At 57.7% G+C, this 111,489-nt stretch carries 116 protein-coding genes and 6 tRNA genes (2 of these 122 cut by a window edge); 43 read left to right on the forward strand and 79 right to left on the reverse strand.

The annotated features are described in order from the left end of the window. The 5 genes from rnr to rpmG form a co-directional block, all read left to right on the forward strand. Positions 1 to 500: the end of a ribonuclease R gene (rnr, locus tag ACIQT8_RS05000; protein ID WP_400964030.1), read on the forward strand. The gene continues 1,855 nt to the left of window position 1, outside the view; only the last 500 of its 2,355 coding nucleotides appear in the window; the start codon falls outside the window, past its left edge; its stop codon occupies positions 498 to 500. A gap of 36 nt (positions 501 to 536) precedes the next feature. Next, positions 537 to 980, forward strand: a complete 444-nt coding sequence (locus ACIQT8_RS05005) for a DUF983 domain-containing protein (protein WP_400964032.1) — start codon at positions 537 to 539, stop codon at positions 978 to 980. 56 nt (positions 981 to 1,036) lie between these two features. After that, positions 1,037 to 1,663 (forward strand): NUDIX hydrolase, encoded by a 627-nt coding sequence (locus ACIQT8_RS05010; RefSeq protein WP_400964394.1) that lies wholly within the window; start codon positions 1,037 to 1,039, stop codon positions 1,661 to 1,663. Between the two features lie 8 nt (positions 1,664 to 1,671). Further along, positions 1,672 to 2,844, forward strand: coding sequence for an MFS transporter (locus ACIQT8_RS05015; protein ID WP_138795544.1), 1,173 nt, complete (start codon positions 1,672 to 1,674; stop codon positions 2,842 to 2,844). Between the two features lie 88 nt (positions 2,845 to 2,932). After that, positions 2,933 to 3,100, forward strand: a complete 168-nt coding sequence (rpmG, locus tag ACIQT8_RS05020; RefSeq protein ID WP_003496403.1) for a 50S ribosomal protein L33 — start codon at positions 2,933 to 2,935, stop codon at positions 3,098 to 3,100. 701 nt (positions 3,101 to 3,801) lie between these two features. On the opposite strand, the gene ACIQT8_RS05025 is transcribed toward rpmG, so the two are convergent. Both ACIQT8_RS05025 and ACIQT8_RS05030 read right to left on the reverse strand, forming a co-directional pair. Beyond that, a complete protein-coding gene (locus ACIQT8_RS05025) occupies positions 3,802 to 5,172 on the reverse strand; it encodes a PleD family two-component system response regulator (RefSeq protein WP_138795545.1) in 1,371 nt (456 codons plus the stop codon). Between the two features lie 17 nt (positions 5,173 to 5,189). After that, positions 5,190 to 5,561 carry a response regulator gene (locus ACIQT8_RS05030; RefSeq protein ID WP_003496409.1) on the reverse strand — a complete coding sequence of 124 codons (372 nt, stop codon included), beginning with the start codon at positions 5,559 to 5,561 and terminating at the stop codon, positions 5,190 to 5,192. A 131-nt stretch (positions 5,562 to 5,692) separates the two neighbouring features. Here ACIQT8_RS05030 and ACIQT8_RS05035 point away from each other — a divergent pair, with 131 nt between their 5' ends. The 3 genes from ACIQT8_RS05035 (at position 5,693) to ACIQT8_RS05045 (ending at position 8,753) form a co-directional block, all read left to right on the forward strand. Beyond that, positions 5,693 to 6,001: a DUF3572 domain-containing protein gene (locus ACIQT8_RS05035; RefSeq protein WP_138795546.1), complete on the forward strand. Its 309-nt coding sequence runs from the start codon at positions 5,693 to 5,695 to the stop codon at positions 5,999 to 6,001. An 85-nt stretch (positions 6,002 to 6,086) separates the two neighbouring features. Further along, on the forward strand, positions 6,087 to 7,370 hold the full coding sequence (locus ACIQT8_RS05040; RefSeq protein WP_400964033.1) for a DNA polymerase IV: 1,284 nt from the start codon (positions 6,087 to 6,089) through the stop codon (positions 7,368 to 7,370). Between the two features lie 144 nt (positions 7,371 to 7,514). Further along, positions 7,515 to 8,753, forward strand: a complete 1,239-nt coding sequence (locus ACIQT8_RS05045; RefSeq protein WP_400964035.1) for a L,D-transpeptidase family protein — start codon at positions 7,515 to 7,517, stop codon at positions 8,751 to 8,753. A 10-nt stretch (positions 8,754 to 8,763) separates the two neighbouring features. Here ACIQT8_RS05045 and dnaE read toward each other — a convergent pair whose 3' ends face one another. The 25 genes from dnaE to ACIQT8_RS05170 form a co-directional block, all read right to left on the reverse strand. Beyond that, entirely contained in the window at positions 8,764 to 12,267 is a 3,504-nt protein-coding gene (dnaE, locus tag ACIQT8_RS05050; RefSeq protein ID WP_400964037.1) for a DNA polymerase III subunit alpha, read from the reverse strand. A gap of 460 nt (positions 12,268 to 12,727) precedes the next feature. After that, the gene (locus tag ACIQT8_RS05055) at positions 12,728 to 13,411 is read right to left on the reverse strand and encodes an ABC transporter ATP-binding protein (protein WP_400964039.1); all 684 of its coding nucleotides are present in this window, start codon (positions 13,409 to 13,411) and stop codon (positions 12,728 to 12,730) included. 15 nt (positions 13,412 to 13,426) lie between these two features. After that, a complete protein-coding gene (locus ACIQT8_RS05060) occupies positions 13,427 to 14,734 on the reverse strand; it encodes a lipoprotein-releasing ABC transporter permease subunit (protein ID WP_138795550.1) in 1,308 nt (435 codons plus the stop codon). Between the two features lie 22 nt (positions 14,735 to 14,756). After that, the gene (gene proS, locus ACIQT8_RS05065; RefSeq protein WP_400964041.1) at positions 14,757 to 16,079 is read right to left on the reverse strand and encodes a proline--tRNA ligase; all 1,323 of its coding nucleotides are present in this window, start codon (positions 16,077 to 16,079) and stop codon (positions 14,757 to 14,759) included. Positions 16,080 to 16,636: 557 nt separating this feature from the next. After that, a complete protein-coding gene (locus tag ACIQT8_RS05070; RefSeq protein WP_138795552.1) occupies positions 16,637 to 16,906 on the reverse strand; it encodes a DUF1467 family protein in 270 nt (89 codons plus the stop codon). A gap of 233 nt (positions 16,907 to 17,139) precedes the next feature. Further along, on the reverse strand, positions 17,140 to 18,807 hold the full coding sequence (locus ACIQT8_RS05075) for a ribonuclease J (protein WP_400964043.1): 1,668 nt from the start codon (positions 18,805 to 18,807) through the stop codon (positions 17,140 to 17,142). 202 nt (positions 18,808 to 19,009) lie between these two features. Continuing rightward, positions 19,010 to 19,750, reverse strand: coding sequence for a biotin--[acetyl-CoA-carboxylase] ligase (locus ACIQT8_RS05080; RefSeq protein ID WP_400964045.1), 741 nt, complete (start codon positions 19,748 to 19,750; stop codon positions 19,010 to 19,012). A gap of 26 nt (positions 19,751 to 19,776) precedes the next feature. Continuing rightward, positions 19,777 to 21,219, reverse strand: coding sequence for an NADH-quinone oxidoreductase subunit NuoN (nuoN, locus tag ACIQT8_RS05085; protein WP_400964047.1), 1,443 nt, complete (start codon positions 21,217 to 21,219; stop codon positions 19,777 to 19,779). An 18-nt stretch (positions 21,220 to 21,237) separates the two neighbouring features. Next, on the reverse strand, positions 21,238 to 22,749 hold the full coding sequence (locus tag ACIQT8_RS05090) for an NADH-quinone oxidoreductase subunit M (protein ID WP_138795556.1): 1,512 nt from the start codon (positions 22,747 to 22,749) through the stop codon (positions 21,238 to 21,240). Continuing rightward, positions 22,749 to 24,749 carry an NADH-quinone oxidoreductase subunit L gene (gene nuoL, locus ACIQT8_RS05095; protein WP_400964049.1) on the reverse strand — a complete coding sequence of 667 codons (2,001 nt, stop codon included), beginning with the start codon at positions 24,747 to 24,749 and terminating at the stop codon, positions 22,749 to 22,751. The genes ACIQT8_RS05090 and nuoL overlap by 1 nt, the downstream gene beginning before the upstream one ends. 7 nt (positions 24,750 to 24,756) lie before the next feature. Then, positions 24,757 to 25,065 (reverse strand): NADH-quinone oxidoreductase subunit NuoK, encoded by a 309-nt coding sequence (nuoK, locus tag ACIQT8_RS05100; RefSeq protein ID WP_138795558.1) that lies wholly within the window; start codon positions 25,063 to 25,065, stop codon positions 24,757 to 24,759. A gap of 28 nt (positions 25,066 to 25,093) precedes the next feature. Then, positions 25,094 to 25,708, reverse strand: coding sequence for an NADH-quinone oxidoreductase subunit J (locus ACIQT8_RS05105; RefSeq protein ID WP_138795559.1), 615 nt, complete (start codon positions 25,706 to 25,708; stop codon positions 25,094 to 25,096). A gap of 140 nt (positions 25,709 to 25,848) precedes the next feature. After that, complete coding sequence (gene nuoI / locus ACIQT8_RS05110) at positions 25,849 to 26,340, reverse strand: NADH-quinone oxidoreductase subunit NuoI (protein WP_003502385.1); 492 nt, start codon at positions 26,338 to 26,340, stop codon at positions 25,849 to 25,851. A 36-nt stretch (positions 26,341 to 26,376) separates the two neighbouring features. Beyond that, entirely contained in the window at positions 26,377 to 27,423 is a 1,047-nt protein-coding gene (gene nuoH, locus ACIQT8_RS05115; RefSeq protein ID WP_138795561.1) for an NADH-quinone oxidoreductase subunit NuoH, read from the reverse strand. A gap of 12 nt (positions 27,424 to 27,435) precedes the next feature. Continuing rightward, positions 27,436 to 29,517, reverse strand: coding sequence for an NADH-quinone oxidoreductase subunit NuoG (gene nuoG, locus ACIQT8_RS05120; RefSeq protein WP_262525355.1), 2,082 nt, complete (start codon positions 29,515 to 29,517; stop codon positions 27,436 to 27,438). 152 nt (positions 29,518 to 29,669) lie between these two features. After that, the gene (gene nuoF, locus ACIQT8_RS05125; protein ID WP_138795563.1) at positions 29,670 to 30,974 is read right to left on the reverse strand and encodes an NADH-quinone oxidoreductase subunit NuoF; all 1,305 of its coding nucleotides are present in this window, start codon (positions 30,972 to 30,974) and stop codon (positions 29,670 to 29,672) included. A gap of 10 nt (positions 30,975 to 30,984) precedes the next feature. Next, on the reverse strand, positions 30,985 to 32,103 hold the full coding sequence (locus ACIQT8_RS05130; protein ID WP_262525354.1) for an NADH-quinone oxidoreductase subunit E: 1,119 nt from the start codon (positions 32,101 to 32,103) through the stop codon (positions 30,985 to 30,987). A gap of 17 nt (positions 32,104 to 32,120) precedes the next feature. After that, on the reverse strand, positions 32,121 to 32,381 hold the full coding sequence (locus tag ACIQT8_RS05135) for a hypothetical protein (RefSeq protein ID WP_138795565.1): 261 nt from the start codon (positions 32,379 to 32,381) through the stop codon (positions 32,121 to 32,123). Beyond that, on the reverse strand, positions 32,381 to 33,571 hold the full coding sequence (locus ACIQT8_RS05140; RefSeq protein ID WP_138795566.1) for an NADH-quinone oxidoreductase subunit D: 1,191 nt from the start codon (positions 33,569 to 33,571) through the stop codon (positions 32,381 to 32,383). Before ACIQT8_RS05140 ends, ACIQT8_RS05135 begins: the two co-directional genes overlap by 1 nt. A gap of 2 nt (positions 33,572 to 33,573) precedes the next feature. Continuing rightward, complete coding sequence (locus ACIQT8_RS05145) at positions 33,574 to 34,002, reverse strand: GFA family protein (protein WP_400964054.1); 429 nt, start codon at positions 34,000 to 34,002, stop codon at positions 33,574 to 33,576. Then, on the reverse strand, positions 33,999 to 34,601 hold the full coding sequence (locus tag ACIQT8_RS05150; protein WP_138795568.1) for an NADH-quinone oxidoreductase subunit C: 603 nt from the start codon (positions 34,599 to 34,601) through the stop codon (positions 33,999 to 34,001). The genes ACIQT8_RS05145 and ACIQT8_RS05150 overlap by 4 nt, the downstream gene beginning before the upstream one ends. A 20-nt stretch (positions 34,602 to 34,621) precedes the next feature. Further along, positions 34,622 to 35,206, reverse strand: a complete 585-nt coding sequence (locus ACIQT8_RS05155; protein WP_138795569.1) for an NADH-quinone oxidoreductase subunit B family protein — start codon at positions 35,204 to 35,206, stop codon at positions 34,622 to 34,624. After that, positions 35,197 to 35,562: an NADH-quinone oxidoreductase subunit A gene (locus tag ACIQT8_RS05160; RefSeq protein WP_138795570.1), complete on the reverse strand. Its 366-nt coding sequence runs from the start codon at positions 35,560 to 35,562 to the stop codon at positions 35,197 to 35,199. Before ACIQT8_RS05160 ends, ACIQT8_RS05155 begins: the two co-directional genes overlap by 10 nt. Before the next feature lie 437 nt (positions 35,563 to 35,999). Then, positions 36,000 to 36,076, reverse strand: a tRNA-Asp gene (locus tag ACIQT8_RS05165). Positions 36,077 to 36,116: 40 nt separating this feature from the next. Beyond that, a tRNA-Asp gene (locus tag ACIQT8_RS05170) sits at positions 36,117 to 36,193 on the reverse strand. Between the two features lie 448 nt (positions 36,194 to 36,641). Between ACIQT8_RS05170 and ACIQT8_RS05175 the strand changes: the two genes are divergently transcribed. Further along, positions 36,642 to 36,717: transfer RNA gene (locus ACIQT8_RS05175), tRNA-Val, on the forward strand. A gap of 450 nt (positions 36,718 to 37,167) precedes the next feature. Then, positions 37,168 to 37,308: a hypothetical protein gene (locus ACIQT8_RS05180; RefSeq protein ID WP_178340558.1), complete on the forward strand. Its 141-nt coding sequence runs from the start codon at positions 37,168 to 37,170 to the stop codon at positions 37,306 to 37,308. Between the two features lie 277 nt (positions 37,309 to 37,585). On the opposite strand, the gene ACIQT8_RS05185 is transcribed toward ACIQT8_RS05180, so the two are convergent. The 6 genes from ACIQT8_RS05185 to clpP all read right to left on the reverse strand — a co-directional run bounded on the left by ACIQT8_RS05185 (position 37,586) and on the right by clpP (position 46,009). After that, positions 37,586 to 39,784, reverse strand: coding sequence for an esterase-like activity of phytase family protein (locus ACIQT8_RS05185; protein WP_400964056.1), 2,199 nt, complete (start codon positions 39,782 to 39,784; stop codon positions 37,586 to 37,588). A 288-nt stretch (positions 39,785 to 40,072) separates the two neighbouring features. Next, positions 40,073 to 40,348, reverse strand: a complete 276-nt coding sequence (gene hupB / locus ACIQT8_RS05190) for a DNA-binding protein HupB (protein ID WP_138795572.1) — start codon at positions 40,346 to 40,348, stop codon at positions 40,073 to 40,075. A gap of 204 nt (positions 40,349 to 40,552) precedes the next feature. Beyond that, on the reverse strand, positions 40,553 to 42,970 hold the full coding sequence (gene lon / locus ACIQT8_RS05195; protein WP_138795573.1) for an endopeptidase La: 2,418 nt from the start codon (positions 42,968 to 42,970) through the stop codon (positions 40,553 to 40,555). 384 nt (positions 42,971 to 43,354) lie between these two features. Further along, entirely contained in the window at positions 43,355 to 43,723 is a 369-nt protein-coding gene (locus tag ACIQT8_RS05200; RefSeq protein ID WP_400964058.1) for a VOC family protein, read from the reverse strand. 84 nt (positions 43,724 to 43,807) lie between these two features. Further along, positions 43,808 to 45,085 carry an ATP-dependent Clp protease ATP-binding subunit ClpX gene (gene clpX / locus ACIQT8_RS05205; RefSeq protein WP_138795575.1) on the reverse strand — a complete coding sequence of 426 codons (1,278 nt, stop codon included), beginning with the start codon at positions 45,083 to 45,085 and terminating at the stop codon, positions 43,808 to 43,810. 291 nt (positions 45,086 to 45,376) lie between these two features. Then, entirely contained in the window at positions 45,377 to 46,009 is a 633-nt protein-coding gene (clpP, locus tag ACIQT8_RS05210) for an ATP-dependent Clp endopeptidase proteolytic subunit ClpP (RefSeq protein WP_138795576.1), read from the reverse strand. 455 nt (positions 46,010 to 46,464) lie between these two features. On the opposite strand from clpP, the gene ACIQT8_RS05215 reads away from it, so the two are divergent. Continuing rightward, positions 46,465 to 47,712, forward strand: a complete 1,248-nt coding sequence (locus tag ACIQT8_RS05215; RefSeq protein ID WP_138795577.1) for a GGDEF domain-containing protein — start codon at positions 46,465 to 46,467, stop codon at positions 47,710 to 47,712. 90 nt (positions 47,713 to 47,802) lie between these two features. Then, positions 47,803 to 49,050, forward strand: coding sequence for a cytochrome P450 (locus tag ACIQT8_RS05220; protein ID WP_400964061.1), 1,248 nt, complete (start codon positions 47,803 to 47,805; stop codon positions 49,048 to 49,050). Positions 49,051 to 49,066: 16 nt separating this feature from the next. On the opposite strand, the gene ACIQT8_RS05225 is transcribed toward ACIQT8_RS05220, so the two are convergent. After that, positions 49,067 to 49,948, reverse strand: a complete 882-nt coding sequence (locus ACIQT8_RS05225; RefSeq protein ID WP_400964062.1) for a LysR family transcriptional regulator — start codon at positions 49,946 to 49,948, stop codon at positions 49,067 to 49,069. 107 nt (positions 49,949 to 50,055) lie between these two features. On the opposite strand from ACIQT8_RS05225, the gene ACIQT8_RS05230 reads away from it, so the two are divergent. Beyond that, the gene (locus ACIQT8_RS05230; protein WP_400964064.1) at positions 50,056 to 50,475 is read left to right on the forward strand and encodes a CidA/LrgA family protein; all 420 of its coding nucleotides are present in this window, start codon (positions 50,056 to 50,058) and stop codon (positions 50,473 to 50,475) included. Further along, positions 50,462 to 51,163 carry an LrgB family protein gene (locus tag ACIQT8_RS05235; RefSeq protein WP_400964066.1) on the forward strand — a complete coding sequence of 234 codons (702 nt, stop codon included), beginning with the start codon at positions 50,462 to 50,464 and terminating at the stop codon, positions 51,161 to 51,163. Before ACIQT8_RS05230 ends, ACIQT8_RS05235 begins: the two co-directional genes overlap by 14 nt. A 20-nt stretch (positions 51,164 to 51,183) precedes the next feature. Here ACIQT8_RS05235 and ACIQT8_RS05240 read toward each other — a convergent pair whose 3' ends face one another. The 3 genes from ACIQT8_RS05240 to ACIQT8_RS05250 all read right to left on the reverse strand — a co-directional run bounded on the left by ACIQT8_RS05240 (position 51,184) and on the right by ACIQT8_RS05250 (position 53,356). Further along, entirely contained in the window at positions 51,184 to 51,540 is a 357-nt protein-coding gene (locus ACIQT8_RS05240; protein WP_138795582.1) for a cupin domain-containing protein, read from the reverse strand. 23 nt (positions 51,541 to 51,563) lie between these two features. Continuing rightward, a complete protein-coding gene (locus ACIQT8_RS05245; RefSeq protein WP_400964068.1) occupies positions 51,564 to 52,847 on the reverse strand; it encodes an O-acetylhomoserine aminocarboxypropyltransferase in 1,284 nt (427 codons plus the stop codon). Positions 52,848 to 52,921: 74 nt separating this feature from the next. Beyond that, positions 52,922 to 53,356 (reverse strand): CoA-binding protein, encoded by a 435-nt coding sequence (locus ACIQT8_RS05250; protein ID WP_138795584.1) that lies wholly within the window; start codon positions 53,354 to 53,356, stop codon positions 52,922 to 52,924. An 837-nt stretch (positions 53,357 to 54,193) separates the two neighbouring features. Here ACIQT8_RS05250 and ACIQT8_RS05255 point away from each other — a divergent pair. The 6 genes from ACIQT8_RS05255 (at position 54,194) to ACIQT8_RS05280 (ending at position 59,132) form a co-directional block, all read left to right on the forward strand. Continuing rightward, positions 54,194 to 55,030, forward strand: a complete 837-nt coding sequence (locus tag ACIQT8_RS05255; protein WP_400964070.1) for an EamA family transporter — start codon at positions 54,194 to 54,196, stop codon at positions 55,028 to 55,030. A gap of 246 nt (positions 55,031 to 55,276) precedes the next feature. Next, positions 55,277 to 55,741, forward strand: a complete 465-nt coding sequence (gene rplM / locus ACIQT8_RS05260; protein ID WP_138795586.1) for a 50S ribosomal protein L13 — start codon at positions 55,277 to 55,279, stop codon at positions 55,739 to 55,741. Between the two features lie 2 nt (positions 55,742 to 55,743). Beyond that, on the forward strand, positions 55,744 to 56,211 hold the full coding sequence (gene rpsI / locus ACIQT8_RS05265; protein ID WP_051795849.1) for a 30S ribosomal protein S9: 468 nt from the start codon (positions 55,744 to 55,746) through the stop codon (positions 56,209 to 56,211). A 128-nt stretch (positions 56,212 to 56,339) separates the two neighbouring features. Continuing rightward, positions 56,340 to 57,293, forward strand: coding sequence for an agmatinase (gene speB / locus ACIQT8_RS05270; protein ID WP_138795587.1), 954 nt, complete (start codon positions 56,340 to 56,342; stop codon positions 57,291 to 57,293). 73 nt (positions 57,294 to 57,366) lie between these two features. Continuing rightward, a complete protein-coding gene (gene argC, locus ACIQT8_RS05275) occupies positions 57,367 to 58,293 on the forward strand; it encodes an N-acetyl-gamma-glutamyl-phosphate reductase (RefSeq protein WP_400964071.1) in 927 nt (308 codons plus the stop codon). Further along, complete coding sequence (locus ACIQT8_RS05280) at positions 58,290 to 59,132, forward strand: aminoglycoside phosphotransferase family protein (RefSeq protein WP_400964073.1); 843 nt, start codon at positions 58,290 to 58,292, stop codon at positions 59,130 to 59,132. The genes argC and ACIQT8_RS05280 overlap by 4 nt, the downstream gene beginning before the upstream one ends. Before the next feature lies 1 nt (position 59,133). Here ACIQT8_RS05280 and ACIQT8_RS05285 read toward each other — a convergent pair whose 3' ends face one another. Then, positions 59,134 to 60,237, reverse strand: a complete 1,104-nt coding sequence (locus ACIQT8_RS05285; RefSeq protein WP_400964396.1) for a COX15/CtaA family protein — start codon at positions 60,235 to 60,237, stop codon at positions 59,134 to 59,136. A 265-nt stretch (positions 60,238 to 60,502) separates the two neighbouring features. Here ACIQT8_RS05285 and ACIQT8_RS05290 point away from each other — a divergent pair, with 265 nt between their 5' ends. Then, positions 60,503 to 60,715: a DUF2842 domain-containing protein gene (locus ACIQT8_RS05290; RefSeq protein ID WP_138795591.1), complete on the forward strand. Its 213-nt coding sequence runs from the start codon at positions 60,503 to 60,505 to the stop codon at positions 60,713 to 60,715. Positions 60,716 to 60,816: 101 nt separating this feature from the next. Beyond that, complete coding sequence (locus ACIQT8_RS05295) at positions 60,817 to 62,073, forward strand: GNAT family N-acetyltransferase (protein WP_400964075.1); 1,257 nt, start codon at positions 60,817 to 60,819, stop codon at positions 62,071 to 62,073. Positions 62,074 to 62,111: 38 nt separating this feature from the next. Here ACIQT8_RS05295 and ACIQT8_RS05300 read toward each other — a convergent pair whose 3' ends face one another. After that, positions 62,112 to 64,382, reverse strand: a complete 2,271-nt coding sequence (locus tag ACIQT8_RS05300; protein ID WP_400964077.1) for an exopolysaccharide transport family protein — start codon at positions 64,380 to 64,382, stop codon at positions 62,112 to 62,114. Between the two features lie 222 nt (positions 64,383 to 64,604). Between ACIQT8_RS05300 and uppC the strand changes: the two genes are divergently transcribed. The 6 genes from uppC (at position 64,605) to ACIQT8_RS05330 (ending at position 70,272) form a co-directional block, all read left to right on the forward strand. Beyond that, positions 64,605 to 65,177 carry a polysaccharide export protein UppC gene (gene uppC, locus ACIQT8_RS05305; RefSeq protein WP_138795594.1) on the forward strand — a complete coding sequence of 191 codons (573 nt, stop codon included), beginning with the start codon at positions 64,605 to 64,607 and terminating at the stop codon, positions 65,175 to 65,177. A 17-nt stretch (positions 65,178 to 65,194) separates the two neighbouring features. Then, complete coding sequence (uppD, locus tag ACIQT8_RS05310) at positions 65,195 to 66,331, forward strand: polysaccharide biosynthesis type 4 glycosyltransferase UppD (RefSeq protein ID WP_400964079.1); 1,137 nt, start codon at positions 65,195 to 65,197, stop codon at positions 66,329 to 66,331. Between the two features lie 120 nt (positions 66,332 to 66,451). Then, complete coding sequence (gene uppE, locus ACIQT8_RS05315) at positions 66,452 to 68,008, forward strand: polysaccharide biosynthesis glycosyltransferase UppE (protein ID WP_400964081.1); 1,557 nt, start codon at positions 66,452 to 66,454, stop codon at positions 68,006 to 68,008. After that, positions 68,005 to 69,264, forward strand: a complete 1,260-nt coding sequence (gene uppF / locus ACIQT8_RS05320) for a polysaccharide biosynthesis O-antigen ligase family protein UppF (protein ID WP_400964083.1) — start codon at positions 68,005 to 68,007, stop codon at positions 69,262 to 69,264. Before uppE ends, uppF begins: the two co-directional genes overlap by 4 nt. Positions 69,265 to 69,327: 63 nt before the next feature. After that, the gene (locus ACIQT8_RS05325) at positions 69,328 to 69,477 is read left to right on the forward strand and encodes a hypothetical protein (RefSeq protein WP_138795598.1); all 150 of its coding nucleotides are present in this window, start codon (positions 69,328 to 69,330) and stop codon (positions 69,475 to 69,477) included. 162 nt (positions 69,478 to 69,639) lie between these two features. Next, positions 69,640 to 70,272 carry a hypothetical protein gene (locus tag ACIQT8_RS05330; RefSeq protein ID WP_400964085.1) on the forward strand — a complete coding sequence of 211 codons (633 nt, stop codon included), beginning with the start codon at positions 69,640 to 69,642 and terminating at the stop codon, positions 70,270 to 70,272. 57 nt (positions 70,273 to 70,329) lie between these two features. Here the strand turns inward: ACIQT8_RS05330 and ACIQT8_RS05335 are convergent, their stop codons facing one another. The 6 genes from ACIQT8_RS05335 to ACIQT8_RS05360 form a co-directional block, all read right to left on the reverse strand. Next, positions 70,330 to 70,866 (reverse strand): DUF1269 domain-containing protein, encoded by a 537-nt coding sequence (locus ACIQT8_RS05335; RefSeq protein WP_138795600.1) that lies wholly within the window; start codon positions 70,864 to 70,866, stop codon positions 70,330 to 70,332. A 174-nt stretch (positions 70,867 to 71,040) separates the two neighbouring features. Beyond that, positions 71,041 to 71,301 carry a hypothetical protein gene (locus ACIQT8_RS05340; RefSeq protein WP_138795601.1) on the reverse strand — a complete coding sequence of 87 codons (261 nt, stop codon included), beginning with the start codon at positions 71,299 to 71,301 and terminating at the stop codon, positions 71,041 to 71,043. A 1-nt stretch (position 71,302) separates the two neighbouring features. Beyond that, on the reverse strand, positions 71,303 to 71,623 hold the full coding sequence (locus tag ACIQT8_RS05345; RefSeq protein WP_400964087.1) for a multiprotein-bridging factor 1 family protein: 321 nt from the start codon (positions 71,621 to 71,623) through the stop codon (positions 71,303 to 71,305). Between the two features lie 625 nt (positions 71,624 to 72,248). Further along, positions 72,249 to 72,325, reverse strand: a tRNA-Pro gene (locus ACIQT8_RS05350). A gap of 120 nt (positions 72,326 to 72,445) precedes the next feature. Further along, positions 72,446 to 73,033: a dual specificity protein phosphatase family protein gene (locus ACIQT8_RS05355; protein WP_400964089.1), complete on the reverse strand. Its 588-nt coding sequence runs from the start codon at positions 73,031 to 73,033 to the stop codon at positions 72,446 to 72,448. A 289-nt stretch (positions 73,034 to 73,322) separates the two neighbouring features. Further along, complete coding sequence (locus tag ACIQT8_RS05360; protein ID WP_138795603.1) at positions 73,323 to 73,910, reverse strand: YqaA family protein; 588 nt, start codon at positions 73,908 to 73,910, stop codon at positions 73,323 to 73,325. A gap of 473 nt (positions 73,911 to 74,383) precedes the next feature. Here ACIQT8_RS05360 and ACIQT8_RS05365 point away from each other — a divergent pair, with 473 nt between their 5' ends. Further along, the gene (locus ACIQT8_RS05365; RefSeq protein WP_138795604.1) at positions 74,384 to 75,028 is read left to right on the forward strand and encodes an exopolysaccharide biosynthesis protein; all 645 of its coding nucleotides are present in this window, start codon (positions 74,384 to 74,386) and stop codon (positions 75,026 to 75,028) included. On the opposite strand, the gene ACIQT8_RS05370 is transcribed toward ACIQT8_RS05365, so the two are convergent. Further along, positions 75,014 to 75,307 carry a hypothetical protein gene (locus tag ACIQT8_RS05370; protein ID WP_262525323.1) on the reverse strand — a complete coding sequence of 98 codons (294 nt, stop codon included), beginning with the start codon at positions 75,305 to 75,307 and terminating at the stop codon, positions 75,014 to 75,016. The genes ACIQT8_RS05365 and ACIQT8_RS05370 overlap by 15 nt on opposite strands. A 178-nt stretch (positions 75,308 to 75,485) precedes the next feature. On the opposite strand from ACIQT8_RS05370, the gene ACIQT8_RS05375 reads away from it, so the two are divergent. Then, a tRNA-Asn gene (locus ACIQT8_RS05375) sits at positions 75,486 to 75,560 on the forward strand. A gap of 85 nt (positions 75,561 to 75,645) precedes the next feature. On the opposite strand, the gene ACIQT8_RS05380 is transcribed toward ACIQT8_RS05375, so the two are convergent. The 4 genes from ACIQT8_RS05380 to ACIQT8_RS05395 all read right to left on the reverse strand — a co-directional run bounded on the left by ACIQT8_RS05380 (position 75,646) and on the right by ACIQT8_RS05395 (position 77,721). Further along, on the reverse strand, positions 75,646 to 75,981 hold the full coding sequence (locus tag ACIQT8_RS05380; RefSeq protein ID WP_138795606.1) for a DUF2934 domain-containing protein: 336 nt from the start codon (positions 75,979 to 75,981) through the stop codon (positions 75,646 to 75,648). Between the two features lie 217 nt (positions 75,982 to 76,198). Next, the gene (locus tag ACIQT8_RS05385) at positions 76,199 to 76,642 is read right to left on the reverse strand and encodes a TIGR02594 family protein (RefSeq protein WP_138795607.1); all 444 of its coding nucleotides are present in this window, start codon (positions 76,640 to 76,642) and stop codon (positions 76,199 to 76,201) included. Positions 76,643 to 76,754: 112 nt separating this feature from the next. Further along, a complete protein-coding gene (locus ACIQT8_RS05390) occupies positions 76,755 to 77,309 on the reverse strand; it encodes a methylated-DNA--[protein]-cysteine S-methyltransferase (protein WP_262526123.1) in 555 nt (184 codons plus the stop codon). Between the two features lie 142 nt (positions 77,310 to 77,451). Then, entirely contained in the window at positions 77,452 to 77,721 is a 270-nt protein-coding gene (locus tag ACIQT8_RS05395) for a DUF982 domain-containing protein (protein ID WP_178340576.1), read from the reverse strand. 188 nt (positions 77,722 to 77,909) lie between these two features. Here ACIQT8_RS05395 and ACIQT8_RS05400 point away from each other — a divergent pair, with 188 nt between their 5' ends. The 4 genes from ACIQT8_RS05400 to sseA all read left to right on the forward strand — a co-directional run bounded on the left by ACIQT8_RS05400 (position 77,910) and on the right by sseA (position 82,705). Further along, positions 77,910 to 79,358, forward strand: a complete 1,449-nt coding sequence (locus tag ACIQT8_RS05400; RefSeq protein ID WP_400964093.1) for a cryptochrome/photolyase family protein — start codon at positions 77,910 to 77,912, stop codon at positions 79,356 to 79,358. 121 nt (positions 79,359 to 79,479) lie between these two features. Beyond that, complete coding sequence (locus ACIQT8_RS05405; RefSeq protein ID WP_138795610.1) at positions 79,480 to 80,517, forward strand: cysteine synthase A; 1,038 nt, start codon at positions 79,480 to 79,482, stop codon at positions 80,515 to 80,517. Positions 80,518 to 80,529: 12 nt separating this feature from the next. Then, entirely contained in the window at positions 80,530 to 81,267 is a 738-nt protein-coding gene (locus ACIQT8_RS05410; protein WP_138795611.1) for an alanyl-tRNA editing protein, read from the forward strand. 16 nt (positions 81,268 to 81,283) lie between these two features. Continuing rightward, positions 81,284 to 82,705, forward strand: a complete 1,422-nt coding sequence (gene sseA, locus ACIQT8_RS05415) for a 3-mercaptopyruvate sulfurtransferase (protein WP_400964095.1) — start codon at positions 81,284 to 81,286, stop codon at positions 82,703 to 82,705. Positions 82,706 to 82,732: 27 nt separating this feature from the next. On the opposite strand, the gene ACIQT8_RS05420 is transcribed toward sseA, so the two are convergent. Both ACIQT8_RS05420 and ACIQT8_RS05425 read right to left on the reverse strand, forming a co-directional pair. Next, a complete protein-coding gene (locus ACIQT8_RS05420) occupies positions 82,733 to 83,380 on the reverse strand; it encodes a dihydrofolate reductase family protein (RefSeq protein ID WP_400964097.1) in 648 nt (215 codons plus the stop codon). A gap of 48 nt (positions 83,381 to 83,428) precedes the next feature. Next, entirely contained in the window at positions 83,429 to 84,316 is an 888-nt protein-coding gene (locus ACIQT8_RS05425) for a DUF4344 domain-containing metallopeptidase (protein WP_400964099.1), read from the reverse strand. A 158-nt stretch (positions 84,317 to 84,474) separates the two neighbouring features. Here ACIQT8_RS05425 and ACIQT8_RS05430 point away from each other — a divergent pair, with 158 nt between their 5' ends. From ACIQT8_RS05430 to ACIQT8_RS05440, 3 genes are all read left to right on the forward strand, one after another. Further along, positions 84,475 to 84,942, forward strand: coding sequence for a DUF1203 domain-containing protein (locus tag ACIQT8_RS05430; RefSeq protein WP_400964101.1), 468 nt, complete (start codon positions 84,475 to 84,477; stop codon positions 84,940 to 84,942). Between the two features lie 95 nt (positions 84,943 to 85,037). After that, positions 85,038 to 85,373 carry a PilZ domain-containing protein gene (locus ACIQT8_RS05435; protein WP_138795616.1) on the forward strand — a complete coding sequence of 112 codons (336 nt, stop codon included), beginning with the start codon at positions 85,038 to 85,040 and terminating at the stop codon, positions 85,371 to 85,373. Positions 85,374 to 85,633: 260 nt separating this feature from the next. Continuing rightward, a complete protein-coding gene (locus tag ACIQT8_RS05440) occupies positions 85,634 to 87,622 on the forward strand; it encodes a bifunctional 2',3'-cyclic-nucleotide 2'-phosphodiesterase/3'-nucleotidase (protein ID WP_400964103.1) in 1,989 nt (662 codons plus the stop codon). Between the two features lie 42 nt (positions 87,623 to 87,664). On the opposite strand, the gene ACIQT8_RS05445 is transcribed toward ACIQT8_RS05440, so the two are convergent. Then, positions 87,665 to 88,207 carry a DUF2087 domain-containing protein gene (locus tag ACIQT8_RS05445; RefSeq protein WP_400964105.1) on the reverse strand — a complete coding sequence of 181 codons (543 nt, stop codon included), beginning with the start codon at positions 88,205 to 88,207 and terminating at the stop codon, positions 87,665 to 87,667. A gap of 212 nt (positions 88,208 to 88,419) precedes the next feature. Then, positions 88,420 to 89,388 carry a LysR family transcriptional regulator gene (locus ACIQT8_RS05450; RefSeq protein ID WP_138795619.1) on the reverse strand — a complete coding sequence of 323 codons (969 nt, stop codon included), beginning with the start codon at positions 89,386 to 89,388 and terminating at the stop codon, positions 88,420 to 88,422. Positions 89,389 to 89,540: 152 nt separating this feature from the next. Between ACIQT8_RS05450 and ACIQT8_RS05455 the strand changes: the two genes are divergently transcribed. Next, positions 89,541 to 90,158, forward strand: a complete 618-nt coding sequence (locus ACIQT8_RS05455; protein WP_138795620.1) for an FMN-dependent NADH-azoreductase — start codon at positions 89,541 to 89,543, stop codon at positions 90,156 to 90,158. A gap of 38 nt (positions 90,159 to 90,196) precedes the next feature. Here the strand turns inward: ACIQT8_RS05455 and ACIQT8_RS05460 are convergent, their stop codons facing one another. From ACIQT8_RS05460 to ilvA, 3 genes are all read right to left on the reverse strand, one after another. Then, complete coding sequence (locus ACIQT8_RS05460) at positions 90,197 to 91,465, reverse strand: diguanylate cyclase (RefSeq protein ID WP_400964108.1); 1,269 nt, start codon at positions 91,463 to 91,465, stop codon at positions 90,197 to 90,199. A gap of 120 nt (positions 91,466 to 91,585) precedes the next feature. After that, the gene (locus ACIQT8_RS05465) at positions 91,586 to 91,894 is read right to left on the reverse strand and encodes an HlyU family transcriptional regulator (RefSeq protein WP_400964110.1); all 309 of its coding nucleotides are present in this window, start codon (positions 91,892 to 91,894) and stop codon (positions 91,586 to 91,588) included. Positions 91,895 to 91,967: 73 nt separating this feature from the next. Beyond that, complete coding sequence (gene ilvA, locus ACIQT8_RS05470) at positions 91,968 to 93,242, reverse strand: threonine ammonia-lyase (protein ID WP_262525239.1); 1,275 nt, start codon at positions 93,240 to 93,242, stop codon at positions 91,968 to 91,970. Between the two features lie 80 nt (positions 93,243 to 93,322). Here ilvA and ACIQT8_RS05475 point away from each other — a divergent pair, with 80 nt between their 5' ends. The 3 genes from ACIQT8_RS05475 to ACIQT8_RS05485 all read left to right on the forward strand — a co-directional run bounded on the left by ACIQT8_RS05475 (position 93,323) and on the right by ACIQT8_RS05485 (position 95,586). Beyond that, a complete protein-coding gene (locus ACIQT8_RS05475) occupies positions 93,323 to 94,780 on the forward strand; it encodes a TrkH family potassium uptake protein (protein ID WP_178340575.1) in 1,458 nt (485 codons plus the stop codon). A 64-nt stretch (positions 94,781 to 94,844) separates the two neighbouring features. Further along, positions 94,845 to 94,930: transfer RNA gene (locus ACIQT8_RS05480), tRNA-Leu, on the forward strand. A 251-nt stretch (positions 94,931 to 95,181) separates the two neighbouring features. Beyond that, complete coding sequence (locus ACIQT8_RS05485; protein ID WP_138795803.1) at positions 95,182 to 95,586, forward strand: hypothetical protein; 405 nt, start codon at positions 95,182 to 95,184, stop codon at positions 95,584 to 95,586. Positions 95,587 to 95,652: 66 nt separating this feature from the next. Here ACIQT8_RS05485 and ACIQT8_RS05490 read toward each other — a convergent pair whose 3' ends face one another. Next, positions 95,653 to 95,847: a hypothetical protein gene (locus tag ACIQT8_RS05490; protein ID WP_400964113.1), complete on the reverse strand. Its 195-nt coding sequence runs from the start codon at positions 95,845 to 95,847 to the stop codon at positions 95,653 to 95,655. A gap of 175 nt (positions 95,848 to 96,022) precedes the next feature. Here ACIQT8_RS05490 and ACIQT8_RS05495 point away from each other — a divergent pair, with 175 nt between their 5' ends. Continuing rightward, positions 96,023 to 96,229, forward strand: coding sequence for a dehydrogenase (locus ACIQT8_RS05495; protein WP_262525237.1), 207 nt, complete (start codon positions 96,023 to 96,025; stop codon positions 96,227 to 96,229). Positions 96,230 to 96,470: 241 nt separating this feature from the next. On the opposite strand, the gene ACIQT8_RS05500 is transcribed toward ACIQT8_RS05495, so the two are convergent. The 14 genes from ACIQT8_RS05500 to ACIQT8_RS05565 form a co-directional block, all read right to left on the reverse strand. Beyond that, entirely contained in the window at positions 96,471 to 96,674 is a 204-nt protein-coding gene (locus ACIQT8_RS05500; RefSeq protein ID WP_262525236.1) for a hypothetical protein, read from the reverse strand. A gap of 80 nt (positions 96,675 to 96,754) precedes the next feature. After that, positions 96,755 to 97,036: a hypothetical protein gene (locus ACIQT8_RS05505; protein WP_262525235.1), complete on the reverse strand. Its 282-nt coding sequence runs from the start codon at positions 97,034 to 97,036 to the stop codon at positions 96,755 to 96,757. A gap of 383 nt (positions 97,037 to 97,419) precedes the next feature. Beyond that, positions 97,420 to 97,656 (reverse strand): 30S ribosomal protein S21, encoded by a 237-nt coding sequence (rpsU, locus tag ACIQT8_RS05510; RefSeq protein WP_262525234.1) that lies wholly within the window; start codon positions 97,654 to 97,656, stop codon positions 97,420 to 97,422. A gap of 24 nt (positions 97,657 to 97,680) precedes the next feature. Further along, entirely contained in the window at positions 97,681 to 97,971 is a 291-nt protein-coding gene (locus ACIQT8_RS05515; protein WP_262525233.1) for a cold-shock protein, read from the reverse strand. A 110-nt stretch (positions 97,972 to 98,081) separates the two neighbouring features. Then, positions 98,082 to 98,291 carry a cold-shock protein gene (locus tag ACIQT8_RS05520; protein WP_262525232.1) on the reverse strand — a complete coding sequence of 70 codons (210 nt, stop codon included), beginning with the start codon at positions 98,289 to 98,291 and terminating at the stop codon, positions 98,082 to 98,084. 260 nt (positions 98,292 to 98,551) lie between these two features. Next, positions 98,552 to 98,872: a hypothetical protein gene (locus ACIQT8_RS05525; protein WP_262525231.1), complete on the reverse strand. Its 321-nt coding sequence runs from the start codon at positions 98,870 to 98,872 to the stop codon at positions 98,552 to 98,554. 13 nt (positions 98,873 to 98,885) lie between these two features. After that, entirely contained in the window at positions 98,886 to 99,173 is a 288-nt protein-coding gene (locus tag ACIQT8_RS05530; protein WP_400964398.1) for a hypothetical protein, read from the reverse strand. A gap of 132 nt (positions 99,174 to 99,305) precedes the next feature. Next, positions 99,306 to 100,019 (reverse strand): nuclease, encoded by a 714-nt coding sequence (locus ACIQT8_RS05535; protein WP_400964117.1) that lies wholly within the window; start codon positions 100,017 to 100,019, stop codon positions 99,306 to 99,308. Between the two features lie 85 nt (positions 100,020 to 100,104). Continuing rightward, positions 100,105 to 100,638: a MerR family transcriptional regulator gene (locus tag ACIQT8_RS05540; RefSeq protein WP_138795631.1), complete on the reverse strand. Its 534-nt coding sequence runs from the start codon at positions 100,636 to 100,638 to the stop codon at positions 100,105 to 100,107. A 232-nt stretch (positions 100,639 to 100,870) separates the two neighbouring features. Further along, entirely contained in the window at positions 100,871 to 101,209 is a 339-nt protein-coding gene (locus tag ACIQT8_RS05545; protein WP_138795632.1) for an integration host factor subunit alpha, read from the reverse strand. A 145-nt stretch (positions 101,210 to 101,354) separates the two neighbouring features. Then, positions 101,355 to 102,326 carry a beta-ketoacyl-ACP synthase III gene (locus ACIQT8_RS05550; protein WP_138795633.1) on the reverse strand — a complete coding sequence of 324 codons (972 nt, stop codon included), beginning with the start codon at positions 102,324 to 102,326 and terminating at the stop codon, positions 101,355 to 101,357. 4 nt (positions 102,327 to 102,330) lie between these two features. Further along, the gene (gene plsX / locus ACIQT8_RS05555; protein WP_138795634.1) at positions 102,331 to 103,392 is read right to left on the reverse strand and encodes a phosphate acyltransferase PlsX; all 1,062 of its coding nucleotides are present in this window, start codon (positions 103,390 to 103,392) and stop codon (positions 102,331 to 102,333) included. A 99-nt stretch (positions 103,393 to 103,491) separates the two neighbouring features. Then, the gene (locus tag ACIQT8_RS05560) at positions 103,492 to 104,055 is read right to left on the reverse strand and encodes a DUF177 domain-containing protein (RefSeq protein WP_262525227.1); all 564 of its coding nucleotides are present in this window, start codon (positions 104,053 to 104,055) and stop codon (positions 103,492 to 103,494) included. Between the two features lie 8 nt (positions 104,056 to 104,063). Next, positions 104,064 to 104,603, reverse strand: a complete 540-nt coding sequence (locus ACIQT8_RS05565; protein ID WP_400964121.1) for a ubiquinol-cytochrome C chaperone family protein — start codon at positions 104,601 to 104,603, stop codon at positions 104,064 to 104,066. Positions 104,604 to 104,872: 269 nt separating this feature from the next. Between ACIQT8_RS05565 and ACIQT8_RS05570 the strand changes: the two genes are divergently transcribed. Next, positions 104,873 to 105,403 (forward strand): outer membrane protein assembly factor BamE, encoded by a 531-nt coding sequence (locus ACIQT8_RS05570; RefSeq protein ID WP_138795637.1) that lies wholly within the window; start codon positions 104,873 to 104,875, stop codon positions 105,401 to 105,403. A 78-nt stretch (positions 105,404 to 105,481) separates the two neighbouring features. Here the strand turns inward: ACIQT8_RS05570 and ACIQT8_RS05575 are convergent, their stop codons facing one another. The 7 genes from ACIQT8_RS05575 to ribD form a co-directional block, all read right to left on the reverse strand. After that, positions 105,482 to 107,620: a sodium-translocating pyrophosphatase gene (locus ACIQT8_RS05575; RefSeq protein WP_400964123.1), complete on the reverse strand. Its 2,139-nt coding sequence runs from the start codon at positions 107,618 to 107,620 to the stop codon at positions 105,482 to 105,484. A 194-nt stretch (positions 107,621 to 107,814) separates the two neighbouring features. Further along, on the reverse strand, positions 107,815 to 109,038 hold the full coding sequence (locus ACIQT8_RS05580) for an MFS transporter (protein ID WP_400964125.1): 1,224 nt from the start codon (positions 109,036 to 109,038) through the stop codon (positions 107,815 to 107,817). 21 nt (positions 109,039 to 109,059) lie between these two features. Next, on the reverse strand, positions 109,060 to 109,557 hold the full coding sequence (gene nusB, locus ACIQT8_RS05585; protein WP_138795640.1) for a transcription antitermination factor NusB: 498 nt from the start codon (positions 109,555 to 109,557) through the stop codon (positions 109,060 to 109,062). 4 nt (positions 109,558 to 109,561) lie between these two features. Continuing rightward, positions 109,562 to 110,008 (reverse strand): 6,7-dimethyl-8-ribityllumazine synthase, encoded by a 447-nt coding sequence (gene ribH / locus ACIQT8_RS05590; protein WP_246705070.1) that lies wholly within the window; start codon positions 110,006 to 110,008, stop codon positions 109,562 to 109,564. A 151-nt stretch (positions 110,009 to 110,159) separates the two neighbouring features. After that, positions 110,160 to 110,792, reverse strand: coding sequence for a LysE family translocator (locus ACIQT8_RS05595; protein ID WP_138795641.1), 633 nt, complete (start codon positions 110,790 to 110,792; stop codon positions 110,160 to 110,162). Positions 110,793 to 110,851: 59 nt separating this feature from the next. Beyond that, positions 110,852 to 111,463 carry a riboflavin synthase gene (locus tag ACIQT8_RS05600; RefSeq protein WP_138795642.1) on the reverse strand — a complete coding sequence of 204 codons (612 nt, stop codon included), beginning with the start codon at positions 111,461 to 111,463 and terminating at the stop codon, positions 110,852 to 110,854. Beyond that, a protein-coding gene (gene ribD / locus ACIQT8_RS05605; RefSeq protein ID WP_400964128.1) for a bifunctional diaminohydroxyphosphoribosylaminopyrimidine deaminase/5-amino-6-(5-phosphoribosylamino)uracil reductase RibD crosses the window boundary here: on the reverse strand, positions 111,463 to 111,489 show its 3' portion. It continues 1,047 nt past the right edge of the window; the window shows 27 of its 1,074 coding nt (coding positions 1,048–1,074); its start codon lies off the right edge, out of view; the stop codon is at positions 111,463 to 111,465. The genes ACIQT8_RS05600 and ribD overlap by 1 nt, the downstream gene beginning before the upstream one ends.

The raw sequence follows: 111,489 nt of genomic DNA on the forward strand, positions 1-111,489 counted from the left end.
TTGGGGAAGGTGGCATCACCCCGCAGGAAGAAGCGACGCTCGACGATATCGCAGCGGAAATCTCGACCTTCGAGCGCCGCGCCATGGCAGCCGAGCGCGATACCATTAACCGCCTGATTGCCCATCACCTGTCCGAACGTGTCGGCGAGGAATTCGAGGGTCGCATCGGCGGTGTCACCAAGGCGGGACTTTTTGTCGCGCTGCCTCAGTTTGGTGCCGATGGTTTCATACCTATATCAACGCTCGGAACCGATTATTTCATTTACGACGAGGCGCATCAGGCCTTGACGGGTGAAAAGACCGGTCTCGGCTATCAGCTTGGCGACAGCGTGCAGGTACGTCTTGCCGAAGCGGTACCGTTGGCGGGCGCCCTGCGTTTCGATATGCTGAGCGAGGGAAGGAAGATGCCGGTCGCCACACGGTCGTTTCATAAAGCGGGGCGGCGGACATCGCGCGTGGCGGCAAAGCCCGGAACGCGCCCGCCAAGACGGCGGCGATAAAACGGCGGCAGGAACCGCCACGGGAAGGAAACGAGCATGGGTAATGAACACAGCTCCGACATTCTGACGTTCGGCGACAAAGGTGTGGAGCGGCCGCTTGGCCGTTCGATCATGCGGGGCATGTTGAACCGCTGCCCGGCCTGTGGCTCGGGACGCCTGTTCCGTGCCTGGCTGAAGCCCGTGGACAATTGTGCGGCCTGCGGCGAGGAAATGCACCACCACCGCTCCGACGATCTGCCGCCCTATATTTCCATCGTCATCATCGGCCACATCGCCGTTGGCGGTTTCATGATGACCGACCTCATCATGCAGGTTCCGATGTGGGTTCACTTCGCCATCTGGGTGCCGATCACCATTCTTGCTGCACTTCTGACACTGCAGCCGATCAAGGGCGGTGTCGTTGGCCTGCAATGGGCGCTTCGAATGCATGGTTTCGACAGCCGGCCGGCAAAACCCGTCATTGACGGCTCCTCGCATTAGGCTGTCGCGTGACGCCACTGAATTCCACCACAGACCCGGGCCGAACGACGGCTGTGCTGCGTCCACGCGACGCCGCTGCCCTTCTCCTGTTCGACCGCTCGAACCGAGGGCTGCGCGTGCTGATGGGCAAACGCAGCGCGGCACATGTCTTCATGCCCAGCACCTATGTCTTTCCGGGCGGCAAGCGTGACCGACAGGACCATGCCCTTCCCTATTGCGGCGATCTGCACCCGAGTGTGCTGGAGCAGCTTTCCGCATCCGTGCCGCGCCGTCTAAGCGTTGCCGGTGCGCGCGCTCTGGCGCTGGCTGCCGTGCGCGAACTGGCTGAGGAAACCGGTATCCGGCTTGGCAAGGAAAACGCCGGCCCCGATCTGTCGCAACTGCGTTTCGTGGCACGTGCAATCACGCCACCGGGATTATCGCGCCGCTACGACACGCGATTCTTTTGCGGTTTTACCGATGAAATCGACGTGGATATCGATGCGATCAGCGATTCGGACGAGCTTCACGACGTGCGATGGGTTGACACGGCGGAGCTTTCCGGTCTGAACATGCCGACGATCACACGCACGGTTCTCGAAGATGTCACAAAACTTATGATAGGTGATCCCTCACTGCCCTTTGAAAGCCCCGTGCGGTTCTACTTCACGCGCCACGGCCGGTTCATTCGAGACTTTGTATAAAGGCCGTTATGTCACAGACGAAATGCGAAGAAGACGCCATTCACTGGCCTTCCCTGATCGCCGCCATTGCTTCCATCAGCGCGGTCGGTGTGGCCATCGGTCTTGGCCTGCCACTATTGTCCATCATTCTGGAAAAGCGCGGCATCTCCTCGACGATGATTGGCGTCAACACGGCCATGGCCGGTGTGGCGGCAATGATGGCGGCACCTGTGGCATCGAAAATCGCCCACGACTTCGGCGTCGCACGCACCATGCTGGTGGCGGTGGTGATTTCGGCGCTTAGTGCCCTCGGTTTCTATTTCGCCGATGCCTTCTGGATGTGGTTTCCGCTGCGACTCGTTTTTCACGGTGCAACCACGACGCTGTTCATCCTGTCCGAATACTGGATCAACATGGCCGCACCGCCGAAAAAGCGCGGCATGGTGCTCGGCATCTATGCCACCGGGCTTGCGGTGGGGTTTGCGGTTGGGCCGCTGCTGTTTTCGGCTGTCGGCAGCGAGGGTATTCTTCCCTTCCTCGTTGGCGCCGCGATCATTCTTCTGGCGGCTATTCCGATCTACATGGCGCGAGGCGAAAGCCCGGAGTTGGATGAACGGCCAAACCACCATTTCGCACGCTACATCTGGCTCGTGCCGATGGCATCTGCCGCTGCCTTCGTGTTCGGCTCGGTGCAGGCGGGCGGTCTCTCGCTCTTTCCGATCTATGCCACGCGTGAAGGCTTCAACGAATCGCAGGCGGCGCTGCTGCTAACGGTGATGGGCATCGGCAACATGGTCTTCCAGATCCCGATCGGCCTGATGTCCGACAGGATGAAGGATCGCCGCACGCTGCTTGGCCTGATGGCGCTTGCAGGCGTCGGTGGCACGCTGGCGCTGCCATTGATGGTGGACAGCTGGTTGCTGGTGGCCGGTCTGCTGCTGTTCTGGGGCGGCCTGGTGTCCGGCATGTATACAGTTGGCCTGACGCACCTGGGCTCGCGCCTGACGGGTGCTGACCTGGTGGCAGCCAATGCCGCTTTCATCTTCTGCTACGCGCTGGGAACGATCTGCGGGCCGCAGGCGGTGGGTGCTGCAATGGACATTGCCGGCACCGATGGTTTTGCCTGGGCGCTTGCCATGTTTTTCGGTCTTTACGTCGTGCTTTATGTCGTCCGTTTTGTTTTCCGGGCAAAACAGACTTGACTTTTCGGGCGCGATACGTAGTTTCGCGCCAGATTTAGCCGAGGTGAAAGCGCCTGCGGCTTCTCTTTTGTTTAAAGGCAGGACGACCATGGCGAAAGCTACAACAATCAAGATCAAGCTGCTGTCGACAGCCGACACCGGTACCTTCTACGTCACCACCAAGAACAGCCGTACGTTCACGGACAAGATGACGAAGACGAAGTACGACCCGGTTGTACGCAAGCACGTAGAATTCAAGGAAACCAAGATCAAGTAATTCTTGATCGGTATTCCGACAAAAGCGCGCCCTCCGGGCGCGTTTTTTGTTTGTGGCGACGCGAACGCCTCTCCCGCCGCAGATAGAGCCACAAAGCCGCGACAGGCCATCCGCCTGCGCGAACCTGATCACCTGCCTCGAGAATCAGTGCAGCGCCGAACCAAACCGCGACGGTTGCGCAGAGCGCACGCGAAAGCGCCTGAAGGCCAAAAGCAGCCGGTAAAGATGGATTGGATGTCAGTGGGGAAATAGGGGGTCGGCCAACGATGTGATTACGGCACGAGGAACCGATTCGAACATCGCCGGCCGACCGACCCCACGATTCAGGAGATGCGGCGGACCTGGCATCATGGGGTATTCTAAGCTACGCAATACGACCCCTGATGAGCAATATTCTGCAGCGTCTTCGCCGCAACCATCACTTCATCCGCGGCAAAAAAGCCGCCTTAAAGATCCTTTTTCGTTGGCTTAGATTTTCGCAGAACCTAAAGAAAAATCAACAAATTCTTAAGCGAAGCCCATTTCCGTCGAAAGATATGGTTAAATATACCAGTATGATACACAATACTGCGCGATGCGATTGAATTTATTTTAAATTTCAACTTACGCTATAGTCGCACAAAAGCTTGCGGTACCGGGCTTTTCCGCCTGTAGAACGCAGGAGACAAAGCAACCCGGCTCAAAATATGGTGATCGGCTGGTTAAGCCGCAGCGGCAACGACCCGGTTGCGGCCTGAATTCTTCGCTTCATACAAAGCCTTGTCAGCCTGCTTGAGAAGCTGATCCGGCAAAACAACCGAGGGACTGTTGGTGGCGATGCCAAGCGATGCAGTGATCCTCAGCTCACGGTCGATGGAGCGGACATAGAAGGGCTCGCCTTCGACAATCTCGCGCAGACGCTCGGCGACGCCGACGGCATGTTCCATCGACGTATCCGGCATGACCACAACAAATTCCTCCCCGCCATAACGGCAGGCAAGGTCGGCGCCACGGACAGCCGACCGGATGCGAGCTGCGAATTCACGCAGCACCTCATCGCCAACGTCGTGGCCATAGGTGTCGTTGACCGTCTTGAAGCGATCGATATCGGTGATGCAGATCGAAATCGGCCGGCCACGCGCTGCCGCGCGGTCGAAGAGGATCTTGAGATGATTGTCCAGGTAACGGCGGTTGTTGAGGCCAGTCAGCCCATCGACAACAGCAAGTTCCATCGTGTGCTGCAGGTTGCGGCGCAGATGGTCGTTGAAGCGCTTGCGCTTGATCTGCGTGAGCGTGCGGGCGACCAGCTCATTGGGATCGATCGGACGCAGGATGTAGTCGTTGACGCCAAGATCGAGCGCACGCGCCACCATATCGTCAGCGCCCTGCTCCGCCACCAGGAGAAGCGGCAGGAAGCGGGTGCGTTCCAGTGAGCGCAATTGCGAGCACAGGCGAAGCGGGTCGTAGTCGTCGAAGTTCGCGTTGACGATCACCAGTTCGAAAGGGTTTTCCGCTGCCGTGAACAGGGCGGCTTGCGGATCGCTCATGACCTCGACCTCGGCAACCGGCTTCAGCGCCCTGATGATGCGCTCCTGCGAGCTTGCACGGCCATCGACGAGCAGAACACGGCCTGGCGTCTGCATCGTGCTGTCGCCGCGCAGCAGGTCTTCCATACCGATCTGCCGCGCCGTTTCGGCGCGCATGCGCAGTTCGTCGCTGACGGACTTGAGACGCACCAGGCTTTTGACACGGGCAATAAGCTGGAGGTCATTGACAGGCTTGGTCAGGAAATCGTCGGCGCCGGCTTTCAGGCCACGCACGCGGTCGGAAGGCTGATCGAGCGCCGTAACCATGACAACCGGAATGTGCGCCGTGTTCGGATTGGCCTTCAACCGCTCGCAGACTTCAAAGCCATCCATGCCCGGCATCATGATGTCGAGAAGGATGATATCCACCTGCTCGCTGTCGCAGATGGCCAGCGCCTTGAAGCCATCTTCGGCTGTGACAACGTCGAAATACTCCGCCAGAAGCCGCGCCTGAAGCAGCTTGACGTTTGCGGGTATGTCATCAACGACAAGAACTCTCGCTGTCATGGTTTTCCCCAGCCGCCTTACGCGTCACCAAGATAGGTCTTGATGATCTCGATGAATTTCGGAACGGAAATCGGTTTCGAGACATAGGCCTCGCAACCGCCCTGACGAATACGCTCCTCGTCCCCTTTCATCGCAAAGGCGGTAACCGCGATGACAGGGATAACGTGCAGCTCATCGTCTTCCTTGAGCCATTTCGTGACCTCCAGACCTGATACCTCAGGAAGCTGAATGTCCATCAGAATGAGATCGGGACGGTGTTTGCGGGCGAGGTCGAGCGCTTCCATGCCGTTGCGCGTCTGAATCGTCGTGTAACCCGATGCCTCGATCAGATCGCGAAAGAGCTTCATATTCAGCTCGTTGTCTTCGACTATCATGACCTGTTTGGGCATGGCGAACAGTCCCCGCTCCGCTTTGAAACCTTCATCAAGACATATAAGTTGCCTCAGAGCCGATTCCATCGTCCAATTGTCGCGCTAGGCTAAAGCGATTTGGTTTCAAAATAGGTAACTTCGGAAGAGAAATGCTGCGACACACCAAAAACAAAGATAACATCGAAAAAGATCCGCAAGAAACGGCAGCCGCCATACTTGGCTGGCTGGCAAACGAGCCGGACATGCTCTCGCGGTTTCTGGCATTGAGCGGATTGCAGGCCAATATGCTTCGCGAGGCGTCGAACGACCCAGGCTTTCTGGCGGGGCTGACCGACTTCCTGATGAGCCACGAACCTGATCTGATGGCGTTCTGCGCGGCCACGGAAACAACACCCGAGACGGTTGCTGCGGCATGGCACCACTTTTCAGGCCCCGGCCTCGATTCCGGTGTGTATTGACGGCGCAACGCTTGAGCGCAGATCGCTTGCAAGCTATGGTTGGCGACGTTCCCGTTTTGTTTAGGCTTCGGTTTGCTGTCAGGCCATGTCCACGTCGCACGCATATGATCCCGGTTTCTGCCGTGACTGCCTGACGGGCCAGCCTGCCGGGCTGAAGCGTTGCCGTGCCTGCGGCAGCCCTCGCCTGCTGTATCACGACGAACTCTACCAATTGACGATTGCCCATATCGACTGCGACGCCTTTTATGCGTCCGTTGAAAAACGCGACAACCCCGATCTTGCCGACAAGCCGGTGATTATCGGCGGCGGCAAGCGCGGCGTGGTCTCCACCGCCTGTTACATTGCCCGTATCCACGGTGTGCGCTCGGCCATGCCGATGTTCAAGGCGCTGGAAGCCTGCCCCGACGCCGTGGTCATCAAGCCGAATATGGAGAAATACGTTCAGGTCGGTCGCCAGATCCGCAGCATGATGCAGGAGCTGACGCCGCTGGTGCAGCCACTTTCCATCGATGAAGCATTTCTCGATCTGTCCGGCACCGAGAGATTGCACCACGATCCCCCCGCCCGCGTGCTAGCGAAATTTGCCAAGCGCGTGGAAAAGGAAGTGGGCGTGATGGTGTCCGCCGGGCTCTCCTACTGCAAGTTCCTCGCCAAAGTCGCGTCTGACCTGCGCAAGCCACGCGGTTTTTCGGTGATTGGTGAGGCCGAAGCCCTGTCCTTTCTGGCCACACGGCCTGTCACGACCATATGGGGCGTCGGAAAGGCCTTTGCCGCAACGCTGGAGGCGGATGGCATTCGCATGATCTCGCAACTGCAGGAGATGGAAGAAGGCGACCTGATGCGCCGCTACGGATCGATGGGACAGCGGCTCTATCGCCTGTCACGCGGCATCGACGAGCGCGATGTGCAAAGCAACGATGCCGCCAAGAGCGTGTCGTCAGAAACCACGTTTTTCAACGACATCTCGCGCCATGACGATCTGGTGCCGATTTTACGGTCGCTTTCGGAAAAGGTATCCGCCCGCCTGAAAAAGCACGGCATTGCCGGCAATACCGTCGTTCTGAAAATGAAGACGTCAGACTTCAAGATCCGCACCCGCAACCGCAAGCTCGATGATCCCACCCAGCTTGCCGACCGGATATTCCGTATCGGTCTGTCGCTGATGGAAAAGGAAACCGACGGCACCAAATTTCGTCTCTTGGGAATTGGCGTGAGCGAGCTTTGCGATGCGGCGCTGGCCGATCCGCCCGATCTCGTCGACAAGCTGGCAGGGCGACGTGCTGCGGCGGAAGCCGCCATGGACAAGCTGCGGGACAAATTCGGCAAGAGCAGCGTCGAGACCGGATACACCTTCGGCACTCGAAAATAGCGGCTGCTTTCAGCCGCGCCGACAATGCGGGGTTATTTTAGCATTTACACAATCTCGTGATGGCACAGACAAGGCCGTCCTTAAACTTCCTTAAACTTAACATGGTTGAGTAGAGGCAGTTTTGTACATGTGGTGTATTGCGTCATGTCCCTTCGCCTGCGTCTCCTGACCGGCATGTTGTCGGCCAGCATTCTTGCCTTTCCAGCTCTTGCTGCCGACCAGAAATCGCTCCAGATCGTCGTCTCGAAAAGCGAGCAATCGCTGGCGCTTTACGAGAATGGCGAAATCATCGCCACCTCGAAGATTTCGAGCGGCAAGGCGGGACACGAAACGCCAAGCGGCATCTTCTCCATTCTGGAAAAGCGCAAATATCACGAGTCCAACATCTATTCGGCCGCGCCCATGCCGTTCATGCAACGGCTGACATGGTCCGGCATTGCACTGCATGAAGGCAAGGTGCCGAACTATCCGGCGTCGCACGGATGCGTACGGTTGCCCTCCAAGTTCGCTCAGTCACTGTTTGGCCAGACCGATCGCGGTGTGCATGTGATCATCACCGGTGCACCTGTCTCGCTGCGCTTCGTGCAGCATCCAGCCCTGTTCCAGCCGCGCGACGATTCCGATGACGGCAAGCTGCTGCTTTCCGACGTCGAACTGCGCCCGGCGACATTCGACACTGCCCTTGGTTCAGTCGAGGTTGCCGTCAACGAGCGCACCAACGCCATCAAGCCGACGGTCAGGGAAAAGCAGTCCGCACCGCTACGCATTCTCATCACCCGCCGTGGCGAGCGGGAAAAAGTCATGGATATCCAGTCGCTTCTGACCCGGCTCGGCTTCGATGCCGGCACGGCCGACGGTTACACGGGCGAGATGACCATCAGCGCCATCAATGGCTTCAAACGCTGGAAGGGCATGAAAACGACCGGCCCGCTGCTGACGGATGCCTTTACCAGGGCACTCTACCAATCCGCCGGAGAAGACCACGCGCCAAGTGGCCAGATCATGGTGCGGCAGGACTTCAAGCCGTTGTTTGAGGCGCCCGTCGATATCAAGGACCCCAACATCGCGCTCGGCACACATTTCTTCGAGGCGGTTTCTGTCGATCGCGACAGCGGTCATGCCGAATGGAACGGCATGACGCTGGAAAACCACCTGCCGGCAGCAGCCCGCAAACGGCTCGGCATTACCGAGGCCGAGGCACCTGGCGGTTTCGATCAGCTAAGCGCCGTGCTCGACCGCATCGACATCCCGGGAGACATCCGTGAAAGGATCGAGGAAGAGCTGTCGACCGGAAGCTCGATCACGGTGTCTGATCTCAGCCATGCGATGGAAACGGGCCAAGGCACGGATTTCATTACGGTGACGAAAGAAGGGCCGGTCTGAACCTTCGGGATCAGACCAGTTCGACGTCCACGACGCCGGGTGCAGAGCGCAAGGCGGCGGCGATTTCCGGCGAGATGCGGTATTTCTCCGTCAGTTCCACCTCGATCTCACGGCTTCCCTCGTCCTTGATGACGATGAAATACACCGAGCCATCGCCTCTGGTGTTGAGGTGGCGCGCTACGGTTTTCAAAGGACCGGAATCACGGACGTAAACGCGCAGCGCCTTCTGCATCTGCACGGATTTTTCCTCCAGCGACTGCGCCGTCTGGATACGCAGTCCGATACCTTCCGGCCGCTCTTCGGCCTGAACGGTGATTACCAGCGACTTGCCGACTTCGAGCAGGTCACGATACTGCCCGAGACCTTCGGAAAACAGCACGGCTTCAAACTGGCCGGATGAATCCGAGAAGGTGATGATACCCATCTTGTTGCCGGTGCGTGTCTTGCGCTCCTGCTTGCCGGTAACGGTGCCGGCCAGGCGCCCGGCTGTCGCGCCTTGTTTCACCGCGCCGGAGAAATCCGCGAAGGTCTGCACCCGGAGTTTTTCGAGAATGGGCTTATAGGTATCGAGCGGATGCGCAGTGAGGTAAAAACCAAGCACCTGATATTCACGCAGCAGCTTTTCCGAGGCAAGCCAGGGCTGGAAGGCGGGCAGAACCAGCTTTTCCGGACCGCTTGCGCCGCCTGAACCGAACATGTCCGACTGGCCGGTGACACGGCTTTCCTGCGCGCGCTGCGAATAGCCCATGATGCGATCGAGACCGCCGATCAGTTCGGCGCGATCCTTGCCGAAACAATCGAAGGCGCCGGCATTGATAAGGCTTTCCAGTACGCGCCGGTTGATCTGTTTGGGATCGATACGCAGGCAGAAATCTTCAAGGCTCGAAAACGGCTTGTCACCACGCACCGCAACGATGTGTTCGACCGCGCCCTCGCCGACGCCCTTGATGGCGGCGAGCGAATAATAGATGCGGCTCTCACCCGTTTCGAACTGGCGAAAGGAGGTCTGCACCGATGGTGCAACGATCTCGATACCAAGACGACCGGCATCCTGACGGAAATCGTTGAGCTTTTCCGTGTTGGCCATATCGAGCGTCATCGACGCGGCCAGGAACTCGACCGGATAGTGCGCCTTCATGTAGGCGGTCTGGTAGGAGACGATAGCGTAAGCGGCTGCGTGTGACTTGTTGAAGCCGTAGTTCGCGAACTTGGCGAGAAGACCGAAGATCGTATCGGACTGGGCTTTCGATACGCCATTCTTGATCGCGCCATCAACGAAACGTTCGCGCTGCTTGTCCATTTCCTCCTTGATCTTCTTACCCATGGCGCGGCGCAGAAGATCGGCTTCGCCAAGCGAATAACCGGACAGAACCTGGGCGATCTGCATCACCTGTTCCTGATAGACGATAACGCCCTGCGTTTCCTTCAGGAGATGATCGATGGTCGGATGGATCGACTCGATCTCTTCCTCGCCGTGTTTACGGGCGTTGTAGACCGGAATGTTTTCCATCGGGCCCGGACGGTACAGGGCGACCAGCGCGATGATGTCCTCGATGCAGTCGGGTCGCATGCCGATCAGGGCTTTGCGCATGCCCGCACTTTCCACCTGGAAGACCCCGATGGTCTCGCCGCGGGACAGCATTTCATAGGTTTTCGGATCATCGAGCGGGATTGCGGCAAGGTCGACACTGACGCCGCGCTTGGCGACGAAATCCACCGCGACCTTCAGAACCGTGAGCGTTTTCAGGCCGAGGAAGTCGAACTTGACGAGACCGGCGCTTTCCACCCACTTCATGTTGAACTGGGTGACAGGCATGTCCGAACGCGGATCGCGATACATCGGCACGAGCTGCGACAGCGGCCTGTCGCCAATGACGATACCGGCGGCGTGGGTCGATGCGTGGCGATAAAGCCCTTCGATCTTCTGGGCGATATCCAGCAGGCGTGCAACGACCGGTTCCTTGTCGGCCTCTTCCTGCAGGCGTGGCTCTTCCTCGATGGCCTTCGACAGGGGCGTTGGATTGGCCGGATTGTTCGGCACCAGCTTACAGATCTTGTCGACCTGGCCGTAAGGCATTTCCAGCACGCGGCCGACGTCGCGCAACGCGGCACGCGCCTGCAACGAACCGAAGGTAATGATCTGCGCCACCTGCTCGCGACCATATTTCCGCTGCACATAGCGGATCACCTCTTCGCGACGATCCTGGCAGAAGTCGATATCGAAGTCGGGCATCGATACGCGTTCCGGGTTGAGGAAGCGCTCGAACAGCAGCGAGAAACGCAGGGGGTCGACGTCGGTGATCGTCAGCGCATAGGCAACCAGCGAGCCCGCACCCGAACCGCGGCCGGGACCAACGGGAATATCGTGCTGCTTGGCCCATTTGATGAAGTCGGCAACGATCAGGAAGTAACCGGGGAACTTCATGCGTTCGATAACGCCGAGTTCGAAATCGAGCCTGTCGCGGTACTCCTGTTCCGTATAACCAGCCGCCATGCCGAGTGCGGCCAGACGATCATTCAGACCTTCGACGGCCTGACGGCGAAGCTCACCGGACTCGGCGCGTTCCGCCGCCTCCGGATCGTCGCTGGCGCCGGTAAAGCGCGGCAGGATCGGTCCACGCTTCTTCAGAACGTAGGAGCAGCGCAGCGCGATCTCGACAGTGTTTTCCAGAGCCTCGGGAACGTCGGCGAACAGCGCCATCATCTCGGCGCGGCTTTTCAGATAGTGGTCCGGCGTCAGGCGGAAACGGCTGTCATCGGACACGATGGCATTGTGCGCCACCGCCATCAGGGCGTCATGCGCCTCATAGTCGGCCTTCGACGGGAAAAACGCCTCGTTGGTGGCAACCAGCGGAACCTCGTGCTCGAAGGCGAGACCGATCATCCGCCGTTCATGGGCACGGTCGAAATTGCCCTGCCGCTGCAGCTCGATATAGAGCCTGTCACCGAACAGAGACTTCAATGTCAGCAGCCGGTCTTTCGCCTGATCGGCGTGACCTTCCCGCAAGGCGATATCGATTGGGCCGCCCGAAGCACCGGTCAGGGCAATCAGGCCGGCATTGGAACTCTCCTCCAGCCAGGCGCGCGAGATGTTGACCGCATGGTGGCCGCTGCCCTCACCTTCCAGGTATGCGCGGCTGACGAGGTCCACCAGACGCTCATAGCCTTGCGCGTCGGCAGCAAGCAGCACGATGGAAGGAAGTTTTGCGAGATGTGCATTGTTGTTGCGGCGGTCTTCCACCGCATCCTGCATGTCGATGGAGACCTGACAGCCGATGATCGGCTGCAGACCCTCATCACGCGCCTTCTCGGAAAACTCGAGCGCAACAAAAAGGTTGTTCGTATCGGTGATGGCAATGGCCGGCTGGCCGTCTGCCACCGCCTTCGACATGATCTTCTTGAGGGGAAGCGCCCCCTCAAGCAAGGAGTAAGCGGAGTGAACCCGCAGATGGACAAAACCCGGCGTCGTCAGTTTTTCGCCCGAGGTTTCGCCGCTTGCAGTCATCTCGCCCATTCCGTCATCCCGTCATTCTGAATCGCGGCCGATTTTCGAACTTCCGGGCGGTAAAGTCCACAGGCAAGAGGGACATATTCAGGCTTGAATTCAAGCCAGCCAATTCAAGCCTGCCATCAGAGGGCAGTGAGGATCATCGAAAAGCTAGCGACAAAAACGGCGATCGAGGTGAAAGCGGCGACGTCACGAACGAAATCAGTCATTTGGTCTCTCCTTACTCGTTATGTTCCAACTTTGTTCTCATTTTGTTTCATTGTCAACAGGCTTTTGCCCGCTTCTGTCTTGTACAAACGGCAGAATCGACTCCGGGTTCCCTCGCCTCCAAAGCAAGCCTTTGACTCCAAAACGAAAAACCCGAAGGTGCAGAAAGCGCCTTCGGGTTGAAAAAATTCTGGTGTGGAGAACAAAGCGGCTGAGTGGATGTTCCTCTCAGCCCAAAGTCGCCCGGCTTCCGCCGTGATCAGAAATCGACGATCTTGCCTTCGGACAGCGTCACACGGCGATCCATACGAGCGGCAAGTTCGTGATTGTGGGTGGCGATCAACGCCGCAAGACCTGACTGGCGCACCAGCGCCTCCAGCGCATCGAACACATAATGCGCCGTCTCGGGATCGAGGTTGCCGGTCGGCTCGTCAGCAAGCAGCAGCAGCGGCGCATTTGCCACGGCGCGGGCAATCGCCACACGTTGCTGCTCACCGCCTGACAGCTCGGCCGGGCGGTGTTCGGCGCGGTGACCGACACGCATGTAGTCGAGCAGCGCGCTGGCGCGTGCTGCCGCTTCCTTGTTCGAAAGACCGGCGATCAACTGCGGCATCATCACGTTCTCCAGCGCGGTGAACTCCGGCAGCAGGTGATGGAACTGATAGACGAAGCCGATATCGCTGCGGCGGATTGCCGTGCGGGCCTCGTCACCCAGATCGCTGCAGGGCTGGTCATTGATGAAGACCTCGCCTGCATCGGAATGTTCCAGCAGGCCAGCCAGATGCAGCAGGGTCGACTTGCCCGTTCCGGATGGAGCGACCAGGGCCACCATCTCGCCGCTCTTCATTTCAAATTCGGCCTTGCGCAGAATGGACAGCGAGGTTTCACCCTGACCGTAGGTCCGCTCGATGCCGGTAAGCCGCAGCACAGTTTTTTTAGCCATATCGGGAAGCGGTCCTTATTCGTAACGCAGAGCCTGAACCGGATCGAGCTTGGAAGCCCGCCATGCAGGGAAGATGGTTGCCAGGAAAGACAACGTCAGCGCCATGATGATGACGGAGATCGTTTCGCTTACATCCATTTCCGCCGGAAGCTGGCTGAGGAAATAAAGCTGCGGATCGAAGAGCACGGTACCGGACACCCAGGAGAAGAACTGGCGGATCGATTCCACGTTCAGACACACGAGGATGCCAAGCGCCACGCCGGCAAAGGTGCCAACGATACCGATGGCCGCGCCAGTCATGAAGAAGATGCGCATGACCGAGCCTGAACTCGCACCCATGGTGCGCAGGATGGCGATATCGCTGCCCTTGTCCTTCACCAGCATGATGAGACCGGAGATGATGTTGAGCGCCGCGACCAGAACGATCAGCGTCAGGATCATGAACATCACGTTTCGTTCCACCTGAAGGGCGGAGAAGAAGGTCTGGTTTCGTTGTCTCCAGTCGGTGATATAGACCTGCCGTTCGGCAGCCTGCTCGACCAGCGGCCTGATGCCGTCAACATTGTCGGGGTGGCTGACGTAAAGCTCGATCGACTGGACGATGCCCTCGGCATTGAAATAGAGCTGCGCCTCGCTGAGCGGCATATAGATCATCGACGCATCATATTCCGACATGCCGATCTCGAAGACGCCGGAGATCTTGTAGGATTTGACGCGCGGATTGACGCCCATCGGCGTCACGTCGCCTTCCGGCGAAATCAGCGTGATGTCATCGCCTGCCGTCACGCCGAGCTGTGAGGCGAGCCTGGAGCCGACCAGAACGCCCTCGCCCGACATGAAACCGACGAGATCGCCCGTCTTCACGTTGGAGGAGACTTCCTTGATCTTCTCGATGTCCTCGGTGCGAACGCCGCGCACCAGCGCGCCGGAACCTGCACCGCCACGGCCGGAGGCCAGCGTCTGGCCCTCCACCAGCGGCAGGGCCATGGTGACGCCCGGGACGGCGCCGAACTTCTTCGCCAGATCGTCGTAATTGTTGAAAGGCGTATCGATCGGCTGCACGATCATGTGACCGTTGATGCCGAGAATGCGGGAAATCAGCTCGGTGCGGAAACCGTTCATCACCGCCATGACGATGATGAGTGTCGCCACACCCAGCATGATTCCAACGAAGGAAAAGCCGGCGATGACGGAAATGAATGCTTCCTTGCGCCGCGAACGCAGGTAGCGCCAGGCCACCATGCGTTCAAACGCAGAAAACGGCCGGGCGGCAGTTTCCTTTACGGAAGCTGCCGCACTTTTGTCAGCCTCGGCTTTTGCCATGTCGTCTCCTCGATCCGGCTTCTCAGCCAAGCACCTTGTTCATCGCAGCTTCGATCGTAACGGTTTCGCGCTCGCCGGTTCTGCGGTTCTTGACTTCGACTTCGCCGTTCGCAACCGAACGCGGACCGACGATGATCTGCAACGGAACGCCGATCAGGTCGGCAGTTGCAAACTTCTGGCCCGCACGGTCGTCCGTGTCGTCGTAGAGAACATCCTTGCCCGCTGCTGTGAGCGAATAATAAAGCTTTTCGCATGCCGCATCGCAGGCAGCATCGCCAGCCTTCATGTTGATGACGACGACGTCGAAAGGCGCGACTGAAGCAGGCCAGATGATTCCGTTCTCGTCATGCGAGGCTTCAATGATGGCGGGAACAAGGCGCGTCGGGCCGATACCATAAGAACCCATGTGGACAAGGTGTTCCTTGCCATCTGCGCCCTGAACCTTGGCGCCCATCGGCTCGGAATATTTGGTGCCGAAGTAGAAGATGTGACCGACTTCAATACCGCGTGCGGAAAGCCGCTCGCCGTCCGGGATCGCATCATAAGCCGCTTCGTCATGCATTTCCGAGGTTGCGGCATATTCAGACGTCCACTCGTCGAACACGGCCTGCAGGGCATTCACATCATCGAAATCCGTATCGGCCGAAGGGATGGCGCGATCGAGGAAGCTCTTGTGGCAGAAAACTTCCGACTCGCCGGTATCGGCCAGAATGATGAATTCGTGGCTATGATTGCCGCCGATCGGGCCGGTGTCGGCGCGCATCGGAATGGCGCGCAGGCCCAGACGCTCGAACGTGCGCAGATAGGCGACGAACATCTTGTTATAGGAATGGATCGCGCCTTCCTTCGTCAGATCGAAGGAATAGGCGTCCTTCATCAGGAACTCGCGCGAGCGCATGGTGCCGAAACGCGGACGAACCTCATCACGGAACTTGAGCTGAATGTGGTAGAGGTTCAGCGGCAGGTTCTTGTAGGACTTCACGTAGGAACGGAAGATGTCGGTGATCATCTCCTCATTGGTGGGGCCATACAGCATCTGACGATCCTGACGGTCCTTGATGCGCAGCATCTCCTTGCCGTAGTCGTCATAACGACCGCTTTCCTGCCACAGCTCGGCAGACTGCAGGGTCGGCATCAGAAGCTCGATGGCGCCCGAGCGATTCTGCTCTTCGCGGATGATCGCGTTGACCTTGTCCAGCACACGCTTGCCGAGCGGCAGCCAGGAATAGATGCCGGCGGACTGCTGCCGGATCATGCCTGCACGCAACATAAGACGGTGAGAAACGATCTCCGCTTCCTTGGGATTTTCCTTCAGGATGGGCATAAAATAACGGCTGAGACGCATGACGGCTTCCATTGTATCTGGCGAGAGCCCACCGACGCGGGAATCGCCTCTAATAAAGGGATATTGGCGCCGTACATAACCGTTTCGGGTGAAGAAGAAAACCCGCCGTTGAAACGGGCCGCAGGGCGTTTTCATGACAATTTTGAGACACGCGGTTCTCACAAAACGCTTTGATCGGAATATTATTCTTGATTGGGTGCGACAAATTGAAACGCAGAGAATTTTTTGCCGACTGTAACAAATATGCAAAAAATTAGATGACAAGCCTGGGGGATTAGGCTAATTTTAGCTCACAAAAGAGGCAAGAAGTCTAAATTCTTGTCGTTTTCGCGGTCAGTCTTGGGAGGATCAGATCTTAGGCGCGCTAGTTCGCTGCCCCGGTAACGGTTACAGATCACGCGAAACCTAAAAAACAAGGCTGAAATGCCTTGTTTTTTTTTGCTTTTTTCAAAACAACGCAAAATTGCGTTTCATCAATCCGGTAAAATTGTGATTGTCAACCGAACGAGTTTGGCGCTCCTCGTAGCACCAGACTCATGACAGCCATATGACAGGTTTCAGTCGTAGACTGGTACGATGCGTGGCAAATCATCCAGGGTAAAACCAAACCACCAGGATGCGCCGTACCAGATGCCGCAGACAAATGCCGAAATCGCCGTCGTCATCAACAGCACGCGCAGCCCCCTGAATTTTGCTGGCGCGCTGGCGACCGTGCCGAGCGCAACGTCACCATCTTCTGCCTGCGTGCGCAGGCCAATCGGCAAAACGACGAAAAGAACCGTCCACCAGACGATGAAATAGACGGCAAAAACCGAAAGCCACTGCACGAATATCCTCCCAGACTTCGAAACGGCGGGAACCGAAGACGGTAACGTCGCCGCGCTATTTTCTTTGGCGCATATGTTTATCGCAAAACCACCGCTCTGCGCGACGTGCTGCGGGATCAAATCGGCGTTTGATCCCGCTTATCCTTGTAGCGCATTCGCCGGGAAACCGGAATGCAGCCTCATTCCTGCGCAAGCCCCGGTTACGGAGCCTGCCCACCAACGCGGTATGCCGATCAGACCTTTGTGAGGAAGACCGTAACGATCGGCTTTTTGCCCCAGGCCTGATTTGCCGCGGCACGAACGGCGCGGCGCACCGCTTCGCGTACCATTTCGAGATCCTTGCGACGGGCACGCGGAATGCTTTCAACGGCGCCGAGAACGGCGTCGTACAGCGTGTCTTCCATGTCTTCGCCTTCGTCATCGAACTCCGGCAGGCCGAACGGCACGACATCGGGGTCGCCCATGAAGTCGAACCGGCTGTCCAGCACGACATTGACGGAGACTTGACCAGCGAAGGAGAGCTTGCGGCGGTCGCTGATGCCCATTTCGTCCATGTCGCCGATCAGTTTGCCATCCTTGAAGACACGGCCATGCGGCGCATCGTCGATGACCTCTGCAGGACCCGGCGCAAGGCGGAGAATGTTGCCGTTGCGGACCTTCGGTACCTGCGGAATACCAGCCTGCTCGGCAAGCTCCTTCTGGGCGACCAGGTGAGCGGCTTCGCCATGCACGGGAACGACGATCTGCGGCTTGGTCCATTCGTACATGCGCAGCAGTTCATTGCGGCGCGGATGGCCGGAAACGTGCACGAGCGCCTCGTTATCGGTCACGATATGGATGCCCTGCTCGATCAGGCCGTTCTTGATATCGATGATTGCCTTTTCATTGCCAGGAATGGCGCGCGACGAAAAGACGACCGTGTCACCAGACGCAAGCGCGACATTGCGCATTTCATCACGAGAAAGCTTGGCGAGCGCGGCACGCGGTTCGCCCTGCGATCCGGTCAGGATCAGCACGACCTTGTCGCGCGGAATATAACCGTACTCATCTTCGGCCAGGAATGGCTTGATACCTTCCATGATGCCGAGGTCCTGCGAGACATTGACGACGCGCTTCAGGGACGAACCGAGCAGCAGCACCTCGCGGCCTGCGGCCTCCGCCGCCTGTGCGATGGAACGGATACGGCCGACGTTGGAGGAGAAGGTGGTAACAGCCACACGTCCTTCGGCATTTTCGATGATCTGCCGCAGACCTTCGGATACCTCATGTTCGGAGGGCGAAACACCATCGCGAACCGAGTTGGTGCTGTCGCAAAGCAGCGCCAGGACACCTTCTTCACCAATGGCGCGGAACCGTGCCTCGTCCGTCAACGGCCCGAGTGATGGCGCTTCGTCGATCTTCCAGTCACCGGTGTGGATGACATTGCCGAGCGGCGTACGGATGACCAGCGACATCGGCTCGGGAATAGAGTGATTGACGCCCACAGCCTCGATTTCGAACGGACCGACATTGATGCGGTCGCCCGCCTTGAACGGCGTGATCGGAATTTCGGCGCGTGTACCCTCATAGTTGCGCTTAGCCTCGAGCATGCCGGCGGTGAAGCCGGATGCATAGACCGGCACGTTGAGGCCGGGCCAGAGGTCGTTCAGAGCACCGTAGTGGTCCTCGTGGGCGTGGGTGATGATGATGCCCTTGAGGTTTTTCTTCTGCTGCTCGATGTAGCTGATATCGGGAAGCACCAGATCGACGCCCGGCAGATCGGGACCGGCGAAAGTAACGCCGCAATCGACCATGATCCACTGGCGCTTGCTTGCCGGTCCATAACCGTAAAGCGCCAGATTCATGCCGATTTCACCGACCCCGCCGAGCGGCAGGAAAACGAGTTCGTCCTGTATAGCCATTGTTGTTCTTGTCCATTCATAACGGCATGCGGGCCGCAGCGGCTGGCTGCAACCCGGTATCCATTGTCAAAGCATCGGACATATCAAGCGTCAGGACAACCGGGCCGATGCGGAACCGGTCTGACGCCCTGCTTTTCATGAGCAGCAGGGATACTCCAAACCTTTTGGGCAGGCACGGCGCGTCCGTTGCAGCGCGTGGCTCTTACCCGAAAAATACGTCGCCGGCGGCAATTGCCCGTCTTGGGCCATCGTCCTCATCCAGCAAGAGATAACCGTGATCGTCGATCCCGACGAAACGCCCGCCGACAGACCGGTCCGGGAAATTCACGGTGATGCGTTCACCAATACCACAGGCGGCTGCGCGCCAGCCTGTCATGACTTCTGCGACACCTTTGCCCTGATCCCACGCCTGCAACACCTCTGCCGTCTCACGAAACAGATGCGCAAAGAGCTCGTCCGGCGAGCAGGCAGCGCCATGCTCGGACAGCATGGTAACAGGGTAATGCGGATTATCGGGTTTGTGGGCGATATTGATGCCGATGCCGATCACCACCGCACGGCGGCCATCGGGGAGAATTTCCGCTTCCATCAGAATACCGCAGGTCTTGTTGCGGCCAATCAGGATGTCGTTCGGCCACTTGATTTCGAGCGGAGCACCGCCGGTGGGCAGAACAGAGCGAACGGCGCGATATACAGCTAGCGCGAAAGCGAGCGGCAGGGAGCCGACATGCTCCATCGGCGCGGGATCGATGAGGAGAAGCGATGCGTAGAGATTGCCGGGTTCCGAAACCCAGGGCCGGCCACGGCGGCCCTTGCCGCCAGTCTGGCGGGATGCGGTAACCCAGAGATTGCCGCTGTCCCCTGCCCGCGCACGGGCAAAACATTCGATGTTGGTCGATGGCGTTTCCGCCATCGCCTCGTGCCGGAAGTCTTCGATCGACATCCGGCCCGTGTTTTTCAGCGTATCAATCAAAAGAACGTCTTTGCTGCGGCGGTAACCGCGTTGCCCAAGGCGCCACCAAACAGGATGAAGCCGAGAACGAAGATACCGGAGAAGGCATAAACGATCTTCAGTTCGCCAGCAGGACGGTCGAAGCTATCCTTGGCTTCGTCGAACCACATCACCTTGACGACGCGGATATAGTAGTACGCGCCGACAACCGAACCGATGACACCGATGATGGCAAGCGCATAGAGCTTGGCTTCGATGGCAGCGAGGAAGACGTAATACTTGCCGAAGAAGCCGGCCAGCGGCGGAATGCCTGCGAGCGAGAACATCAGAATGGTCAGCACCACCGCCATGAAGGGGTTGGTGGAGGACAGACCAGCCAGATCCTCGACATTTTCAACGTTGCCGATTTCCTTGCGACGCATGGCAAGAATGCAGGCGAACGTGCCGAGCGTCATGACCATGTAGATGGTCATGTAGAGGATGACGCCGGAAACGCCTGCCTCCGTGCCGGCGGCCAGGCCAACCAGCGCGTACCCCATGTGACCGATGGAGGAATAAGCCATCAGGCGCTTGATGTTCTTCTGACCGATCGCTGCGAAGGAGCCGAGCAGCATCGAAGCAATCGAGATGAACACGACGATCTGCTGCCAGTCGGCAAATACCGGCTGGAAGGCTTCAACGACGATGCGCACGAGGATTGCCATGGCGCCGATCTTAGGAGCAGCGGCAAGGAATGCCGTAACCGGGGTCGGTGCACCTTCGTAAACATCCGGCGTCCACATGTGGAACGGCACAGCCGAGATCTTGAACGCCAGACCGGCGAGAACGAAGACCAGACCGAATACGAGGCCGAGCGAACGGGTTTCAGCCGTCAGAACCTGAGCGATTTCTGTAAAGCCGGTGTTGCCGGTGAAACCGTAAACCAGAGACATGCCATAAAGCAGCATACCGGAGGACAGTGCACCAAGAACGAAGTACTTCAGACCGGCTTCGGTCGAACGGAGGCTTTCGCGGTTGATCGCGCAGATGACGTAGAGAGCCAGCGACTGCAGCTCCAGCGCCATGTAGAGCGAGATCATGTTGTTGGCCGAAATCATCAGCAGGATGCCGAGCGTCGCCAGCACCAGCAGGACCGGATATTCGAAACGGCCGATCGGCTCGAAACGGCTCTGGCCGACAGAAAGGATCATCGCCGTAATCGAACCGATCAGCGCCAGAACCTTCATGAAGTTGCCGAAGGCATCGGCGACGTAAACGCCGCCGAAGGCCAGTCCCGAAGCGGGAGCGAAGACGATCCAGAGACCGACGACAAGAAGCAGCGCCACGGAAAGGCCCGTGACCGTCGTCGTCGACTTGTCGCCCGAGAAGACGCCAATCATGAGCAGCGCCAGTGCGCCGACCGCAAGGATCAGCTCGGGCGTCGCGATGTGCAGACTGGCAAAAAGAATTTCAGCGGTCATGTCCAACGGGTCCTGTCGTCAATTCATAGAGAGCGCAACATTCTGCGCCGCCTGCAATGCAGCCGTATAGTTGTTTACCAGAAGATCAACCGATGCAGCCGTGGCATCGAACACCGGCGCCGGGTAGACGCCGAAGAAGATCGTCAGGACAACCAGCGGATAAAGGATGACCTTTTCGCGGGTCGACAGATCGAGCATCGACTTCAGGCTTTCCTTCTCGAGCGCACCGAAAATGACGCGGCGGTAGAGCCACAGCGCATAGGCGGCCGAGAGGATGACGCCGGTTGCCGCGAAGAGAGCAACCCAGGTGTTGGCGCGGAACACGCCGACCAGCGTCAGGAACTCGCCGATGAAGCCAGACGTACCCGGCAGACCGACATTGGCCATGGTGAAGATCATGAACGCCACGGCGTATTTCGGCATATTGTTCACGAGACCGCCGTAAGCAGCGATTTCACGGGTATGCAGACGATCGTAGACGACGCCGACGCAAAGGAAGAGCGCGCCGGAGACGATGCCGTGCGACAGCATCTGGAAGATCGCACCCTGCACGCCCTGAACGTTGGCGGCAAAGATACCCATGGTCACGTAACCCATGTGGGCAACGGAGGAATAGGCGATCAGCTTCTTGATGTCGTCCTGCATCATCGCGACCAGCGAGGTGTAGATGATGGCGAGAACCGACAGGGTGAAGACGAACGGCGCGAAATAGTCTGATGCCAGCGGGAACATGGCGAGCGAGAAACGGATGAAACCGTAACCGCCGAGCTTCAGCATGACGCCAGCCAGAATGACCGAACCAGCGGTCGGAGCCTGAACGTGCGCATCCGGAAGCCAGGTGTGGACAGGCCACATCGGCATCTTCACCGCGAAGGCTGCAAAGCACGCCAGCCACAGCCAGGTCTGCATGCCGGCCGGGAAGCCGTATTTCAGCAGCTCGGTGATGTCGGTCGTGCCGGCCTGCCAGTACATCGCCATGATGGCGAGCATCGTCAGAACCGAACCGAGCAGCGTGTAGAGGAAGAACTTGTAGGATGCGTAAACGCGATCCTTGCCGCCCCACACGCCGATGATGACAAACATCGGGATCAGCGTCGCTTCGAAGAAGACGTAGAAGAGAACGGTGTCGAGCGCGACGAACACGCCGATCATGACGACTTCCAGAAGAAGGAAGGCGATCATGTATTCCTTGATGCGCTTTTCAACCGAATCCCAGCTTGCCAGCACGCAGAACGGCATGAGGAAGGTGGTGAGGATGACGAACAGCATGGAGATGCCGTCAACGCCGAGGTGGTAGGAGGCAATGTTGCCGAACCAGTCATGCTTCTCCACCATCTGGAAGCCCGGGTTCGAATTGTCGAACCCGATCCAGACAAACAGCGAAACGATGAAGGTGAACACGGTCGTCAGCAGCGAAACATTGAGAATGTTGCGGCGACCGTAAGGACCGTTCTCGTTGGTGAGCAGCAGCAGCACCACGCCGACCAGCGGCAGGAACGTGACCGTTGAAAGAATGGGCCAATCGGTCATCAGAAGGCACTCCCGAGCATCATCCAGGTGACAAGCGCCGCGATGCCGATCAGCATCGCAAAGGCATAATGATAAAGGTAACCGGACTGCAGGCGGACCATGCGGTTGGTCACATCAACCACACGCGCTGCAATACCGTTCGGACCGTAATGATCGATGACCGCCACGTCGCCCTTCTTCCACAGGAAGCGGCCGAGTGCCTTCGCCGAACGGACGAAGAGGAAGTCATAGAGTTCATCGAAGTACCACTTGTTGAGAAGGAACTGGTACAGGCCACGATGGGTCTCGGCCAGACGCTTCGGCGTCTCCGGCGACTTGATGTACATGTACCATGCCGTCACGAAACCAAGAGCCATGGCTGCGAACGGGCTCCACTTCACCCACTTCGGAACATTGTGGAACTCATGCACGATGTGGTTTTCAGGACCGGTGAACAGCGCACCCTTCCAGAATTCCTCATAGTGATGGCCGAAGAAATATTCGACGAAGCCGACACCAGCAAACAGTGCGCCAGCGGTCAGGATGAACAGCGGCAGCAGCATCACCATCGGCGATTCATGGACATGGTGCATGACATCTGCGGAAGCGCGCGGCTTGCCGAAGAAGGTCATGAACGCCAGGCGCCAGGAATAGAAGCTGGTGAACAGTGCAGCGATGACGAGAAGCGTGAAGGCGAAACCGCCAAGGCTCGAATGCGAGGCAAATGCCGATTCGATGATGGCGTCCTTGGAGAAGAAGCCAGCGAAGCCGATGGACGTGCCGGGGAAACCAACACCGGTCAGCGCGAGCGTACCGACAGTCATCGTCCAGAAGGTGACCGGGATGTGCTTACGCAGGCCGCCCATGTAACGCATGTCCTGCTCGCCATCGACGGCGTGGATGACGGAACCGGCGCACAAGAACAGCAGAGCCTTGAAGAAGGCGTGCGTGAACAGGTGGAACACGGCCGCACCATAAGCACCAACGCCAAGCGCCACGAACATGTAACCGAGCTGCGAGCAGGTCGAGTAAGCGATGACGCGCTTGATATCGTTCTGAACCAGACCGACGGTCGCGGCGAAGAACGCCGTGATCGCACCAATCAGCGTAACGAAGGTCAACGCATCCGGCGACAGTTCGAACAGTGGCGACATGCGTGCCACGAGGAAGACACCGGCGGTCACCATGGTTGCGGCGTGAATGAGCGCCGAAACCGGCGTCGGGCCTTCCATGGCGTCCGGGAGCCAGGTGTGCAGCAGGAACTGCGCCGACTTACCCATGGAGCCCATGAACAGCAGCAGGCAGACTGCGGTGATGGCGTGGCCCTTGTCGAGGCTCATGCCGAACAGGTTGATGACGGCGTCGGTGGACGCAGCGCCTTCAGCCGGCAGATAGGTCGAGGCGGCAGCAAAGATCGTTTCAAAGTTGATCGAGCCGAACAGAACGAAGACGCCGGAAATGCCGAGGATGAAGCCGAAGTCACCAACGCGGTTGACGATGAAAGCCTTCATGGCCGCAGCCGATGCGGACGGCTTCTTGAACCAGAAACCGATAAGAAGGTAGGACGCCAGACCCACGCCTTCCCAGCCGAAGAACATCTGCAGCAGGTTGTCGGAGGTGATGAGCATCAACATCGCAAAGGTGAAGAGCGACAGGTATGCGAAGAAGCGCGGACGATGCGGATCGTGGTGCATGTATCCGATCGAATACAGGTGCACGAGACAGGACACCGTGTTGACCACGACGAACATGACAGCCGTCAGCGTGTCGATACGGAACGCCCACTCGACATCGATGCCGCCGGACTGAATCCAGCGCATGACGCTGACCTTGATGATTTCGCCGCCCTCACCGTGGCCGAGAAGCGCGACATTCACAAACACGATCCACGACAGGACCGCGACCACGATCATCAGACCGGTGGTGACATATTCCGAGGCCTTGGCACCGATCGAGCGGCCAAACAGGCCAGCGATCAGGAAGCCGATCAGCGGAAGAAAGACGATAGCCTTGTAGATCATAGCCTTATCAGCCCTTCATCATATTGACGTCTTCCACCGCGATCGATCCACGGTTGCGGTAGAAGACAACGAGTATTGCAAGACCGATGGCCGCTTCGGCAGCAGCGACGGTCAGGATGAACAACGCAAAGACCTGGCCGACGATGTCGTTCAGGAAGGACGAGAACGCCACCATGTTGAGGTTGACCGCAAGCAGGATGAGTTCGATCGACATGAGGATGACGATGACGTTCTTCCGGTTGAGGAAGATACCGAAGACGCCGATCGTGAAGAGGATCGCGCTGACCGTCAGGTAGTGGGAAAGACCGATTTCCATTCTAATATTCCTTAGATCCGTTCGCGCCTCAGATACCCTGGCCCGGCTTGACCTTGACCGTCGTAACGGCGGTCTTGGGGTCACGTCCGACCTGGGTGGAGATGTCCTGCCGCTTGATGTCGGTGCGGTGACGCAGCGTCAGCACGATCGCGCCGATCATGGCGACCAGCAGCACGAGACCCGCGAGCTGGAAGAAGTAGACGTAGTTTGTATAGAGAACGTCGCCGAGAGCTGCCGTGTTGGTGCGCTCAGTGACAGGCGGGATCGGCATGGTGATCGACTTGGCCGCCTGCGGCGACAACATGCTGCCGCCGATGACGACGATCAGCTCTGCCGCAAGGATAAGACCGATCAACGCGCCAACAGGCGCATATTGCAGCACGCCCGAGCGAAGTTCGGCGAAATCGACATCCAGCATCATGACGACGAAGAGGAAGAGCACCGCCACGGCGCCGACATAAACAACCAGCAGGATCATGCCGAGAAACTCGGCTCCCGTCAGCAGGAACAGCGCAGCCGCGTTGAAGAAGGTCAGGATCAGGAAGAGAACCGAGTGAACCGGGTTCTTCGATGCGATGACCAGAAACGCCGACGCCACCGCGACGAAAGCGAATATGTAAAAGAATATAGCGTGCAGACCCATGTTGGTGCCTTCTCGTCCTCATCCGGGCAGAGAAGACCTCCTCGGTCCCCTCACCCGTTTGTCCCTGCCGGTAACACCGGACAGGCATTTACTCTCTCAACGTTCATCGAAGCCGAAGCTCCGCGGAACACGGTTGCGCCTTAACGATAAGGCGCATCCAGCGCGAGGTTGCGCGCGATTTCACGCTCCCAGCGGTCGCCGTTGTCGAGAAGCTTCTGCTTGTCGAAATACAGCTCTTCGCGCGTCTCGGTTGCGAACTCGAAGTTCGGACCTTCGACGATCGCGTCGACCGGGCATGCTTCCTGGCAGAAACCGCAATAGATGCACTTCACCATGTCGATGTCGTAGCGCACGGTACGACGGGTACCGTCGTTGCGGCGCGGACCAGCTTCGATGGTGATCGCCTGAGCAGGACAGATCGCTTCACACAGCTTGCAGGCGATGCAGCGTTCTTCACCGTTGGGATAACGGCGCAGAGCGTGTTCGCCACGGAAGCGCGGAGAAACCGGACCCTTTTCAAACGGGTAGTTCACCGTCGCCTTCTGCTTGAAGAAGTGACGCATCGTCAGGAAGATTGCGCCGACGAATTCCTTGAGGAACAGCGAATTGACGGCTTGGGAAAGGCTTGCCATCTCAACCTCCAGTTCTTTGAGCGAGGAGTTCAGACATCAACCGGCCCACCCCGTCAGCTTCAATACGAATGCAACAATAACAACCATGGCAAGCGACAGCGGCAGGAACACCTTCCAGCCAAGGCGCATGAGCTGGTCATAGCGGTAACGTGGAACGAAAGCCTTAACCAGAGCGACCATGAAGAAGACCATGCAGCCCTTGATCGCGAACCAGACGATGCCCGGTACCCAGTTCAAGAACCAGACGTCCACGATCGGCAGCCAGCCACCGAGGAACAGGATCGTCGTCAGGCAGCAGATCAGAACGATGGCAGCATATTCGCCAAGCATGAACATCATGTACGGCGTGGAGCCATATTCGACCATGTGACCGGCGACCAGTTCCGATTCCGCTTCCGGAAGATCGAAAGGCGGACGGTTGGTTTCGGCAAGACCCGAAATGAAGAACACGATGAACATCGGGAATAGCGACAGCCAGTGCCAGTCGAGGAACGACGGCGGCAGGCCGAGCATCGTGCCGAGACCGGTGCGCTGTGCCAGAACGATGTCCGTAAGGTTCAGCGAACCCACGCAAAGCAGAACGGTGACGATGACGAGACCGATGGACACTTCGTAAGAGACCATCTGCGCGGCGGAACGAAGCGCGCCGAGGAACGGGTACTTCGAGTTCGAAGCCCAGCCGCCCATGATGATGCCGTACACTTCAAGCGAGGAAATCGCGAAGATGTAGAGAATGCCGACGTTGATGTTGGCAACCACCCAGCCATCCGCAAACGGGATAACGGCGTAAGTGGCAAGTGCCAGCGTCACGGCAACCAGAGGTGCCAGCAGAAATACGGCCTTGTTGGCACCGGCCGGAATGACCGGCTCTTTCAGAATGAACTTCAAAAGGTCGGCGAAGGACTGGAACAGACCGAAGGGACCAACGACGTTCGGGCCGCGACGCAACTGTACGGCAGCCCAGACCTTACGGTCGGCCAGCAGCAGGAAGGCGATGGACACCAGCAAACACACGAGAAGCAGCAGGGACTGGCCGACCATAATCAGCGCGGGCCAGACGTAGCTCCAGAAAAACGATTCCATAATCCCCTACCCTTACTCTGCCGCAGCCTTGAAGTTGTTGCGGGCCAATGCGGAGCACTCGGCCATCACAGCGGAGGCGCGCGCAATCGGGTTCGTCAAATAAAAGTCTTTTACCGGCGAGGCAAACGCCGATTTGTTGAGTGAGCCAACCTTGCCGGCCAGTGCCTCGATATCCTTGCCATTGCCGGCAATGACGTCGTCGGTTTCAGCCAGATGCGGATGGGCAACGTAAAGCTGGCCGCGCAGAGCCGACAGCGAGTCGAACGGCAGCTTCTTGCCGAGAACGTCGGAGAGCGCACGCAGGATTGCCCAGTCTTCGCGGGCTTCGCCAGGTGCGAAACCTGCACGGTTGCCAACCTGAACGCGGCCCTCGGTGTTGACCCAGATACCGGACTTTTCGGTATAGGCCGCACCTGGCAGGATGACGTCGGCGTGCATTGCGCCGTGGTCACCATGGCTGCCGATGTAGACAGTGAACTTGGCACCCTTGTTCGACAGGTCGATCTCGTCTGCACCGAGCAGGAAGAGAACGTCCATCGACGCGACCATGTCAGCAGCGGCAACACCGCCCTCACCCGGTACGAAGCCGATATCCAGACCGCCAACGCGGGCAGCCGCCGTGTGCAGAACCGAGAAACCGTTCCACTCTTCGGTGACAGCGCCAACCGAAACGGCAAGCTTTGCAGCAGCGGCCAGAACGGCAGCACCATCAGCGCGCGCCACAGCACCCTGACCGATGATGATCAGCGGGTTCTTGGCAGACTTCAGCTTGTCAAAGAAGCTGTGCGAGCCGTTTGCCAGATCCGACAGCGTTTCTGCGCCGGAACCGAGGTATTCGTAGTCGTAACGCAGTTCGCCGCCTTCACCGATCACACCGATCGGGAAGCCGCCACGACGCCAGCGCTTGCGGATGCGGGCGTTGAGAACGGCCGCTTCGTAACGCGGGTTGGCGCCAACGATCAGCAGCGCGTCAGCCTGTTCGATGCCTTCGATGGTGGCGTTGAACAGGTAGCTGGCGCGGCCGAGCGACGGATCGAGAGCTGCACCATCCTGACGGCAATCGACGTTGGCCGAGCCGAGCGATGCGAGAAGCGACTTCAGCGCGAACATTTCTTCAACAGAGGCCAGATCGCCGGCGATTGCGCCGATCTTGCTGCCCGAGGTTGAGCCGACGGCGGAACGGATCGCGCCGAAAGCTTCGCCCCAGGTCGCAGGCTGCAGACGGCCATCCTTGCGAACATACGGACGGTCAAGGCGCTGCGTCTTCAGGCCATCCCAGATGAAGCGGCTCTTGTCGGAAATCCACTCTTCGTTGATGGCTTCGTTGACGCGCGGCATGACGCGCATGACTTCACGGCCACGCGTATCGACACGGATCGCCGAACCGAGCGCGTCCATGACGTCGATGGTTTCGGTCTTGTTGAGTTCCCACGGACGCGCCGTGAAAGCGAATGGCTTGGAGGTCAGCGCGCCAACCGGGCAAAGGTCAACAACGTTGCCCTGAAGCTCGGAGGTCATCGCCTGCTCGAGATAGGTGGTGATCTCGGCGTCTTCGCCGCGGCCGATCAGGCCAAGCTCTGCAATGCCGGCAACTTCCGTGGTGAAACGGACGCAGCGCGTGCAGTGAATGCAGCGGTTCATGACCGTCTTGACGAGCGGTCCGATGTACTTGTCTTCAACCGCGCGCTTGTTCTCGGCGTAACGCGAACCGGCAATACCGAAGGCCATAGCCTGGTCCTGCAGGTCGCACTCACCGCCCTGGTCGCAGATCGGGCAATCCAGCGGGTGGTTGATGAGCAGGAACTCCATCACGCCTTCGCGGGCCTTCTTGACCATAGGCGTGTTGGTGAAAACTTCCGGCAGTTCGCCGTTCGGGCCGCCGCGGATATCGCGCACGCCCATGGCGCAGGATGCAGCAGGCTTGGGCGGTCCGCCCTTCACCTCGATAAGACACATGCGGCAGTTACCCGCGACCGACAAGCGCTCGTGAAAACAAAAGCGCGGAACTTCGGCGCCAGCCTCCTCACACGCCTGCAACAGCGTGAAATGATCCGGAACCTCGATCTCTTTACCGTCAACCTTGAGCTTTGCCATGGTTCTACTTACGTCCTGTTGCCTGTTCGTCCCGTGTCCCACACAGTCCGCAACAAATCCTTAATCACGCCCAACACTTCAATGAGTTAGCCAGACGCTTCATGATGGTTCGACGCCGGTTGGGGCCAGCGCCGCAGCCAACTGCCGAATGATTATTCGGCAGCCTCGAGAACAGCGCCATCATCCATGGCCCTGTAGGTATACTGATCGATCCGCTTTTCGATTTCCGGACGGAAATTGCGGATCAAAGCCTGAACCGGCCATGCAGCCGCATCGCCGAGCGCGCAGATGGTGTGGCCTTCGATCTGCTTCGTCACTTCGAACAGCATATCGATTTCGCGCTTCTGCGCGTTGCCCTTGACCATGCGCTCGAGAACGCGCCACATCCAGCCCGTGCCTTCGCGGCAAGGCGTGCACTGGCCGCAGCTTTCGTGCTTGAAAAAAGCTGCAATACGGGCAATCGCCTTGATGACGTCGGTGGACTTGTCCATGACGATCATGCCGCCCGTACCGAAGGACGACTTGACTTCACGCATGCCGTCGAAGTCCATGATGGCATCCTTCATGTCCTCACCGCGAACGATGGGGCACGATGCGCCGCCAGGGATAACGCCGAGGAGATTGTCCCAGCCGCCGCGAATACCACCACAGTGGTGTTCGATCAGCTCGCGGAACGAAAGACCCAGCGCGTCTTCGAAGGTGCACGGACGCTCGACGTGACCCGAAACCATGAACAGTTTCGTGCCGACGTTGTTCGGACGGCCGATGGACGAGAACCATGCAGCGCCACGACGCAGGATGGTCGGAGCAACGGCGATGGACTCAACGTTGTTCACGGTGGTCGGGCAGCCGTAGAGACCCATGTTGGCCGGGAACGGCGGCTTCAGACGCGGCTGGCCCTTCTTGCCTTCAAGGCTTTCGAGCAGCGCGGTTTCTTCACCGCAGATATAAGCGCCGGCGCCGTGATGGACGTAAACGTCGAAATCCCAGCCGTTCTTGTTGTTCTTGCCGAGCAGGCCGGCGTCATAGCATTCGTCGATCGCGGCCTGAAGGGCTTCGCGCTCACGCATGTATTCACCACGAACGTAGATATACGCCGTGTTTGCACCCATTGCGAAACCGGCAATCACGCAGCCTTCGATCAGCGTATGCGGATCGTTGCGCAGGATTTCACGGTCCTTGCAGGTGCCGGGCTCGGATTCGTCAGCGTTGACGACGAGATAGTGCGGACGGCCGTCGTTTTCCTTCGGCATGAAGGACCACTTCAGACCGGTCGGGAAGCCAGCGCCGCCACGGCCACGCAAGCCGGACGCCTTCATCTCGTTGATGATCCAGTCACGGCCCTTTTCAATGATCTGCTTGGTGCCGTCCCAATGGCCGCGCGCCCGCACACCCTTCAGGGACTTGTCCTTGAGGCCGTAGAGATTGGTAAAGATGCGATCCTGATCTTTTAACATACTTCACCTCTTACCGCGGCTTCTTGCCGAAGACCTTGATATACTCGGCTTCGCCACCCTTGGCGAGCGCCTCGGCCTGCTTGAGCCATTCGTCACGCTCGATACGGCCCTTGAAATTCAGATAGCCATCAACCCAGTCGCATTCGGCCTTCTTCCAGGCAGCAATCTGCGCGAACGTGAAGATGCCGAGTTCATGCAGCGTGCCTTCGATCTTCGGGCCAACGCCGGAGATCAGCTTCAGGTCATCGGGCGTTGCAGGCTTTTCGATACCAGCTGGGCGATCCTTGCTGTCGAGCGAAGGCTTTGCGGTCTCGGCAGAGCCGGACGCTTCCTTTTCGGCAGCCTTGACGTTTGCTTCCGCAGCCTTCGGCTCGGTTACCGGCGTCTTCAACTTGGCATCGGCTTCCGGTGCAGTCGTCTTCGGCTTGGCAGCTTCAGACGGCGCAGGTGCCGCTGCGGCAGCAGCAGGTGCGGCAGGCGCCTCGGCAGGCTTGTCCAGGTTCGAACGATCCGGCTTGATTTCTTCGGTCAGCGTGGTGAGGCCGCCGACGGGAACGGACTGGTGACGATCGATCTGCGGACCGGTCTTGACGGTGTCGCCCTTGCCTGCCTCGAACTGATCGATGATCTCTTCCAGACGCTCAGGCGTCAGATCCTCGTAAGCATCCTTGAAGATGATGACCATCGGCGCGTTGACGCAGGCGCCCTGACATTCGACTTCTTCCCAGGAGAGCGTGCCGCTCTCGTTGGTGTGCAGCGGATCGTGATGGATCTTCTTGCGGCAGACATCCATCAGCGCTTCGGAACCGCGCAGCATGCAGGGCGTGGTGCCACAGACCTGAACGTGGGCGCGCGTGCCGACCGGCTTCAACTGGAACTGGGTGTAGAAGGTCGCAACTTCGAGCACGCGGATATAGGGCATATCCAGCATGTCGGCGATCTTCTCGATACAGGCGCGGGTTACCCAGCCATCCTGTTCCTGCGCACGCATGAGCAGCGGAATGACCGCGGACTGCTGGCGTCCTTCCGGATATTTCTTGATCGTCTTTTCCGCCCAGGCGGTGTTATCCGCATTGAATACGAAACCCGTGGGCTGGAACTGATCTTCGGCTAGTCGACGAACGGACATACTTCCTCACGCCTTTTTCAGTTTAGCGTCTCACACCGCGAATTCGTCACCGTAACGAACTCACAGGCGTAAGCTGCCTTGTCTTTTTGCATGAATACAATGAACTTGCTGCCGTTCGGGACCGAGGCCTTGATCTCGTATCCTGACGACAGAAGCTGCTTGATGGTCGAAGAACCGCCGCTTGCCTTTGAAGACACGCCGTCACCCGCCGCAGTCTGGGCGAGAACAGGCGTGGCAAAAGCAGCAAGAAGAGCCAGAATGGCCAGCGGCAAACGCATCAGCGGTCGACCTCCCCGAACACGATGTCGAGAGAGCCGAGAACGGCTGTTACGTCGGCAAGCTGATGTCCCTTGCAGAGGAAATCCATGGCTTGCAGATGCGCATAACCCGGCGCGCGGATCTTGCAGCGGTAAGGCTTGTTGGAGCCGTCGGCGACCAGATAGACGCCGAACTCACCCTTGGGCGCTTCCACGGCGGCGTACACTTCGCCAGCCGGCACGTGGTAACCTTCGGTGTAAAGCTTGAAGTGGTGGATCAGCGCTTCCATCGAACGCTTCATCTCGCCACGCTTCGGCGGAACCACCTTGCCGTCGAGCGACGACACGGGGCCAATCCGATGTTTGCCGGAGAGGAGTTCGACGCACTGCTTCATGATCTTTACCGATTCACGCATTTCCTGCATGCGGATCAGGTAACGGTCGTAGCAGTCGCCGTTCTTGCCGACCGGAATATCGAATTCCAGATCGGAGTAGCATTCGTAAGGCTGAGCGCGACGCAGGTCCCAGGCAGCGCCCGAACCGCGCACCATGACGCCGGTGAAGCCCCAGGCAAACGCGTCTTCCAGCGAGATGACGCCGATATCGACGTTACGCTGCTTGTAGATGCGGTTGTCGGTCAGAAGACCTTCGATGTTGTCGAGAACCGTGATGAACGGGTCGCACCACTTGCCGATATCGTCGACGAGTTCCGGCGGCAGGTCCTGGTGGACGCCACCTGGACGAACGTAAGCGGAGTGCATGCGCGCGCCGCAGGCACGCTCGTAAAACACCATCAGCTTTTCGCGCTCTTCGAAGCCCCAGACAGGCGGGGTCATGGCACCAACGTCCATGGCCTGCGTGGTGACGTTCATGATATGCGACAGGATACGGCCGATTTCCGAGTAGAGAACGCGGATCAACTGACCGCGCATCGGAATTTCGAGGCCGAGCAGCTTTTCAACGCCAAGCGCGAAAGCATGTTCCTGGTTCATCGGCGCAACGTAGTCCAGACGGTCGAAATACGGGACCGCCTGAAGGTAGGTCTTGGTTTCGATCAGCTTTTCCGTACCACGGTGCAGCAGGCCGATGTGCGGGTCCACGCGCTCGACGATTTCACCATCGAGTTCGAGAACGAGACGCAACACGCCGTGCGCGGACGGGTGTTCCGGGCCGAAGTTGATCGTGAAATTGCGGACGTTATGCTCTGTCATTCTTAGTGCTCCGCCGAGGTAATCATGGCGATGAATTCGGGGCCGGTCATGTTTTGCGTGGTTTCAGCGAAAGAGTAGCTGGAAGGCTTCTCATCGATGAAAATCTGCGACGCAAACTTGAAACTGGAAGGGTTGTCGAAGGCCTGCAGCGATACGGCAAAATGATTACCGTCCTTTGAACGCCACAGAAGCGTGCTGCCGCAATTCTTGCAGAAGCAGCGCTCACCCGATTCCGAGGAAGAATAGACGCCCAAATTCTGCTCGTTTTCGAAAGCAACTTCGGTGCATTCTACAGCAAGGAATGTTCCGCCGGACCAACGGCGGCACATAGAGCAGTGACAAACGCCGAATTCACGGGCACCAGCCTTCGCTGTAAAGCGAACGGCGCCGCAAAGACATTGTCCCTGCTCTGTTGCAACGGCTTCGCTCATTGCTTGGCCTTTTCGTCACCCGGAAGAACGTAGTCCGTGCCTTCCCATGGGGAAAGGAAATCGAAGCTACGGAATTCCTGCTTCAATTCGACGGGTTCATAGAGAACGCGCTTGAGAACGTCATCGTAACGTACTTCAACGAAGCCGGTAACCGGAAAATCCTTGCGCAGCGGATGGCCTTCGAAGCCATAGTCCGTGAGGATGCGGCGCAGGTCGGAGTGACCTTCGAATGGAATACCGTACATATCCCAGGCTTCGCGCTCGAACCATTCCGCACCGTAGAAAACGGATGTTGCCGAAGGCACGCCCTCGTCTTCCGCCACCTGCAGCTTGACGCGCACGCGCATGTTCTGGCGCGGCGACAACAGATGGTAGACGACATCGAAGCGCTTTTCGCGCTGAGGCCAGTCAACGCCGCAGATATCGATGAAGTTGACGAAACCGCACTGCACGTCGTCCCGAAGGAACGTCAGAAGTGCGATGACGCTCTCCGGCGTCGTCGTCAGCGTCAGTTCGCCAAAGGCGACGTCAGCCGCCTCGACCAGAGAACCGCGCGCTTCCTTCACGTAAGCAGCAAGATCCTTGAGAGCTTCGCTCATTGCCTGTCTGTCCTTTGCCCTTAACGCTCGATCGTTCCGGTACGCCGGATTTTCTTTTGCAGCAGAAGTACGCCGTAAAGCAGCGCTTCCGCCGTGGGGGGACAGCCCGGAACATAAATGTCGACGGGCACGACACGATCGCAGCCACGCACTACGGCGTAAGAATAATGGTAATAACCGCCGCCATTGGCGCAGGAACCCATCGAGATGACGTAACGCGGCTCAGGCATCTGGTCATAGACCTTGCGGAGCGCAGGCGCCATCTTGTTGGTCAGAGTGCCGGCGACGATCATGACGTCCGACTGGCGCGGTGAGGCGCGCGGCGCCACACCGAAGCGCTCCATGTCGTAACGCGGGCCGGAAGCCTGCATCAGACCTTCAACGGCGCAGCAGGCCAGACCGAACTGCATCCACATCAGCGAGCCCGTACGAGCCCAGGTGATCAGTTCGTCGGTCGAGGTAACGAGAAAGCCCTTGTCGGCCAGCTCATCGTTGATATCGGTAAAATAGGCGTCATCACTGCCAACAGGCTTGCCGGTGTTGGGATCGATGATCCCACGCGGCTTGGGTGCGACGAGCGTGGTATCGTTCTGGCTCATGCCCATTCCAGCGCTCCCTTCTTCCATTCATAGATGAAGCCGATGGTGAGAACCAGGAGGAACACCATCATCGACCAGAAGCCGAACCAGCCCATCTCTCCGAACGAAACCGCCCACGGGAAAAGGAAGGCGACTTCAAGGTCGAAGATGATGAAGAGAATCGACACCAGATAAAAGCGGATATCAAACTTCATGCGGGCGTCATCGAACGCGTTGAAGCCGCACTCGAAGGCAGACAGCTTTTCCGGGTCCGGATTTTTATATGCAACCGCGAAAGGCGCAATCAGAAGCGCCAGACCGATAACAAGAGCGATACCGATGAAGATTGCAATCGGAATATAGGAACTGAGGAGTTCAGTCATGGTCTCTTCCCTGCCCGGCCGGGTGCCGGACCTTACCTTGCGACGAAACGTCTCAAGGCGAAAAATATGTTGCAACGCCAAAGTCGTTAGCGCAGCCGCGCTCTCTCTGCAAGAGTTTCGGCACCATTTCAAGCCGCCTGCCGCATTGATTGGCAACAATATTGCCGGAATTGACGCAAAATTGGGCCGGTTATCGCGGCTAAGTCCCTCAAATAAAATAATAATCGATTGAATGGTGCGGCCGCAAAAAAGTCACACAAATTTTACGCAGAAAAACCACGAAAGTGACGATTTTCAAGATGCGAAACTTGACTAAAAAATGCAGGAAAAATGACGCCGCGAAGGCCATCAAAAGAGCTGGAATCAGAGAGCAGAAACCAGACGCAAAACCGCTATCAGCGGCTCACATATATATAATGTAAGGGAGGACAGAAAAATGGCGCGAGTGACGGGGCTCGAACCCGCGACCTCCGGCGTGACAGGCCGGCACTCTAACCGACTGAGCTACACCCGCGCATGTTGCAGATTTTCATCTGCGTTTCCGAGGATCAGGATGGCGCGAGTGACGGGGCTCGAACCCGCGACCTCCGGCGTGACAGGCCGGCACTCTAACCGACTGAGCTACACCCGCATCTCCTGACAGCGAAGCTTTCGTTTCGCCGTACGAACCAGCCTCGGCTGTTCGTTGAGCGGCTAACTACGGCGTTCGTGCTGGGGTGTCAAGCGAGTTTCACGACAAAAGAATAAGCTTGTGCATTTTCCGATGGGAAAAACCGGTTCGAACCACCCAAAAAACGAACTAAGCTATTGTTTTATATTATAGTTATTCGAAAAAAGAAAAACTTTATCCACAGACACTAGGCGGTTTCCGGCTGATTTTGCAGTGCAGCATTACAGGGCTCGACGATGCCGATTTGGGCAAAACCCCGGTTTTCCGGGCTTTCTGCCCGTCACCATCGAGGCTCGACAAAACAAACTCGAAAAAAAACAAAAAAACTTCACAAAAGCACTTGCGGTTTTTTTCTGATCCGCATACATCACGGCCACCGACGCGGCGGACACGATCCGCAAGACGCGAAGGGCGATTAGCTCAGTTGGTAGAGCGCCTCGTTTACACCGAGGATGTCGGGAGTTCGAGTCTCTCATCGCCCACCATCACTTCCCAGGACAATGTAGAGACTTGAATGTAAAGCGGGCTTTGGCTCGCTTTTGGCGTTTTATCGCCTCCTCATGTTGGCAGAGCCTTTTCTCATCGCATTTGAGACGTTCTCTCTGCTTCGAAGATTATCCCTCCCCCAGTTCGCATTCGCCTTTCCATTAGAAAAAGAGATTCGTTTGGCGGATGAATCGATTTGCCTGCTCAAAAAAAGTTTTGAGCACTCGTCGACGACGTCGCAACCAAATCGGTACACGCAAATAGACGCCGGTGTGTTGATTCCGGACTCAATGTTTCAAAAGGCATCGTCCAGCCCACTATCTGCTGCGCCTGACCTTCCCTGTTCAAAACAGCGTCCTCTGACGCGAAGTAACGCGGCGTCGGTGATTCAGTATTTCTCAATAGTTTTATCGCAAGGTCAGCTTGCCGGCTCATGATGAGCGGTTTTAATGATGGATGAAACCATGTCGATCGACGCGTTTGTAACACTCGCGCTCATTGCGCTGCCTATTTATATTTTTTTCCGCTGGGTCCAGCAGGACTCAGAAAAGCAAGATACTCCGGGCAAGAAAAGCTCCCCCGGTCGCTAATCCTCCCCTCACCGTCAAAACAGCAATCGGCATTTGAACGCGACATTACGTTTGAATGGCGTTGCGGCTTTCTCACGCTGATATCCTCACCGATGGCATCCGGCAGCCCCCCGCGCCCGATTCCTGTCGTCTGATGAGACCGGTGGCAAACGCGCTCTGTGTACCCCCCCAATCAACGCGCGCGCCGAGAAAGCCTGCATTTCCAGCCGCAACTGCGGCCGAAAGCAAAAAAGCCGGTCGAAAGACCGGCTTTTTCTTTTCCATATGATCGATGCGATCAGTTGATTGCCTTCAGGTTGACCGTGAAGAAAAGGGTTTCGCCGGAAGAATCATCCACGCCGTCATTGTCGGTCACAACGTAAGCGGTGCCATCCTTGTCGAAAGTGAAGCCTTCCAGCTTGTCGACGACGTAACCGTTGGTCTGCGCCTTCAGGTCCGGCAGGAAGTCATGAGCTTCCTCTTTCTTGACCAGCGGCAGTTCGCCACCGATCTTGGCCGGCTTCAGCTCGGACAGAGCGACGCGGTAGAGCTTCTTGAGCTTTGCCTTGTCACCGATCTGGTTGTCGCGCTCGACGATATAGACGTGATCACCAAAAGCCGCGATTTCAGACAAGCCGACCCAGCCTTCAGCCGCCTTTTCGAGCGGATAACGCACTGCGCCCCATTCCTTGGACTTTGGCTTGTAGGAGACGAGCTTGACCGTTCCTTTCTCGTCCGTACCCCATTCGCGCTGCACGGCCATCCAGAGGGTCGCGTCGTCACCTTCGCCGATAACGGTCACCCCTTCGAAGCCGAAGCGTGTTTCGCCGTTGAGAAGTTCCTTCGGCAGAGCGATCTCGGCCTTGATCTCGCCCTTGGCGTTGACGTTGTAGAGCGCGTGCGGGACGAGCTTGCTGCTATCGCCTTCAGATGCCAGCCAGAAACCACCCTTGCCATCGCGTGCGATGCCTTCGATATCGAGCTTCTGGGCAGCCATGCCGTCACGCTTGACGCGCAGGACGCTGGTGATGACGGCAGGCTTCTTGGTGGCGTCGATGGTGAAGATCGACGGCTGGTTGCCGTATACCGAGTCGGAGACGGCATAGAGAATGCCAGGCTTTTCGGTGTCGGCGGTCAGACCCGACAATGCACCCCAGCCGATCGGCAGTCCATCGACTTCAGCGGAAACGAGCTGCGGGTAAGCTGCCTCGCCTTCGCTGCGCTCATAGAGCATGACGTGCGAACGCGCGCCACCATCTTTGCCGAGGTCGGCTTCGTTGGCGGTGACCAGCAGGTTGCGCGAGGGAATGGCAACAGCACCTTCCGGGGAAATACCGGATGGCAGTAGCTGGACGAGCTGCGGTTCAGCGCCGGTGTCCTTATAGACGCCAACAACAGAAGCGCGCTCGCTGAGAACGAAGATATATTTCTCACCGCCGAAGGTCGCGGCTTCCAGACCTTCCGGCTCGATGCCCTTGGCCTTGGAGCGCTTCTCCGGGTAGTGGCCGATGGCGGCAATGGCGTGCTCGAGTGAAGCGCCCGCCTCGTAAACCAGCTTGCCGGTCTTGTCGAAAATGGTGAAACCGCGCGAACCGCCCTGCCAGTCACCCTCATTGGCGATGACGATACGGTCATTGTCGAGCCACTTTACAGCATCGGGCTCGCGCTTTCGGGCTTCCTGCTTGTCGGTGAACTTCAACTGGCCATCGGATTTCGTGTCGATGCCTTCCAGATCGACCGAACCGGCCGAGAAATGGCTGGTCACCTTGCCGGACTTGCCGTCGATGATGGCGATGTGGTTGTTTTCCTGCAGTGTGACGGCGATTTCGCCATTGGCATTGATGGAAACGAATTCCGGCTCCGGATCTTCCGGAGAAATCTCTGCAAGACCGGTCAGGTCGATCTTCTTGAGCGTCGCGCAGTCGGCCGCACCGTTCTTGAGGCCAACGGTAACGAGGAAGCCAGCCGGCATCTGCGGCAAGGCGCCTTCGTTGACCTCTTCATCACGCTCGTTTTCGATAGCGATGGCGGCAAAGGTCTTGTCAGGCGAAATGGCAACCGAATCCGGCTGGCCGCCGAGATCGCAGCTTGCTTCAACCTTTTTGGTGGCAATATCCACGGTCACCAGCTTGCCGGACGGATTTGCGCGGTTCTCGGAGGTGTTGACACCGGCCAGAACCTTGGAACCTGCAACGGCAACCGAGGTGGGTTCGCCGTCCAGCAACAATGCACCGCCAGCCTTCGGCGCCTTTGCGTCGGTGATGTCAACAAAACCGATGCCACCCAGCGGGCTGTCCGAATAGATCAGCGTGTTGCCGTCTTCGCTTGCGGTGATGATTTCGGACGAGGTCGCGGTCTTGGCGTCCTTGTCAGCCGGGAGGTTGTTCGCGACCGGAAAAGACGCGATGCGGTTGAAGACCTGGTCCGCAGCCGCCGGAAAAGCGGCTGACGTCAGCAATGCTGCGGTCAAGGCCATGTGAGAAAATCGGAGCGCCATAGTAAATCCCCCTTTGCGTCCAGAAACCGTTCCCAAGGCTTCTGCGTCAAAGACATGACAGGGGCATGACACCGGCTTGCCGCGTGCTGCTGAATCGATCTTCAGTTGCACTTATCCAGCCCTGTTGTGCGACGTCTTCCGACAGAATCAAAAAGCCCGGCCAAAAGGCCGGGCTTCTTTTCGTTTGTGCGCACATTCCGCGGTTAGGCTTCAAGGCGTCAAAACATGTTTCCTCGTGAACCTGAAGATCGCACGCACGCCGCACGGCGAAACGATCTTCCGGAAACCTTACGAGTTGACAGCGTCCTTCAGGCCCTTGCCTGCGGAGAATTTTGGAACGTTGCGAGCCGGGATGTCGACTTCAGCACCCGTGGACGGGTTACGGCCCTTGGAAGCTTCGCGGCGGCTGACAGAGAAGCTGCCAAAGCCAGCGAGGCGAATGTCGCCGCCGTTCTTCAGTTCGTTCTGTACAGTTTCGAATACTGCATCAACAGCGGAAGCAGCATCTGCCTTCGTGAGACCAGCCTTTTCGGCAACAGCAGAGACGAGCTCGTTCTTGTTCATGTTTCCACCCCTTTCATCGGTATGAAACGACTCAAATTAAGCCGGCGCAGAATACTTTTGCATCCGCGCGTAGCAACCCAAAAGCGCTGGAATCGCCTGAAAAACAAGAGGTCTGGAGTTATTTTCACAAAAAAGGCCGGCATTTCTGCCGGCCTTCCCCATAAATCGTGCCAAATTCGCATCACTCATTCCGAGTGCGGTGCATCAATGCGCGATACCGGTGTTGTTATCGTCGACGCCTTCAACCGTCGCGATGACCGGAGTCTCGATGCTGCCGTCCCATTCAATGGGTTCCGGCTGGCGGATCAGCGCGTGTTTGATGACTTCGCCCATACGTGAAACCGGAATGATTTCCATTTCGTTTTTCACGTTGTCCGGAATTTCCGCCAGATCCTTGGCGTTCTCTTCCGGGATCAGCACCTTCTTGATGCCGCCGCGAAGTGCTGCAAGCAGCTTTTCCTTCAGGCCGCCGATCGGCAGAACACGACCACGCAGGGTGATTTCACCCGTCATCGCCACATCCTTGGAAACCGGAATGCCGGTCATGATGGAAACGATGGCGGTTGCCATGGCAACACCGGCGGACGGTCCGTCCTTCGGGGTCGCACCTTCCGGTACGTGCACGTGAATGTCGCTCTTGTCGAAGCGCGGTGGCTCGATGCCGAAGTCCACAGCACGCGAACGGACGTAAGACGCCGCTGCCGAGATGGATTCCTTCATCACTTCCTTGAGGTTACCGGTCACGGTCATGCGACCCTTGCCCGGCATCATCACGCCTTCGATGGTAAGCAGCTCACCGCCAACTTCCGTCCATGCGAGACCGGTGACAACACCGACCTGATCCTCACGCTCGGCTTCACCGTGGCGGTACCGCGGAACGCCCAGGTAATCCGGAACGTTGGCAGCGGTGACTTCAACGGACTTGACCTTGCCCTTGATGATCTCGGTCACGGCCTTGCGTGCAAGCTTCATCAGCTCGCGCTCGAAGCTGCGCACACCGGCTTCGCGGGTATACTGCTGGATCACGATCATCAGCGCATCATCGGTGACGGAGAATTCCTCCGGACGCAACGCATGCTCCTTGATCGCCTTCGGCAGCAGGTGACGCTTGGCGATTTCGCGCTTTTCGTCTTCCGTGTAACCGGCAATACGGATGACTTCCATACGGTCCATCAACGGGCCAGGAATGTTCAGCGTATTGGCCGTCGTCACGAACATGACGTCGGACAGATCGTATTCCACTTCCAGGTAGTGATCCATGAAGGTGGAGTTCTGTTCCGGATCAAGCACCTCGAGCAGAGCCGACGACGGATCGCCACGGAAGTCCATGCCCATCTTGTCGATTTCGTCGAGCAGGAAGAGCGGGTTCGACTTCTTGGCCTTCTTCATCGACTGGACGATCTTGCCCGGCATGGAGCCGATGTAGGTACGGCGGTGACCGCGGATTTCCGCTTCGTCACGAACGCCACCCAGCGCCATACGAACATATTCACGACCGGTCGCCTTGGCGATCGACTTGGCAAGCGAGGTCTTACCAACGCCAGGCGGACCGACGAGGCACAGGATCGGGCCGCGGATCTTCGTCGCACGGGCCTGAACGGCCAGATACTCGACGATGCGCTCTTTCACCTTGTCCAGACCGAAGTGATCCTGATCGAGGATCTTTTCAGCGTTGTTGAGGTCAGCCTTGATCTTCGACTTCTTGCCCCAGGGCAGGCCAAGCAGCCAATCCAGATAATTGCGCACGACGGTGGCTTCGGCCGACATCGGGCTCATCTGGCGAAGCTTCTTCATTTCCGCCTCGGCCTTTTCCTTGGCCTCCTTGGAAAGCTTCGTCTTGGCGATGCGCTCTTCCAGCTCGGCCATCTCGTCACGGCCGTCTTCGCCGTCGCCGAGTTCCTTCTGGATCGCCTTCATCTGCTCGTTCAGGTAATATTCGCGCTGGGTCTTTTCCATCTGGCGCTTGACGCGCGAGCGGATGCGCTTCTCCACCTGCAATACGGAAATTTCGCCTTCCATGAAGCCGAGCGCTTTCTCAAGCCGCTGCTTCACGCTGACGGTTTCCAGCATTTCCTGCTTTTCGGTGATCTTGATCGACAGGTGCGATGCAACCGTATCGGCAAGCTTCGAGTAATCGTCAATCTGGCCAGCGGCGCCAACCACTTCCGGCGAAATCTTCTTGTTGAGCTTTACGTAGCTTTCGAATTCCGAAACGACGGAACGCGACAGCGCCTCGATCTCGACCGGGTCTTCCGCAGACTCGACGAGCTGCGTTGCCGTGGCTTCATAGAAATCTTCGCGACCGGTGTAGGAATCGATCTGCGCGCGGCCCTTGCCCTCGACCAGCACCTTGACCGTGCCATCGGGAAGCTTCAGAAGCTGCAGAACGTTGGCAACCGTACCGACCTTATGAATGGCCTCCGGCTCCGGATCGTCATCGCTGGCGTTGATCTGGGTGACAAGCATGATCTGCTTGTCGGAACCCATGACCTCTTCCAGAGCACGAATAGACTTTTCCCGCCCGACGAACAGGGGAACGATCATATGCGGGAAAACAACGATGTCGCGCAGGGGAAGTACGGGATAGGTACCGCCGGATGCCGCAGACGTGATGTTCGTCATATCATTTCCTTTCCATGGTCCCTCTTCGGGACATGTTGCCGGATGTCTTGGGAGCACCCGACATATTCATTTCTCGAGACTGAAAGTGGAGTTTGCGAACACCGATTTCAAGTCGCCGGAACAGACGGCTTCGCGTGGCGACAAAGCCGTGAAATTCTACAAAACCCAGCGCAGGCCTTAACTCTCAACATTCCGGTTATCCTTCCCGTAGCAAAGAACCGGCCCGCCGACGGATATTCACATTCCCGTCATGTCGCGCTGCAAATCAGTTGTAAGACATTATCAGTAAAGCGCAATCCGCTCAAAACGCAAAATGGCGGCTGACGCTTTCCCTCCACGCCATTATTACCACGAACACTCTGCGTCCCCGACACACAACTGCGTTCAACTCAAAGTTTTCACCATCGGACCACGAAGACCGACGCAATTGCCCCAGGGATCACGAAACTGGCACATCCAGAGATCGCCATCGATTCTCATCGGGCCACGATAGAGAACGCCGCCAATATCGCGCCAGTGGGCCATCGCGCCCTCGAAATCATCCGTCCACCAGTAGACGACAGAGCCGGCTGCACCGCTTGCGACTTTCTCATCGGCAGGCACGATCTCGAGCTGGACGTCGCCCACCTGAAGAAACTCAAAACCGGAGGGATGACTGACCGAGGGTAAAGCTTCGGGAAACGCCCTTGCGTACCAGGTAAGCCCCTCCTCCACATCGGCGACATGAACCAGAATTGCAGTGATAAAACTCATGACGACACCTGAGAGATCGCGCGGCACAAAAAAGCCCCCCGCGGCTGAAACCGCGAGGGGCTTTGATGATTTTCAGTTCGCAGATCAGGCCGAAACGTTGGCCTTCTCGTCCTTGCGATCGGCGTAGATGTAGAGCGGACGAGCGAGACCGCTGACAACTTCGTCGGAAATGACCACTTCGCGAACACCTTCCAGGGTCGGCAGTTCGAACATGGTGTCGAGAAGGATCTTTTCCATGATCGAACGCAGGCCACGGGCGCCGGTCTTGCGGGTGATCGCCTTGCGGGCGATTTCGCGCAGGGCGTCTTCGTGGAAGGTCAGCTCGACGTCTTCCATCTCGAACAGGCGCTGATACTGCTTGACGAGCGCGTTCTTCGGCTCGGACAGGATCTGGATCAGTGCGTCTTCATCCAGGTCTTCCAGCGTTGCCAGAACAGGCAGACGGCCGATGAATTCCGGGATGAGACCGAACTTCACCAGATCTTCCGGCTCCAGTTCGCGCAGCACTTCGCCGACGCGGCGATCGTCTTCCGCCTTGACCGTCGCACCGAAACCGATGGAGGTCTTTTCGCCACGGGCAGAAATGATCTTGTCGAGACCGGCAAAAGCGCCGCCGCAGATGAACAGGATGTTGGTCGTATCCACCTGCAGGAACTCCTGCTGCGGATGCTTGCGGCCACCTTGCGGCGGAACGGAAGCGACCGTGCCTTCCATGATCTTCAGCAGTGCCTGCTGGACACCTTCGCCCGATACGTCGCGCGTGATGGACGGATTGTCCGACTTGCGGGAAATCTTGTCCACTTCGTCGATGTAGACGATGCCGCGCTGGGCGCGCTCGACGTTATAGTCGGCTGCCTGGAGCAGCTTGAGGATGATGTTTTCAACATCCTCACCGACATAACCGGCTTCGGTCAGCGTGGTTGCGTCCGCCATGGTGAAGGGAACATCGATGATGCGGGCCAGTGTCTGCGCAAGATAGGTCTTGCCGCAACCGGTCGGGCCAACGAGCATGATGTTCGACTTCGCCAGTTCCACGTCGCCGTTCTTGGAGGCGTGTGCGAGGCGCTTGTAATGGTTGTGAACGGCAACAGAGAGGATCTTCTTCGCCTGCTTCTGGCCGATAACGTATTCGTCGAGGATCTTGATGATGTCCTGCGGGGTGGGAACACCCTCACGCGACTTCACCATCGACGTCTTGTTCTCCTCGCGGATGATGTCCATGCACAATTCGACGCACTCATCGCAGATGAATACTGTCGGTCCGGCAATGAGTTTCCGGACTTCGTGCTGGCTCTTGCCGCAGAATGAACAATAGAGTGTATTTTTAGAGTCGCCGCCGTTGCTGCCGCTGACTTTGCTCATATCTCTTTCCTTCCAGCACGCCGCAGGTCCGTCGAACGGATCGCGGTCAACTTACCGCTCGCCGACACGGCTGTCCTTGGGTGCACTACCGTGTCCGCTTCGCTTCCCGGGGGTACTAACCGTATCAGATACATGACCTGACAACCGGCGGCAACGAATTCCCCATAAAACCAAGGCTACGTCATAAAAATTCAACACAGCCTTAATATGTACTATTAGCGCTTTCTTTTCCGCTTGAAAGCCCCGAAATTATTTTTACCGGGGCTAACAATCTTCAAAAAGCCGTGCGCCTCAATTCGCGGAGGCGCCTTCGATTTCCTGACGCGAGGTGAGGATCTTGTCGATCACGCCCCAATCCTTCGCCTCTTCCGAGTCCATAAAGTGGTCGCGATCGAGCGTCTTTTCAACCTCATCCAGCGTGCGGCCGGTGTGCTTGACATAGACCTCGTTGAGGCGACGCTTCATCTTGATGATGTCACGAGCGTGGCGTTCGATATCGGATGCCTGACCCTGGAAACCGCCGGAAGGCTGGTGAACCATGATCCGCGCATTCGGCGTCGCAAAACGCATGCCCTTCTCACCGGCGGCGAGAAGCAGCGAACCCATGGATGCAGCCTGGCCAACGCACAGCGTGGATACGGCAGGACGGATGAACTGCATCGTATCGTAGATCGCCATGCCAGCGGTCACGACTCCACCTGGAGAATTGATGTAAAGCGCGATTTCCTTCTTGGGGTTTTCGGCCTCAAGGAACAGAAGCTGCGCGCAGACGAGCGATGCCATGTGGTCCTCTACCGGGCCGGTGAGGAAGATGATGCGCTCTTTGAGAAGACGTGAGTAGATGTCATAGGACCGTTCGCCGCGATTGGTCTGCTCTACGACCATCGGCACCAGAGCCATGGCGGTATCAACTGGATTTTTCATGTCCGTCCTTTGTCAAACTCTTACCCGATGCGGAAACCCGCTCCGGAATCACTTCTAAACTTCATTTCTCTACATAGAGTGTCACTGCCCCGTACTTCAAGACACGAAGCCGCATATCCTTAACGACAGAAGCGCGTTTCGGCCTGCTCCTTAACAGGTCCGCGGTCTCCTGAAACCGGCAAACGTGGTCCAGACCCGTTTTCCACGAAGGAAGCAATTCTTGGTAACCGACGGGTAAACATAAAATCATTTGGTTATACACAGATGTAACTTATCAATGGCAAGAACTCGTTAGGTATTTGGTGGTGATACTACCTTCGAGTTTCGCCGCCTGCAGTGGTACGGTCCATCGTGGACGAAATGGCATTCTGATAGGTTTTCAGTGTTCGCGACATTGATCGAGCGCGGGAACCTGCCCTTTTGGGGCGTGATCGCGCGAGTAGGATTTTTTTGCAATGCTGGATGCGAAGACTGGCCTATTTCTATGGGCCGCCGAAACTCTGACCCTTGCCGTCCTGCTCGGTACGCTCTGGCTGCACCGCCCGTCCCGACCGCATAATCTCTACTTCGCAGCAGGCTTCATCGCGACCGGCACCGGCACCATCCTGATTGCCATGCGTGGCGATATCGCCAGTTTCCTGTCTATCGAGGTCGGCAACACGTTGACCCTGGCCGCCTTCGGTTTCTGGCTGGCAGGCCTGATGACGTTCGAACAGCGCAAACTCGCCGGCTGGATCGCGATCCCGGCGCTGATCTGGATCGCCGGCATGTTCCTGCAGCCGGTGCGCGAAAACATGGTGTCGCGCATTCTGCTTTATCAGGGCTGCGCCGCCATCGGTTACTTCATGCTGGCAGCCATCGTTCTCAAGAAGGATGCGCCGAACCAGGGCAACCGCAAGGCGCTTGCCGCCATTCTGGTGTTTCAGGCAGTCTCCAGCGCAATCACCGCGTTTTTCGTGCTGCCGAAAGACATGTCGTCCTCACACGCCATACCCTTGACCGTGCCGCTCGCCTTCTCCAGCGCGCTTGGCTTTACCGCCATCATCATGATCAGCGCGAAGATCATGATGGAGGAGACCGAGCGACGCCTCAACCGCCTGGCGATGACCGACCATCTGACCGGCGTCCTGAACCGTCGCGGCCTTGCCGAAGAATTCGACCGCATCAAGTCACGCGTGCCTGCCGCAGCCAGTCATGTTGTACTGACGGTGTTCGACATCGACCATTTCAAGAAGATCAACGACAGACACGGGCATCAGGCCGGTGACGCCGTGCTGGTGCACTTCTGTCATCTCGCAGCAAAGATCATCAATGAGCGGGGTCTTTTCGTGCGCATGGGAGGCGAGGAATTTGCGCTGATCTGCGCGGCCGACGATCCGGCACAGGCGATCATCCTGGCCGAAAACATTCGTATGGCTCTGTGCAAATCACCGATCCTCGCGGAAGGGCAGCAGATTCAGGTCACCGTCAGTGCCGGCATCGCCGATTCCGTCATAGGTGAGGCAGACCTCAACAAGTTGCTGACCGAAGCCGACCGGGCGCTTTATTCCGCCAAGAAATCCGGACGCAACCGTACTGTCGTCAACCGCGATTCCATGAATATCGTCGTTCCCGCTGTCGATCGTCAGGAAGATCCGATGGACAACAATGCCGACCGGCAGGTTGCGGCGCTGAACAAGATTGCGGCAATCGCAAACCGCTGAAACGCCCTGTCCCGAGAAAAAGAAATTCTTGCTACCGCAAGATGAAAAGGCACTCTTTTCAAATCTGCGAAGCCGGACTAAATCTTGGAAATGACAGCATCATCTCCCTTTTATAAAATCGATGCCGCTACTCGCCGCGTGTCTTTCGATGCGCGCGAACCGGCGTTCTACCGCAATCCGAACGCGGCCTATGCCATGCTTCATGCACAGTGTCCCACCTTTTACTGGGAAGAGCAGAAGCAATGGTTCTTCACCGGCTACGACCACGTCAGCAGCCTGTTGCGCGACCGTCGTTTCGGACGACAGATCCTGCATGTTGCAAGCCGCGAAGAACTTGGCCTGCCGGAACCGTCCGAACATGTGAAACACTTCTATGCCGCAGAACGGCACTCGCTTCTCGAAATCGAGCCGCCGGAACACACGCGGCTGCGCACGCTGGTCAACCGCGCATTTGTTTCCCGCCATGTCGAGAAGATGACACCGGAGATCATGGCGCTCGCCAACAGGCTGATCGATGCCTTCGAGAAGGATGGCAAGACGGAGTTGCTTTCGACCTTCGCTGACATCATTCCGGTGACGATGATTGCCAACATGATCGGCATTCCCGAGGACATGGGGCCGCAATTGCTGAAGTGGTCGCATGACTATGTCGGCATGTACATGTTCAAGCGCACCCATGAGGACGAGCTTGCGGCAGACAAGGCATCCAGGGAATTTGCCGATTATGTGCGTGGCGTGATCGCGGAGCGCAGGGCAAAGCCGCAGGACGACCTTCTGAGCCACATGATCCACACGGAACACAAGGGCCAGTATCTGACCGACGATGAACTCATTTCCACGACAATCGTACTGCTGAATGCAGGCCATGAGGCAACGGTGCACCAGATCGGCAATTCGGTGCGGATGATCCTGGAAAGCGGCATCGCGCCGGAAACGATGTTTCGCGACGAAACGACGACCGAACGCGTCGTTGAAGAGACATTGCGCATTTGCGCGCCTGTCCACCTGTTCCAGCGCTGGGCGCTCGAACCCGCCGAGATTGACGGTATCTCGTTCAAGCGTGGTGACCAGATCAACCTCATTCTCGCTGCGGCCAATCTCGATCCATTGAAATTCAGCGATCCGCTGGACTTCAGACCGGAGCGCAACGAAGGCGCCAACGTCTCCTTCGGCGCGGGCATTCATTTCTGCATCGGCGCGCCGCTGGCAAGGCTGGAGCTCAATCTTGTTCTGCCGCTGCTTTTCAAACGGCTGCCGAACCTCAAGATTGCGGCGTCCCCGAGCGTCAAGAACGTCTACCCCTTCCACGGGCTGGAGCGGCTTGACCTGACCTGGTGAGGTCGAGCGCGGTTCGTCAGGCGACGGTCTCGCTTCTGGCAAGATCAAGCCAGGCGCGCGCCGCATGTGAGAGATAAGCGCCCTTTCGCGATATCCACGCCATATGCCATTGCATTCCCGGTGTCGAAACCGGGATATGCACAACACCGGGGCGAACACGTTTTTCCGCGATCATACGCGGCAGGAAACCGACCCCCAGACCTGCGCCGACCAGCTCGACGATGAAATTGATCTGGCTACTTCTGGCGGCGATGCTGGGTGAAAATCCGGCCTGCCGACACGCATCGAGAATGATCGGATTAAGCGCAAAACCGGCATCGAAGAGAATGAAGGGGATGTCCTGCAATTCATGCAGGTCCACCACGCTACGCTCCGCCAGCGGATGATTGCTGCGCATCAGCACCTCGAGCGGCTCCTGACGCACATCCTGCCATTCAAAATCGTCCGGCACCGGCAACAGCGATGCGCCGAGATCGACCTCCCCCGCCTTGACCAGCTCTTCCAGACGTTTGCTGCCATGTTCCACAAGCTGGATGTCGATGCCGGGGTAGCGGCTTCGGTAAATGGCGAACAAGGGCGCGAACAGCATGTCCGAACCGATGGGCGGAAGACCGAGGCGCAAGGTTCCGCGCTGGAGGCCGCGCAGATCGGAAAGCTCGGCAATCAGGTCGGCGCGCTCCGCCAATATCCTGATCGCCCGTTCGTAGACGATCTTTCCCGCCTCCGTCAGCGTGGAGCGATGTCCCAGCCGATCCAGAAGCACCAGACCCAACTCATCCTCCAATTGCTTGACCGCCTTGCTGACGGTCGACTGCGTCATGAAGACGGTTTTTGCAGCCTGGGAAAAGCCGCCCTGACGGACAACTTCAACAAAGGCATTCAGGGTTCGCAGCTCCATACTATTCCAATCTTGACTTGATAGTATTCAATCAATTCATTTTGAGAATATAGGGGCGCAAACTATAGTGCTGGTCAAGGGAGGTTGTCGCAGCAAGGGTCAGTCAGATGACGATAAACAAGGCAACACAAACTCTGCACAACCGCATTGTCTCCAGCAGGCTTTTCCAGATCATCATCATCAGCGCCTTCTGGCTGCTTGGCGAAGCCATCGTTCGTATTGCGCATCTGCCGTTTCCCGGTGCGGTCGCCGGATTGGCACTCGTGCTCATTCTGCTCGCCTCGGGCAAGATCAAGCCGACAAGCATGCGTGGCGGCGCGCAATGGCTGCTGGCGGACATGCTGCTGTTTTTCGTACCTGCTGTTCTCGCGGTTCTCGACCACCAGGAATTTCTCGGCATTGTCGGGCTGAAAATCCTCGCCGTCATTCTCGGCGGCACGGCAGCCGTGATGTGTTCGACCGCGCTCGCCGTCGATTTCGGCTACCGCATGATGATGCGGCTGGAGCAACGCCATGTTCCCGTCTGACAGTCTCATCTTCCAGACGGCATTCTGGTCGGCAGCAACAATCGTTCTCTATTACGTCTCGAAGCGGATTTATGGCCGTTGGCCGAAACCCTATCTCTCTCCGCTGCTTCTGGCGCCGCTGTTTCTGATCTTGATCGCGCTTGCCATGAACACGGGTTATGCCGAGTACATCCACGCAACACACTGGTTGATGCTGCTGCTTGGCCCGGTGACGGTCGCCTTCGCCATTCCGATCTATGAGCAGCGGGCGATGATCCGCCGGTACTGGCCGGTGCTGGCCTTCGGCGTAACGGTTGGCAGCACGACGGCGATGGCGACCGCATGGGCGCTGGCGAGCCTTCTCAGCATCGACGGGGCCTTGCGTCTCAGCCTCTTGCCAAGATCGATCAGCACGCCCTTCGCCATGACCATTTCACAGGACATTGGCGGCGTGCCCGATCTGACTGCCGTGTTCGTGGTGCTGACGGGCGTGCTGGGTGCCGCACTTGGCGAAACGCTGCTGCGCTATCTGCCGCTCAAGTCGTCGCTGGCACGCGGCGCCCTGTTCGGCATGGGCGCGCATGGCGCCGGTGTCGCAAGAGCACACCAGATCGGTCAGGAAGAAGGCTCGATCGCAGGACTGGTGATGGTGATTGTTGGACTAGTCAACGTTCTTGTTGCGCCAGTCCTGGCCATGCTGCTGCGTTAACGGCACGGTATCATCCGCCGTTACAGGCGGATGACGTAATCCTTGCGGGTCGTTTCGATGACTTCCCAGGTTCCCTTGAAACCAGGTCGCACAATGAGCCTGTCGCCTTTTTGAAGGTGGATGGGCTCGCCGCCCTCCTCCGTCAGCACGGAGTGACCTTCAAGGATGCTGAAATATTCCCACTCATCGTAGACTACCCGCCATTTGCCCGGCGTCGACTGCCAGATACCGGCATAAAGACCACCTGAAGCCTCCTCCAGATTCCACGTCGTGAATTTGGGATCACCGGAAACCAGCCGGTCGGGCGCAGGCGCACCCTCTTCCGGTTGAACGCCAGCAAGATCGCCATCGGTCGCGAAGGTCAGAAAATTCGTCATGGGCAAGGCAAGCTCCGGCGGGATCAGATCTTGGCGAGCGACTGCTCGAGATCGGCGATGATGTCGTTGACGTCTTCGATGCCGATCGACAGGCGGACGACATCCGGGCCGGCACCTGCGGCCTTCTGCTGTTCCGGCGTCAATTGCGCATGGGTGGTGGAGGCCGGGTGGATGACCAGCGAGCGCGTGTCGCCGATATTGGCAAGATGCGAGAAGAGCTGCAGTCCCTCGACCAGCTTCTTTCCGGCTTCATATCCACCCTTGATGCCGAAGGTGAAGACAGAGCCTGCGCCCTTCGGCGAATAGTGCTGCTGGATCGCGTGATTGTCGCTGTCCTCCAGCCCGGCATAGTGCACCCAGCCGATCTTGGCATGCGACTTCAGCCACTTGGCTACGGCAAGCGCGTTGTCGGAATGGCGCTGGACGCGTAGCGGCAGGGTTTCGATGCCGGTCAGAATAAGAAACGCGTTGAACGGCGCAATCGATGGGCCGAGATCACGAAGCCCGAGCACCCGGCAGGCAATGGCAAAGGCAAAGTTGCCGAACGTCTGGTGCAGCACGACGCCTGAATATTCCGGACGTGGCTGAGACAACGCCGGGTAGCGATCCGTGGCCGACCAGTCGAAAGTGCCGCCATCGACGATCACGCCTCCCATGGAATTGCCGTGACCGCCGAGAAACTTGGTCAGCGAATGCACAACGATATCCGCGCCGTGTTCAAGCGGGCGAACGAGGTAAGGGCTTGCCATGGTATTATCGACGATCAGCGGCAGTCCTCGGCGGTGTGCGATATCGGCAATGGCGGCGATATCGACGAAGGTGCCGCCCGGATTGGCAAGGCTTTCGATGAAGATTGCCCGGGTGCGATCATCGATCTGATTTTCGAAGCTTGCCGGTTCGGCCGCGTCCGCCCAGCGAACCTGCCAGCCGAAATTCTTGAAAGCATGACCGAACTGGTTGACGGAGCCGCCGTAGAGCTGGCGGGCGGCAACGAAATTGTCACCGGGCTGAAGAAGCGTGTGGAACACCAGCATCTGAGCCGCATGGCCGGATGCGACGGCAAGGGCTGCCGTGCCGCCTTCCAGTGCCGCAACGCGTTCTTCGAGTACGGCCTGGGTGGGGTTCATGATGCGCGTATAGATATTGCCGAATTCCTTCAGCCCGAACAGAGCAGCGGCATGTTCGGAATCCCGAAAGGCATAAGCCGTCGTCTGATAGATCGGCGTAGCGCGGGCACCCGTTGTCGGATCGGGCTGTGCACCCGCGTGTACGGCAAGCGTGGCGAAACCGGGACTGCTGCTCGACATAATGTTTCCTCCAATTGAAATTTTGGAGGGATCATAACGCCTTGGCGGCAAATGGTAAGCCTGTTGCGTTCCAACTATCGCTTAATATTGAGACGCGGATACTCAATTGCCGGGCAACGGTCCATCACAACATCTATGCCGTAGGATTCCGCCTTGGCGGCTGCATCGTCGTCGCGCACGGAAAGCTGCCCCCAGAGCACGGCTGGGCGTTCAGGCAGGAGAATCGCCTCCTCGACGACATCCGAGAGATATTCCGGCGCGCGAAAAACATCGATCATGTCGACCGGCTCGGGAATATCGGAAAGACGGGCATAGACCTTCTGCCCCAGGATTTCCTTGCCTGCCTGCCCGGGATTGACGGGAATGACATGGTAGCCCTTGGCCAGAAGAAACCGCATGACGCCATGGCTCGGCCGCGCAGGGTTGGGAGACGCGCCAAGCAGCGCAATCGTTTCGACTTTCGTCAGGATCGTTCGGAGGTAGTCCGGATTGTAGTGGTCATGTTGCATGCCGACTTGTCCCTTTCTTACGCTCTTCTTTTCATGCCCATCCGTCGGATGCTGCGTAAAAATGCGCCGCTCCAACAATCGTCCTTCGAGCCCCTCGCTTTTAGCATAGCCTTTTTTCTGGCTCGTACGATTTAACACAGGCACTGCAAAGGTAACGGTCTTCTTTCATCTAGGTTGCCCTTCGACCGGAATGAAGGCGCGATTTGCGAATTTGCGACTTATCGGACAAGTGCTGCAACTTTTGCAAAATGATTTCACGGTGCATTGCAATCCAGGTTGCAGAGTTTTCACGCGGAGATTGTGCAACAATCAAGCAACCTCGAAAATAATCCTAGACGACACCATAAACGTGCATAACATCCGCCATTCGTCTCCTGTTTGTTTTCATTCCGTTCACAGCAACATTAGCTAGGTCTAATTTTCAAGATATGCGGCGGCGCAGCAAAAAAACATCAACCTGAAACGTTTCAGTTCGTTAAATTAGCGATTTTTGAAATTCATTTTCATTTGTGACATTGCCAAGAAAGCCGTTCGCACCGTGACGAAACGAACCCATGCAAATCGATTTGATCCGTAACATCCTCACGTAACATCGCGATCGAAACATGTCGGAAGACACACCAGGAGCAAAACCACAAGCTGTGCAGTGAGGTCAGCAAATTTGCAAATGACAGGCTAAATAATGGGCACGCCCCACCGCATTTGCGCTGATAAATTTTCTGACGGAAAGGTTTGGCGCTTTTGCGACATCGCCACTCACAGCATCAATATCGAGAAGAGTACCGCGCCTGCAGGAAATACGGTAGATGAAGAAAAAATGACGCGGGCGAATCTATCGTGACAATCGAGATCTTCTTGCTGGTGCTCCTGGGCGCCTTGCTGCATGCGGGCTGGAACGCGCTGGTGAAGGCCGGGTCCGACAAGTCGCTCGATGCTTCTCTCATTGCAGCCGGCGCGGCTGCGTGCTGCGTCCCTTTCCTGCCCTTCCTGCCGTTTCCAGAGCCGATTTCCCTGCCCTTTCTGATCGCATCTGCCTTTCTGCAGTTTGCTTATTTCAGGCTTGTTGCGGCTGCCTACACGATTGGCGACATCGGCCTGGTTTATCCCGTCATGCGCGGCGTGGCACCTTTGATCGTCGCGGCATCGAGCAGCCTGTTTCTCAGTGAAATACTGAGCCCGGTTGCGCTTCTTGGCATTGCGATCATCTCAGCCGGTATTCTGACCCTGGCGTTCGAAGCACGGCGCGGTGGCGGACGGGCTATTCTTGTCGCCCTTCTCAACGCTTTCGTCATTGCCTCCTATACCTTCGTCGATGGCGTCGGCGCGCGGCTTTCCGGCAACGCGATTTCCTATACGCTGTGGATGTCGCTTCTGCCGCCGGTGCTGCTTTTCACATTCGCTTTCTATCAACGCGGCGTCACGCCCGTTGTCCAGCACGTCAAGCGTTACTGGTGGCGTGGGCTGATCGGCGGTGGCGGCTCCATCCTGTCTTACGGGCTGGCACTTTACGCGATGACAAAAGCCCCTGTGGCCGTGGTCGCGGCACTGCGCGAAACCTCAATTCTGTTCGCCATCGTCATTTCCGTGGTGATCTTGAAAGAGCGGGCGAGCATCTGGCGTTATGCGGCCGGAGCGATCATTGTGGGTGGCGTTCTGGTCATGCGGCTGGGTTAAATGGCCCGACTTGATGGGGTAAAATAATACCACATAGACAAACCATTGTTTTTGCTTGATTATTTTTACGACCCTGAAAATCGCCGATATTGACGCTTTTTCCGCCGCACCGTATAAGCGCGCCAGACTGAATTCCTGCCGGAAAGCGGTCTTTTGCGGTTGCTGACAAGGCAACCAACCCAAGCAACAAGAAACGCCTGCATACGCTTTTTACCGCGCATGACAGGTTCAAAGAAAGTGAAAACTATGTCTACTTTCGTTCAGAAGCCCGCTGAGGTGGAGAAGAAGTGGATCATCATCGACGCCGAAGGCCTCGTTGTTGGTCGTCTCGCCACCATCGTTGCTACCCGCCTGCGCGGCAAGCACAAGGCAACCTACACCCCTCACGTCGATGACGGCGACAACGTCATCATCATCAACGCTGAGAAGGCTGTCTTCACCGGCAACAAGTATTCCGACAAGAAGTACTACTGGCACACCGGTCACCCGGGTGGCATCAAGGAGCGTACGGCTCGCCAGATCATCGAAGGCCGCTTCCCGGAGCGCGTCGTTGAGAAGGCCGTTGAGCGCATGATCCCGCGCGGCCCGCTCGGTCGTCGCCAGATGAAGAACCTCCGCGTTTACGCTGGTTCGAACCATCCGCACGAAGCACAGCAGCCCGTCGCTCTCGACGTTGCATCGCTGAACAAGAAGAACGTAAGGAGCGCCTGATAATGGCCGATCTTTCCTCCCTGAAAGACCTCGCCCCGGCATCGGAAGCTTCGGCTCCCGTGCACGTCCGCAAGGTTGACACCCTCGGCCGCTCCTACGCGACCGGCAAGCGCAAGAACGCCGTAGCCCGCGTATGGGTCAAAGCTGGTTCTGGCAAGATCATCATCAACGGTCGCGACTTCACGGCGTACTTCGCTCGTCCGGTCCTCCAGATGATCCTGCAGCAGCCGATCGTTGCTGCCGCTCGCACGGGTCAGTTCGACATCATCGCTACGGTTGCTGGCGGCGGTCTGTCCGGCCAGGCCGGTGCAGTTCGTCACGGTCTGTCCAAGGCCCTCACCTACTTCGAACCGGGCCTGCGCTCTGTTCTGAAGAAGGGTGGCTTCCTGACCCGCGACAGCCGCGTTGTCGAGCGTAAGAAGTACGGTAAGGCCAAGGCTCGCCGTTCCTTCCAGTTCTCCAAGCGTTAATCGCTTCCGGAATACAGAACTACGAAAAGGCGGGGCTTCGGCTCCGCCTTTTTTCGTTGTCATGCGCCCTTGTTTTTGGCCCGATAAAACCGCAACCTCGCGGGTAAACAGGACCGTCGGGGAAACACATGCCATCGAAAACCATCGATCACGCCTTTACCGCCACCACACTGACGTCGGCTGCAACCGATCCGACCCATGCGGGCACGCTGTCTTTCATGCGGCGCAAGTTCACCAAGAACCTGAAGGGCGTTTCAACGGCGGTCTGGGGCATTCCTTTCGATGCGGCAACGTCCAACCGTCCCGGTGCACGGTTCGGGCCACAGGCTATTCGCCGCGCTTCGGCGATTTTCGACAACGACCCGCAATATCCGTTCGAACGCGACCTGTTCGCCCATATGCCGACCATCGATTATGGCGACTGCCTGCTCGATTACGGCAACCATTGGAAAACGCCTGAGACGATCGAAAAAGAAGCGCGCAAGATCATTTCCAAGACGGACTATCTGCTGACGCTGGGAGGCGACCACTTCATTACCTGGCCGCTTCTGAAAGCCCACGTGGCCAAACACGGTCCGTTGGCACTGGTGCAGTTCGACGCGCATCAGGACACCTGGTTCGACGACGGCAAACGGATCGACCACGGCTCCTTTGTGGCGCGCGCCGTGCGTGAGGGGCTGATCGATGCAGACCGCTCGATCCAGATCGGCATCCGTACACACGCGCCCGACGATTTCGGCATTCACATTGTGCATGGCTATGAGGTGGAGGAGATGCGCGCGAGCGACATCGCCTCGCTGATCGTCCGGCATACGGCAGGCATGCCCGTCTATCTGACCTTCGATATCGATTGCCTCGATCCGGCTTTTGCCCCCGGCACGGGAACGCCTGTGGCGGGTGGCCCCACCAGCGCCAAGATCCTGTCCGTTCTGCGCGGGCTCGGCCAGCTCGATATTCGCGGCTCGGATGTGGTCGAGGTCGCACCGGCTTACGACCATGCGGATGTCACCGCCATTGCCGGGGCGACGGTTGCAATGTATATGCTTGGCCTGCGCGCTGAGCGACTGGCGAAAGCAGGTTGAGACAAGACCTGCCGACGCATGAGAGATTGAATCCGAAAACAGATACAACCCACTGAAAAGTCAGGACAAGGACATGACAGCGAAGATCTTCATCGATGGCGAACACGGCACCACGGGTCTGCAGATCCGCACGCGCCTTGCTGGCCGCCGCGATATCGAGCTGCTGTCGATTCCCGAGGCCGAGCGTCGCAACGCCGCCATGCGTGAAGACATGCTGAATGGCGCCGATGTTTCCATCCTGTGCCTTCCCGACGACGCGTCGCGGGAAGCCGTCGGCATGGTCGCTGGCAACAACAATGTCCGCATCATCGACACGTCCACCGCGTTCCGGACACATCAGGACTGGGCTTACGGCTTCGCTGAAATGGACAAGGAACAGACCGACAAGGTGCGTTCGGCCCGTTTCGTCGCCAATCCCGGCTGCTATCCGACCGGCGCCATCGGCCTTATCCGGCCGCTGCGTGCCGCCGGCATTCTGCCTGACGGCTACCCGGTCAGCGTCAACGCCGTTTCCGGTTACACCGGTGGTGGCAAGCAGTTGATCGGCCAGATGGAAGACCTGAACCGCGATGACGCCATCACGGCCAACAACTTCCTTTACGGGCTGACGCTGAAGCACAAGCACGTTCCGGAAATGAAACAGCACGGCCTTCTGGACCGTTCTCCGCTGTTTTCGCCCTCCGTCGGCCGCTTCGCGCAGGGCATGATCGTACAGGTACCGCTGTTCGTTGCCGACCTGAAGGACGGCGCGAGTGTCGAAACCGTGCATGCAGCACTTGTTGCCCATTATGCCGGCCAGGACATCGTTACCGTTGTGCCGCTTGAAGAGAGCAAGGCGATTGCCCGCATCGATGCCGAGGAACTGGTCAACAAGGACACGATGAAGCTTTACGTGTTCGGCACCGGTGAGCACATCAACCTCGTTGCTGTCCTCGACAATCTCGGCAAGGGCGCATCGGGTGCGGCTGTCCAGAACATGGAACTGATGCTCTCTGCATGAGCGGGAGCGGCTTGCCTTTTCCGCCCGAATGGCAGATCGCGCAAGCCAGGCAGATTGCCGACACGGTTGCGGGCACGGTCTATGACGTGACCCGCGCCGACGGTTCACGCGATATTGCCAAAACTCTCAAACCCAAGGCGCTTGAAGACAGCCTGCGCGGTGCGGATTTCATCGCATGGCGCGGCGGTATTGGCTGCGTCGAATTGATCGACCGCACCGATACAATCCTCCTGATGGAACACGCCGGCGAGACAACGCTGCGTGACATTCTGGAGCAGGATGGCGATGTGGCAGCAACCGGCATCGCCGCCGAGGTCCTCCTCGATTACCACCGCCCGTCGGACACGCCGCCGCCTGCCAGCCTGCAGCCGCTGCAGCGTTATTTTGCCAGCCTGTTTGCCAAGGCAGAACAGGACAGACGAGCCGGTCGCGACAGCCTGTACACCGAAGCTGCCGGCATTGCGCAGGCGCTGATTGGCAGTCAGCAGGATATCAAGCCGTTGCATGGCGACCTGCACCACGAAAACATCATGAAGAGCCCACGTGGCTGGATCATCATCGATCCTGCCGGCCTGATCGGCGATCCTGCACTCGACGTCGCCAACATGTTCTCCAATCCGCTCGACCGGTTCGATCTGACCCGCAGCGAGGAGAGAATTGCCGCCATGGCCTCTGTTTTTGCCGAAACGCTGAAGCGCGACATGCGCACCATCCTGCGTTACGCCTTTGCCTATGGCTGCCTTTCAGCCGCCTGGCATGAGGAAGACGGCAATGAAAAAGACCGCGACGATGAACTCTCCGTCGCGGTCTCGATAAAATCCGTCCTCGGACAGCTGTGAATCAGTCGCGAAGCTCGACCGCGACTGCCGGCGGGTATTCACCGATAAAACCACGCCAGTGCGCAATCGCGAAGCCAAGCACGATCAGCGCCATGCCCTGATGGGCGAGTGCCACGTGGATATCGACATGCATCAGCAACGTCGTGATGCCGAGTGCGGCCTGGATGCAGATCAGCACGAAGAAAAGCACACTGCGGCGCGCATGCGGCGTTCCCGGCAACTCCCGGCAGATGCCGACCATATGCCAGAGACTTGCGGCAAACAGCGTGTAGGCGCCCAGACGATGCACGAACTGCACGGTCTTGGGGTTCTCGAACAGATTGATCCACCAGGGCTGCTGCAGGAAGAGATCGCCCGGAACCAGTGAACCGTCCATCAGCGGCCAGGTGTTATAGGAGAGCCCGGCATTCAGCCCGGCAACCAGCGCACCGAGATAGATCTGGAAAAGACAGAGTACGGCCAGCACCATGGCAAACCGCCGGCCGGTGCGTTCATCGGCGGCATCCGGTGAGTGCACCGACAGGCCACGCAGGATCCACATGCACCCTGCAAAGATCAGACAGGCGATCGTCAGATGGGTGGCAAGGCGATATTGCGACACATCCGTGCGGTTGACGAGGCCAGACGACACCATCCACCAGCCGATGAAGCCCTGAAAGCCGCCCAGCGCCAGCAGTCCGACCAGTGGCAAACGCAGACGTTTTTCGATGCGGCCGGTCAGCCAGAAATAGGCGAGCGGCAGCGCGAAGATCAGGCCAATGGTGCGGGCCAGCAAGCGGTGCGCCCATTCCCACCAGAAAATGGTCTTGAACTCATCAAGGGACATGCCCCTGTTGATTTCCTGATATTGCGGAATGCGCTTGTAAAGCTGGAATTCCTCTTCCCATTCGGCAACCGAAAGCGGTGGAATGGCGCCGTGTATCGGCTTCCATTCGGTGATGGAAAGGCCCGATTCCGTCAGGCGCGTCGCGCCACCGACAAGAACGAGACAAAACAGCGTGAAAAGCACCACGCGCAACCAGATTCGCAGAAGGCGACGATCCTTCTCCTGTTTGTGCAGGGCAGTTTCCACCGCCAGCTCCACAGAACCGTTTGCCACCGTCATGCCACTCGAACGCATTTCGCCGATCTCCATTGTTCAGCCTCTGTCTGATTAGCCCCAACCGACCCTGCAAAACAAGACCCGAGGGTTTGCGGCATCCCGTCGCGGCGCTATAGTCGGGCAAGACATTTGGGGTGGAGCATTGCATGGGTGAACGTCATTTGGTTTCGGCAATACAACCGAAAGGGGATCGGAGCGTCGGGCTATTTTCCTCAGAAACGACAAAACCCCGCCTCAATGCCCGAAACCTGAACCTCGGTTGATCCTCATGCGCCCTCGCCTCAGATCCTTCATCGGCACCATCGTCATCATCTGTCTTGTCGTGGTTTATGCCGTCGTGGCCACCTCCGTTGCGGCTGCGATCTTGTCGCAATCCCCCTGGTGGGTGCACCTCGCCTATTTCATTCTGACCGGGCTTTTGTGGATTTTGCCCGCCATGCTCATCATTCGATGGATGGCCGGGTCAAAACAGGCAAAATAGCGTGGACAAAAGCGCGTTACCGCCAGCGGTTGCCTTCGGCTTATAAAGACATTGTTTGCCGGTGGCAGCTATAGTCTCGCCTGATCAACCGGAGAGAGCGGATGACGGCGGTGGGGCCGGTCACGACCAAGGATGGCGAAGCGAAGTTCACTTCGGTGGACGGTTCTGCGTTGCCTGAGCGGCGCCGCGCCGACCGGCTCGTCGTCGATCTCGTCGACGATATCGATTCCATCCGCACCGAATGGGACGCTCTCGACCGCGATGCTCTCAACTCGCTGCATCAGGGACTGGACTGGTGCCGCATCTGGGCGAAAACCCAGAATAGCCCGTTGCATGTCATCCGTGGCCGTCAGGGTGGCAAAACCGTTTTCCTTCTGCCACTCGAACTGGTCCGTGAGGGTGGCATTCGCCAGGCGCGCTTTCCGGGCGGCCGCTTCAACAACATCAATACCGGTGTGTTCGATGCGGATTTTGCCGAGAAGGCAAACAGCGCCAGGACCGCAGCCATTACCCGCGAAGCCAAAAAGCTTCTGCATGGAAAGGCCGATATTCTGGCGTTGCAGAATGTGCCGCTGGTCTGGCGTGAGCGCACCAGCCCGCTAGCGCATCTCGCCTCTGTCGAAAACCAGAACCCCGCCTTCCAGCTTCCGCTTCTCGGCAGCATGGAAAACACGATCCGGCAGGTGAATGCCAAAAGGCGCCGCAAGAAATTTCGCATCCAGAGCCGACGTGCCAAAGAACTGGGTGGCTACACCCACGTGATCGCGCAGACGCCGGAGGAAAAATGCCAGTTGCTGCAGACCTTTTTCCGGCAGAAATCGACGCGGTTTGCATCGCAGGGCATACCAGACGTTTTCCGCGACCAAGCCGTCAAGGACTTCTTCTACGACCTGGCATCCGTCGAACCGGCCGGGACTGACACCGCGCTCGAGCTGCACGCCATCCGCCTTCACGGCGAAAATGAAGGTTTGATTGCCGCGGTTGCCGGTCTTTCGCGCAAACAGGACCATGTGATCTGCCAGTTCGGCTCGATCGATGAAACGGTTGCCAAGGACCTGAGCCCCGGCGAATTGCTGTTCTGGCTGATGATAGAGCGGGCCTGTCAGGAAAAGGCCGTGCTGTTCGATTTCGGCGTCGGCGACCAGCTTTACAAACGAAGCTGGTGCCCGATGATGACGGTGCAGCACGATATCTTCCTGCCGCTGACACTGAAAGGCCGGCTTGCAGCGTCTGTGTTCGTGGCGATTGCCAGAACCAAGAGTGCGATCAAAACCAACCCGACGCTTTATGCGCTAATCCAGCGGCTGCGTGCCCGCACCTGGGATGGAGGCGGATCAGCCGCCTCCAGGGACGATTAGGATCAAGATCCCATCGATGTAAGAAACGCCATCTGCGCTCACGCGGCGCTGAGATGATCGCGCTTGCGCATTCCCGACATCGGCAGAGCCTGTTCGTAGCCATGCGCGAGCAGATCACCGAGGGTCTTTTCCAGCACGACATCTTTCGTGTCGGGAACGGAAACGACGATTTCGGCAGGCATACGCCGCAACATCTTCTCAAGGCTCTGAATCTGGACCGCGCCGCATTCCACGAGAACCGTATCATAGGCATCAGACAGCGCGTTGATGATCATCGTCAGCCGGTCGATGGCGCGCATCGCTTCACGCGGCTGCGCATTACCCTGCGGCACAATATGGGCATCGGACAGCCTATCGCTGTGAATCGTCTCGCCAAATGCGGCTGCACCAGCCAACAGGTCCATGATACCGGGAAGGCCGGTGTCGGGAGCCATCAGGCGGGTCGGGCACGCGGACGCCGTCATATCCACTAGAACGACGGAACGGCCGAGTTCGGAAAGAGCACGGGCCAGCATGACTGTGGTTGTGGAACCGCTATCACCAGTCGGAGACACGACCGCGACCACAGGTTTGGCAACCCGTGCCGCCAGGAATGCCGCAACGGCATCAACCGAAAATTCGCCCTGGTCGTCATCGTCTTCCGCTGCGGCAATCTCTTCCTGCGCGGCTGCGGCGACGGCGGCGGCCTGCGGCTTTTCTTCCGCGATAGCGGCAGGCGCCACCACTGGCGGTATTATCGCGGTGGCGGGTGCCGGTTCGGCATAAGCCGGCGGCGCAACGACCGGCGGCTTTTCTTCCGCCTTTGGCGTTTCCATCAATTCCGCCTCGTCGGCGCGTTCGTTCCTGTCCTCTGCGGCGGCAATACGGTTGGGATTGTCGCCAGCGACTGGCGCAGGCGCACGACCAACCGGCTTCAAGGCGCGACCGGTGAACAGTTCCAGCAGCATCACCACGATGCAGGAGAGAAGGAAGGTCGCCAGCGTCACGACGATGGTGATCGCCCCTGTTTTGGGGAAATAGGCTTCGCGCGGCTCGACGGCCGAGGAAATGACACGGGCGTCGGCAGGCGTCGATTCTGCCGATCCGGCGCGAGAGGTCGCTTCGCGGTAACGGGCGAGATAGGTTTCCAGCAACTGACGCTGGGCTGCAGCTTCGCGCTCCAGATCGTTCAATCCGACCTGCTGCTCGCCAGCGCGCGCACTTTCGGATTTCAGCACATTCATCTGCTGCACGAGTTGACGTTCCCGCAACCGCGAAACATTCGCCTCGTTTTCAAGGCTCGCCAGAACTTTGCGTGTCTCTTCCTGAATTTGCCGCTGAATGCCATCAAGCTGGCTGCGCAGCGCCTTGATACGCGGATGGCCTTCCAGCATCGAAGATGAAAGATCGGAAATCTGGCTACGGATCGTCGCCTCGCTTTCCTTGAGGCGCTGGATCATCTGCGAACTGACCACATCCGGGAAAGTGTCGAGCGGGCGGCCACTTGAGAGGGCATTGCGTACGCTTTCGGCGCGTGCCTCCGCATTGGCCCGTTCCGTTCTGACGCGGGCAAGTTCGGTCGAGGCATCGCTCAATTGCCGTGTGGCAAGCGTTTCGCCCTGCCCGGCCGACAGAAGATCGGAGGAAGAGCGATAGTCGGCAACCTTGCGATCGGCGTCACGCACCTTTTCGCGAAGACTGGCGATCTCCGGTTCAAGCCAGCGGGCAGCCTCGGTGCTGGTGTCCAGCTTCGCGCCGCTTTGCAGCGCGATGTAGACCTTCATCATCTCGTTCGGGATCGCGGCAGCGAGCTTGGGGTCCTGCGAGGAGAACTCGACGGCGATAACGCGCGAACTTTCAAGCTGATAGACCTGCAGCTTTTCCCTGAAAGCCTTGAGAACCCGTTCCTCCGGCGCAACCTGCAGCGGATCGCGCTTCAGACCAACGGAGACAAGCAATTGCGAAAGGAAGGATGGATTTGCATCCGGGTCGAACTCGTTGAGCTCGTGCAGCTTCATGTCCCGCGCCACCTGTTTGATCAGGTCGACCGATTGCAGGATCTGCACCTGGCTCGAAACGGTCAGCTCATCCAGCGCAGGTTCGGCAGGCGTGTTCGACTGCGGCGATGCACCAAAGGATGCCGCGCGGGATTCGATCAGCACGCGCGCTTCGCCCTTGTAGGCTGGCGCCATCATGCTGGATGCGACAAAGGCAGCCCCGCCCGCGAGAAGCGTAATCAGGGCAATGCGCCCCTTTCGCTCCCATATCGCCGACATCAGCCGGGCGAGATCGATATCCACATCCCTGTCGTCCATGCGCTCGCCGTTCATACGGGCTCCATAGCCGGGGCAACCCCGTTTGTTCAAATATAGATCACCAATTTCGCGCAAAGCTTAAGTGTTGCCGGTAACACAACAGTTAATCCGGCAAACAACCGACGCAAATCGCGCAAAATAAAGCCGATTTCATCGGCCATACGCGCTGCCGTTTACCGGCCATTAACCCTAACAGACCGATAACAATGGTCATTGAACGACTCGGAGCCTGACGAAATGCCGCTCGCCGGATCACGACATGTCACAGCACTCATTGTAGCCGCCCTGTCGGCCCTTTCGGGATGCGCGGCATATCAACCCGCGCCGAAAGCATTCCATGAGGTTGCCATGCAACCCTATCACGTCGATAGCGGTGATCGGCTGCGCATCAATGTCTTCGAACAGGCCGGGCTGACCAACACCTATACCGTGGATCAGGCCGGTTATGTTGCCTTCCCGCTCGTCGGCCAGGTTTCCGCCCGCGGCAAAACGTTGCCGCAACTCGAAGCCGCAATCGCTGCCAAACTCCGCCAGGGCTATCTGCGCGATCCTGATGTCACGATCGAGATCGATCGTTACCGCCCTGTCTTCATCATGGGCGAAGTTGGCCGGCCGGGTCAATATTCCTACGTGCCCGGCATGACGGCGCAAAATGCCATCGCCATTGCCGGCGGCTTTACCTCGCGCGCCAACCAGGCCGATGTCGATATCACCCGCAAAATCAACGCCGATGTCATCACCGGCCGCATCGGCATTACGGCACCGATCCTGGCGGGTGATACGGTTTATGTTCGCGAACGCTTTTTCTGACGGGCGGGACAGCATCGATGTCGAATGACGGGCCTCCGCTACGCATCATTCACTGCTTCCGCTCCCCTGTGGGCGGTGTCTTCCGCCATGTGCGCGACCTCATCGAAGAACACGTCAAGCAAGGCCACAAAGTCGGCATCGTCTGCGACAGTTCGACCGGCGGCGTCTATGAAGAGAAGCTTTTTGCCCAGATTGCTCCGATGCTGGAACTCGGGCTGACACGGCTGCCAATCCGGCGCTCGATCAGCCCTGGAGATCTGTTTGCGCTGTGGCGTTCCTATAAACACATCAAGAGTTTGCGGCCGGACATCTTGCACGGACACAGCGCCAAGGGCGGCGTGTTGGCACGATTGATCGGCTCACTGCTGCGGGTAAACAGGTATCGCGTCGCCCGCCTCTATTCGCCTCACGGCGGCAGCCTGCATTATGACAGGCGCAGCCTCAAGGGTCAGCTCTTCCTTCGGATCGAACGATTTCAGGAGCGTTTTACCGACGCGCTCTGCTTCGTCTGCCGGTTCGAACAGGAGACTTACGAAACGAAGGTCGGAAAGCCGCGCACCCGCACGGCGATGATCTACAATGGCGTTCAGGAAAACGAATTCGAGACCGTGCCGACGCAAGAGGGTGCAGCGCAATTTCTCTATATCGGCATGTTGCGCGACCTGAAGGGGCCGGATGTTTTTATCGATGCCTTTGCCAAGGCGGAGCGCATGACGGGCAAGACGTTGTCCGGCGTGATTGTCGGCGATGGCCCAGACAGAGACAAATATGCCGGAATGATTGCCCGTGCCGGTCTCTCGCGCCGCATCTCCATGCATGCGGCCATGCCGGCCCGCAAAGCCTTTGAAATGGCGTCGACCGTGGTGGTTCCCTCCCGCGCGGAAGCCATGCCCTATATCGTTCTGGAGGCGCTCGCGGCCGGCAAGACAGTCATTGCCTCGCGCGTTGGCGGCATTCCCGAAGTGCTGGGCGCAAAAAGCGAGGCGCTGGTACCCGCTGGCGATTCCGGCGCTCTGGCCAAAATCATGGTTCAGGATGCCAGCGACCCCGTCTGGGCAGATCGGGTCATGCCTAAACCCGAGGACTTCAAGGCGCAGTTTTCCACACCGGTGATGGCCGCAGATATGCTGACGCTCTATCGCTCTTTGACCTGAGACGCCGCCAGCCCCAAAGTTACACGCCCTGACTGCACGCAGCGTTAATAATCGCTGCCATAAACGTTTCTTAGTATGTTTGGACTAGATTTTCGCTCGTAAAGGGTGTGGGCTGTAGCGATGAGCAAGGATAATGAAGAGCGGCACGAATTCGATGTAATTTCGTTCCGCAAGAAAATGTCCGAACGCGACAATAGAGACGCTTCCATTTCCGAAAGCGTCGAACTCAATCCGCTTGCGCGGCAGGTTGCCAGCCAGCTTCGCGCCGGAAATCACTCCCCCAACATGGTCATCGGCCAATTGCGGATTTTTGAATTCGCGCTTCTTGCCGTGATCGCGGCGGCCGTCAACGGCTTTGCCGCCTATGATGGTGCCGGCGGTTTTGCCCACTGGTTTGTCGGCGGGTTGCTCGGCGCGCTTGCCTGCGTGATGTTCATGCAGGCTGGCGACTGCTACCAGCTTCCGGCGTTGCGTGCTCCTTTCAAGGTCTTCTTCCGGGTTCAGGGCGCCGTCATCCTGTCATTCGCGCTGATTGCCGGTTTTGCGCTGGTGTTCTTTCCCGATACGCCGCGCTCGCGGGACATGTTCGTCACCTGGTATGCGCTTTGCGCCATCGCACTGTTTGCCGGCCGCACGCTTCTTGGTTTTGCCATCGGCCACTGGTGGCGAAACGGCGTGATGGAACGCCGCGCAGTGATTGTTGGCGGTGGCGACATGGCCAAGGATCTCATTCGCTCTCTCGAACAGCAGACCGACAACGATATCCGCATCTGCGGCATTTTCGACGACAGAAAAAGCAGCGGTCGTTCGCCCGATGTCGTCGCCGGCTATCCCAAGCTTGGCACCTTTGCCGAACTGGTGGAGTTTGCCCGGCTGACGAAGCTCGACATGCTGATCATTGCCCTGCCGCTGAGTGCTGAAGCGCGCATTTTGCAATTGCTGCGCAAATTGTGGGTGCTGCCGGTGGATATCCGCATTGCCGCACACGCCAACAAGCTGCGTTTCCGCCCGCGCTCCTATTCACATGTCGGCGAAGTGCCGATGCTGGATGTTGTCGACAAGCCGATCCGCGACTGGGATTCGGTGGCAAAACGCATCTTCGACATCGTGTTCAGCATCATTGCCATCGTCCTTCTGTGGCCGATCATGCTGGGTGCGGCGATTGCCGTGAAAGCGACCTCGAAAGGTCCCGTGCTGTTCATGCAGAAGCGTCACGGCTTCAACAACGAGACTATCAATGTCTGGAAGTTCCGCTCCATGTATACGGAGCTCAGCGACCCGACCGCCAAGAAGGCGGTGACGAAAAACGATCCGCGCGTCACGCCGGTCGGACGTTTCCTGCGCAAGTCATCGATCGATGAGTTGCCGCAGATGTTCAACGTTCTACGCGGCGATCTTTCCCTCGTCGGGCCGCGGCCGCATGCCGTTCATGCGCAGACGGGCGACCTGAAATATACCGAGGTGGTGGAGCATTATTTTGCCCGACACAAGGTCAAGCCGGGGGTTACGGGCTGGGCGCAGATCAATGGCTGGCGCGGTGAAATCGACCACGGCGACAAGATCAAGTTCCGCACCGAATATGATCTCTATTACATCGAGAACTGGTCGCTGTTCCTCGATCTGAAGATCCTGTTCCTGACGCCCATACGCCTGCTCAAGTCGGAAAACGCCTATTGACCAAAGCCGCCTACCAGCACGCTCCGGATTTTGATGCGCCGCTGGCCACCATGCGGCTGATCGGCTCGTTCTTTATCGCGTTCGGGGTGTTTCTGTCCGGATTCGTCATCTCGGAACCTGCGCCTTACGAACTGATGATGGTGGGACAGGTCGCGCTGTGGTTTTTGCTCGGCCTGCGCCTGTCGCGCACCGTCGTCATTCTGTTGTCTCTGCTGCTGGCCTTCAATGTGGGTGGATATCTGTCGCTGACCACCATGGCCAATCTGGATGAGGGGCCGCTTTATCTTGCGGTATCGACCTTTCTGGCGCTGACATCTGTTTTCTACGCCGCGATCATCGAAGACAAATATCAGCGACTTCTGCTGATCTTCCGCGCCTGGCTTGCGGCCGCGCTGATTACTTCAATGCTCGGCATTCTCGGTTATTTCCACGCCCTGCCCGGCTTTGAGGTCTTCACACTTTACGACCGCGCCAAGGGTGCATTTCAGGACCCGAACGTCTTCGGTCCCTTCCTGGTGGCGCCGTCGCTCTACCTGATCTACGGCCTGCTTACCGGCAAGACGATGCATGCGCCCTGGCGTATTACCGGGCTGCTGGTGCTGGCGCTCGGCATCTTCCTGTCCTTCTCGCGCGCAGCCTGGGGCCTCTTTCTGTTTTCAGCGGTCCTGCTGGTGTTCGTGATGCTGCTCAAGGAGCGCACCTCGGCGTTTCGGCTGAAAATTCTTGTGCTGTTTCTTCTGGCAGTCGCTTTCATGGTGGCGGCCGTCATCATTGCCCTGCAATTCAAGCAGGTCGCGGATCTGTTCTCCAACCGTGCATCTGCCGTCCAGTCCTATGACGGTGGGCACCTCGGCCGCTTTGCCCGCCACTATCTTGGTTTCCTGATGGCGATGGAACACCCGCTAGGGATCGGCCCGATGGTGTTCGACGACATCTTTCCCGCGGCCGAACACAATATCTGGCTGAAAAGCCTGACCACGCATGGCTGGTTCGGTTTCGTCATCTATCTGGCGATGGTCTGCTGGACGATTGCGGCGGGCTTCAACAACCTGCTGCGTGAGCGGCCGTGGCAACCGTTCCTGATTATCGCCTGGGTGACTTTCGTTGGTCACGTGCTGATTGGCAATGTCATCGATACCGACCACTGGCGGCATTTTTTCCTGCTGCTTGGCGTGATCTGGGGATGCATGGCGCTGGAGAAACGCGAGACCCTGAAACGACGCCGAACACTGGCCGCGTCCCCTCGCCTGCCGTAACGGAACTTTCCCTGATCATCGGCGTTTATCCCGCGATATCACGATCATACGGGGATAATTTGCATGACTCAGACCAATAATCTTTACCTCATCATCGGCGCGCTGGTTGTGGTGATCGCCGGCCTTGGCGCCTATGTCTGGCATGAAGAAAGCAAACCGCAGGGCATTGAGATGAACATCGGCCCGAACGGTGTCTCCGTCGAGCAGAAATAATATACGCAAGCGTGAGGCAACCTTGCCCCAATAGACCGGTCGCAGACGTTTAAAAACGTCGTGACCGGACTTCTGATGTGAGAAGCCAAGGAGTGGCCCGCGCCACCAACATGAGGTCGATGCGCATGAAACGCGTTGGCCTGTTCAGGACGCAAGATCGACATGGTATCTTCCATCGACCTTTCCACACGACTGACGGCAACAAAACTGGCACTCAAGGCCATCAAGGAACAGGAAGACGCAACAGAAAGCGCATCCAACCAGCGCACACAGCTTCTTTCGTCCTACGGTATCGATACCTCGGCCTCGACCACCACAACGCTGAACAATCTGCTGACGCGCCTTTCGGAGCAATCGGGAGAAACCACCGAAGCAGACGATTCGACGCCGGTTTCCACTGACATCACCTCGGCCGATTTCATGACCAGCCTGAAGAAGAAACTTCAGGCGCTGGCGGAAGAAACAGCAACCGCCGAACAGGCGAAGGAAATGCTGGCGGCGCTGGAAAAAGGAACCCTTACCGTTTCGGACCCGCTGAATGGCGTTCAGATGACCGCCTGGGACCCGTCGGATGAAAACGACGTGACGACGCAAGCCAGAACGCAGATCGACAGCATGGGCTGGAGCGAGTTTCTGAAACAGCGGCTCGAGCGTGAAGGCGGCAGCTATGTCCGCTCATCGACCGGCGCCTATACGGATGCGACTTCCGGCAGCAATGCGTTTTTCGGCAGTGTGGGCGACCACTATTATTATCTGACCTGGCCCAAGGCAGACGCAAATACCGTGACGGTTTGATGCAACGAGATTTTGCGACACGCCGCAGAGTGCTGCGGCGTATCGCCAAAACCTTGATTAGACAGCAGGAGCCGGCGTTTCCACGGAGCTGCCAGACAGCGCCTTTTGCAGTTGCGCTTCCTGCTCTGGCGAAAGCGAGGTTTTCAGGACGCGACCGCGCAGTCCTTCGAACTCAGCCATCACCTTCTCCGGCTGTACCTTGCGGATCAGCACGAACAGGGCAGACGATCCGTTTGGAATGGTTTCGCCCAGCGATTTGATGAAGTCGTCGTCAATGCCGTAATCACCAAGCGAACCGGCAAGCGCGCCCGTGCCCGCACCGAGAACGCCACCAATGGCGAAACCTGCCAGCGGATTGAGGAACAACAGGCCAACAAGGCCCCCCCAAAGGCCGCCAGACAGCAAGCCGGAACTCGCACCAAGTGCCGTCAGATTGACGCTCTGCTTCAGATGCACCTTGCCGGATTCATCACGAACGACAACGACTGCGTCTTCGAGATCGACCAGATATTCCTTTTTCAGACCCGCAAGCTTGAGAAGAACGCGGTCAGCTTCTTCTTTCCCGTCAAAACCGACGACCACCAATTCGGACATGAGCTATCTCCCTGAGTTTAGATTGCCTGCAACTGAACGTTTTGGACCGCAGCAGGTTCCCGTCTATGCTGAAGAGAAGATGTGTCGGGCGTTTGACAGTAAATGCGCGGTAAAAATCAGGGCCGATGCATCGCTGCACCGACCCTTTTTAATTTTTATGCTCTGAGTAAAACCTTAGTGCACGGATGGCTCTTCGCCGTCGAGGAAGCTTCTGATGCCATCCTTTTCGCAGGTTGCCAGAAACTCTTCCCAGGCATCCTTGTCGGTGGCGAAATTCTCTTCCCAGGTCGTCACGTCGTCCTCTTCGCTGATGACCTCCAGCGTCCAGTCCTGCTGTGTGCCGGCAGGTCGGTAAATATCGACGAGTACCGTGATGCCGTCGTCTTCGAACTCGCCCGAAAACTCGGAATGTTCGATCTTCTCTTTCTTCGCCATGTCAGCCTCCTGCACCTGTGGGCGCATCCGGCGCCATGTGCTCCGGATACTGCACTGTCTCGGGACTTACAATCTCCGGATTCGGCGATTTCAGAAGACGCACACCGGGACCACCCGCCCCACTTGTCGCATTGTCATCAATAAATGAGATACCGCCGGACTGCAGCGCCTGGAGCAAAGCAGCAACCGCATCGCTCGCCACCGGCTGACCGGCTTCAAAGGCTTGAACGGTAACGGCTTCAATCTTCGATTGATCGGCAAGTGCCTTTTGCGACCAATCCAGGAAAGCTCTCGCGGCGCGGCATTGTGCAGGTGTCAGCATTACCAGAGGCTACTGCAATTTTGGGGGAATGGCCAGAAAGGACGTTTTCTCGTTACCTCCACATGAGACGGCAACGGCAGACCGTAAACCAGCCCCCAATTTGCAAACGGTGCGTTGGAAATATCCGGTGAGTAGGACGACGGCATAGAGCCAACTCCCGCTCCACAGCCGCGCGCAATCAAAAGCCGCTCCAGTTTCCCGAAGCGGCGCTCTTGATAAAAATGACTATGAATAAAGAAGCAATATCGATTTCAATATGGTGAATTGAGCTAAAATAAAGTGCCCGTCCCCTAAAACATGCGTATTGATTTAGCACATCAAGCTGGGAGTCAAGCAACCGGCCACAACCTGTAGTGCCAAGTGTGTGTTTTCTGTTTGATAGCTGCAAACAAAAACAGCGTGTGCAGCCAAGACGTCACGCATTGGAAGGTTCTTCACCTCAAAGCGGAAGGGTTCGAGTCCTGCAGGGGGCGCCACCTCGAAGCCAGCTTCTTAATCACTCTGACAGACCGGTCAGCGCTCTCTTCGCCAATACGAAAAAGCACGTAAGAGAGAAAAAATTTGCATCTATTGAATAGCTGAGAACTTTCAAGCCAGCCTTGGGGGCATCTGGCTTGGTTTTCAATGGTCGGAGCGACAGGACTTGAACCTGCGACCCCTTGACCCCCAGTCAAGTGCGCTACCGGGCTGCGCTACGCTCCGAACCTGAAAAGGGCTTTATATAGATGGCGTTTGGAGAGCAAGCGGAAAATGACCTTTTTCCTGAAAAACGAAAAATCTTCATGCCCTCCCCGAGCCATCAACACCCTCCCTCTGGGCGTATCAAGGCTCCTGCCAGGCGAACAGCCAGTCTTGCGGGATCAGCGTCTGCTCCACTGTTTCCCAGGTCTCGTCCATGGCGTAGGCCTTGGAGAGATAAGGGAGGCTGAGGTGACCGAAGCGGAGGGAGAGTTGGCTTTCGGCGGCCTCTTCGCCGGCGCCCAGGATGCGGGCGAGATAAAGGGCTGAGGCAAGGCCGCTTCGGTCTGCGCCAGCCTTGCAGTGGATGAGAATGGGTTTGGGCGCATCGCGCATGACTGCGACCAGTTGGTCGACCCTTTCCATGCTGAGCTGCTCATTGGCCGACATGCCGAAATCGATATGGGTGACACCCAGCCTGTTCGATTCGGATGTTTCATCCCGATACCAGCCTTGCGAGGGATTGGCGCCGCGCAGGTTGATGATGGTCTTGATGCCGTATTGTTTGACGTAGCGGTCCAGCTGCGCTGTTTTCGGCTGATTGGAGCGGTAAAGCTGTCCCGGTACGACCTCGTGGAAGTTGCCCAAATACTGGATACCGAAGAGGTACAGGCTGACAGAGAGTGCGATTGTCGCCACGGCCCAGGCAGAGCCCTTTAAAATTCGTCGCATGATAGCGGTTCCTCGTCAGAGCACCGCGTCGCTACAAAGGCAGACGGCAGCGCTCCATTTTTCTCAATCGACGCGTCAAATGGCCTGAAAACCGGGATTGATTTTCTGGCCGTGCGTTGGTCGAGGCACCGGATATCCGCCATTTCTGACATCAAACTGAAAGTTGTGCGCCGAAGATCCTGAAGCGGGTCACGCGAGAACGAGAAGCGTTTCGCGCCCACTCACGGGCAGCCGCCGGCACGTTCAACCCGCCTGCGGAACATGGCAGGCGTCTCAAATCCCGACCATGTCACCGAACGAAGACATAGACCGCATAGACGGCAATCAAGGCGCCGGCAGCGGCCGCCGTGATGAGACCGAGCCGCTTTTCGATGAAGTGGCGGATAGACTCGCCGTATCGCTGCAGCAGGCCGGCCAGAATGAAGAAACGTGCGCCGCGCGTTACGACGGCAGACAGGATAAACAGCCCGAGACTGATGTTGGCTGCTCCCGACAGAATGGTCACGACCTTGATCGGCGGCAGGTGCGCGAGACCCGATGTCACCAGCAGGAGAACGATGGTCTCGTAATTGACCGAGCTTTTGAGGTGCTCGAAGCTTTCGAGCTTGCCATAGAATTCCAGGATTGGCCGCGCCAGGCTTTCAAAGGCGTAGTGCCCGAGAAACCAGCCGGCGATACCGCCGAGAACCGAGGCGACCGTCGCGACCAGAGCATAAAACATGGCGCGTTTCGGTTTTGCCAGCACCATCGGCAGGAACAGCACGTCAGCGGGTACGACGAAGATCGAACTTTCCACGAATGCCACAATCGCCAGCCACCAGACGGCGGTTTTGCGTGCAGCAAGCGCCATCGTCCATCCGTAAAGATTCTTGAGCATTTCCGTATCCCAGAGTGAAGCAGTTGATCAGGAAGCCATGCGGCAGGCGGGGCGCGTATTTTCAAGCCTTACGCGACGGCAATAGAGACAATGCAACAGAATGGCAAATGTTGGGAAGATGGTTTCCGCAATGCGGAATCGATGAAAAGAAAATGATTCCAGCCAATAAGGCTCAAGCCTCACCGCAACGCAAAAATATCGTCCTAAGGTAGATAACTATCGGATTTTATTGTAAAATGTTCCTCGGAGGAAATTGGAGGAACGCATTATGGAATATGTGAGCTTCATTACGTCGATCAATCCGGTCATCCTTGTCATCCTGTTTGTCGTGCTCGTGGCAGGCGCCTACAGCAACTGGGTTTCCCACTAGGCTGCAAACGCCATTCGTTGCAGGCGCATTTCTATCGGTGATAGGCATGGAGCCCTATAAATGCTATCGGTTCCGGGAGTAAAACAACTTCCGGGAAGTCTGCATGACGAATGAATTCGCATTTACCGATACGTCCGAGAAACTCAGCACCACGCTGGAAAAGCTGATCGGAAGGGTTCGGGGCAAAACGATCACCCTGCGCGAACTGATGGAAGCGATTGGTGAACAAGGACTTTTGCTGATCTGTGCGATTGCGTCCCTGCCCTTTCTCATTCCCGTGTCGATACCGGGCGTCAGCACCGTGTTCGGTGCAGCGATCATTCTTGTCAGCCTGGCGATCACACTGAACCGGTTGCCTTGGCTGCCGAAGAAAATTCTCGACCGCCAGATGGAAACGGAAAAGCTCGTCCCGGCGCTTCAAAAAGGCGTGGCGATCGTCTCCAAGCTTGACCGTTATATTCGCCCACGCATGCCGGCACTGACCACCGGGCTTGTTGCCAACCGGATCAACGGTCTGGCTCTGATGACGGCGGGCGTGCTTCTAATGATGCCGCTGGGCTTCATTCCGTTTTCCAACACCCTGCCAGGTGTTGCGATCCTGCTTTTTTCCGCCGGCATGATCCAGCGCGACGGCGTCACCGTTCTCGGCGGTTATCTGTTCCTGCTGTTGACGTCGATTTACTTCGCAGCGCTCGCCTATGCCGCCTTCTGGGCCGGCCAGGGCATCAGCAATTCATTCGGCGGCTGATCCGCCATCCTTTTTGCCGACACCATCGCGGCGCTTCTGCCGCGATGCCCACCATACGGTCACGCGCCGACGATGACGGCGTACTGCCGGCAGGTCGTGAGACAGCACGACGAGACCAAGCGGAATCATCCAGAATCCGAGGATCGGCAAGAAGCCGAGCGTTCCCCCGACGACCAGAACCGAGCCTGTCGCGATCCTGCCAGTGCGAGAACGCGGCATCGCCACGCTCCATTTGCCGACATTTAAACGGCCTGTTCTGGCATCGACTCCGAATTTCATTTCCTGCTGCCCTTTTTCATCCAGCCTGTGGATAAGTTTTTTGCACGCTACAAGCCCTGAAAAGTGGGGCTCTCAGGAGATAAAACAAGACGAATGCGTTTTTTTTGAAAAAACCGCTTGGCAAATCGACAAAGCATTTGTATTACCCCGCCAACGCCGCAACAAACGGCGCCAACGTTCCCTGGTAGCTCAGCGGTAGAGCATTCGACTGTTAATCGACAGGTCGCCGGTTCGAATCCGGCCCGGGGAGCCATTCTTCTCTTCAAGAGAACTTTTCACCCAATACCGCTGATTTCCATGACGACATAGCCGTTTGACCGGCTATTGGTTCCAGAGACCTATTTGGTCTTCTTTTTCGCACTCGGGCGTTTGGTCGCCACTGTCGTGTTTGTCACCGCAAGCGGATCGCTTGCCGGGAAGCTTTCTTCCAGACCTTCGGTCAATTCGTCCTTATCATCGGCCCGTGAAGCCTTTTGTTCGTTCTGAAGGGATTTTACGGCTGGCGACTTCGGTTTGCGCTCAGCGGGCTTCTTGACCGGTTTTTTGGCGGTTTCTGTTGCGACTTCGCGCTCCGCTTCTGCCCAGTGCCGCTCATGAGACCCTTCCGGTCTGCCTTCCTTTTCCCAAAGGGCGTGCGCCTTGGCACGGATAGAGCCTTCACGATCTGCAGTCATAACGAACCTCCCTTTGATCTCATCCATATGACAACAAAAACAGAGAAAGATGACATTTGTTCCTCGTTCCTGACTATGAAGAGGTTTCATTTGACGGTCGTCAACAGCAGGCTGGATGCACGGCGCAGTTTCCTTCAAAAAAGGCATAAAAAAAGCGGGCCTCAGCCCGCTCTTTTGGAATTGCCAGTGGCATAGTGTCGGGTCGGCCCGAAAACGGTTAGCGACGCACCGACACGATGGACTTGCGGCTGAAGTTTGAAACCTGCACGCGGCCCGACTGGTTTCCGCCAAGGATCTTTGCCGTCTTGCCGCTCATGCTTTTCAGGATGCCGGCGTGATAACCGCGTCCGTTGCGGACAACAACGACATCACCGGGTTTCGCCTGGCCCACCGGCACAGCGTAACCGAAAGACGTCCAGGATTTGGCAAAACCATAGGATTTCGGAGATTGCCGCCCTGCCTTGCTGGCAACGGCGTGGAGGAAAAGACCGCACCAGGGGGTGACGCGGGGATTGGCACCCAGAATGTTCTTGAGGCTCTTGTTATTCTTGGTCTCGTGCAGACCCGAATATCTTTCTGCCTGGTTCAACATTCCGGCAGAGGCTGACGCCGCCGCTGTTAAAGACACTACAGCGGCTAGAAATAACGCGGATACTTTCAAACTTGTCGCCCTTTTGTTAGAGGGCGCCCATGTATTGTGACAATTCAACGACAATTTGACGAGATATTGGCGAAAATTTGGACGGTCTATACAGCACGAATCTGTCGTTGCTTCAAAACAGGCTGCCCTGGGCCTCGTCGTCAGAAGCCCGCCCGGCATTTTCCAGTGCCAGCATCCGCAATTTCGTCGTTGAGCCGCCCGGTGCGGAAAAACCGCCAAGCCTGCCGCCGGCGGCCAGAACGCGGTGGCACGGTATGATCAGCGGCACCGGATTTTTCGCCATCGCCTGCCCCACATCGCGCGCCTTTTCCGGCCCGCTTCCCAGCGTCTTTGCAACCGCGCCATAGGTGGTCGTGTTGCCCCAGCCAATAAGGCGAACAGCCTGATAGACATCGAGATGAAAGGGTTCCGCTCCGGCCAGATCAACCGGCGTCCTGGAGAAATCCGTCGCCTCACCGGCGAAGTAACGAACGATGCTTTCGATGATCCGCCGCAGTTCATCATCCGGTGCTGCAGCCGACAGGGACGGGACCCGCCGCATCAGCAGCTTTTCCGTTTCGGCAGCATTGGCGCCCGGCAATTGCAGACGTTTGATGCCTTTCGCGCCCCAGGCAAGACCGCAATGGCCAAGCGCGGTCGGAAAAACGATATAGCCCTGATTTTGCATCGTAACGTGCCGATCACCTGTTGTGTGTGGCAAAGTTCGCCCCTGATGGCCACATTTTCAACCCGTTTCGCGAAGGCCCCAACAAAAAAGCCACCCGCACCGTTACGGATGGCTTCGTTCGAGATGATTTTCCGGTTGAAAATCAGGAGGCGATCTGACGATCTTCGTCCATCAGGCATTCAGCCTGCCGGCTTGCCGCGATGAACGCCGCTCTGGCGATTTCGCCGTCGACGCTCCCCATCAGAGAGGCGCGGCAAAGTCGTAGCGCCTGCTCATAAGCCTGTCCGGTGCGCTCCGGCCATTCGTGCTGCAAGAAGTCAAACGCTTCGTAGGCGCCGTTGAAAATTCTGGGCGAGCCGTTCTGCAGGGAAATGGTAACGGGGGTTTTCCATTTGATGTCGTTCAGAAGCATCGATTGTACATCCATAGTTTATTGCCCCGTTGAAACATTGGCGCCTTCACTTGGTTCCCGCCCCCGACGGTTTCAAGTCTAAAAAAATCCTCATCAGAAAACCGCGTCCGTCCATCTTCCCATTCTAGCCGATTTGAGGAACAAAGCCGTTCAATTGTCATTCAAGCAGAGGTGAACCGGAAAAGCCCATGTCAACAAAGCCCTCTGCCGTTATCGTCTGGTTCCGCAAGGACCTGCGCCTGTCCGACAATTACGCTCTGCGCGCTGCACTCGATCACGGTGGGGCGGTGATTCCCGTTTATATCAGGGATGATAAGGTTGGATCGGCCGGTCCTCTGGGCGGCGCACAGGAATGGTGGCTGCATCATTCGCTGGAAGCCCTGGCGGCCTCGCTCGAAACATGTGGCAGCCGCCTTCTGCTTCGCAGCGGCAAGCCTTCAGACATTCTCCATTCGCTGATCTCGGAAACGGGTGCCGACACGGTTTTTTGGAACAGGCGCTACGATCCCGATGGCATGGAGACGGACAGCAAACTGAAAGAGGCGCTTCGAGGTGACGGCCTGACGGTGAAAAGCTTCGCGGGCCACCTCATGCACGAGCCATCGCGGGTCAAGACCAAAGGCGGTGGCCCCTACCGTGTCTACACGCCCTTCTGGCGGGCGATCGAAGGTGCCGAGGAGCCGCATGTGCCGGCAGAGGCACCGGATAAGCTGACAGCACCCGGCACCTGGCCGAAGACGGAAAAACTGGCCGACTGGAAACTTTTGCCAACCAGACCGGACTGGGCAAAGGATTTTGCCGATCTTTGGACGCCGGGCGAAGCAAGCGCGCAGGAAAAGCTTGAGGATTTCATCGACGGCGCGCTGAAAGGTTACGAGGAAGGCCGGGATTTTCCTGCCAAGGATGCCACCTCCATGCTCTCGCCGCACCTGGCGCTTGGCGAGATATCGCCTGCGGCTGCATGGCATGCGACCAAGGGGCTGTCGCACAAGATCGGGTCTCAGGATATCAGCCGTTTCCGCAAGGAACTGGTCTGGCGCGAATTCTGCTATCACCTGCTGTTTCATTTTCCTGAACTGGACGAAAAAAACTGGAACGACAGTTTCGATCCTTTCCCTTGGAAAAACGACAATGCGGGCTTCAATGCGTGGAAGCGCGGCATGACGGGATATCCGATTGTCGATGCGGGAATGCGGCAATTGTGGAAGCATGGCATCATGCACAACCGTGTCCGCATGATCACCGCGTCCTTCCTCATCAAACATCTGCTGATCGACTGGCGCAAAGGCGAGAAGTGGTTCCGCGATACGCTTGTGGATGCCGACCCGGCATCGAATGCCGCCAACTGGCAATGGGTGGCCGGATCGGGCGCAGACGCCTCACCGTTCTTCCGGATCTTCAACCCCGTGCTTCAGGGCGAAAAATTCGATGCGAATGGCGACTATGTGCGCATGTTCGTTCCCGAACTGGACAAACTGGAGCGGAAATACATCCATAAGCCATTTGCAGCACCGAAGGACGTTCTGGAAAAAGCCGGAATCGAGCTTGGGACAACCTATCCGAAACCGGTCGTCGATCATCAATTTGCGCGACAGCGGGCACTCGATGCCTACTCCGGCCTCAAGAAACACGCATAAAAACGGGGAACGGCAAATTTTTGCGTGGCAGACGCAAAGCCGGGAAGATAATTTCTTGTCACGATGCAGTTGTAACGGGACATAACCCCTCTTAGTTTCTGCTCAGACAAGAAGGCTCGCCATGACCATTCACTCCTCTGCGCTTACCGCCATCGGCAACACGCCACTCATCCGCCTCAAGGCTGCGTCCGAAGCGACGGGCTGCGAAATTCTCGGCAAGGCAGAGTTTCTCAATCCGGGCCAATCGGTGAAGGATCGCGCCGCGCTCTACATCATTCGCGACGCGGAACGCCGCGGCCAGTTGCGGCCAGGCGGCACGATTGTCGAGGGCACGGCGGGCAACACCGGCATCGGTCTTGCACTCGTCGCCAACGCGCTTGGCTACAAGACCGTCATCGTCATTCCGGAAACCCAGAGCCAGGAAAAGAAGGACGCGCTGAAGCTTCTTGGCGCCAAACTGGTCGAGGTTCCGGCTGTCCCCTATTCCAACCCGAACAACTACGTGAAGGTTTCCGGGCGCCTTGCCAAACAGCTTGCTGCGACCGATCCGAACGGCGCTATCTGGGCCAACCAGTTCGATAACATTGCCAACCGGCAGGCCCATATCGAAACGACCGCGCCCGAAATCTGGGACCAGACGGACGGCAAGGTGGATGGCTTCATCTGCGCTGTCGGTTCGGGCGGCACGCTGGCTGGCGTTGCAGACGGTCTTCGCGACTTCAATCCCGACATCAAGATCGGTCTTGCCGATCCCGATGGTGCGGCTCTCTTTGAATATTACACCAATGGCGCGCTGAAATCGGAAGGCTCATCCATTACCGAGGGCATCGGCCAGGGACGTATTACCGCCAATCTCGAAGGTTTCCGCCCCGACTTTTCCTACCGTATTCCGGACGCAGAAGCGCTGCCGGTGCTGTTCGACCTCGTTACAAAAGAAGGCCTGTGCCTGGGTGGTTCGAGCGGCATCAACATTGCCGGCGCGATCCGCCTTGCCCGCGAACTCGGTCCGGGGCATACAATCGTGACCATTCTTTGCGACTACGGCAACCGTTACCAGTCAAAGCTCTTCAACCCCGACTTCCTGCGCTCGAAGGGCCTTCCTCTTCCCGCCTGGCTGACGGAAAAGAGCGAGATTTCGGTTCCGTACGAAACTGTTTGAGGACCTGCCGAAATGCCTGTGAATGCCCTGTTTCGTGACGATTTCTATCTTTCAACTGCAGAAGCGATCGTCACGGCGGTGCATGAAGATGGCGGCATCGAACTCGACCAGACCTGCTTTTACGCCACGTCGGGCGGCCAGCCCGGCGATTCGGGCGTGCTTGAACGTGCCGACGGCTCAAAAATCGACCTTGGCGTAACCAGGCACGGCGCCGACAAGAGCATCATCATTCACGTTCCACTCGAAGGTCAGGCGTCGCCCGCTGTCGGCGAAAAGGTGACGCTGCACGTGGACTGGCCGCGTCGCTACAAGCTGATGCGTATGCACACGGCCTGCCATCTGCTGTCCGTTGTCTGCCAGTGGCCGATCACCGGCGCAGCGGTGGGTGAGGACGAATCCCGCGTCGACTTCGACATGTCGGAAACGATTGACAAGGACGACGTAACGGCCAAGCTGATGGAGCTGGTGAAGGCCAACCACCCGGTTTTCCTGCAGTGGATCACGGATGAAGAGCTTCTGGCCAATCCCGGCATCGTCAAATCCAAAAACGTGCGCCCACCGGTCGGCCTTGGACGCGTGAGCCTTGTCTGCATTGGCGAGGCATCCAGCATCGACAGCCAGCCCTGCGGCGGCACCCACGTTTCGGAAACAAAGGAAGTTGGCGACATCCACATCGCCAAGATCGAAAAAAAGGGCAAGGAGAACAGGCGTTTCCGCATTCGTTTCGGCACACCTGAAGCTACGGCCTGAGATCGGGAGAAATATCGTGAGCACGGATAAAAGCCGCTTCGTCGTCTCGGCGGACTGGGTAGAGGCGCAGCTTGGCACGCCAGGTTTTCGCATTGTAGATGCTTCCTGGTATCTGCCGGCGCACAAGCGTAATGGCGCGGAAGAATTTGTCGCCGGGCACCTTCCGGGTGCTGTGTTCTTCGATCAGGACAAGATCGCCGATCACACCACCGGCCTGCCGCATTCCCTGCCCTCGCCGGAATTCTTTGCCGAAGAGGCGGGCAAGCTTGGTCTGAGCGACAGCGACACGATCGTCGTTTATGACGGTCCGGGGTTCTTTTCCGCGCCACGTGTATGGTGGATGCTGCGCGTCATGGGCGTGCAGAAAGCCTATGTGCTGGACGGCGGCCTGGATGGCTGGAAACGTGAGGAGCGCCCGCTCGAAACCGGCACGCCCGAGATTGCGCCCGCAACCTTCACGCCTGACTTCGATGAAAGCCGCGTCACCTCCCTGTCTGCCATGCGCGGCATTGTCGACAGTGGTGACAAGCAGATCGCCGATGCGCGTGGCGCCGGCCGCTTTACCGGCGATGAAGCGGAACCGCGCGCCGGCATGCGCTCCGGTCACATGCCCGGCGCCCGCAGCCTGCCTGCCACGGCCTTTTCCGAAAACGGGCATTTCAAGGACCTCGCAACGCTTCGCAAGATGATCGGCGATGCCGGTATCGATCTGTCGAAGCCCGTCGTGACAAGCTGCGGCTCCGGTGTAACTGCCGCCGTCATCATGCTTGCGCTGGAATCGCTCGGCCATTCCGAGAACTCGCTTTATGACGGCTCATGGTCGGAATGGGGCGGACTTCAGGACACGCCCATCGTTACCGGTGCGGCCGACGCCGTGCCGGCCGTGTCGCATGGACCGCTGAAAGCGCATGTGACGCAACTGGAAATGACGTCGCCGCCAAAGGTCAGCCTGCCGATCCCTGTCAACATCCAGACGGCGCTGATGCGGGTCAACAATATTCCCCTGCACTTCTACCGCTACCTCTACTGGCGCGTCGGCAAGCGCTGGCACTGGCAAAAACGCATGCGCATGAATGATGCAGCTCTTTCCGCCGTGCTGCGCGATCCGGCCAACAGCGTGACAGTGCTTTACATGAATGGCGCCCCGGCCGGTTTCTTCGAACTGCACAAGGTCGATGAGGACGTGACCGAACTGTCCTATTTCGGCCTTCTGGAAGAGGCAATCGGCGCTGGTGTCGGCAAATGGTTTCTGCTGCAGGCGCTCTACGCCGCGTGGCAGGACAACACGAAGCGCGTGACGGTTACGACCAACACGCTCGACCACCCACGCGCCCTGCAGCTTTACCAGATGATGGGCTTTTCGCCGGTTGGGACTTACGAGGCCTGGGTCGAGCCGCTGACCGAAACGGAACTGCTTGAAATTTCAAGAAAGAGCTGAGTGGCAGGCTCGTCCACAGGCGAGCCCCTATCCGGTTCTTCCAATCAAAAGGTGCGTGGCGTTTTCGCCGCGTACCGTTTCACGGCACTGATAACCGAGTGCAGGCAGATCAAGCCCGGACAGCAGATTTTCGCCCTTGCCCAACAGCACCGGCGACTGGGCAAGATGCAGATCATCGATCAGTTGCTGCTGCAGATATTGGCGGATCACGGAAACGCCGCCACCTAATCTCACGTCCTTGCCGCCTGCCGCCGCTTTTGCTGCTTCAAGTGCTTCCTCGATGCCATGCGTGATAAAGTGAAACGTCGTACCGCCCTTCATGTCGAAGGAGGCGCGTGGATGATTTGTCAGCACGAAGACCGGCACGTGGTATGGCGGCTCTTCGCCCCACCAGCCCTTCCAGTTCTCATCCGGCCACGCGCCACGGACAGGGCCGAACATGTTGCGCCCCAATATCCAGGCGCCGATATTTTCGAAACCGCTGGCTGCGAAGCCTTCGTCTACACCGGTCGATCCTCCGTCCTGGCCGAACATCGTCCTGAAAGTCTTCGTGCCGAAAGCCCAGTTGTGGAGTGTTTCGCCTTTAACGCCCAGCGGGTTTTGAAGGCTTTGATCCGGACCTGCGCCAAAACCATCCAGTGAGATTGAAAAACTGCGAACGACCAGCCGTGACATCTCATCCTCCTCATATGTCGGAGGAAAAGGTAACAGAGTTTGTTCGGGTTACAATTCCAGGCCGAGATTCACTGCGGTCGGAATTTCCTTCACCGACTCGCTTTCCTTCTCGCTTCCGCCTTCCGACAAATGCGCCGAGATCAGCTCCGCCTGGAACTTGCCGAGTTCGTAGCAATAGGTGATTTCGCGGTTTTCCGCCGACCAGTAGACATCGGGTCGACCGCAGGATTTTGCCGTCAACTTGACGTCGCCCTTCAAGGCGTAGGCGCCGAAGCTGCGGCTGATGAGATCGAGAACCTTCGATTCCCGGATCATGATCGCGTAGGATTCAAGCGCCGGATCACGGGCTGGTTGATAGCTGATCGTGAACTTGCTGGTCGGCTTGCCCACCTGATGCGGACGCAGGAAATCTTCCCAGGCCGAAGCGATCGCCGGATAGGATGCCTCGCATTTCTGAAAATCGCCGCCCTCAAGCCCCATCATGGCGGCAAGGTCGCCGTAGCCTTCCTTGTCCCGTCCGACCATCAGGCAGGCCATGTCACGGTCACGGTTCTTGTTGGGAATGAGGACCGAATGAACCGGCGGCTCATGCAGAGGCAGGCTTTCCGCATCGCGGCCGAGATACCAGCTATCGGTGGCATTGACGAGCGCGGTATCGAGCCACTCCTCATTGGCCTGAAGGATCATTGTTCCGGCCAGTTGATCGGCAGGCTCCTGACTGCTGCCGGCATCCGCAACACCGAAGTCGGTAATCATCATCTTCGCGCTTTCATGATAGAGCGAGAAGATTGCATTGCCGATGACGAAGTTGACCGCCTGCTGAAGCTGATCGTCCGAAAGGTCGTCCAGACCCGAGGCAAATTGTGCCTGGACGTGCGTTGGTGCAGTCAAGGAAACAAGGACCATCGGCAAGGCAGTCAGCAAACGACGGATCATAAAATCGGACCTTCCGGAATCGAGGAGCAACACTGATTCCCCAAGGCAACGCATCCCGCAATGGGGTGGTTGCATCCCATCGCAAGAATCGGGTGGATAGCCGAGCGTTTCGGGATCATAGCGGCAAAGTAGCAACGCCTAACTGACCGGAGACCACCATGACCCAAATCGTTTTTACCGCCATGTCGGAACAGGAAGCCGCAGCCTTTCGCGCCGGCGAAGCCGATGCCTATGGCAATGCACCGGAAAAAGCCGTGTCACCGGGTGGTATGCCCTGCCGCCATTGCCTTGGCGACATCGGCGAAGGCGAAGGCATGCTGATCCTCGCCTATCGCCCCTTCAGCGCACTGCAGCCCTATGCGGAGACCGGGCCGATCTTTCTTCACGCCGATGAATGCCAACGCTATCCCGAGACGGATGCGCTGCCGCCGATGCTGGAAAGCCCCGATTACATCGTGCGCGGATATGGTGAGAATGAGCGCATTGTCTATGGCACTGGCGCCGTGACCGCGACGGACCAGATCGCCGCGCGTGCCAGCCAGCTTCTGCAGCGTGACGACGTCGCCTATGTGCATGTTCGCTCGGCCCGCAACAATTGCTTCCAGTGCCGCATCGATGCCGCGTAATTCGCAAATTGCCTGCAATTTTAAGGATAGTGCTAAATGCGGTTCAAGCTTTGTGTGCCAGCATAGGACAGTCGAAACAATTGCGTGAGCAGACAATGACGAACAATCTCAACATGCCAACGCGTGGCGCGCAGCGCAGCAGGACTCGGATTTTTGCCACCGTGCGTTATGTCAATCAGGCAACAAAGGCGCGCGTGATCGATCTTTCCGAAACCGGCATGGCGCTGGAGCTGGACGGAGCGTTTTCTGCCCAGAAAGGCAGCCGCGTGAAGGTGGAGAGCGAGGACCTCGGTTATCTCGAAGGCGTCGTTCAGTGGCAGCACATGAACCGTCTGGGACTTCAGCTGAAGCTCTCGACCAACACGCTGGCGCAGCTTTCCTCCTACTTCCGCTTCTTCCATGAAGAGGTAAAGCCGACCCTGGCTCGCTAGCGCCTGCGGGATATCCGATCGGAAAATCGCTCCGTTTCATGCCTGAACGGGGCGATTTCTCTTTTTATTCTTGCCGTCTGAAAATGCCTTGATCCTCATCGGGCCCGTCAGCACATTCCGGTCAATCGACAAAAAATTTATCAAACGGTTGAAAAACCTCACGACCGTCACCGGCTTGTCATTTTGGTGATGGACTCCTCTGCGATTGCTTCTAGGTTGTCATCTTCATGACAATGCACGCTTCCACTGAAGGAGTTCCCATGTCGTCGCACCTTGCCCTCCATCCGATCACCAGACGCTCGCTTCTCGGCGGCATTGCCGCTTCCTCGGCCTTCGTGGTGCTGCACCCCTTCGCGGCACGCGCCGCAAACAATCAGGCGCATCTGCGCATCATGGAAACGACGGATATTCACGTTCACGTCTTCCCTTACGATTATTACGCCGACAAGCCGAACGACACGATGGGTCTTGCCCGCACCGCGTCGATCATCGATGCCATCCGCGCCGAGGCCGGAAACTCGATGCTGGTCGACAATGGCGACTTCCTGCAGGGCAATCCGCTCGGCGACTACATTGCCTATGAGCGCGGCATGAAGGCCGGCGACAAACATCCCGTCGTCAACGCCATGAATGTGCTGGGATACGATTGCGGCACGCTCGGCAACCACGAGTTCAACTACGGGCTCGACTATATGTTCAACACGCTGGCCGGCGCGAGTTTCCCTTATGTCTGTGCCAACCTGACCAAGGGCCAGCTTGCCTCCGACCCGAAGCAGGACGAACTTTTCTTCAAGCCATATGTCATCATGGAAAAGCAGATCCGTGACGGTGCGGGCGCGACGAGCCCGATCAAGATCGGCATCATCGGTTTCGTGCCGCCGCAGATCATGATGTGGGATTCGAAAAACCTCGAAGGCAAGGCGCAGACCCGCGACATCGTCGAGGCGGCAAAGGCTTGGGTTCCGGTGATGAAGGAACAGGGCGCCGACATCGTCATCGCACTCTCCCACTCCGGCATCGACGGCAAGGGACAGAGCGAACGCATGGAAAACGCCTCGCTTTACCTTGCAGGCGTGGAAGGCATCGATGCAATCTTTACCGGCCACCAGCATCTGGTCTTCCCCGGCCCGAAAACCTGGGACGGCATTGCCGGCGCCGATCCGGTAAAGGGCACCTTGATGGGCAAGCCCGCGGTGATGGCCGGCTTCTGGGGCTCGCATATGGGTCTGATCGACCTGCTGCTCGAAAAGGACGGCAAGAGCTGGAAGATCGTCGATTTCACATCGGAAGCACGGCCGATCTATCACCGCGACGACAATCGCAAGATTGTTGCCGATGTGAGGGACAAGCCGGAAGTCGTGGCGGCGGCCAAGGCGGAACATGAGGCAACGCTTGCCTATGTGCGTCGCCCCGTCGGCAAGACATCTGCCCCGCTCTACTCCTATTTCGCGCTGGTGGCCGATGATCCGTCCGTTCAGATCGTCTCCAATGCGCAGACCTGGTACATCAAGGACATGCTGAAGGAAGGGCAGTACAAGGATCTGCCGGTGCTTTCGGCTGCCGCTCCCTTCAAGGCCGGAGGACGTGGCGGTTCCGACTATTACACCGATGTCCCCGCCGGTGACATCGCCATCAAGAACGTCGCCGACCTCTATCTCTATCCGAACACCGTGCAGGCGGTCCTGATCACCGGGGCGCAGGTGAAAAACTGGCTGGAAATGTCGGCGGGCATGTTCAACACGGTAGAGGCCGGCACCAAGGACGCACCGCTGTTGAATGCGGACTTCCCGTCCTACAATTACGACGTCATCGATGGCGTGACCTACCAGATCGATGTGTCCAAACCGGCGAAATTCGACAAGGACGGCAAGGCGGTCAATCCGGATAGCAACCGCATCGTCAACCTGCAGTTCGAAGGCAAGCCGATCGATCCGGAACAGAAGTTCGTGGTTGCGACCAACAATTACCGTGCCAGCGGCGGCGGCAAGTTCCCGGAGATCGGCACGGACAAGATCATCTTCGTGGCACCGGATACCAACCGCGATGTGATTGTGCGTTACATCATCGATCAGGGCACCATCAATCCGTCGGCCGACGCCAACTGGTCGTTTGCACCAGTCGCCAACACTACGGCGATTTTCGAAACCGGTCCGAAGGGGCGGCAGTTTGCCTCGGAGGTCAAGGGCGCGAAGATCGAGGAAGCAGGTGACGGCGCGGAAGGTTTCGCCAAGTTCCGCCTCCTCCTCTAACACCGAAAAAACCTCCCGGCGCTTTCATGCCGGGAGGTTTTCCTATTTCAGTGCATTGACCGCTCGCGACAACAGCGGCAGCTCTGGCGGAGGTTTCTGCTCGACGCGCTGATAGTCGCTGCCGTCCCTGTTTCGGCGCACAAGCCCAAGCCCGAACATGTCGCGCCTCAGCATCGCAGCATCGCCAAACAGATGCAGTTCGTTCAGCAGGTTACTGAACTGCTTTTCCGTGAACCGTTGCCCGGCGGGGATTTTCGACCACAGATACCAGAGGCAGAGTTCCTGTTGCGACCGCCGGGCAGGCCATTGCACCAGTCTGCCGTCCCGATCGAAAAGCCTTGATGATTTCAGCACCCGGCTTTCGTTCGGCGCAGGGATCATGCCGATAACAGGAGCCAAGCCTTCAACCGGATTGCTGCGAGTGGCACGCAAATGCTGGACATTGCGAAATCCGGCAGCCCGGCTCAGGAGATTGAGCATTTCGACATGCGACGGCTGATGACCGAGCCTGTTGATCTGCTCGCGAACGGATTTTGCGAAGGTGGAGAGGTCTGCGACCTCCATGGAAAGAAGCGAACGTGGCATAACTTACCCTCAAGTGTGCCATTCCAGATTGGTGTCGCTGATCGCCGGCTTTCGACGTGGCACGGGATAAGTGCTGTCTTCGAATGTTGCGCAGGTTTAGCTTCCCTTGCGGGACGGCGATGCCTCGGTGAACTGCTGACCGTGGCTTAAATCTATAGTCAGCAGCTGCACCCCGTCAATGCGCAGCCGCCAAACAGCCAAACGGCAGCATGTCACTCTGCGGCGACTTTGAGTTTCTTGTCCGTTCCAGCCTCGATCAGATCGTGGAAATTCTTCTGGTTCGGGCATTGTGACAGACGCGTCTGAAACGCTTCCATCAGCCATGTTCCGGCCGGACCGGCGGGCGTATCCAGCCTGCGCAGGGCAAAGAGCGGATATTCGCCCTGCTCGTAGGCGTCGAGATCGAGCACCTTCAGGCCACCATTGACGAGATCGTTGCGCACGAGCGAGGCGGGAAGCCCGCCCCAGCCAAGACCACCCTTGATGAGCTGATATTTCGTGGCGATATCGCTGACCTTCCAGGTTTTGTAGGAGAGCACGTTGAAGTCGCGTCCCTTTGTCAGACCTGAAGCGTCGGTGACGACAAGCTGCACTTCCTCGCGCACATCGGCCAGAACAAGCGGGCGTTCGATCTGAGCCAGCGGATGATCTGCCGCGATGACCGGCAGCAGGAACGAATGGCCGATCTTTTCGGTGACCAGTTCGTCATCCTGCCGCAGCAGCGCGCCACCAATGCCAATATCGGCCTTGCGGCTCAGCACCATGTCCATGACCATACCAAGCTCACCGACATTGAGGCTCAAGCCGATGGTCGGAAATTGCCGACGAAAATCGCGCAGCACCGCGACGACGGCTTCGGCCGGAACCATGGTGCTGATGGCCACGGACAGTTCTGCCTCCAACCCCTGTTTCAGCCCTTTTGCACGTGCGCGCATTTCCTGCAGCCCGGCGACGATGCGCCGGGCATCTTCCAGCATGGCGCGTCCCTCGTCCGTCAATCGTGGCTGGCGCACGCCATTGCGCTCGAAGAGCGTCACCTCAAGCTGCGCCTCGAGATTGGCGATGGTGTAGCTGACCACGGATTGCGCACGATTGAGAGCGCGCGAAGCAGCGGAAAAACTTCCCGTTTCGGCAACCGTCAAAAACACCTGCAACTGATCGAGTGTCGGGTTCGCGTCCATGTCCCATCCAATTCTTCGATAGATTGGTTCCACATTATCACAGTTTTCTTGATAACGAGATTTTTCCATATAAGCAGCAAAGGAGGCGGAAACCACCCTCCTCCAACGACCTCCCAAGGCGTCACTAGCCCGTTGCACACAAGGAAAAGACCATGTCCAACATTCTTCTCATCACCTCCAGCCCGCGCGGTGACGAATCGGTTTCCAACAAGTTCGCTGGCGAACTCGCAACGAAGCTGCAGGCCAAGTCGGCAGCAAACACGCTGGTTCACCGTGACCTCGCCGCTGACCCGATCCCGCACCTCGACACGGTCAAGACCTCTGCGATCCGCAAGGCTCCCGACCAGCGCACGAGCGAAGAAGCCGTTGCAGCCGAATACTCCGACAAGCTGGTTGCCGAGCTCATGGCTGCCGACACTGTCGTCATCGGCACCGGCCTCATCAACTTCAACATCTATTCCGGCCTGAAGTCCTGGATCGATAACGTTGCCCGCGCTGGCCAGACCTTCCGTTACACCGAAACCGGCCCGGTTGGCCTTGCCACCGGCAAGAAGGTCTACATCGTTCTGGCGGCTGCCGGCGTTTACTCCGAAGGCCCGGCTGCTTCGATGAACCATGCGGTTCCTTACCTGAAGACCGTTCTCGGCTTCATGGGCATGACTGACGTGGAAGTCATCTACGTTGAAGGCCTGGCATTCGGCCCTGAGGCCGTTGAAAAGGCTGTTGCTGCCGCAGAAGCCAAGGTTGCCGAACTGGCGCTGGCTGCCTGATACGACAGCAGATTGCCTGGAAATTCCAGGCAATCTATCTAGCTTTCGACTGAAAATCCATAACGGCCGCGGACCTGATCGCGGCCGTTATTTTTTGCCGCGTAGAGGCGAATATCCGCCTCTGCGAGCAGATTGCGGAAATCCGCCCCGTCCTCGGAAGAAGTGGCAACACCGATACTGACGGTCAAGGGCGTGCCATCCGGCCGCTGCAAATTCGTCGCGATCGTGCATCTGAGGTTCTGCGAGCGTTCAATGGCATCGTCATGCGGCATCGACGGCAGCAGCACGACGAACTCTTCGCCACCGAAACGGTACAGGCTGCCAAAGGGCTGCACGGCATCTTTCAGCACGGTTGCAAACTCCTTCAGGATCTCGTCCCCCTTCAGATGCCCGAAGGTATCGTTGACGGCCTTGAAATGATCGATATCGACCAGGAGCACGCTGACAGGCTGTTTCCGTTCCAGCCCTTCTGCGACGACAGCAGGTGCATCCAGCTCCATGCGCGCACGATCCGAGACCCCCGTCAGCATGTCGCGACCCGAACGCGACAGAAGCTCCTCATACCGTTCGCGGAACGTGAGGTCGTTGAAGACGTCGGCAACGTTGCGCCGATGCAGGAAACGGCCCTTTGCCGATGACAGTCTCAAATAGATGGCAAACAGGATCGAATAGATGGCGACGGCCACCATCTTGGCCGTCCAGCCATCGTAAAAGACACCGATAGGCGCGTCGAACATGAAGCGCAAAGCGCCGTAGAAACCGGTCTGGTCGAAGCTCAGAACCACCACGCCGCAGATTGCAAAGCGCAGCACGGTTTGGCGCTGCAGATAGCGCCCCAGCTTTTCATAGAGCAGGATGATGGCGATTGCGTCGATGTAGAGAAGGCTGGTTCCCCAGACCATCAGCACGCCCATCTCATCGAGAAAGCCGGCGCTGACGGCCCGTCCCGGCACCACGGCCACGGTCTGATTGAAGCGGATGATCTGCGCCATCACCACGGTCAGGATATTGCCGAGGAAGAGGCCGTAAATGGGCTGGCGGACAATGGCTGCGTCCTCTCTCATGTAGAGCATGAGGATCATCATCAGCTTGCCGGCAAAAAGAATGGACGAACCGGGGGACGCAACGCCGAACGGCAGGTCGACATAGAAGACCGCCGCAAGGTAGGTCTCCAGAAAGTGCATGACGCCGAGCGCGGTCAGGAAAACGCCGAGACCGAGGATATGACGGTAATGCAGGAAGGCCGTCATGACCGAGAAATAGACGATAGCCTCTAAGACAAAGAGTGCCTGATTAGCCCATTGCATCGGCACACGCCCTAACGATCCACATCGCGCCAACAGACCGGCGCAACTTCATGTCCACATCGCGAGACGATAGGGCGAAGCGACAAACGGAATCTTAATGAGAACTGGAAAAAGGCGCCCTCATTTCCCGGAAAAGAGCGATGCGCCGTTCTGATCGATGATGAGCTGCGCCTTGCGAACCGTAAACTCCACCGCATCGTCCATGCTGGTGAAAACATCGGCGCGCACGAACTCGTGCACCAGGGTTTCGTCTCCGACCTTTTTCTCGATGCGACCAGCGAGGCGGAACTGACCGCCTTCCTTGATCGGCGTCGGGTAGATCAGATATTCGCCATGCGCGTGCGGCTCTACCTGTGCGACCTTCTGCGGAGTATCGGACGGCTGACCGGAACCGAAAGCGGAAAGGATTTTCGAGAAAAACGAGGCCATGACTTTCACTCCCTGTGTCAACGTCGTGTTTTGAAGGGAGAGCGTTTCTCTCCCTTCCCTGTCCGCTCCGGGATCAGATAATCAGGTTCGCCAGAATATCGTTCTCGGTTATGTCCTCATAACCAAGACCCGCCGCCTCGAAACGTTCCAGCAGGCCGGAGAAGTTATCCTTGTCGCTGGTTTCGATGCCGATGAGGATCGAACCGAAGTTGCGGGCGGATTTCTTCAGATATTCGAAACGGGCGATATCATCGTCCGGACCGAGCAGGTTGAGGAAATCTCGCAGCGCGCCAGGACGCTGCGGCAGGCGCAGAATGAAGTATTTCTTCACGCCCGCGTAACGCATGGCGCGTTCCTTGACATCGGGAAGGCGCTCGAAATCGAAGTTGCCGCCCGACACGACAGCGATGACCGTCTTGCCTTCGAGCTTTTCGCGTCCGAGTTTTTCCAACGCGGCGATGGACAGGGCGCCAGCAGGCTCCAGAACCACGCCTTCGACATTCAGCATGTCGATGATGGTAACGCAGATGGCGTTTTCGGGAATGAGCATGACCTGCTCTGCCGGAAAGCTCTTCAGCGCTTCGAAGTTCAGGTCGCCGATACGGGCAACGGCTGCACCATCAACGAAGTTATCGACCTTGTTGAGCGTGACCGGCTCGCCTTTTTCAAGGCTGCGCTTCAAGCTCGGCGCACCCTCCGGCTCGCAGAAGATGAAGCCGTCCTTCTTGACCGTTCCCGCCAGAAAACCGGAAAGACCAGCCGAAAGGCCACCGCCACCGACCGGCATCACCACCAGATCGGGGGTCGTGCCATCGGGAAGCTGATCGACAATTTCGGCAGCCACGGTCGCCTGACCTTCGACGATGTCGGTGTGGTCGAAGGGCGGCACCATGTAGCCGTTGTTTTCTTCGACATAGGCGCGCGCTGCGGCATAGCACTGGTCGAAGATATCGCCGACGAGGCGGATGGAAATGTACTCACCGCCGAAGATGCGGGTCTTGTCGATCTTCTGCATCGGTGTGGTAACCGGCATGAAGACGACGCCGCGAACGCCGAAGTGACGGCATGCGAAGGCAAAGCCCTGCGCGTGGTTGCCAGCGGATGCACAGACGAAAACCTTGTCCTTGCCAGCCTTGGCAACGGCCTTACGCAGAAAGTTGAATGCGCCTCTAATCTTGTAGGAACGAACCGGCGTCAGGTCTTCACGCTTCAACCAAATCGAAGCGCCGTACCGACGGCTAAGATGTTCATTCAACTGCAACGGCGTTTCAGGAAAGATTTCCCGTACTTCCCGCCGCGCTGCCTCCACAAGCTGCTTGTCCACGATTGTCAATCCATTGAAATTCATGATGGCACTCGCTATGCCATAGGAAGACGTCGGAGACAAAGACTCATTTCAGCGCGGCCACGAACTCTGGGTTTCATTTCTTGAACAGTAACCTTCTGCGCTCGGTTATCTACGTGGCTTCGATCTTCGGGCTTTACATGGCAACGGCGATGTTCGTGCCCGCCCTGACCGACCTTTATTATGGCAATGACGACTGGAAGGTGTTTGCGCTGTCCGGTTTCATGTGTGGCGGATTCGCGCTTGCCTGTGCGCTGGCGACACGCGGTCCCATCACCAGCTTCAACAAACGGTTCGGCTTTCTGCTCGTCAACCTTCTGTGGCTGGTCTTTTCGGTGATCGGCGCGGTGCCGTTCTTTCTGTCGGAACTCAATCTGACGCTTGGGCAGGCCGTTTTCGAATCCGTTTCCGCCATTACCACGACGGGGTCTACTGCCATTTCAGGGCTTGATCACGCTCCGCAGGGCATCCTGATCTGGCGTTCGCTGCTATGCTGGCTCGGCGGTATCGGTATCGTGGCACTGGGGCTCTTCATTTTGCCGTTGCTACGCGTCGGCGGCATGACGTTCTTTCGCATGGAATCATCCGATACCGGCAACGACCGACCCTTCGCCCGGCTTGCCAGCTTCACCCGCGCCTTCGTCGGCATCTACATCATCATGACATTCGCCTGCACCGTCGCCTTCGACTTTGCCGGAATGAGCCATTTCGATGCGCTCAACCATGCGATGTCTACAGTTGCGACCGGTGGCTTTTCCACGCATGACGCCTCGTTCGCCTATTTCAACAACACAGCCCTTCTGTGGATTGCGACGATCTTCCTGATCTTCGGCAGCCTGCCCTTCTCGGTGATGATCCTTTTGGCCGTGCGGCGCAGGCTGGAGACGTTGCGCGATCCGCAGATTTTCGTGTTTCTCGGTTATCTCTGCGCCATTTCCATCGCTGTTGGCGTGTACCACCATTTGCGAAATGGCGTGGCGCTGGACGAAGCCCTCAGCCACTCCTTCTTCAACATGACCTCGATCCTGTCGACCGGCGGCTTTGCCAGCGACGATTATACGCTGTGGGGGCCGTTCGTTGTGGTGGTGGCGTTCTTTGCGACCTTCATGGGCGGCTGTTCAGGCTCGACGGCCGGCGGCATCAAGGCCTATCGCTTCCTCATCATGTTCAATGTGGCGAGAGCAGGCCTGAAGAAACTCATCTACCCCAACGCGGTCTATTCGGTGCGCTACGGCAAACAGGTGGTCGATCCGGAAACGATCCGCACCGTCTTTCTCTTCGTCAGCTGTTTCATCGCGCTGTGGATTGCGGGCAGCCTGGCGATGAGCGCCATGGGATACGACTTCCTGACGGCAACCTCGGCCGTGGCAACCTCACTCGCCAATGTCGGTCCCGGCATCGGGCCGATCATCGGGCCTGTCGGCAACTTCTCGACCATCAGCGATCCCGCACTTTACCTGCTGTCGGTCCTGATGCTGCTTGGACGCCTCGAAATCCTGACGGTTCTTGTTCTGTTGATGCCGATTTTCTGGCGGAGCTGACGCCGACAAAAGGCGATGGATGCAGTTGACCGAAACCGCCCGCACTGTGTAGATGGGAGTGAGCGCGGACGTGGCGGAATCGGTATACGCAGCAGACTTAAAATCTGCCGGCCCTTGGTCTTGCGGGTTCAAGTCCCGCCGTCCGCACCAATGAAGATAAAAAATACCTGATATTTCAAAACTCTAAGCGGATGAGACTGCTTTCAGTCGACGTTGCCGTGTGACAGGCATCTGATACCTGCGGTCAGGTCTGCCAAATATTGAGACATGCCCAGTTGCTCCCACAGTTCCGCTGTGAGCTGCGGTCGAATTAGAACATCTGACACCTCATAAGTTTCAGTTGCATCGACTCCACTGCAAACGCTAAGCGTGTTTTTTCAAAAGGTTTGGGGGTATCTATGATGAAAACGACAATCGCGCTTCTTGCGTTCTTCACTCTTTCCAGCTCGGCCTTCGCAGCGTCCTGCGAGAAAAACTTCAGTGTTTCGGGCGTACCCATGCTGACGGCTGTGTCCTACAAATCCTGGCAGGAGTTGCCGAAGGCGAAGGCGCCTGCCGTTCTTCAGAAGCTTGCTCAGGCTGTTGCGGCAGAAGGTTTCTCCGGCATCCAGGTCAACAAGGCACTTTCTACCGTGGACGCTCACCAGGAGACGTCGGGCAGCGGCAGAATTCAGACGCTGCGGGTTGTTGCCCGGCAGAAAGGCGCCGGCGTGCGGATCGATGTCGTGTTCAGCATTCAGGCGGGGCAGGTTACCGACAAGAACATCGTTCGCAAGGGTATCTGCGACATCATCGCTGGCGCGTGATCGTCACCGACAGAGCGAATATCGTACGGTCATCCATGCGCGCCGCGTTCACTCGCGGCCGCATCATCATTCCGGCCTGTCGGGAATAATCAACCAGAAGAGTTGCACGAGATCGTTCCAGAGGCGAACGGTGTCCTCGATCATTTCCATGACGTCCCAATAGACGTAGATGGCGCCCAAGGTCAGCGCGCCAAGTAGGAGCCAGGGCCAGATCGGGCGGCGTTTCGAATTGGCTTCAGGCTGTTCGCTTGGATGGTTCATTGGCAATCTCCCCTTCCCGGACCTAAGGCAAAATCGCCATCATCTCAAGACGGCAAAGACTCGGGCTTGACTCATTTGCCCATGAGAACATAATAGGAACATCGCTCGGCACGGCGGCGTGTGCCTTTCGAAAAATGCAGGGCAATTTTGAACTCTTGAACCGGAGAATGAGAACGTGCGCCTACAATCAAGAGAGCCGGAGGCAGATCCGGTTGAACATATCATTGCCTGGCATGACGGCGACAGCCGCGCTGCGATCGAGACGTTGATGGAGGACATTCAGCATTTACGTCTGCAGCTTGCGCTCGCAACGGCGGCCATGGGTAGAGGTTTTACGCGAGGCTGGCTTCCAACTGAAAACCGGGGTGATATCGAGGAATAAAGCGCAAACACCCTAGCAAGAGACAGCACAATCATCCTGTGCCGATTGGCTCAAACATTATCCCGAGGGCGGTGCAACGATTGAAAACGCCCTCTTCTCATTCCGCAAAGCTGTGATGCGCCAAAAGTAGCTCGCGATTTTCCGAGAACTCTACGGGCACGGGATTGCCGACATGTCTCGGCACGGGACGCATCTCAATTCCGCGCAAGAACCAACACTTGCGGTGAGCAGGTATCGGAGATCATGACTTTTTTCGACGGGGTGTTGGCGTAGAGACTGGTACGGTTTCTTGCGCTTCCCGCATGAGACGCAACCGTGCGGTTTTCTGCGCACGCTGGGCTGCCTCTACAGCAATGATCTGTTTTGCAGCACTATCAGTTGTAGAGGCCTTATTTTGAGTTGGGGCCTTTTCAGGCTTGAAGAATGCCTCTTTCGTAATCGTCATAACGAATTCCTTTCAGGAAGATATAACGCACAGTCAACGTGGACGGACAGCTCTATGGAGCAGGAGTGTGACCGATACCGTCAATCCTTGGCGTCCGGCTGCTCTTCCAGGGTTGAGTCTTCGGTGACTTCCGCTCCCAATTGACTCTGTATTTCACTTTGAGACTGTCCAAGCACCTGAAGAAGCGCTGAATGTTCTGGCTTTCCAGCGTGTTCTTCAAGGAAATCGGCAAGTGACGTGCGCGTCTGGTGCCCGCCGGATGGCTCATTCGCTTTGTGCACCACAGTCATTTGGCCATCCTCGACTTCCAGAGACCACCGATCACCGTTGCTGCTAACCGAGAATTCCTTCGTTTCGCTCATCGACGTTCCAATCTTTTGTGAAGTCTGTCGGAAATGTCCTGCCCTGAAAAGGCGCTGGCGCTTCTCAAGCGCAGTCCAGAACGATCAGACTGGCGGCAGCTCCTCACTGTCTTTTACAAACTGCGCAATGAGGTGTCGCGCAGCACGCATTCTGATCAACTGCTCTGTCGCATTACTGAAGTTTCGCATTCCTGCGTCGACAAGAGCAGTGTTCAGTCGTTCGAATTCTTCTACGGACGTTTTACAGACGGAAGACATCTCAACCTCTCATGTTCAATGCCAGGAACTCTGGAATCCAAACGGAATGACCGTGTAGTCAGAAACCCTGCAGTAACCTCCCAGAGGGTGCGAAAGATCGCTGTTTCAGACCTCAAATGACGTGGTCAACGTGGTCGAACAGCCTTCTTTGGAGCAGGAAGCAATCCCTCACGCTGCATCTTCTTTTTCAGCAGTTTGCGGTGACGGCGAACAGACTCGGCCTCTTGGCGGATGCGCTTTTCGGATGGCTTTTCGTAGGCACTGCGGGCCTTCATTTCACGAAAGACACCTTCGCGCTGCAATTTCTTTTTCAGGACACGAAGCGCCTGCTCAATATTGTTTTCCCGAACGATAACTTGCAAAAACTCTCCTTATCTGACGCTGGTCTATTTCCTGGTTTTGAGAGCGGACAAATCGATCCAGCTCGAACCAGCCTTTTGATGTGCGGATGCCCGGTTCACCTCAATCACGCGAGCCGTGGAGGCTTCGGTGTCGATATCGTCCTCGTCGATATTACGATCGAAATTTTCGCCATTAAGACGGACCCGGTAGCGGGCAAGGCCGTATGTGATTGGCAGCACTGCAAGGATCTGACCCGTTCCCTTCGGTTGCACGCTGCCACGGGTGCGTGCTTTGAGTACGATTGTATCGCCGGTGTGATAACGGACGTTCGGCATGAGAGCCTCCTAGGCCCAGAAAAATAAAGGCCGGGCGTTACCCCGACCTCTCATCGTCATCCACTCTGGCCGCCAGTACATCCGTGGTCGGCTGTGAGCAAATGACAAATTTATGCTGCCTGAAGATTGTCAGCCGAGCTTTTACCGGACTTGCGGTCCTGTACGATGTCGTAACGGACCTTCTGTCCATCAACGAGCGAGCTCAGGCCAGAACGTTCAACAGCCGAGATGTGGACGAAGATGTCCGTCGAGCCGTTGTCAGGCTGAATGAAGCCGAAGCCTTTGGTTGCGTTGAACCACTTTACGGTACCAGTGTTCATAACGATTTCCTTTCAAAGCAATCGTTGTTGTTCCCGCGAAACCTCGCAGGATTGGATCGATATTTTGAGAGGAAATCCGACGGGAGCTAAGCTCTGGACCGACGTCACAAGCAATGTGTCGATGACTGTATATATGATGAAATTTCAAGATTTGCAATGAAATTGCCAAATTTCATGATAGATTGTTTTGAAGTCACTGTTTTAATGCAGTTAATTTATCTCAGATATTTTCTTTTCCCTTCGCAATTTTTACAATCCTATTATTTTTCACCTGGGAAAAATCGAATGAGTTGAGTTGCCGTAATCTTTTCTCGGCTCACCACATCTGAAGAAATACAGGATTCAATATTTCTGCGTAGATCGACTGGAACCTCCGGTCCACCAGCCTTCAAAAGCTTGTCGCTCATCGCAAAAAGTGCCGTGACCTCCACACTGCATTGAGAGGCTGACATAATTTCTATTGCCGATGCCTTGGGAGCCATCACATCCAAATCGGTCCTGGCCGCATAAACGGTCAAAAGATACCAGACAGAAAAGAACACTCCCCAAAGCAGCATGCTGCCGAGAACATAAGCGCGCACGGGTTTTTCCCCACTATTTGCTGAGTATAGGAAGGCCCTGAATGGCATATCGCGGGAGCGGTTTTCGAAATGTCACGCGGTCCCGCTTCTGTATCCCGAACAAGAAGAGCATTTCTTCTTTGAGGTCATCAGGATCGGTCATTCCATCCTGAAAAAGCTGAATAATTTTACGTGCGGCAGCGTTAAAGGATCGCTCGTCCTCTTCGAGCATATGGAAGCCGAAGCCCGCATCAGACAATACGACTTGCAACATCTTCAGATCGTCAGAGGTAATCAGGCCTTGTTCACTTATGGAAGACATCATGTCCTCCTTTCGTTGGGGCCAAGGAATTTAACCTTGAAACGGTAACGCCCTTTTAAAAAGCTACCGGAAGAAAGAGCCTGCGCGCTTCATCGACAATTAGCAAGCGAATTCCCTAAAGCGAATTCGACACTAAAGCCGACCGCACCAGGACTGGTTTTTTGCCCCTGCCGGATGCGCCAGTCCTTCGCGAACGAGCTGGTCGGCGAAGGAAACGCCAGAGCGGGAGAGTTGAGCACCGTTGTTACCGCCGGAGGCTACGTTGAAGGCACCGGCGTTCAGCATGTCGCGCAGGCGAACCTTGGCGACGAACCCACGCTGGCGCTCTTCCATGCAACGTGCGCCGTCGATCTGCGGCACATTGATGCCTGCGATCTGCATCTTCACACCCTTCATCCAGAAGGTATTGCCGTCTGCCACACAATTGTTGAGACCGGACTGTCCGCAGAAAGCAAAGGCGCCGCTCTTTTCACCAAGCGAGACTTTTTCAACGGCAGGCCGTGTCTCAGGCAAGGTGGCAACCTGCGCCGACCGTGAGGCAGGGACCGTGTTGATGGGGCGTGGCGGGATGGGGCCGTTGCCCGGCAGCGTGGGCGCAGAGGGACGGATAGACGCGGTTTTCACCGGTGCCGTCGCCTCGCGTCTGGCGGTCTCCGTGGGGCGTGACGGGTTGGCCGGCTGCTGCGTTGTCTTGGCAAATTGCCGTTTTGGCAGGAGGCTATCGCGATGTTCGTAAGCCTGAATGCCGCCCACAACGACGCCGAACATCAACAGCCACGGCCATACACTGCCGCCACTCGATTTTCCTGACGTGCGCCGCCGCGCTTTCGTTTTTCGATTGCTCACGGTTGGACTCCTTTTTACGGAGCCGCATTATCGGCCAAAGGAGTTTCCGAAAGGTTGGCATTTCAAGATGCCTGTGGATAACGGATCAACGAACCTGATCGAGCAGGCGCTTGCATTCCAGAAGATCAAACAGGGCTTCCTGCAACAGTGCCTGGTCATCCTTGCCGATGCTGGACTTGCCGATCGACACATCGGAATCGCTGCTGCTGCCGCCAAAACCGAAGAACCGGCCGCTTGGCTTAACCTTGGCACGGCCGACGACTTCGTCCTCATCCGCATCCAACACGCGTGGTTCGGCCACTTCCTTCTCGCCGCTTGCCGCCATGATGGCTTCCATCGTGGCAAGATCGCCGGATGCAATGGCCGCAACGAAACGGTTTCCATTGGCTTTCAGAAGCTTCTGAACGCCTTTGATAGTGTAACCGTGATCATAGAGAAGGTGGCGAATGCCCTTGAGAAGATCGATATCGTCGGGACGGTAATAACGACGCCCCCCACCCCGCTTCATGGGCTTGATCTGAGGAAAGCGCGTTTCCCAGAAACGAAGCACATGCTGCGGCAGGTTCAGATCATCCGCCACTTCACTGATTGTGCGAAACGCGTCGGGGCTTTTGTCCAACTCTTAACTCCCATCCAGACCGTCGATAGCGCAGCATGCCAGATCCCTCACGCAGCGCGTGAAAACCGAGATCGATTTTCGACGGGACGATGCGCAAATTCAAATCGCTAAAATTGATTATGATGCGAATCGACTTCATTTCAACGGCTTGAACGTTGAAATTCAAGTATGTTCACAGGAAGGAACGGAAAACGCAGGATGCTGCCGGTAAAATCCGGCAACCGACAGGCGTTTAAGAGCCGGCTTTCTGGCTCTTCTGCTTGACCTTGCGGGCCGTGTGCGCCTTGAGAATGCGCTGCTTCAGGACATTGGACGCCTTGAAGGTCATGACGCGACGTGGAGAAATCGGCACTTCCTCACCCGTTTTCGGATTACGGCCGATACGCTCGTTCTTTTCGCGGATCTGAAACGTTGCAAAGGACGAGAGTTTGACAACCTCACCGCGTGTGATGGCGTTGCAAATCTCGTCGATGATCGTCTCGACCAGTTCAGCGGATTCGGTACGGGACAGTCCTACCTTACGAAACACAGATTCTGCCAGATCTGCGCGTGTCACTGTCTTCCCGGCCATTTTTCCCCGCAAACCGTCAAAAAAAATTTTCTCTTGAGCCGCCGAGATTATTTCCCTTGTGACGACCGGTCAAGCGATTGTTCCAGATTCACGTGTGGCTTTCGGCAATTGCTGCAATGGTTTAGTCATTGCCGAAACACAAGTGTTACCAGCGCAACAGCACCGCGCCCCAGGTGAAACCGCCACCCATGGCTTCCAGCATCACCAGATCGCCCTTCTTGATGCGTCCGTCACCGGCAGCAACCGCAATTGCCAGCGGAATGGAAGCGGCAGAGGTGTTGCCGTGCTGGTCCACGGTGATGACGACCTTCTCGGGATCGATGCCGAGTTTTTTCGCCGAGCCGTCGATGATGCGCTTGTTGGCCTGATGCGGCACGAGCCAATCCAGGTCGTCGGCGGTGGTGCCCGTCGCGTCAAACGCGGCTTCGATCACGTCGGTGATCATGCCGACAGCGTGTTTGAAGACTTCGCGGCCTTCCATGCGCAGATGACCGACCGTACCGGTGGTGGAAGGGCCGCCATCAACGAAGAGCTTGTCCTTGTGCGAGCCGTCGGAGCGCAGCTGCGAGGTCAGAACACCACGATCAGCGGACGTGCCTTCGCCCTCACCTGCCTCAAGCACCAGTGCACCGGCACCATCACCGAACAGAACGCAGGTCGTGCGATCCTTCCAGTCGAGAATGCGCGAGAAGGTCTCGGCACCGATAACCAGCACGCGCTTGGCCATGCCACCGCGAATGTAGAGATCGGCCGTCGACACGGCGTAGACGAAACCGGAACAGACAGCCTGAACGTCGAAGGCAAAGCCATGCGTCATGCCCAGACGGTTCTGGATGTTGACGGCCGTTGCCGGGAAGGTGTTGTCGGGCGTCGACGTCGCCAGGATGATGAGGTCGATGTCAGCAGGTGTCAGACCGGCATTGTCGAGGGCTGCGCGTGCTGCCGCTTCACCCAGCGACGCCGTCGTTTCGCCTTCGCCGGCGATGTAACGCTGCTTGATGCCGGTGCGCTGCACGATCCATTCGTCGGAGGTTTCGACAACCCCTTCGATTTCCTGGTTGGTCATGACACGCTTCGGGAGCGCTGCCCCGAAACCACGTACGATAGAGCGGATCATTCCGTTATTCCTCATCAGCCACGAGTGCTTCGGGCGCCGGTGGCGGAAGCCGTCTTGCGTGGTAAACCTTCAGGTCGTTTTCTATTTTTGCTGTCAGGCCGTTGTGGACCATGTCGTAGCCAACGTCGACCGCGGACGCAAAACCAAGGGCGTCCGTGCCGCCGTGGCTTTTGATGACAATGCCGTTCAGGCCGAGAAACACACCACCATTGACCTTGCGCGGGTCCATCTTCTCACGCAGCACGTCGAACGCGCTCTTGGCCAGGATGTAACCGATCTTGGCAATGAAGCTGCGCGAAATCGCCTCACGCAGCAGCGTGGTGATCTGGCGTGCCGTGCCTTCGGCGGCTTTCAGGGCAATGTTGCCGGTAAAGCCCTCGGTGACGACGACATCCACCGTACCCTTGCCGATATCGTCACCTTCAACGAAGCCGCGATAATCGATGGTGGCGAGATCGGCTTCACGGATCAGACGGCCCGCCTCGCGAACCTCATCCTGACCCTTGACCTCTTCGACGCCGACATTCAGCAGGCCGACCGTCGGACGGTCGATATCGAACAGCGCCCGCGCCATCGCGCCACCCATCAGGGCGAAATCGAGAAGCTGCTGGGAATCCGCACCGATCGTCGCGCCGACATCAAGCACGATGCTTTCGCCTTTCAACGTCGGCCAGATGCCGGCAATCGCCGGACGCTCGACGCGCGCCATGGTGCGCAGGCAGAACTTGGCCATGGCCATCAGAGCGCCGGTGTTACCCGCAGAGACGGCAACGTCTGCTTCGCCCAGTTTCACGGCCTCGATGGCGCGCCACATGCTGGAGACGTAGCGACCACGGCGTAACGCCTGGCTCGGCTTTTCGTCCATGCCAACAGAAACTTCACAATCGTGAAAGACCGACTTTTCCCGGAGCGCGGGATACTGTGCCAGAATGGGTTCGCATTTGCTTTTCTGCCCGTACAGCAGAAAAGTCACATCGTTATGCCGATCAAGCGCCTTGGCGGCACCGGGGATGGCAACATCAGGGCCGAAGTCGCCGCCCATGACGTCAATTGCTATTCTGATCACTCGTCCCTTGTCCTTCTTGCCGCCGTTGCAGCGAATTTTTGCGCGAAAATACCTTTTCCGGCTTTTGTTACAATAAAATTATTCCGCCGCCTGGCGCATTCAGTCTTTTTTCCAGTCTTTCAGCACGGCAAAGGGCGAAGGCCGTTTTTCCAGTTCCGGCTCCTTTTCGCCTTTCACGGCGAATTCAGCGTCGGGTTTGCGTGGATAGGGATCGATCGCCAAAGCTGCGAATTCCGCAACCACGGCGCCAACATCAATGCTGTCACCGGTGAACTGGTCGGGAATATCCGGACCATCCGGATCGAGAACGATCTCGCCCTGTTCGTTGGTGACCATGCGCGCCAGCTTCGATCCCTCGGGAACGAAAATATGCTCCACCGTTTCATCGATCTTGCTCGGCACAGGCTCGAGCGTCACGACGCAAGACTGGGTTATGGCAGCGTGCACTTCGCCCTTGATTTTGATACCGTCCTTTTTCCAACGGGACACCTGCAACTCCGCCTTCAGGTATTCGACGGAGACAACATCCCAGAATTTAGCCAGCGCCTTCAGCTCTTCCGCATCGGCTTCGAGACCAATCCTGACGGGATTGGCGGAAATATGGCCTACCTTCACGGGATAGGAAAAAGGCACGTCGTCGTTTGCTGCATGTCGCGCGTTCATTTTGAACCTCACTGTCCGGGCAAGGGAAGCGTCAGGCTTCCAGTCGCAACCCTATCTTCGGATTGCGCGGAAAGAACGTCTGACGCCTTCATCATCCATTGTGCCAGCGCCATCATGTCGGGCGCGGCTTCATCTGATTGCGGATATATATTGCGCTTCAGGGCAGCCGCAAGAGCTGCGGAATCGGAAGCATCGAGCGCGGCGTCGTAGGATTCGAGCCGCCCGTAAAACATGCCGGCAAATTTCTTCATGCGTTTGGGAACGCCCTGATCACCGATCCCCAGCTCCCGCATTGAGTGGTCGAGGTCCTGAAAAAAAGCGTCGACAATCTCCTGGGCGATCTCCTGACCGCTGACATCAGAGGTTTTCGTGCGGCGAAAATAGAGAATCATCACCGCCGCCAGCATCTCGAAACGGCCCATGACGGTATCGGGGACGCCCATATCGAGATAAAATTCGGGCGTACGTGCTGCCGAGGTCAGGACCGTGTATTGCCGGTCGACTATGGCGCGATTGTTATTTCTCTTCTTGAACAGCCCGAATATCATCGTTTTTTCCGCACAGAACCGGTGATTTCGATTCCGACCCATCGCACTTGTTGCATGATCGTGAAAGCTGGTTTACCGAAGCATCCACGAATTGCAATGCCATCGCGGTCACGTTCATCTTGCGGCTGAAACAGTCGAAGAGAACCGGAGGAGGTTGAACCGGGCGCGAAAGCACTGCATTCAAGGGGAAAGCGGACGTGTCCGTCCCCGGATTGACATAATCATGTGCACAGACACTGTGCACCACGTAATGCCGGAAGGTATGATTCATGACCGCAGTCGGGGAGTCGCAGTTGAGCAAGCAGAAATCGACACGTCATAGCAAGACCCTGAGCGCAACCGCCATCGCCGTTGTACTCTCAGCCGGTCTTCTTTCTGCGTGCAGCAGCACGACCGATGTTTTCCATAACGGCTACGTCATGGACGAACAGTCGCTTCCGCTCATTCCGGAAGGTTCCAGCCGCGAACAGGTTCTGCTGACGATGGGCACGCCGTCCACGACCGCGACCTTCGGCAACGAAGTCTTCTACTATATTTCCCAGAAGCGCGTGCGCCGCGCCGCCTTCCTCAAGCCGCAGCTTGTCGAGCAGAACATTCTGGCCATCTATTTCAACAAGGATGGCGTAATCGAGCGCAAGGCCAACTACACGCTTCAGGACGGCAAGGTGTTCGACACGATTTCGCGCACGACGCCAACAGGCGGCAAGGACCTCACCTTCCTGCAGCAGCTTCTTTCGGGTGGCACGTCCGGCGCCAACATCGCCAAGAGCATTCTGGGTGCGGAAAGCAATACGCCGTAACGGGCAAAACCCATCCCAAAACAACAAGGCCCGTGGAGCGATCCACGGGCCTTTCTTGTTGGCGGGACTTTCGAGGCCTCAGCCGGCGAGAATCGCCAGAAGCAGCAGGGCCACGATATTGGTGATCTTGATGGCCGGATTGACGGCAGGACCGGCGGTATCCTTGTAAGGGTCACCCACCGTGTCGCCTGTTACGGATGCCTTGTGCGCATCAGAACCCTTGACGTGACGCACGCCATCCTTGTCAACGAAACCGTCTTCAAAGCTTTTCTTGGCGTTGTCCCAGGCACCACCGCCCGATGTCATGGAAATGGCGACGAACAGGCCGTTGATGATGACGCCCAGCAGAGAAGCGCCAAGTGCTGCGAAGGCTGACGCCTTGGAGCCGGAAATCAGCAGCACACCGAAGTAGACGACGATGGGTGCGAGAACCGGGAGCAGCGAAGGAATGACCATTTCCCGGATCGCCGCCTTGGTCAGAAGATCAACAGCCTTGCCGTAATCCGGCTTTTCCGTCCCGGCCATGATGCCGGGCTTTTCGCGGAACTGGCGACGAACCTCTTCCACGATCGAGCTTGCAGCCTTGCCAACCGCCGTCATGGCAATGCCACCGAACAGATAGGGAATAAGGCCGCCAAACAGCAAGCCTGCGACGACGTAAGGGTTGGAAAGGCTGAAGGAGATTTCCCCGACATCCTTGAAGTAGGGATAGGTCTCGCCATTGGCGGCGAAGTAGGACAGGTCGTTCGAATAGGCGGCAAACAGCACCAGCGCACCAAGACCGGCAGAGCCGATCGCGTAACCCTTGGTCACCGCCTTGGTGGTGTTACCGACGGCATCCAGCGCGTCAGTCGCCTTGCGCACATCCGGATCGAGACCGGCCATTTCCGCGATACCGCCGGCGTTATCGGTGACGGGACCGAAGGCATCGAGCGCTACGATCATGCCGGCAAGACCGAGCATGGCCGTAACCGCAATGCCGGTGCCGAAAAGGCCACCGAGCTGATAAGTGGTGATGATGCCGCCGACGATGACGATGGCTGGCAGCGCGGTCGATTCCAGCGATACGGCAAGTCCCTGAATGACGTTGGTGCCGTGACCGGTGACGGAGGCCTGTGCAATGGAATTGACCGGGCGCTTGTTGGTGCCGGTGTAATATTCGGTAATCACCACGATCAAGGCCGTCACGACCAGACCGATGATGCCGCAGAAGAACAGATTTGTGCCCGTCACCTCCATGCCGGCGACCGTGCCGATCGGACCCCAGCCGATTGTGCCGAAAGTTGCGACGGCGAGACCGGCAATCGAAAAGATGCCCGTTGCGATCAGTCCCTTGTAGAGTGCGCCCATGATGGAGTTGTTGGTGCCGAGTTTGACGAAGAAGGTTCCGGCAACCGAGGTCAGGATGCAGGCGCCGCAGATCGCCAGGGGATAGGCCATGGCGCTTTCCAGCACCGGCGTTCCCGCAAAGAAGATGGCCGCAAGAACCATGGTTGCGACGACCGAAACGGCATAGGTTTCGAAAAGGTCGGCCGCCATGCCGGCGCAGTCGCCGACATTGTCACCGACGTTGTCGGCAATGGTTGCCGGGTTGCGTGGATCATCTTCGGGAATGCCCGCTTCCACCTTGCCGACGAGGTCGCCACCGACGTCCGCACCCTTGGTGAAGATGCCGCCGCCGAGACGGGCGAAGATCGAGATCAGCGATGCGCCGAAACCGAGCGACACGAGCGAATCGATCACTTCACGCGAACCTGCCGGATGGCCCATCACCGATGTGAGGATGAAATAATAGATCGACACGCCCAAGAGAGCGAGGCCAGCCACGAGCATGCCGGTGATCGCACCCGACTTGAAGGCGATGTCGAGACCGGACGAAAGGCTGTGGGATGCGGCCTGCGCGGTGCGCAGGTTGGCGCGCACCGAGACGTGCATGCCGACGAAACCGGCAGCGCCTGACAGCACGGCGCCGATGATGAAGCCGATGGCCGCCATGGCCGACAGGAGATACCAGGCAAGGAGTGCAACAATCAGCCCGACGATGGCAATGGTGAGATACTGACGAGTGAGATAAGCCTGCGCACCCTCGCGGATATAACCCGCTATTTCCCGCATACGCTCGTTGCCTTCATCGGCATCGAGAACGCTTTTGGTCGCCCATGCCGCGTAAACCACGGACAGGAAACCGCATAAAATTACAATGGGTATTACGGTCATGCGCACTTACCTCCCAAAAGGCCGGGTCTCACTCCCTCCCCGGCGCGGCGAAACCATGTGCTGCGGCCATTTGTTCCCCTCCCAAGGAAAAAATGCCTGCACGTCGAGATTGCGTTGCCGGAAGGCGCGGCGTCAACCCCTACATTTGATTTGGAATTTACCCAGTTCAGCGTGGCGCAAGCTGCGCCGGGCCGTCACGCGGTCTTTTTTCTGCCGCTCAGCAGAAGCGAAAGGACCAGCAGAAGGCAAAGCCCCGCGACAGGCCAGATGACGAGGTTCATGACCGACCAGCCCCAGGCCGTGAACACCTTGCCGGACGAGAAGGACGAGAGCGCCACGGTGCCGAACAGCACGATATCGTGGAAACCCTGCACCTTGTCGGCCTCATGCGGGCGATAGCAGGAGGTGATGATCGAGGTCGCGCCGATGAAACCGAAGTTCCAGCCAAGGCCAAGCAGAATGAGCGCCGCCCAGAAGTTCCAAAGCTCAATGCCCATATGCGCAACGATGGCGCAGCCCATCAGCACGATCAGACCGGTGGCGACGATCTTTTCAGCGCCAAAGCGGGAAATCAGCATGCCGGTAAAAAAGCTCGGCCCGAACATGGCAATCACATGCCACTGGATGCCAAGCGTGGCGAGTTCGGAAGGAAAACCGCAACCGATGACCATGGCAAGCGGCGCACCGGTCATCATGAAGGTCATGAGCGCATAACTGCCAATGCCGCAGACCATGCCGGTAATAAAACGATGCGAACTGACGATTTCCGAAAGCGGGCGCGCAGGTTCCGCCGCACTTGCCGAGGCTTTCAGATCCGGCAGCTTCAGGAAGGCAAGAACGGCGATGGCGGCAAGGCCGAGCGGCACCAGCGCCAGAAAGGCTCCGGCAAAGGTCACGGGGGCCAGAATATCCTTGCCGAAAATCGCAAGCTGCGGCCCGACGATGGCGGAAACGATGCCGCCGCCCAAAATCCACGAGATGGCCTTGGGCTTGTAAAAGGATGGAGAGGCGTCGGCCGCCGCAAAGCGGATCTTCTGGGTAAAGCCACCGGAAATACCGATCAGCAGCAGGCCGAATGCGAAAAGCCAGAATTCCGAACGGAAAAGTGCCAGTGCCGCTACCGCGCCGCCTGTCGAGGACATCAGCGCGCCAACGATAAAGCCCGCCTTGCGTCCCAGAAAGCGGGAGGCGAAGGCAACGCAGATGGCGCCAAGTGCCACACCGAGATTGAAGCCGGTGAGCGGCGCTGTTGCCAGCGATTTGTCCGCTCCGAGAAGCTGGTAGCCGGCAAGGCCCCCCACCGCAAAACTCAAAGGCGCAGCCGATCCCATGATCGCCTGCGCCACAGTCAGCAGAAAGACATTCCGCTTCGCCGCAACCAGTTGAGTCTCAAGTCCGGTGGCGGGTACTGCGCTCATGTCTTCCTCACATTCTCATAGTCAGCGTTTTGTCTCGCCGCGAACCTGCTTGGCAATACGGTCAAGCACCGCATTGACGAGCTTCGGCTCGTCTTCCGCAAAAAAGGCGCGGGCGATTTCAACATATTCGGTCACGACAACGGCAACCGGTACGTCCTTGCGCTCAAGAATCTCGAAAGCGCCGGCGCGAAGGATGGCGCGCACCGTGGCGTCGAGACGCGACAAAGGCCAGTCTTCCAGAAGGGCGGAGCGAACGATCGGATCGATCTTCGTCTGGTCGCGAACGACGCCTGATACGATCGAGCGGAACCAGGACGGGTCAGCCTTGAGGTAGGTGTCGCCATCGACTTCCTGGCCGAGACGATGCGCCTCGTATTCCGCAACGACTTCCATCACGCCGGTGCCCCCGACATCCATCTGGTAGAGCGCCTGCACAGCGGCAAGACGCGCAGCGCCACGCTGGTTGACGGGCTTGACCGAAGGCTGGCGCGGTGCGCCGCCGTTTTCAACGTTCGACATGCGTTCAGCCACCCAGCTTTTTCTTGAGTTCGATCATGGTCAGCGCGGCGCGAGCGGCAAAACCACCCTTGTCCTTGTCGGAACGGCGAACGCGAGCCCAGGCCTGATCGTCGTTTTCGACGGTCATGATGCCGTTACCGATGGCGAGAGATTCGCTGACAGCGAGGTCCATCAGAGCGCGGGACGACTCGTTCGAAACGATGTCGAAGTGGTAGGTTTCGCCACGGATGACCATGCCGAGAGCAACGAAGCCGTCATATTCCGTGCCTTCATTGTCCGCCGCGTCGAGCGCCATGGCGATTGCCGGCGGGATTTCGAGAGCACCGGGAACGGTGATGATGTCATAGGTCGCACCGGCTTCATCGAGCGCAAACTTGGCGCCATCAAGAAGAGCATCGGACATATCATCGTAAAAACGTGCTTCCACGATGAGAAGATGAGGCTTGGACATGGGATTTTCCTGAAAAGGTTCGCGCCGGATCAAACCGGCTTTTGGGGCGGTCAAACCACGGCTTGCCGTTCTTGGCAAGTATTTTTAACGCATGGCTGCCCCACCCGGCAGCTTTGCGGGGACATTGCAGGCCAGGTTTTGACCGTTTCGATCAGCTTTTCTGGAAGGCCAGATGAACGCCAAGCCCCATCAGAACCGTTCCGGCCGCACGTTTGGCGAACCTTTGAACCGCACTCGAACGCTTCAACCGTCCGACCATAGCGCCAGCCAGAAGCACACCGACCAGATCGGCAGAAGAGAAGATGAAATTGACGGCGATGCCGAGGATCAGGAATTGCAGCCAGACAGGAAAAGCAGCCGAGGGATCAACGAACTGCGGCAGGAAAGCCAGGAAGAAGAGCGCAGTCTTGGGGTTCAGAACATCGACGATGATGCTGTCGATGAAGGCGCGTCTCGCCGATTTCGGCTCGATGGCAAGATTGACGTTTTCACCTTCAAGCTTGCTGCGCAGCATCGAGAAACCGAGCCAGATCAGGTACAGGGCGCCACCCAGCTTAACTGCGAGATAGAGCCATGGAACCGCCTGAAACAGGACCGACAGACCGGCGGATGCCGCAAAAATGTGGAAGTAGCAGCCGACATGGATGCCGAGAACCGCCATCAGCCCGGCAAACCGTCCGCGCGCCATGGTCTGCGCCGCCGCATAAAGCATGGCGGGACCTGGAATATAGGCGAACAAGGCGGTGGTGACAAAAAACGCGGTCAGCACTTCCAATGACGGCATGTCGAAATCCCCTCTCCTCGACCGTACTCACGTCGCACCGCTGAACGGCACCATTCCCGTCAGTTCGACGGGAATTCGGCCAGACGTGCGGCGTAACGTGCCATGGTGTCGACTTCGAAATTGACGAAATCGCCCGGCTGGCGCTCGCCCCAGGTGGTGACGGCCAGCGTGTGACGGATCAAGAGAACGTCGAAATCTGCACCCTCGACCGCGTTGACGGTCAGCGAGGTGCCGTCGAGCGCGACAGAACCCTTGGGCGCGACGAACTTTGCGAGATGTTCGGGCGCACGAAGACGAATGCGAACCGCTTCACCTTCCGATTCGACCGACAGAATTTCCGCCTTGCCATCGACATGGCCGGAGACAATGTGGCCGCCGAGTTCGTCGCCGATCTTCAGCGCGCGTTCCAGGTTGACATGCGTACCCTTCTGCCAGCTTGCGATCGTCGTCAGGCGCAGGGCTTCTTCCCAGGCTTCGACTTCATACCAGCGCTCGTTGCTGCCGGTATCGGGTAGTTTCGTCACTGTCAGGCAAACGCCGCCATGCGAAATGGATGCGCCCATGTCGATGGTCTTGGGGTCGTAATTGGTCGCCACGCGAAGGCGTACGCCTTCCGGCAGGGCCTCAAGTTCGGACACGGTTCCAACGTCGGTGACAATTCCGGTAAACATCAAAGCGGCCTTTCAAAATCGAAGCA

Source organism: Agrobacterium sp. NPDC090273, assembly GCF_044772305.1.
In the GTDB taxonomy this organism is placed as follows: domain Bacteria; phylum Pseudomonadota; class Alphaproteobacteria; order Rhizobiales; family Rhizobiaceae; genus Agrobacterium.

Excerpts from the sequence above, each read along its gene's own strand:
- ACIQT8_RS05345 (WP_400964087.1), bottom strand. The coding sequence starts at position 71,623 with ATGCTGACACCTGCACAATGCCGCGCCGCGAGAGCTTTCCTGGATTGG.
- ACIQT8_RS05140 (WP_138795566.1), bottom strand. The coding sequence starts at position 33,571 with ATGACAGAGCATAACGTCCGCAATTTCACGATCAACTTCGGCCCGGAA.
- ACIQT8_RS05230 (WP_400964064.1), top strand. The coding sequence starts at position 50,056 with ATGACGATAAACAAGGCAACACAAACTCTGCACAACCGCATTGTCTCC.
- ACIQT8_RS05015 (WP_138795544.1), top strand. The coding sequence starts at position 1,672 with ATGTCACAGACGAAATGCGAAGAAGACGCCATTCACTGGCCTTCCCTG.
- ACIQT8_RS05575 (WP_400964123.1), bottom strand. The coding sequence starts at position 107,620 with ATGACCGTAATACCCATTGTAATTTTATGCGGTTTCCTGTCCGTGGTT.
- nuoH (WP_138795561.1), bottom strand. The coding sequence starts at position 27,423 with ATGGAATCGTTTTTCTGGAGCTACGTCTGGCCCGCGCTGATTATGGTC.
- rpmG (WP_003496403.1), top strand. The coding sequence starts at position 2,933 with ATGGCGAAAGCTACAACAATCAAGATCAAGCTGCTGTCGACAGCCGAC.
- ACIQT8_RS05465 (WP_400964110.1), bottom strand. The coding sequence starts at position 91,894 with ATGGCCTCGTTTTTCTCGAAAATCCTTTCCGCTTTCGGTTCCGGTCAG.
- argC (WP_400964071.1), top strand. The coding sequence starts at position 57,367 with ATGACAGCGAAGATCTTCATCGATGGCGAACACGGCACCACGGGTCTG.
- ACIQT8_RS05090 (WP_138795556.1), bottom strand. The coding sequence starts at position 22,749 with ATGACCGATTGGCCCATTCTTTCAACGGTCACGTTCCTGCCGCTGGTC.
- ACIQT8_RS05600 (WP_138795642.1), bottom strand. The coding sequence starts at position 111,463 with ATGTTTACCGGAATTGTCACCGACGTTGGAACCGTGTCCGAACTTGAG.
- dnaE (WP_400964037.1), bottom strand. The coding sequence starts at position 12,267 with ATGGGCGAGATGACTGCAAGCGGCGAAACCTCGGGCGAAAAACTGACG.
- ACIQT8_RS05370 (WP_262525323.1), bottom strand. The coding sequence starts at position 75,307 with ATGAAATTCGGAGTCGATGCCAGAACAGGCCGTTTAAATGTCGGCAAA.
- nuoN (WP_400964047.1), bottom strand. The coding sequence starts at position 21,219 with ATGACCGCTGAAATTCTTTTTGCCAGTCTGCACATCGCGACGCCCGAG.
- ACIQT8_RS05335 (WP_138795600.1), bottom strand. The coding sequence starts at position 70,866 with ATGTCCGAATTGGTGGTCGTCGGTTTTGACGGGAAAGAAGAAGCTGAC.
- ACIQT8_RS05075 (WP_400964043.1), bottom strand. The coding sequence starts at position 18,807 with ATGGCTATACAGGACGAACTCGTTTTCCTGCCGCTCGGCGGGGTCGGT.
- ACIQT8_RS05365 (WP_138795604.1), top strand. The coding sequence starts at position 74,384 with ATGACGAATGAATTCGCATTTACCGATACGTCCGAGAAACTCAGCACC.
- ACIQT8_RS05595 (WP_138795641.1), bottom strand. The coding sequence starts at position 110,792 with ATGCCGTCATTGGAAGTGCTGACCGCGTTTTTTGTCACCACCGCCTTG.
- rplM (WP_138795586.1), top strand. The coding sequence starts at position 55,277 with ATGTCTACTTTCGTTCAGAAGCCCGCTGAGGTGGAGAAGAAGTGGATC.
- ACIQT8_RS05180 (WP_178340558.1), top strand. The coding sequence starts at position 37,168 with ATGATGGATGAAACCATGTCGATCGACGCGTTTGTAACACTCGCGCTC.
- ACIQT8_RS05485 (WP_138795803.1), top strand. The coding sequence starts at position 95,182 with ATGAAAACGACAATCGCGCTTCTTGCGTTCTTCACTCTTTCCAGCTCG.
- ACIQT8_RS05400 (WP_400964093.1), top strand. The coding sequence starts at position 77,910 with ATGTCAACAAAGCCCTCTGCCGTTATCGTCTGGTTCCGCAAGGACCTG.
- ilvA (WP_262525239.1), bottom strand. The coding sequence starts at position 93,242 with ATGAATTTCAATGGATTGACAATCGTGGACAAGCAGCTTGTGGAGGCA.
- ACIQT8_RS05550 (WP_138795633.1), bottom strand. The coding sequence starts at position 102,326 with ATGATCCGCTCTATCGTACGTGGTTTCGGGGCAGCGCTCCCGAAGCGT.
- ACIQT8_RS05130 (WP_262525354.1), bottom strand. The coding sequence starts at position 32,103 with ATGTCCGTTCGTCGACTAGCCGAAGATCAGTTCCAGCCCACGGGTTTC.
- ACIQT8_RS05425 (WP_400964099.1), bottom strand. The coding sequence starts at position 84,316 with ATGATCCGTCGTTTGCTGACTGCCTTGCCGATGGTCCTTGTTTCCTTG.
- ACIQT8_RS05355 (WP_400964089.1), bottom strand. The coding sequence starts at position 73,033 with ATGCGACGAATTTTAAAGGGCTCTGCCTGGGCCGTGGCGACAATCGCA.
- ACIQT8_RS05405 (WP_138795610.1), top strand. The coding sequence starts at position 79,480 with ATGACCATTCACTCCTCTGCGCTTACCGCCATCGGCAACACGCCACTC.
- ACIQT8_RS05145 (WP_400964054.1), bottom strand. The coding sequence starts at position 34,002 with ATGAGCGAAGCCGTTGCAACAGAGCAGGGACAATGTCTTTGCGGCGCC.
- ACIQT8_RS05580 (WP_400964125.1), bottom strand. The coding sequence starts at position 109,038 with ATGAGCGCAGTACCCGCCACCGGACTTGAGACTCAACTGGTTGCGGCG.
- ACIQT8_RS05395 (WP_178340576.1), bottom strand. The coding sequence starts at position 77,721 with ATGCTTCTGAACGACATCAAATGGAAAACCCCCGTTACCATTTCCCTG.
- ACIQT8_RS05025 (WP_138795545.1), bottom strand. The coding sequence starts at position 5,172 with ATGACAGCGAGAGTTCTTGTCGTTGATGACATACCCGCAAACGTCAAG.
- ACIQT8_RS05105 (WP_138795559.1), bottom strand. The coding sequence starts at position 25,708 with ATGGGTCTGCACGCTATATTCTTTTACATATTCGCTTTCGTCGCGGTG.
- clpX (WP_138795575.1), bottom strand. The coding sequence starts at position 45,085 with ATGAGCAAAGTCAGCGGCAGCAACGGCGGCGACTCTAAAAATACACTC.
- ACIQT8_RS05500 (WP_262525236.1), bottom strand. The coding sequence starts at position 96,674 with ATGACGATTACGAAAGAGGCATTCTTCAAGCCTGAAAAGGCCCCAACT.
- ACIQT8_RS05290 (WP_138795591.1), top strand. The coding sequence starts at position 60,503 with ATGCGCCCTCGCCTCAGATCCTTCATCGGCACCATCGTCATCATCTGT.
- ACIQT8_RS05080 (WP_400964045.1), bottom strand. The coding sequence starts at position 19,750 with ATGTCGATCGAAGACTTCCGGCACGAGGCGATGGCGGAAACGCCATCG.
- ACIQT8_RS05235 (WP_400964066.1), top strand. The coding sequence starts at position 50,462 with ATGTTCCCGTCTGACAGTCTCATCTTCCAGACGGCATTCTGGTCGGCA.
- ACIQT8_RS05530 (WP_400964398.1), bottom strand. The coding sequence starts at position 99,173 with ATGTCTTCCATAAGTGAACAAGGCCTGATTACCTCTGACGATCTGAAG.
- ACIQT8_RS05285 (WP_400964396.1), bottom strand. The coding sequence starts at position 60,237 with ATGACGGTGGCAAACGGTTCTGTGGAGCTGGCGGTGGAAACTGCCCTG.
- ACIQT8_RS05005 (WP_400964032.1), top strand. The coding sequence starts at position 537 with ATGGGTAATGAACACAGCTCCGACATTCTGACGTTCGGCGACAAAGGT.
- ACIQT8_RS05490 (WP_400964113.1), bottom strand. The coding sequence starts at position 95,847 with ATGAACCATCCAAGCGAACAGCCTGAAGCCAATTCGAAACGCCGCCCG.
- ACIQT8_RS05325 (WP_138795598.1), top strand. The coding sequence starts at position 69,328 with ATGACTCAGACCAATAATCTTTACCTCATCATCGGCGCGCTGGTTGTG.
- nuoF (WP_138795563.1), bottom strand. The coding sequence starts at position 30,974 with ATGTTAAAAGATCAGGATCGCATCTTTACCAATCTCTACGGCCTCAAG.
- ACIQT8_RS05450 (WP_138795619.1), bottom strand. The coding sequence starts at position 89,388 with ATGGACGCGAACCCGACACTCGATCAGTTGCAGGTGTTTTTGACGGTT.
- ACIQT8_RS05410 (WP_138795611.1), top strand. The coding sequence starts at position 80,530 with ATGCCTGTGAATGCCCTGTTTCGTGACGATTTCTATCTTTCAACTGCA.
- proS (WP_400964041.1), bottom strand. The coding sequence starts at position 16,079 with ATGCGTCTCAGCCGTTATTTTATGCCCATCCTGAAGGAAAATCCCAAG.
- ACIQT8_RS05420 (WP_400964097.1), bottom strand. The coding sequence starts at position 83,380 with ATGTCACGGCTGGTCGTTCGCAGTTTTTCAATCTCACTGGATGGTTTT.
- ACIQT8_RS05200 (WP_400964058.1), bottom strand. The coding sequence starts at position 43,723 with ATGAGTTTTATCACTGCAATTCTGGTTCATGTCGCCGATGTGGAGGAG.
- nuoI (WP_003502385.1), bottom strand. The coding sequence starts at position 26,340 with ATGGCAAGCCTTTCCCAAGCCGTCAATTCGCTGTTCCTCAAGGAATTC.
- ACIQT8_RS05250 (WP_138795584.1), bottom strand. The coding sequence starts at position 53,356 with ATGCAACATGACCACTACAATCCGGACTACCTCCGAACGATCCTGACG.
- ACIQT8_RS05045 (WP_400964035.1), top strand. The coding sequence starts at position 7,515 with ATGTCCCTTCGCCTGCGTCTCCTGACCGGCATGTTGTCGGCCAGCATT.
- ACIQT8_RS05225 (WP_400964062.1), bottom strand. The coding sequence starts at position 49,948 with ATGGAGCTGCGAACCCTGAATGCCTTTGTTGAAGTTGTCCGTCAGGGC.
- uppC (WP_138795594.1), top strand. The coding sequence starts at position 64,605 with ATGCCGCTCGCCGGATCACGACATGTCACAGCACTCATTGTAGCCGCC.
- ACIQT8_RS05295 (WP_400964075.1), top strand. The coding sequence starts at position 60,817 with ATGACGGCGGTGGGGCCGGTCACGACCAAGGATGGCGAAGCGAAGTTC.
- ACIQT8_RS05240 (WP_138795582.1), bottom strand. The coding sequence starts at position 51,540 with ATGACGAATTTTCTGACCTTCGCGACCGATGGCGATCTTGCTGGCGTT.
- ACIQT8_RS05515 (WP_262525233.1), bottom strand. The coding sequence starts at position 97,971 with ATGCCGAACGTCCGTTATCACACCGGCGATACAATCGTACTCAAAGCA.
- ACIQT8_RS05160 (WP_138795570.1), bottom strand. The coding sequence starts at position 35,562 with ATGACTGAACTCCTCAGTTCCTATATTCCGATTGCAATCTTCATCGGT.
- ACIQT8_RS05565 (WP_400964121.1), bottom strand. The coding sequence starts at position 104,603 with ATGATATTCGGGCTGTTCAAGAAGAGAAATAACAATCGCGCCATAGTC.
- ACIQT8_RS05430 (WP_400964101.1), top strand. The coding sequence starts at position 84,475 with ATGACCCAAATCGTTTTTACCGCCATGTCGGAACAGGAAGCCGCAGCC.
- ACIQT8_RS05445 (WP_400964105.1), bottom strand. The coding sequence starts at position 88,207 with ATGCCACGTTCGCTTCTTTCCATGGAGGTCGCAGACCTCTCCACCTTC.
- uppE (WP_400964081.1), top strand. The coding sequence starts at position 66,452 with ATGAGCAAGGATAATGAAGAGCGGCACGAATTCGATGTAATTTCGTTC.
- ACIQT8_RS05150 (WP_138795568.1), bottom strand. The coding sequence starts at position 34,601 with ATGAGCGAAGCTCTCAAGGATCTTGCTGCTTACGTGAAGGAAGCGCGC.
- ACIQT8_RS05135 (WP_138795565.1), bottom strand. The coding sequence starts at position 32,381 with ATGCGTTTGCCGCTGGCCATTCTGGCTCTTCTTGCTGCTTTTGCCACG.
- ACIQT8_RS05155 (WP_138795569.1), bottom strand. The coding sequence starts at position 35,206 with ATGGGCATGAGCCAGAACGATACCACGCTCGTCGCACCCAAGCCGCGT.
- ACIQT8_RS05245 (WP_400964068.1), bottom strand. The coding sequence starts at position 52,847 with ATGTCGAGCAGCAGTCCCGGTTTCGCCACGCTTGCCGTACACGCGGGT.
- ACIQT8_RS05380 (WP_138795606.1), bottom strand. The coding sequence starts at position 75,981 with ATGACTGCAGATCGTGAAGGCTCTATCCGTGCCAAGGCGCACGCCCTT.
- ACIQT8_RS05215 (WP_138795577.1), top strand. The coding sequence starts at position 46,465 with ATGCTGGATGCGAAGACTGGCCTATTTCTATGGGCCGCCGAAACTCTG.
- ACIQT8_RS05440 (WP_400964103.1), top strand. The coding sequence starts at position 85,634 with ATGTCGTCGCACCTTGCCCTCCATCCGATCACCAGACGCTCGCTTCTC.
- nuoG (WP_262525355.1), bottom strand. The coding sequence starts at position 29,517 with ATGGCAAAGCTCAAGGTTGACGGTAAAGAGATCGAGGTTCCGGATCAT.
- clpP (WP_138795576.1), bottom strand. The coding sequence starts at position 46,009 with ATGAAAAATCCAGTTGATACCGCCATGGCTCTGGTGCCGATGGTCGTA.
- lon (WP_138795573.1), bottom strand. The coding sequence starts at position 42,970 with ATGACGAACATCACGTCTGCGGCATCCGGCGGTACCTATCCCGTACTT.
- ACIQT8_RS05030 (WP_003496409.1), bottom strand. The coding sequence starts at position 5,561 with ATGCCCAAACAGGTCATGATAGTCGAAGACAACGAGCTGAATATGAAG.
- ACIQT8_RS05300 (WP_400964077.1), bottom strand. The coding sequence starts at position 64,382 with ATGAACGGCGAGCGCATGGACGACAGGGATGTGGATATCGATCTCGCC.
- ACIQT8_RS05545 (WP_138795632.1), bottom strand. The coding sequence starts at position 101,209 with ATGGCCGGGAAGACAGTGACACGCGCAGATCTGGCAGAATCTGTGTTT.
- nusB (WP_138795640.1), bottom strand. The coding sequence starts at position 109,557 with ATGTCGAACGTTGAAAACGGCGGCGCACCGCGCCAGCCTTCGGTCAAG.
- ribH (WP_246705070.1), bottom strand. The coding sequence starts at position 110,008 with ATGTCCAAGCCTCATCTTCTCATCGTGGAAGCACGTTTTTACGATGAT.
- ACIQT8_RS05570 (WP_138795637.1), top strand. The coding sequence starts at position 104,873 with ATGACCGCAGTCGGGGAGTCGCAGTTGAGCAAGCAGAAATCGACACGT.
- ACIQT8_RS05560 (WP_262525227.1), bottom strand. The coding sequence starts at position 104,055 with ATGAACGCGCGACATGCAGCAAACGACGACGTGCCTTTTTCCTATCCC.
- nuoK (WP_138795558.1), bottom strand. The coding sequence starts at position 25,065 with ATGGAAATCGGTCTTTCCCACTACCTGACGGTCAGCGCGATCCTCTTC.
- hupB (WP_138795572.1), bottom strand. The coding sequence starts at position 40,348 with ATGAACAAGAACGAGCTCGTCTCTGCTGTTGCCGAAAAGGCTGGTCTC.
- uppD (WP_400964079.1), top strand. The coding sequence starts at position 65,195 with ATGTCGAATGACGGGCCTCCGCTACGCATCATTCACTGCTTCCGCTCC.
- ACIQT8_RS05035 (WP_138795546.1), top strand. The coding sequence starts at position 5,693 with ATGCTGCGACACACCAAAAACAAAGATAACATCGAAAAAGATCCGCAA.
- rpsI (WP_051795849.1), top strand. The coding sequence starts at position 55,744 with ATGGCCGATCTTTCCTCCCTGAAAGACCTCGCCCCGGCATCGGAAGCT.
- ACIQT8_RS05505 (WP_262525235.1), bottom strand. The coding sequence starts at position 97,036 with ATGAGCGAAACGAAGGAATTCTCGGTTAGCAGCAACGGTGATCGGTGG.
- ACIQT8_RS05185 (WP_400964056.1), bottom strand. The coding sequence starts at position 39,784 with ATGGCGCTCCGATTTTCTCACATGGCCTTGACCGCAGCATTGCTGACG.
- nuoL (WP_400964049.1), bottom strand. The coding sequence starts at position 24,749 with ATGATCTACAAGGCTATCGTCTTTCTTCCGCTGATCGGCTTCCTGATC.
- ACIQT8_RS05460 (WP_400964108.1), bottom strand. The coding sequence starts at position 91,465 with ATGCAATGGGCTAATCAGGCACTCTTTGTCTTAGAGGCTATCGTCTAT.
- ACIQT8_RS05360 (WP_138795603.1), bottom strand. The coding sequence starts at position 73,910 with ATGCTCAAGAATCTTTACGGATGGACGATGGCGCTTGCTGCACGCAAA.
- ACIQT8_RS05435 (WP_138795616.1), top strand. The coding sequence starts at position 85,038 with ATGACGAACAATCTCAACATGCCAACGCGTGGCGCGCAGCGCAGCAGG.
- ACIQT8_RS05060 (WP_138795550.1), bottom strand. The coding sequence starts at position 14,734 with ATGGCAAAAGCCGAGGCTGACAAAAGTGCGGCAGCTTCCGTAAAGGAA.
- ACIQT8_RS05040 (WP_400964033.1), top strand. The coding sequence starts at position 6,087 with ATGTCCACGTCGCACGCATATGATCCCGGTTTCTGCCGTGACTGCCTG.
- ACIQT8_RS05220 (WP_400964061.1), top strand. The coding sequence starts at position 47,803 with ATGACAGCATCATCTCCCTTTTATAAAATCGATGCCGCTACTCGCCGC.
- ACIQT8_RS05055 (WP_400964039.1), bottom strand. The coding sequence starts at position 13,411 with ATGGCTAAAAAAACTGTGCTGCGGCTTACCGGCATCGAGCGGACCTAC.
- speB (WP_138795587.1), top strand. The coding sequence starts at position 56,340 with ATGCCATCGAAAACCATCGATCACGCCTTTACCGCCACCACACTGACG.
- ACIQT8_RS05340 (WP_138795601.1), bottom strand. The coding sequence starts at position 71,301 with ATGGCGAAGAAAGAGAAGATCGAACATTCCGAGTTTTCGGGCGAGTTC.
- ACIQT8_RS05520 (WP_262525232.1), bottom strand. The coding sequence starts at position 98,291 with ATGAACACTGGTACCGTAAAGTGGTTCAACGCAACCAAAGGCTTCGGC.
- ACIQT8_RS05390 (WP_262526123.1), bottom strand. The coding sequence starts at position 77,309 with ATGCAAAATCAGGGCTATATCGTTTTTCCGACCGCGCTTGGCCATTGC.
- ACIQT8_RS05330 (WP_400964085.1), top strand. The coding sequence starts at position 69,640 with ATGGTATCTTCCATCGACCTTTCCACACGACTGACGGCAACAAAACTG.
- ACIQT8_RS05280 (WP_400964073.1), top strand. The coding sequence starts at position 58,290 with ATGAGCGGGAGCGGCTTGCCTTTTCCGCCCGAATGGCAGATCGCGCAA.
- ACIQT8_RS05455 (WP_138795620.1), top strand. The coding sequence starts at position 89,541 with ATGTCCAACATTCTTCTCATCACCTCCAGCCCGCGCGGTGACGAATCG.